General features: G+C 67.4%; 101 protein-coding genes and 2 pseudogenes (2 of these 103 running past the window's edge). 35 read left to right on the forward strand and 68 right to left on the reverse strand.

Annotated elements, in window-relative coordinates:
• From HWX09_RS28255 to HWX09_RS28275, 5 genes are all read right to left on the reverse strand, one after another.
• Positions 1–1,003 carry the 5' portion of a diguanylate cyclase gene (locus tag HWX09_RS28255; RefSeq protein ID WP_027781253.1) on the reverse strand. The gene continues 266 nt to the left of window position 1, outside the view, so 1,003 of the gene's 1,269 nt are visible here — the first part of the coding sequence; its start codon is at positions 1,001–1,003; the stop codon falls past the left edge of the window.
• The gene (locus HWX09_RS28260) at positions 1,000–1,707 is read right to left on the reverse strand and encodes a YfiR family protein (protein WP_027781254.1); all 708 of its coding nucleotides are present in this window, start codon (positions 1,705–1,707) and stop codon (positions 1,000–1,002) included. Before HWX09_RS28260 ends, HWX09_RS28255 begins: the two co-directional genes overlap by 4 nt.
• A gap of 324 nt (positions 1,708–2,031) precedes the next feature.
• Complete coding sequence (locus HWX09_RS28265; protein ID WP_155257270.1) at positions 2,032–2,289, reverse strand: hypothetical protein; 258 nt, start codon at positions 2,287–2,289, stop codon at positions 2,032–2,034.
• 2 nt (positions 2,290–2,291) lie between these two features.
• The gene (locus HWX09_RS28270; protein ID WP_027781255.1) at positions 2,292–4,538 is read right to left on the reverse strand and encodes a molybdopterin cofactor-binding domain-containing protein; all 2,247 of its coding nucleotides are present in this window, start codon (positions 4,536–4,538) and stop codon (positions 2,292–2,294) included.
• Position 4,539: 1 nt separating this feature from the next.
• The gene (locus HWX09_RS28275) at positions 4,540–5,034 is read right to left on the reverse strand and encodes a (2Fe-2S)-binding protein (RefSeq protein ID WP_027781256.1); all 495 of its coding nucleotides are present in this window, start codon (positions 5,032–5,034) and stop codon (positions 4,540–4,542) included.
• A gap of 129 nt (positions 5,035–5,163) precedes the next feature.
• On the opposite strand from HWX09_RS28275, the gene HWX09_RS28280 reads away from it, so the two are divergent.
• Positions 5,164–6,057, forward strand: coding sequence for a LysR substrate-binding domain-containing protein (locus HWX09_RS28280; RefSeq protein ID WP_027781257.1), 894 nt, complete (start codon positions 5,164–5,166; stop codon positions 6,055–6,057).
• A 1-nt stretch (position 6,058) separates the two neighbouring features.
• Here the strand turns inward: HWX09_RS28280 and HWX09_RS28285 are convergent, their stop codons facing one another.
• Positions 6,059–6,949 carry a LysR substrate-binding domain-containing protein gene (locus HWX09_RS28285; protein WP_027781258.1) on the reverse strand — a complete coding sequence of 297 codons (891 nt, stop codon included), beginning with the start codon at positions 6,947–6,949 and terminating at the stop codon, positions 6,059–6,061.
• A 241-nt stretch (positions 6,950–7,190) separates the two neighbouring features.
• On the opposite strand from HWX09_RS28285, the gene HWX09_RS28290 reads away from it, so the two are divergent.
• The 13 genes and pseudogenes from HWX09_RS28290 to HWX09_RS28350 all read left to right on the forward strand — a co-directional run bounded on the left by HWX09_RS28290 (position 7,191) and on the right by HWX09_RS28350 (position 22,124).
• Entirely contained in the window at positions 7,191–8,093 is a 903-nt protein-coding gene (locus tag HWX09_RS28290) for an amidohydrolase family protein (RefSeq protein WP_027781259.1), read from the forward strand.
• A 36-nt stretch (positions 8,094–8,129) separates the two neighbouring features.
• Positions 8,130–9,035 (forward strand): amidohydrolase family protein, encoded by a 906-nt coding sequence (locus HWX09_RS28295; RefSeq protein WP_027781260.1) that lies wholly within the window; start codon positions 8,130–8,132, stop codon positions 9,033–9,035.
• Between the two features lie 81 nt (positions 9,036–9,116).
• Positions 9,117–10,511: a UbiD family decarboxylase gene (locus HWX09_RS28300; protein ID WP_027781261.1), complete on the forward strand. Its 1,395-nt coding sequence runs from the start codon at positions 9,117–9,119 to the stop codon at positions 10,509–10,511.
• Positions 10,508–11,110, forward strand: a complete 603-nt coding sequence (locus HWX09_RS28305; RefSeq protein ID WP_027781262.1) for a UbiX family flavin prenyltransferase — start codon at positions 10,508–10,510, stop codon at positions 11,108–11,110. The genes HWX09_RS28300 and HWX09_RS28305 overlap by 4 nt, the downstream gene beginning before the upstream one ends.
• Positions 11,107–12,201 carry a GTP-binding protein gene (locus tag HWX09_RS28310; RefSeq protein ID WP_027781263.1) on the forward strand — a complete coding sequence of 365 codons (1,095 nt, stop codon included), beginning with the start codon at positions 11,107–11,109 and terminating at the stop codon, positions 12,199–12,201. The genes HWX09_RS28305 and HWX09_RS28310 overlap by 4 nt, the downstream gene beginning before the upstream one ends.
• Positions 12,202–12,262: 61 nt before the next feature.
• Positions 12,263–13,636 (forward strand): nucleobase:cation symporter-2 family protein, encoded by a 1,374-nt coding sequence (locus HWX09_RS28315; protein WP_027781264.1) that lies wholly within the window; start codon positions 12,263–12,265, stop codon positions 13,634–13,636.
• An 82-nt stretch (positions 13,637–13,718) separates the two neighbouring features.
• A complete protein-coding gene (locus HWX09_RS28320; RefSeq protein WP_027781265.1) occupies positions 13,719–15,101 on the forward strand; it encodes an amidohydrolase family protein in 1,383 nt (460 codons plus the stop codon).
• Between the two features lie 14 nt (positions 15,102–15,115).
• A pseudogene (locus HWX09_RS28325) lies at positions 15,116–15,403 on the forward strand (Asp/Glu/hydantoin racemase); the annotation flags it as partial.
• A 137-nt stretch (positions 15,404–15,540) separates the two neighbouring features.
• The gene (locus tag HWX09_RS28330; protein WP_027781266.1) at positions 15,541–16,428 is read left to right on the forward strand and encodes a LysR family transcriptional regulator; all 888 of its coding nucleotides are present in this window, start codon (positions 15,541–15,543) and stop codon (positions 16,426–16,428) included.
• Between the two features lie 171 nt (positions 16,429–16,599).
• Entirely contained in the window at positions 16,600–18,054 is a 1,455-nt protein-coding gene (locus HWX09_RS28335) for a D-aminoacylase (RefSeq protein WP_027781267.1), read from the forward strand.
• On the forward strand, positions 18,051–19,391 hold the full coding sequence (locus HWX09_RS28340; RefSeq protein WP_027781268.1) for an MFS transporter: 1,341 nt from the start codon (positions 18,051–18,053) through the stop codon (positions 19,389–19,391). Before HWX09_RS28335 ends, HWX09_RS28340 begins: the two co-directional genes overlap by 4 nt.
• A 28-nt stretch (positions 19,392–19,419) precedes the next feature.
• Complete coding sequence (locus tag HWX09_RS28345) at positions 19,420–20,763, forward strand: amidase family protein (RefSeq protein ID WP_027781269.1); 1,344 nt, start codon at positions 19,420–19,422, stop codon at positions 20,761–20,763.
• Between the two features lie 119 nt (positions 20,764–20,882).
• On the forward strand, positions 20,883–22,124 hold the full coding sequence (locus HWX09_RS28350; RefSeq protein ID WP_027781270.1) for an FAD-binding oxidoreductase: 1,242 nt from the start codon (positions 20,883–20,885) through the stop codon (positions 22,122–22,124).
• A 49-nt stretch (positions 22,125–22,173) separates the two neighbouring features.
• On the opposite strand, the gene HWX09_RS28355 is transcribed toward HWX09_RS28350, so the two are convergent.
• The 10 genes from HWX09_RS28355 to HWX09_RS28400 all read right to left on the reverse strand — a co-directional run bounded on the left by HWX09_RS28355 (position 22,174) and on the right by HWX09_RS28400 (position 32,752).
• Positions 22,174–23,319 (reverse strand): alpha-hydroxy acid oxidase, encoded by a 1,146-nt coding sequence (locus HWX09_RS28355; RefSeq protein ID WP_027781271.1) that lies wholly within the window; start codon positions 23,317–23,319, stop codon positions 22,174–22,176.
• A 181-nt stretch (positions 23,320–23,500) separates the two neighbouring features.
• The gene (locus tag HWX09_RS28360; RefSeq protein ID WP_027781272.1) at positions 23,501–24,268 is read right to left on the reverse strand and encodes a FadR/GntR family transcriptional regulator; all 768 of its coding nucleotides are present in this window, start codon (positions 24,266–24,268) and stop codon (positions 23,501–23,503) included.
• 68 nt (positions 24,269–24,336) lie between these two features.
• A complete protein-coding gene (locus tag HWX09_RS28365) occupies positions 24,337–25,227 on the reverse strand; it encodes an amidohydrolase family protein (RefSeq protein WP_027781273.1) in 891 nt (296 codons plus the stop codon).
• Positions 25,228–25,293: 66 nt separating this feature from the next.
• Positions 25,294–26,235, reverse strand: a complete 942-nt coding sequence (locus HWX09_RS28370; RefSeq protein ID WP_027781274.1) for an ABC transporter substrate-binding protein — start codon at positions 26,233–26,235, stop codon at positions 25,294–25,296.
• Between the two features lie 82 nt (positions 26,236–26,317).
• A complete protein-coding gene (locus HWX09_RS28375) occupies positions 26,318–27,355 on the reverse strand; it encodes an ABC transporter permease (protein ID WP_006480700.1) in 1,038 nt (345 codons plus the stop codon).
• Between the two features lie 19 nt (positions 27,356–27,374).
• A complete protein-coding gene (locus HWX09_RS28380) occupies positions 27,375–28,913 on the reverse strand; it encodes a sugar ABC transporter ATP-binding protein (protein ID WP_027781275.1) in 1,539 nt (512 codons plus the stop codon).
• Positions 28,914–28,925: 12 nt separating this feature from the next.
• Positions 28,926–29,702, reverse strand: coding sequence for an SDR family oxidoreductase (locus HWX09_RS28385; RefSeq protein ID WP_027781276.1), 777 nt, complete (start codon positions 29,700–29,702; stop codon positions 28,926–28,928).
• A gap of 70 nt (positions 29,703–29,772) precedes the next feature.
• Positions 29,773–31,050 (reverse strand): L-fuconate dehydratase, encoded by a 1,278-nt coding sequence (locus tag HWX09_RS28390; RefSeq protein ID WP_027781277.1) that lies wholly within the window; start codon positions 31,048–31,050, stop codon positions 29,773–29,775.
• A 23-nt stretch (positions 31,051–31,073) separates the two neighbouring features.
• Complete coding sequence (locus HWX09_RS28395) at positions 31,074–31,916, reverse strand: ureidoglycolate lyase (RefSeq protein ID WP_027781278.1); 843 nt, start codon at positions 31,914–31,916, stop codon at positions 31,074–31,076.
• Between the two features lie 71 nt (positions 31,917–31,987).
• Complete coding sequence (locus tag HWX09_RS28400; protein WP_027781279.1) at positions 31,988–32,752, reverse strand: SDR family oxidoreductase; 765 nt, start codon at positions 32,750–32,752, stop codon at positions 31,988–31,990.
• Between the two features lie 660 nt (positions 32,753–33,412).
• On the opposite strand from HWX09_RS28400, the gene HWX09_RS28405 reads away from it, so the two are divergent.
• The 3 genes from HWX09_RS28405 to HWX09_RS28415 all read left to right on the forward strand — a co-directional run bounded on the left by HWX09_RS28405 (position 33,413) and on the right by HWX09_RS28415 (position 35,365).
• Entirely contained in the window at positions 33,413–33,703 is a 291-nt protein-coding gene (locus HWX09_RS28405) for a DUF3331 domain-containing protein (protein WP_006484717.1), read from the forward strand.
• Between the two features lie 164 nt (positions 33,704–33,867).
• Positions 33,868–34,854: an oxidoreductase gene (locus tag HWX09_RS28410; RefSeq protein ID WP_027781280.1), complete on the forward strand. Its 987-nt coding sequence runs from the start codon at positions 33,868–33,870 to the stop codon at positions 34,852–34,854.
• 214 nt (positions 34,855–35,068) lie between these two features.
• The gene (locus HWX09_RS28415) at positions 35,069–35,365 is read left to right on the forward strand and encodes a DUF4148 domain-containing protein (protein WP_027781281.1); all 297 of its coding nucleotides are present in this window, start codon (positions 35,069–35,071) and stop codon (positions 35,363–35,365) included.
• Positions 35,366–35,566: 201 nt separating this feature from the next.
• Here the strand turns inward: HWX09_RS28415 and HWX09_RS28420 are convergent, their stop codons facing one another.
• From HWX09_RS28420 to HWX09_RS28445, 6 genes are all read right to left on the reverse strand, one after another.
• Complete coding sequence (locus tag HWX09_RS28420) at positions 35,567–36,766, reverse strand: TauD/TfdA family dioxygenase (RefSeq protein WP_027781282.1); 1,200 nt, start codon at positions 36,764–36,766, stop codon at positions 35,567–35,569.
• A gap of 23 nt (positions 36,767–36,789) precedes the next feature.
• Complete coding sequence (locus tag HWX09_RS28425) at positions 36,790–37,746, reverse strand: alpha/beta hydrolase (RefSeq protein WP_027781283.1); 957 nt, start codon at positions 37,744–37,746, stop codon at positions 36,790–36,792.
• Positions 37,747–37,795: 49 nt separating this feature from the next.
• Complete coding sequence (locus HWX09_RS28430) at positions 37,796–38,284, reverse strand: thioesterase family protein (RefSeq protein ID WP_027781284.1); 489 nt, start codon at positions 38,282–38,284, stop codon at positions 37,796–37,798.
• Between the two features lie 3 nt (positions 38,285–38,287).
• A complete protein-coding gene (locus HWX09_RS28435) occupies positions 38,288–39,253 on the reverse strand; it encodes an L-carnitine dehydrogenase (RefSeq protein ID WP_027781285.1) in 966 nt (321 codons plus the stop codon).
• 86 nt (positions 39,254–39,339) lie between these two features.
• Positions 39,340–40,269 (reverse strand): 3-keto-5-aminohexanoate cleavage protein, encoded by a 930-nt coding sequence (locus tag HWX09_RS28440; RefSeq protein WP_027781286.1) that lies wholly within the window; start codon positions 40,267–40,269, stop codon positions 39,340–39,342.
• A gap of 79 nt (positions 40,270–40,348) precedes the next feature.
• Positions 40,349–41,302: a choline ABC transporter substrate-binding protein gene (locus HWX09_RS28445; RefSeq protein WP_027781287.1), complete on the reverse strand. Its 954-nt coding sequence runs from the start codon at positions 41,300–41,302 to the stop codon at positions 40,349–40,351.
• A gap of 447 nt (positions 41,303–41,749) precedes the next feature.
• Between HWX09_RS28445 and HWX09_RS28450 the strand changes: the two genes are divergently transcribed.
• A complete protein-coding gene (locus tag HWX09_RS28450; RefSeq protein WP_175888611.1) occupies positions 41,750–41,914 on the forward strand; it encodes a hypothetical protein in 165 nt (54 codons plus the stop codon).
• A 57-nt stretch (positions 41,915–41,971) separates the two neighbouring features.
• Here HWX09_RS28450 and HWX09_RS28455 read toward each other — a convergent pair whose 3' ends face one another.
• Positions 41,972–42,853, reverse strand: coding sequence for a LysR substrate-binding domain-containing protein (locus HWX09_RS28455; protein ID WP_027781288.1), 882 nt, complete (start codon positions 42,851–42,853; stop codon positions 41,972–41,974).
• A gap of 121 nt (positions 42,854–42,974) precedes the next feature.
• Here HWX09_RS28455 and HWX09_RS28460 point away from each other — a divergent pair, with 121 nt between their 5' ends.
• Positions 42,975–43,418 carry a DMT family transporter gene (locus HWX09_RS28460; protein ID WP_027781289.1) on the forward strand — a complete coding sequence of 148 codons (444 nt, stop codon included), beginning with the start codon at positions 42,975–42,977 and terminating at the stop codon, positions 43,416–43,418.
• 53 nt (positions 43,419–43,471) lie between these two features.
• Here the strand turns inward: HWX09_RS28460 and HWX09_RS28465 are convergent, their stop codons facing one another.
• The 7 genes from HWX09_RS28465 to HWX09_RS28495 are packed head-to-tail and all read right to left on the reverse strand — an operon-like array spanning position 43,472 to position 48,980.
• The gene (locus HWX09_RS28465) at positions 43,472–44,977 is read right to left on the reverse strand and encodes an aldehyde dehydrogenase family protein (RefSeq protein ID WP_027781290.1); all 1,506 of its coding nucleotides are present in this window, start codon (positions 44,975–44,977) and stop codon (positions 43,472–43,474) included.
• Positions 44,978–45,010: 33 nt separating this feature from the next.
• Positions 45,011–45,550: a cytochrome c gene (locus tag HWX09_RS28470; protein ID WP_034185237.1), complete on the reverse strand. Its 540-nt coding sequence runs from the start codon at positions 45,548–45,550 to the stop codon at positions 45,011–45,013.
• A complete protein-coding gene (locus tag HWX09_RS28475; protein ID WP_027781292.1) occupies positions 45,547–46,047 on the reverse strand; it encodes a cytochrome c in 501 nt (166 codons plus the stop codon). Before HWX09_RS28475 ends, HWX09_RS28470 begins: the two co-directional genes overlap by 4 nt.
• Entirely contained in the window at positions 46,044–46,589 is a 546-nt protein-coding gene (locus tag HWX09_RS28480; protein WP_027781293.1) for a methylamine dehydrogenase light chain, read from the reverse strand. Before HWX09_RS28480 ends, HWX09_RS28475 begins: the two co-directional genes overlap by 4 nt.
• A gap of 39 nt (positions 46,590–46,628) precedes the next feature.
• Entirely contained in the window at positions 46,629–47,264 is a 636-nt protein-coding gene (mauD, locus tag HWX09_RS28485) for a methylamine dehydrogenase accessory protein MauD (protein WP_027781294.1), read from the reverse strand.
• Positions 47,261–47,815 carry a MauE/DoxX family redox-associated membrane protein gene (locus tag HWX09_RS28490; RefSeq protein WP_027781295.1) on the reverse strand — a complete coding sequence of 185 codons (555 nt, stop codon included), beginning with the start codon at positions 47,813–47,815 and terminating at the stop codon, positions 47,261–47,263. The genes mauD and HWX09_RS28490 overlap by 4 nt, the downstream gene beginning before the upstream one ends.
• A 7-nt stretch (positions 47,816–47,822) precedes the next feature.
• Entirely contained in the window at positions 47,823–48,980 is a 1,158-nt protein-coding gene (locus HWX09_RS28495) for an amine dehydrogenase large subunit (RefSeq protein ID WP_027781296.1), read from the reverse strand.
• A 240-nt stretch (positions 48,981–49,220) separates the two neighbouring features.
• Here HWX09_RS28495 and HWX09_RS28500 point away from each other — a divergent pair, with 240 nt between their 5' ends.
• From HWX09_RS28500 to HWX09_RS28520, 5 genes are all read left to right on the forward strand, one after another.
• On the forward strand, positions 49,221–50,183 hold the full coding sequence (locus tag HWX09_RS28500; protein WP_027781297.1) for a helix-turn-helix domain-containing protein: 963 nt from the start codon (positions 49,221–49,223) through the stop codon (positions 50,181–50,183).
• Positions 50,184–50,311: 128 nt separating this feature from the next.
• Positions 50,312–51,256, forward strand: coding sequence for a GlxA family transcriptional regulator (locus HWX09_RS28505; protein ID WP_027781298.1), 945 nt, complete (start codon positions 50,312–50,314; stop codon positions 51,254–51,256).
• 476 nt (positions 51,257–51,732) lie between these two features.
• A complete protein-coding gene (locus HWX09_RS28510) occupies positions 51,733–53,445 on the forward strand; it encodes a M36 family metallopeptidase (RefSeq protein ID WP_027781299.1) in 1,713 nt (570 codons plus the stop codon).
• 79 nt (positions 53,446–53,524) lie between these two features.
• Positions 53,525–54,778 carry a M20/M25/M40 family metallo-hydrolase gene (locus tag HWX09_RS28515; protein ID WP_027781300.1) on the forward strand — a complete coding sequence of 418 codons (1,254 nt, stop codon included), beginning with the start codon at positions 53,525–53,527 and terminating at the stop codon, positions 54,776–54,778.
• 132 nt (positions 54,779–54,910) lie between these two features.
• Entirely contained in the window at positions 54,911–55,273 is a 363-nt protein-coding gene (locus HWX09_RS28520) for a YbjQ family protein (RefSeq protein WP_027781301.1), read from the forward strand.
• A 48-nt stretch (positions 55,274–55,321) separates the two neighbouring features.
• On the opposite strand, the gene HWX09_RS28525 is transcribed toward HWX09_RS28520, so the two are convergent.
• The 4 genes from HWX09_RS28525 to betC form a co-directional block, all read right to left on the reverse strand.
• Positions 55,322–56,572, reverse strand: coding sequence for an MFS transporter (locus HWX09_RS28525; protein WP_027781302.1), 1,251 nt, complete (start codon positions 56,570–56,572; stop codon positions 55,322–55,324).
• 240 nt (positions 56,573–56,812) lie between these two features.
• Entirely contained in the window at positions 56,813–57,952 is a 1,140-nt protein-coding gene (locus tag HWX09_RS28530) for a porin (RefSeq protein WP_027781303.1), read from the reverse strand.
• 259 nt (positions 57,953–58,211) lie between these two features.
• On the reverse strand, positions 58,212–59,180 hold the full coding sequence (choX, locus tag HWX09_RS28535; RefSeq protein WP_027781304.1) for a choline ABC transporter substrate-binding protein: 969 nt from the start codon (positions 59,178–59,180) through the stop codon (positions 58,212–58,214).
• A 45-nt stretch (positions 59,181–59,225) separates the two neighbouring features.
• Positions 59,226–60,761, reverse strand: coding sequence for a choline-sulfatase (betC, locus tag HWX09_RS28540; protein WP_027781305.1), 1,536 nt, complete (start codon positions 60,759–60,761; stop codon positions 59,226–59,228).
• A gap of 240 nt (positions 60,762–61,001) precedes the next feature.
• Between betC and HWX09_RS28545 the strand changes: the two genes are divergently transcribed.
• Together HWX09_RS28545 and purU are read left to right on the forward strand one after the other, a co-directional pair.
• Positions 61,002–61,907: a LysR family transcriptional regulator gene (locus tag HWX09_RS28545; RefSeq protein ID WP_027781306.1), complete on the forward strand. Its 906-nt coding sequence runs from the start codon at positions 61,002–61,004 to the stop codon at positions 61,905–61,907.
• Between the two features lie 201 nt (positions 61,908–62,108).
• Positions 62,109–62,993 carry a formyltetrahydrofolate deformylase gene (gene purU / locus HWX09_RS28550; RefSeq protein WP_027781307.1) on the forward strand — a complete coding sequence of 295 codons (885 nt, stop codon included), beginning with the start codon at positions 62,109–62,111 and terminating at the stop codon, positions 62,991–62,993.
• Between the two features lie 33 nt (positions 62,994–63,026).
• On the opposite strand, the gene HWX09_RS28555 is transcribed toward purU, so the two are convergent.
• From HWX09_RS28555 to HWX09_RS28580, 6 genes are all read right to left on the reverse strand, one after another.
• On the reverse strand, positions 63,027–63,740 hold the full coding sequence (locus HWX09_RS28555; RefSeq protein WP_175888612.1) for an EamA family transporter: 714 nt from the start codon (positions 63,738–63,740) through the stop codon (positions 63,027–63,029).
• Positions 63,741–63,743: 3 nt separating this feature from the next.
• Positions 63,744–64,637 (reverse strand): sugar phosphate isomerase/epimerase family protein, encoded by an 894-nt coding sequence (locus tag HWX09_RS28560; RefSeq protein WP_027781308.1) that lies wholly within the window; start codon positions 64,635–64,637, stop codon positions 63,744–63,746.
• On the reverse strand, positions 64,634–65,692 hold the full coding sequence (locus HWX09_RS28565; protein ID WP_155257271.1) for an ABC transporter permease: 1,059 nt from the start codon (positions 65,690–65,692) through the stop codon (positions 64,634–64,636). Before HWX09_RS28565 ends, HWX09_RS28560 begins: the two co-directional genes overlap by 4 nt.
• A 2-nt stretch (positions 65,693–65,694) precedes the next feature.
• Positions 65,695–66,702 (reverse strand): ABC transporter permease, encoded by a 1,008-nt coding sequence (locus tag HWX09_RS28570; RefSeq protein WP_027781309.1) that lies wholly within the window; start codon positions 66,700–66,702, stop codon positions 65,695–65,697.
• Positions 66,695–68,254, reverse strand: a complete 1,560-nt coding sequence (locus HWX09_RS28575) for a sugar ABC transporter ATP-binding protein (RefSeq protein WP_027781310.1) — start codon at positions 68,252–68,254, stop codon at positions 66,695–66,697. The genes HWX09_RS28570 and HWX09_RS28575 overlap by 8 nt, the downstream gene beginning before the upstream one ends.
• 92 nt (positions 68,255–68,346) lie before the next feature.
• The gene (locus HWX09_RS28580) at positions 68,347–69,339 is read right to left on the reverse strand and encodes a substrate-binding domain-containing protein (RefSeq protein WP_080681180.1); all 993 of its coding nucleotides are present in this window, start codon (positions 69,337–69,339) and stop codon (positions 68,347–68,349) included.
• A 211-nt stretch (positions 69,340–69,550) separates the two neighbouring features.
• Here HWX09_RS28580 and HWX09_RS28585 point away from each other — a divergent pair, with 211 nt between their 5' ends.
• Entirely contained in the window at positions 69,551–70,624 is a 1,074-nt protein-coding gene (locus HWX09_RS28585; RefSeq protein WP_027781312.1) for a LacI family DNA-binding transcriptional regulator, read from the forward strand.
• Between the two features lie 131 nt (positions 70,625–70,755).
• Here the strand turns inward: HWX09_RS28585 and HWX09_RS28590 are convergent, their stop codons facing one another.
• The 11 genes from HWX09_RS28590 to HWX09_RS28640 form a co-directional block, all read right to left on the reverse strand.
• Positions 70,756–72,411 carry an APC family permease gene (locus tag HWX09_RS28590; RefSeq protein ID WP_027781313.1) on the reverse strand — a complete coding sequence of 552 codons (1,656 nt, stop codon included), beginning with the start codon at positions 72,409–72,411 and terminating at the stop codon, positions 70,756–70,758.
• A gap of 228 nt (positions 72,412–72,639) precedes the next feature.
• Positions 72,640–73,503 carry a glycine betaine ABC transporter substrate-binding protein gene (locus HWX09_RS28595; protein ID WP_027781314.1) on the reverse strand — a complete coding sequence of 288 codons (864 nt, stop codon included), beginning with the start codon at positions 73,501–73,503 and terminating at the stop codon, positions 72,640–72,642.
• Between the two features lie 135 nt (positions 73,504–73,638).
• The gene (locus HWX09_RS28600; protein ID WP_027781315.1) at positions 73,639–74,787 is read right to left on the reverse strand and encodes a hybrid-cluster NAD(P)-dependent oxidoreductase; all 1,149 of its coding nucleotides are present in this window, start codon (positions 74,785–74,787) and stop codon (positions 73,639–73,641) included.
• 112 nt (positions 74,788–74,899) lie between these two features.
• On the reverse strand, positions 74,900–76,141 hold the full coding sequence (locus HWX09_RS28605; RefSeq protein ID WP_027781316.1) for an aromatic ring-hydroxylating dioxygenase subunit alpha: 1,242 nt from the start codon (positions 76,139–76,141) through the stop codon (positions 74,900–74,902).
• A 53-nt stretch (positions 76,142–76,194) separates the two neighbouring features.
• Positions 76,195–76,980, reverse strand: a complete 786-nt coding sequence (locus HWX09_RS28610) for a drug:proton antiporter (RefSeq protein WP_027781317.1) — start codon at positions 76,978–76,980, stop codon at positions 76,195–76,197.
• Entirely contained in the window at positions 76,977–78,146 is a 1,170-nt protein-coding gene (locus tag HWX09_RS28615) for an electron transfer flavoprotein subunit alpha/FixB family protein (RefSeq protein ID WP_027781318.1), read from the reverse strand. The genes HWX09_RS28610 and HWX09_RS28615 overlap by 4 nt, the downstream gene beginning before the upstream one ends.
• Before the next feature lie 4 nt (positions 78,147–78,150).
• Positions 78,151–80,076 carry a (Fe-S)-binding protein gene (locus HWX09_RS28620; RefSeq protein WP_027781319.1) on the reverse strand — a complete coding sequence of 642 codons (1,926 nt, stop codon included), beginning with the start codon at positions 80,074–80,076 and terminating at the stop codon, positions 78,151–78,153.
• Positions 80,077–80,079: 3 nt separating this feature from the next.
• The gene (locus tag HWX09_RS28625) at positions 80,080–82,143 is read right to left on the reverse strand and encodes an NADH:flavin oxidoreductase (protein ID WP_027781320.1); all 2,064 of its coding nucleotides are present in this window, start codon (positions 82,141–82,143) and stop codon (positions 80,080–80,082) included.
• Positions 82,144–82,211: 68 nt separating this feature from the next.
• Positions 82,212–82,745: a DUF5943 domain-containing protein gene (locus HWX09_RS28630; protein ID WP_027781321.1), complete on the reverse strand. Its 534-nt coding sequence runs from the start codon at positions 82,743–82,745 to the stop codon at positions 82,212–82,214.
• A 138-nt stretch (positions 82,746–82,883) separates the two neighbouring features.
• On the reverse strand, positions 82,884–83,855 hold the full coding sequence (locus HWX09_RS28635; RefSeq protein ID WP_027781322.1) for a dipeptidase: 972 nt from the start codon (positions 83,853–83,855) through the stop codon (positions 82,884–82,886).
• Between the two features lie 37 nt (positions 83,856–83,892).
• The gene (locus HWX09_RS28640; RefSeq protein WP_027781323.1) at positions 83,893–85,167 is read right to left on the reverse strand and encodes a serine hydroxymethyltransferase; all 1,275 of its coding nucleotides are present in this window, start codon (positions 85,165–85,167) and stop codon (positions 83,893–83,895) included.
• Between the two features lie 356 nt (positions 85,168–85,523).
• On the opposite strand from HWX09_RS28640, the gene HWX09_RS28645 reads away from it, so the two are divergent.
• Positions 85,524–86,639 (forward strand): GlxA family transcriptional regulator, encoded by a 1,116-nt coding sequence (locus HWX09_RS28645; RefSeq protein ID WP_080681181.1) that lies wholly within the window; start codon positions 85,524–85,526, stop codon positions 86,637–86,639.
• Between the two features lie 58 nt (positions 86,640–86,697).
• Here the strand turns inward: HWX09_RS28645 and HWX09_RS28650 are convergent, their stop codons facing one another.
• Positions 86,698–88,110 (reverse strand): discoidin domain-containing protein, encoded by a 1,413-nt coding sequence (locus HWX09_RS28650; RefSeq protein WP_027781325.1) that lies wholly within the window; start codon positions 88,108–88,110, stop codon positions 86,698–86,700.
• A gap of 267 nt (positions 88,111–88,377) precedes the next feature.
• Here HWX09_RS28650 and HWX09_RS28655 point away from each other — a divergent pair, with 267 nt between their 5' ends.
• Positions 88,378–89,799 carry a PLP-dependent aminotransferase family protein gene (locus HWX09_RS28655; RefSeq protein WP_027781326.1) on the forward strand — a complete coding sequence of 474 codons (1,422 nt, stop codon included), beginning with the start codon at positions 88,378–88,380 and terminating at the stop codon, positions 89,797–89,799.
• Between the two features lie 140 nt (positions 89,800–89,939).
• Here HWX09_RS28655 and HWX09_RS28660 read toward each other — a convergent pair.
• Positions 89,940–90,428, reverse strand: a pseudogene (locus HWX09_RS28660) (RNA-guided endonuclease TnpB family protein); the annotation flags it as partial.
• A 112-nt stretch (positions 90,429–90,540) separates the two neighbouring features.
• On the opposite strand from HWX09_RS28660, the gene HWX09_RS28665 reads away from it, so the two are divergent.
• Positions 90,541–91,299: a hypothetical protein gene (locus HWX09_RS28665; RefSeq protein ID WP_027781328.1), complete on the forward strand. Its 759-nt coding sequence runs from the start codon at positions 90,541–90,543 to the stop codon at positions 91,297–91,299.
• A 164-nt stretch (positions 91,300–91,463) separates the two neighbouring features.
• On the forward strand, positions 91,464–92,351 hold the full coding sequence (locus tag HWX09_RS28670) for a DMT family transporter (RefSeq protein WP_027781329.1): 888 nt from the start codon (positions 91,464–91,466) through the stop codon (positions 92,349–92,351).
• Here HWX09_RS28670 and HWX09_RS28675 read toward each other — a convergent pair.
• The 9 genes from HWX09_RS28675 to HWX09_RS28715 all read right to left on the reverse strand — a co-directional run bounded on the left by HWX09_RS28675 (position 92,340) and on the right by HWX09_RS28715 (position 103,313).
• Positions 92,340–93,254, reverse strand: a complete 915-nt coding sequence (locus HWX09_RS28675) for a LysR substrate-binding domain-containing protein (protein WP_027781330.1) — start codon at positions 93,252–93,254, stop codon at positions 92,340–92,342. The genes HWX09_RS28670 and HWX09_RS28675 overlap by 12 nt on opposite strands.
• Positions 93,255–93,438: 184 nt before the next feature.
• Positions 93,439–94,635: a formaldehyde dehydrogenase, glutathione-independent gene (gene fdhA / locus HWX09_RS28680; RefSeq protein WP_027781331.1), complete on the reverse strand. Its 1,197-nt coding sequence runs from the start codon at positions 94,633–94,635 to the stop codon at positions 93,439–93,441.
• 250 nt (positions 94,636–94,885) lie between these two features.
• Positions 94,886–96,076, reverse strand: a complete 1,191-nt coding sequence (locus HWX09_RS28685) for an efflux RND transporter periplasmic adaptor subunit (protein WP_027781332.1) — start codon at positions 96,074–96,076, stop codon at positions 94,886–94,888.
• Entirely contained in the window at positions 96,076–97,920 is a 1,845-nt protein-coding gene (locus tag HWX09_RS28690) for an efflux transporter outer membrane subunit (RefSeq protein WP_027781333.1), read from the reverse strand. The genes HWX09_RS28685 and HWX09_RS28690 overlap by 1 nt, the downstream gene beginning before the upstream one ends.
• 11 nt (positions 97,921–97,931) lie before the next feature.
• The gene (locus tag HWX09_RS28695) at positions 97,932–98,870 is read right to left on the reverse strand and encodes a glycosyltransferase family 2 protein (protein WP_027781334.1); all 939 of its coding nucleotides are present in this window, start codon (positions 98,868–98,870) and stop codon (positions 97,932–97,934) included.
• Between the two features lie 10 nt (positions 98,871–98,880).
• Positions 98,881–100,476 (reverse strand): DHA2 family efflux MFS transporter permease subunit, encoded by a 1,596-nt coding sequence (locus HWX09_RS28700; protein ID WP_027781335.1) that lies wholly within the window; start codon positions 100,474–100,476, stop codon positions 98,881–98,883.
• Positions 100,473–101,756, reverse strand: a complete 1,284-nt coding sequence (locus tag HWX09_RS28705) for a nucleotide disphospho-sugar-binding domain-containing protein (RefSeq protein WP_027781336.1) — start codon at positions 101,754–101,756, stop codon at positions 100,473–100,475. Before HWX09_RS28705 ends, HWX09_RS28700 begins: the two co-directional genes overlap by 4 nt.
• Before the next feature lie 17 nt (positions 101,757–101,773).
• Positions 101,774–102,343: an isoprenylcysteine carboxylmethyltransferase family protein gene (locus HWX09_RS28710; RefSeq protein ID WP_027781337.1), complete on the reverse strand. Its 570-nt coding sequence runs from the start codon at positions 102,341–102,343 to the stop codon at positions 101,774–101,776.
• 67 nt (positions 102,344–102,410) lie between these two features.
• Positions 102,411–103,313 (reverse strand): alpha/beta fold hydrolase, encoded by a 903-nt coding sequence (locus HWX09_RS28715; protein WP_027781338.1) that lies wholly within the window; start codon positions 103,311–103,313, stop codon positions 102,411–102,413.
• 721 nt (positions 103,314–104,034) lie between these two features.
• Between HWX09_RS28715 and betI the strand changes: the two genes are divergently transcribed.
• Genes betI through betA form a run of 3 tightly spaced genes read left to right on the forward strand, consistent with a single transcriptional unit; the run spans position 104,035 to position 107,836 of the window.
• A complete protein-coding gene (betI, locus tag HWX09_RS28720) occupies positions 104,035–104,619 on the forward strand; it encodes a transcriptional regulator BetI (RefSeq protein ID WP_027781339.1) in 585 nt (194 codons plus the stop codon).
• Positions 104,620–104,651: 32 nt separating this feature from the next.
• On the forward strand, positions 104,652–106,121 hold the full coding sequence (gene betB / locus HWX09_RS28725) for a betaine-aldehyde dehydrogenase (RefSeq protein ID WP_027781340.1): 1,470 nt from the start codon (positions 104,652–104,654) through the stop codon (positions 106,119–106,121).
• 14 nt (positions 106,122–106,135) lie between these two features.
• Positions 106,136–107,836, forward strand: coding sequence for a choline dehydrogenase (betA, locus tag HWX09_RS28730; RefSeq protein ID WP_027781341.1), 1,701 nt, complete (start codon positions 106,136–106,138; stop codon positions 107,834–107,836).
• A 73-nt stretch (positions 107,837–107,909) separates the two neighbouring features.
• Here the strand turns inward: betA and HWX09_RS28735 are convergent, their stop codons facing one another.
• The 6 genes from HWX09_RS28735 to HWX09_RS28760 form a co-directional block, all read right to left on the reverse strand.
• The gene (locus tag HWX09_RS28735) at positions 107,910–109,031 is read right to left on the reverse strand and encodes a hypothetical protein (protein ID WP_027781342.1); all 1,122 of its coding nucleotides are present in this window, start codon (positions 109,029–109,031) and stop codon (positions 107,910–107,912) included.
• Positions 109,032–109,265: 234 nt separating this feature from the next.
• A complete protein-coding gene (locus HWX09_RS28740) occupies positions 109,266–109,769 on the reverse strand; it encodes a hypothetical protein (protein ID WP_027781343.1) in 504 nt (167 codons plus the stop codon).
• A gap of 121 nt (positions 109,770–109,890) precedes the next feature.
• On the reverse strand, positions 109,891–110,715 hold the full coding sequence (locus HWX09_RS28745) for an OmpW family outer membrane protein (protein WP_027781344.1): 825 nt from the start codon (positions 110,713–110,715) through the stop codon (positions 109,891–109,893).
• A 73-nt stretch (positions 110,716–110,788) separates the two neighbouring features.
• Positions 110,789–112,042: a DUF2957 domain-containing protein gene (locus HWX09_RS28750; protein ID WP_027781345.1), complete on the reverse strand. Its 1,254-nt coding sequence runs from the start codon at positions 112,040–112,042 to the stop codon at positions 110,789–110,791.
• A gap of 71 nt (positions 112,043–112,113) precedes the next feature.
• Positions 112,114–113,730, reverse strand: coding sequence for a DUF2957 domain-containing protein (locus HWX09_RS28755; RefSeq protein ID WP_027781346.1), 1,617 nt, complete (start codon positions 113,728–113,730; stop codon positions 112,114–112,116).
• 643 nt (positions 113,731–114,373) lie between these two features.
• Positions 114,374–114,670: a cupin domain-containing protein gene (locus HWX09_RS28760; protein WP_027781347.1), complete on the reverse strand. Its 297-nt coding sequence runs from the start codon at positions 114,668–114,670 to the stop codon at positions 114,374–114,376.
• A gap of 424 nt (positions 114,671–115,094) precedes the next feature.
• Here HWX09_RS28760 and HWX09_RS28765 point away from each other — a divergent pair, with 424 nt between their 5' ends.
• Positions 115,095–115,343, forward strand: partial view of an ABC transporter ATP-binding protein gene (locus HWX09_RS28765; protein ID WP_027781348.1) — the 5' end (the start) only. The gene runs 696 nt beyond the window's last position; 249 of the gene's 945 nt are visible here — the first part of the coding sequence; its start codon is at positions 115,095–115,097; the stop codon falls past the right edge of the window.

Raw genomic sequence — 115,343 nt, forward strand, 5'->3', positions numbered from 1 at the left:
CGTCGCCGCCCAGGCGCGCGACGAGATCGGCCTCGCGCACCTGCGTGCGCAGCCGCGACGCGATGCCAATCAGCACCGCATCCCCGGCGTCGTGGCCGAGACAATCGTTGATCTCCTTGAAGTGGTCGCAGTCGAGATACAGGACGGCGACCCGCTGCCCCGTCAACGTGGCATCGCAAAGCGCAAGCGTGAGGCGCGATTCGAACTGCACGCGGTTGGGCAAGCCGGTGAGCGCATCGTGCGTCGCCTTGTGCTCGAGCGACGCGTTTTCGTCGCGCAGCGTGTTCTGCCAGTCTTCGAATTCGTCGAGCAGCGCGTTGAAGTCGTCGCCGAGCTGGTTCAGTTCGGCGATCGCCGCGGGCTCGACGCGCCGCCCGAACGCACGCTCGCGCCGCACCGCGTGCGCGACGCCCGCCAGCGCGCGCAGCGGCGAAACGATGTCGCGCAGCAGACGTTTCGAGCTGACATACGCACCGAACACGCTGAGGGCGAGACAGCCGAGAATGCCGCCGACGCCGCCGAGCAGGAAGCCGAAGAATTGATGTCCGCGCCCGCGCACGACGACGTGACCGACGATGATGCCGTCATGCGTGACCGCGGCGGTAACCGGCCCGGGCAGCGCCGCATCGGCGACGGCGCGCTCGAGCCGCGCGATCCCGTTTCCGGCCGGCATCTGCCACGTCGCGAACAGTCGTCCCTTGCTGTCCGTGACGACTACCTGCGCGACGTCCTCGTCGCCGGCGATCATCCCGATCGCCTCGTTCGCCGCGATGCGATCGCCGAACACGAGCGCCGCCTCGACCGTATAACCGAGCGAGCGCGCCAGCAGGTTCAGGTTGTTGCCGGCATACGCACGCAACGCGATCACGGCGACGACGATCAACGACACGGCGGCCATCGCGACGGCGACGAACGCGAGGCGCAGGTGCGCACGGCGCAACACGCTTTGCAGCGTCGGGCGCGGCAGGCGCGAAGCGGAAACGGGGGGTGCGGACCGTGTCATGGCGTCACCGGCCGTCGTGCGAGATTGAGGACGTTCGGGTGCACGCGCACGCCGCTGCGCGCGACGGCGTCGAGATTGATGTCGAACGACACGCGTTCGCCGTCGACGTTGAGACAGAACATGCCGCCTGCGGTGCAGGACGGATCGTGCTCCGAGATCGTCAGGACCGGATGGCCGGCCACTGCTACTCTCACCCGTGTTTTCTCGTCTTCGCTCAGGGTGCCGAGATAAACGACGTCGCAGACCATGCCGAGCGCGGGATCGTCGAAGCGCACGCGCTGCACGTCGAGCAGCGTCGAGCCGGCCTGCAGCGTGTCGGTCAGGCCGCGCGCGTAGTCGGGCCGGCCTGTCACGCAAAGATGCAGGCGCACCGGCGTCGTCGGCCAGTGCGTGAAGCTGATGATGCCGAGCACGACCTGACGCACGGCCGTGTCGTGTGACGAAATGGCGGGATCGCGGGAATTGGCGGGGCTCGCGACGGCGGCGATACGTACGATGTCGGGCCGATCGTCCGCATCGGCGGGTGCCCCGGCGAGCATGGCGGGCGCAGCGCTCAGAACGCAAACGATTGCGAGAAACGCGTGGCGCAGCGAAGCGGTTCGGCCAAGCCGGCCGGACGCCGTCCGCGCGGCCCTTGCCGCCGCGCCCGTTGGCGTCGCTGCAGTCGCAAAACTGGCTGCGGACGCGCACACTTTCGCATCCATGATGGGAACATCCGCTGGCGTCGGTCCCGACGCTGCCTACTGCCTCCCTCCATGCGCGTGCAGGTACCGAATTACGCGCATGATTCCTTCATCTTAGGTAGAAAGTCGCGTGCGCAACCAGTGGGAAACACCCGGGAGAAATGGTGGGAAGTATGGGGAATTGGGGCTGTTTTTGATGATTTGGAGGAGTGCGGCATCCGTCGTCGGTTCAGTGCCAACGCCTGCGAATTGATCAGCGGATTGGATGCGCGGCTGTCTCGAACTTCATATGGTCTTACGTGGCGAGCCAGATCGTTTTCCAGTGCATGGGGCTGCCGTCTGCAACTACCTCGACTGATCTTGCTCGTCGTCCTTTACTTTGTAGCTGTCGCGCGCCTTCTTGCAGCTGTTGTCGAACGGTTTTATCTTCAGCATATGCGCTCTACTTGCGTATCCACCAACGGCCACGACTCCAAATCCGAACAGCAGCAAAAAACCTCCAAACGGCGCGCGTGGAACGTACTTGTATGCGGCGAACATGATTGCACCGGACGCAAATACTTTCTCGCGTCCGGTGCGTGCGCTGAACCACGATGCTTCCACGCTTACCCCACCGCCGACAGATCAAACGGCGTCTCCCTCAACCGCTTCCCCGTCAGCCTGAACACCGCATTCGCGATCGCCGGCGTCACGGACGGGCTCGACAGTTCACCCACACCGCCCGGCTTCGCCGGATCGCCCTGCACGATATGGATATCGGTCTCGGGCATGTCGCTCATCCGCATCACGCGATACGTATCGAAGTTCGACTGCTGCACGCGGCCGTGCCGGAATTCGATGCGGTCGGACGTCGCGTGGCCAAGCCCCCACATCAGCCCGCCGTACAACTGTTCCTCGACACCACCCGGCGATACCGCGATACCGCAGTCGGCCACGCACGTCAGCTTCTCCACGCGTACTGCGCCGTCCTTGCGCACCACGCGCGCCACCACCGCGACATAGCTGCCGTACGCCTGATTCGTCGCAATACCGAGCGCGACACCGTCCGGCAACGGCTGCCCCCATCCCGCACGCTTCGCCGCCTCGCGCAGCACGGCCGCATGACGCGGCCGGCCGCGCATGTGCGCCAGTCGGAATTCGACCGGATCGCGCTTGGCCGCATGCGCGGCCTCGTCCATCACCGATTCCACCGCGAACACGTTCGGGATATAGCTGACCGCGCGAAACCAGCCGGTCGGCACGCCGGTCTCCAGACGAACCCAGCCGATGTCGCGATGCGGCGCCGCATACGCGAACTCCCATTTCGTGATCGCTTCGGTCGTGCTGAAATCCATCCGGTCCGGCCGATTCAGATAGCCGGGTTCCCACTGCTCCGGCGATGCGGGCATCACGCCGCGCAGCCACAGCGATGCTAGATTGCCTTGCACGTCGAGCACGGCCCGCGCGCGGTGACAACTCGCGGCGTGATAGAACAGCGCACGCATTTCGTCCTCGCGGCTGTTCATCAACTTCACGGGCTTGCCCGTCTTCAGCGCAAGCCAGGTCGCCTCGAACAGCCAGTATTTCGATTCGCGCGCACCGAAGCTGCCGCCCGACACGAGCTCGTGCAGCGTCACGCGATGCGAAGGAATGCCGCCGATCACATCGGCCGCTTCCATCGCGGTCGACGGTACCTGCAGCCCGCCCCAGTATTCGATTCCGCCGTTGTGCGCCCACACGGTGACGTTGATCGGCTCCAGCGGGTTCGCCGCCTTGTGCGGCATCGCATACGACGCTTCGATCGTGCGTACGCCTGACGCTGTGGCCTGCGCGGGATCGCCGTCCTGGATCGTCGGCACGGCGCGCGCGGCCGGATCGTCGACCCAGGCGGCCTGGCGCGCGGCGAGCGTGCTGCTGTCGAACGTCTCGAACGGGCTGTCCTCCCATTCGATCTTCAGTGCGGCCTGCCCGCTATGCGCGGACCAGTAGTCGTCGGCCAGCACGGCGACGCCGGCCTGGTTGCCGCCGAGCACGTCGGGGCGCGGCGGAACCTGCAGCACGTCGCGCACACCGGGAACCGCGAGCGCGGCTTTCGCGTCGACGCTGCGCACGCGACCGTCGATCACCGGCGCGCGTGTGACGACCGCCACGAGCATCCCCGGCAGCGACACGTCGAGACTGTACGGAAACGAACCGTCGGCCTTCTGCGCGGCGCCGCGCTTCTCGCGCAACTTGCCGATATAGCGGAAATGCGCGGGATCCTTCAGCGCGACCTGCTTCGGCGCGGGCAACTGCGCGGCCGCCGACGCGAGCGCACCATACGTTGCACGACGTCCGCTCGCCACATGCGAGACCGCACCGTCGCCCGTCGTGCACTCGGACACGGGCACGTTCCATCGATGCGCGGCCGCTTCGACGAGCATCGCGCGCGCAGTCGCGCCCGCGTGGCGCAGCCGGTCGTATTCCAGCGCGACGCTCGTGCTGCCGCCGGTGGAGAACACCTTCCACAGCGGATGGATATAGTCAGCGAAGAACGGATCTTCCGGCGTGATCACGTCGACCCTGAACGGATCGACGTCGAGTTCCTCGGCGACCACCGCCGCGAGCGCGGTGCGCGTGCCGGTGCCCGAATCGTGCTTGTGCACGACGAGCCTGATCGTGTCGTCGGGGAGCACGCGTACCCACGCGTTCGGTTCGAATTCGCCGGCGGACGGATGCGGGTCGCCGCTTGCCGATTGATTGCCCGCCATGGCGTCGGGCATCCGGAAGCCGATCGCGATGCCGGCCGCGAGCAGCGCCGTGCCTTGCTTGAGAAAACGTCGGCGCGGCGTATCGTCGGCGCGTTGCGCATCCTGTGCGTGATCGTCGCGCATGTCACGCCTCCTTTGCAGGTTCGGCGGCGGCCTTCAACGCGGGATCGCCCGACGCAGCGCGCTTGATCGCGCGATGAATCCGCGCATACGTGCCGCAGCGGCACACGTTGCCCGACATTGCCTGCACGATCGTCGCATCGTCGACCGGCTGTCCGCCCTTCAGCAGCGCGGCGGCCTGCATCAGTTGCCCCGGCTGGCAATAGCCGCATTGCGGTACGTCTTCCGCGACCCACGCGAGCTGCAGCGGATGGCGCCCGTCCGGCGACAGCCCTTCGATCGTCGTCACGCGCCGCCCGTTCACGGCGACGGCCGGGATCAGGCAAGACCGCACGGCCTGCCCTTCGAGATGCACGGTGCATGCGCCGCACAGGCCCTTGCCGCAGCCGAACTTCGTGCCGGTGAGCTTGAGCCGGTCGCGCAGCACCCAGAGCAGCGGCATATCCTCCGGTACATTCTCGAGCGAATGGCGTGTATCGTTCACGACGATGTCGATCATGCGCTGTCTCCTGATTCGCGTTCATGGTGTCGGCCCGCGTCCGTTGCGCGGTTTCGAAGCATTATCGAAACGCGATGCGCGGGCACGCCAGCGATCATTTCGTCGATTCCCTGTCAGTCGGACTAACAGATGCTCAAGCGATACCCTTCGATCCAGTCGATGCAGGCGTTTCTGCAGGCCGCGCGGGTCGGCAGCTTTTCCAGCGCGGCGCGCCAGCTCTCGCTCACGCACAGCGCGATCAGCCAGCAGATTCGCTCGCTCGAGGAATTCATCGGCCAGCCACTGTTTGCGCGGGCGGGCGGCCGCGTGATCCTGACCGATGCCGGGACGCTGTTCGCGAACCAGTTGTCGGACGGCCTAGAACAGATCGATCGCGCACTATCGTCGGTGAAGGGGCGCACGACCGGGCCGTCGATCCGGCTCGACGTCGATCCGGAACTGATGCAGGGCTGGCTGCCCGCGCGGCTGCCGGAACTGATGCGCACGCTCGACGGCGTGGCGCTGATGGTGCTGTCGGCGCCGCGTCACGACCGCGACGCGTTCGATCGCGTCGATGTGGCGCTGCGCTACGGCTACGGGGAATGGGAAGGTGTCGACAGTGCGCTGGTCTGCCCCGACCGGCTGACCGCGATGGCCGCGCCCGCGCTGCTCGAACGCTATGGACTCACCGCGCCGCTCACGCCCGAACAGGTGCTGGAACTGCCGTTGCTCGGCTATACGAAGCGTTCGTGGATTCCATGGCTCGAAGCGGCTGGCCTCGCGCCGGTCGAGCCCGATACGGTCGCGGTGTTCGACAACGCGGCAGGGCTCGTCGCGACGCTCGCGTCAGGGCTCGGCGCCGGGCTGGTGCGCGGCCTGCTCGCCGCCGACGCGCGCCGCGACGGCCGGCTCGTCGAACTGTGCGCGATCGCGATTCCAACGCACTACAACCTCCATGCGATCTGGCCGCGCGAGCGGCGTGCGCGCGTGAAGCCGCTGATCGACGCGATCGGCGCGCTGGTCGCGCAGTCGCTCGCACCCTGACTCACGCGCTGAATTCCGCCGCGACCTCACGCACGGTATCGAGGAACGCGGCGAGCACCGCGGACGTATCGTCCGCGCGGTAGCGCGCCTGCAGCGACACCTCGAGCGCCGGCGGCAGCAGCGGCACGAACGCGACACCCCCTGTCGAAATCTGCCGCGACGACGCCGGCAGCAGCGCGACGCCCAACCCTTCGCGCACCAGCGACAGCAGCGTGTGCACCTCGACCACCTCGTGCACGATCTGCGGCGTGAAGCGCGCTTCGACGCAACTCTGCTGCAGGAAGCGCGCCAGTTGCGAGTGCCGCAAGCCGAACGACACGAACTGCTCGCCAGCCAGCTCGCCGAGCGCAATCGCATCGCGCGCCGCGAGCGGATGGCCGAGCGACAGCACGGCCACGGCCGTCTCGCGCACGACGATCTCGCTGCGAATCGACGGATCGTCCTGGAACAGCCGGAAGAAACACACGTCGAGCCGCTTCTCCTTCAGCGCGTCGATCTGCACGGCCGGCGTCATCTCGTGCAGCGACCAGTGCACCTGCGGATGACGTTCGGCGAACACGCGCAATGCACGCGGGATCGGCGCGACCATCGCCGAACTGATGATGCCGACCGCGAGGCGGCCCACTTCGCCGCGCCCCGCGCAGCGCGTGAGATCGATCGCGCGATCGAACTGCGCGACGATCAGCGGCACCTGCTCCTTCAGTGTTTTCCCTGCCTCGGTGAGTTCGACGCGATGCTGCGAGCGCACGAACAGCGCGGTGCCGAGCTGCTCTTCGAGCAGCCGGATCTGCTGGCTCAGCGGCGGCTGCGAGATATGGAGCCGCGCGGCTGCGCGCCCGAAATGCAGTTCGTCGGCCAGCACCGCGAAGTAACGCAACACACGCATGTCCATATCGCAAACGTATCAAGAACGTCAGTAAAAAATATTGTACAGAGGGCAATTGGCTGGTGACACTCGGTCTCAAGCAGCAGTGCACGTCGCAGTGTGTCACTCGATGCCGGCGAGGGGAAGGCGCCAAAAAAGGCGCCTTGAAAAAGGCCGCGTGAATCCGACCGACAGGGTCGCTTCATCGACGTGCCTGCCCGCGAACCAGCAACCGGTTCCCCCGGTTCCTCTCAAGGAGATCGAGTAGATGATCATCGACACCAGCTGTTACCCGACGAATCTCGTCGACCTCGCGTGGCGTCACGACGGCCCGCCGTTCACCGGCGAGCGCCTGATCGAGACGATGAACGGCCCGTTTCTCATCAACGGCAAGCCGCGCCGCGTCGACAAGGCCTTCATCCAGCCGCCGCAAGGCAACACCATCTATACGTATACCGACGGCGAGAAGTCGGGCACCGAATCGATCGACGCGTACATGGCGTACACGGTCGAAATGGTGCGCAGGCACCCCGACCGCTTCATCGGCTGCTTCGTCTACAACCCGCGCTGCGGCGTGGAGAACGGGGTGAACGCGATCGATCACTACGTCCGCAAGCTCGGCTTCAAGATGGTGCAGTTCCAGGCCAACATGCACGCGTACCGGCCCGACCGCGCACTCGACTGGCTGCGCCCTGCGCTGAAGAAATGCGCGGAGCTCGGCGTGCTCGTGAAGCTGCATACCGGCGACGGCCCGTACAGCATCCCGACCGAATGGGTGCCGATGATCAAGGAATTCCCGACGGTCAATTTCATCATGGCGCACTTCGGTGTGCAGACGGGCGGCGTCTACTGCTTCGAGCCGTTCCAGCTCGCGATGGATCTGCCGAACGTGTATTGCGAATCGGGCTGGTGCCTGCAGTCGCGCATCGTCGAATTCGCGAAGGTGCTGCCGAAGCACAAGATCCTGTTCGGCTCCGACACGCCGCCGAACGAACCCGGAATGTGGCTGCGCCTGCTCGAAGTGCTGTGCTTCGAACCGCCGCAAGGGATGAATCTCGACGAGGACACGCTCGAGGATTACCTCGGCAACAACACCGCGCGAATGATCGGTCTCGAACCGACGCCCGCACCGCGCACCGTCGACGAAGCGAAAGCGTTGCTTGCCGCCTGACGGCCGCGCCCTCTTATCCCGATTCCGGAGCATTGCATGATCATCGATACGCATCTGCACCCGACCAACCTCGTCGACGAGGCCTGGCGCCACACCGGCGAGCCGTTCACCGGCGAACGCCTGCTGAAGATGATGGACGGCCCGTACATCATCAACGGCAAGCCGCGCCGCATCGACATGGGTTTCATCCAGCCGCCGCCGGGAAACACCGGCTATCGCGACGGCAACCGCCGCGGCCGCGACGGCATCCGCGACTACATGGCGTATATCGCCGAACTCACGCAGAAATACCCCGACCGCTTCATCGGCAACTTCACGTACAACCCGCGCTGGGGCCCGGAAAACGGTGCGGCCGAGCTTGAATTCCACATCAAGGAATACGGCTTCAAGATGGTGAAGCTGCACGCGAACATGCACGGCTACCGGCCCGATCGTGCGCTCGACTGGCTGCGCCCGGCGATGAAGGTCTGTGCGAAGTACAACATCGTCGTGCTGATCCACACCGGCGACGGGCCGTACACGATCCCGACGCAGTTCTACCCGATCATCCGCGAGTTTCCGATGGTGAACTTCATCATCGGCCACTTCGGGATCCAGACGGGCGGCAACTACTCGTTCGAAGCGTTCTGGATGGCAATGGACACGCCGAACGTGTACTGCGAATCGGGCTGGTGCTACCAGGCGCGGATCGTCGAGTTCGCGCGCGAGCTGCCGCGCAACAAGATCGTGTTCGGCACGGATTCGCCACCGAACGAACCGGGCATGTGGCTGCGCGAGCTGGAAATGCTGTGCGGGCCCGCGCCGCAGGGGATGGATCTCGATGAAGACGGCCTCGAGGACTACATGGGCAACAACATCGCCCGCCTCGTCGGCATCGAACCGACCAAACCGCCGAAGGATCTCGACGAAGCGGAGAAGCGCCTGACGGCGACCTACGTGTAACGCGCCGGCGGCCGGATCGCGCGCCGTCGCAAGCATGCGCGCGGTCCGGCCGTTCCTCTTCCGCATCCGATGGAGTGCATCATGGCGTCCAGCCTTTTCGCCGAGCAGCAGGATTTCCACCACTTCGCGAACGCATATCGCGAACGTTTTCCGGACGACGTGCTGACGATTGCGCAGCCGCTGTCCGCCGACCAGGACGTCACGGCCGTCGTCGCGTCGCTCGCCGCGCGCGGCCGGCACGAGATGCTCGTCTGCGAGCGCGTCGACGGTCTCGCCGCGCCGCTCGTCACCAACGTGTTTGCATCGCGCACGCGCATCGGCCGGCTGTTCGGCGTCGATGCGAATGGCCTGTTCGACGCGTGGCAGCAGCGCGCGAACGTGCCCGTCGCGCCGGTCGTCGTGCCGCATGGCCCGGTGCTCGGCCATGTCGTCGAAGGCGATGCGGTCGATCTCGCACAGTTGCCGATGATCCGCCACTTCGAAACCGATCGCGGGCCGTATGTGACCAACGCGGTGATCGTCGCCGAAGATCCGATGACGGGCATCGCGAACCTCAGTTACCACCGCTCGATGCCGCATGCGCGCAACGCACTGGCGACGAGCCTGCATTCGCGCGGCCATCTGTGGCGGATGCTGCAAACCGCCAAGGCACGTGGCGACACGCTGAAAGTCGCGATGGTGATCGGCGCGCATCCGCTGTTCATGCTGGCCGCCGCCGCGCGCCTGCCGTTCGGCGCGGACGAGCGCGCGATCGCCGGCGGCCTGTTCGGCGCGCCGCTGCAACTCGTGCGCACGCCGCGCCACGGCATCGGCGTACCGGCCGCCGCCGAGTTCGTGCTCGAAGGCACGATCGATCCCGACGCGCATGCCGACGAAGGGCCGTTCGGCGAATTCACCGGCTACTCGTCGGACCGCTCGACCAACAACGTGCTGCGCGTCGACACGATGATGCGCCGCGACGACGCGTGGCTCGTCGACGTGGTCGGCGGCCCGTACGCGGAACACCTGACGCTCGCGCGGCTGCCGCGCGAAGCCGAGATGAGCGAGAAGCTGAAAGCGCGCTTTCCCGCGGTCACCGCGATCCACTATCCGAATTCCGGCACGCACTTTCATTGCTACGTCGCGCTGAAACAGACACGCGACGGCGAAGCGCGCCAGATCATGCTCGCGCTGCTCGGCTGGGATCCGTACCTGAAGAACGTCGTCGCGGTCGACAGCGACGTCGACATCACCGACGACGCGCAGGTGCTTTGGGCGATCGCGACGCACTTCCAGCCGCATCGCGACCTGTTCGTCGTCGACGGCCTGCCCGGCAGCCCGCTCGATCCGTCGTCATCCGCTGACGGCACGACGTCGCGAATGGGCGTCGACGCGACGCGCGGCTCGCGCTTCGACGGTGTGCGTGCGCGCGTCGGCGACGCCGCGATGCAGCGCGCCGCGCAGGTCATCGCAGCGCTCGGCGGAGCCGCGCGATGAGCACGCGCCGGCTCGTGGTCGGCATCAGCGGCGCATCGGGCTTCGTGTACGGCATGCGGCTGCTCGCGCTGCTGCGCGAGCTCGACATCGAGACGCACGTAGTCGTGTCGCGCGCCGCCGCGCTGACGATGGCACACGAGACCGATTTCAAGCTGTCGGACATCACGGCGCTCGCGAGCGTGCTGTACCGCGGCGACGACATCGCGGCACCGATTTCGAGCGGCTCGTTCCGTACGCTCGGGATGATCGTCGCGCCGTGCTCGATGAAGACGCTCGCCGAGATCGCGAGCGGCCTGTCGTCCGGCCTGATTTCGCGCGCGGCCGACGTCGTGCTGAAGGAGCGCCGCCGGCTCGTGCTGCTTGCCCGCGAGACGCCTTACACGCTCACGCACCTGCGCAACATGGCGGCGGTCACGGAGATGGGTGCGATCGTCGCGCCCCCCGTGCCGGCGTTCTATGCGCGCCCCGCTTCGCTCGGCCAGATGATCGACCACACGCTCGGCCGCGTGCTCGATCTGTTCGACCTCGATTCCCGCACCGTCCATCGCTGGAAAGAAAGCGAATTGCAGCCCAACCGACTCAACGGAGACGCATCATGACCCACATCCACACCACCCACAGCGACGTCGAGAAGATTCCGGTCACCGTGCTCACGGGCTTTCTCGGTGCGGGCAAGACCACGCTGCTCAACTACATCCTGCGCGAGAAGCACGGCCGCAAGATCGCGGTGATCGAGAACGAGTTCGGCGAGATCGGCATCGACGGCGGCCTCGTGCTCGAATCGACCGAGGAGATCTACGAGATGACGAACGGCTGCGTGTGCTGCGTCGGCGCAGTGCGCGAGGATCTGGTGCGGATCGTGCGGATGCTCGTCGAGCGACCCGACCGGCTCGATCACATCATCGTCGAGACGAGCGGCCTCGCCGATCCGTATCCGGTCGCGCAGACCTTCTTCCTCGACGATCCGATCGCGAAGGAAGTCGCGCTCGACGCGGTCGTCACGATGGTCGACGCAAAGCATATCCGCGCGCACCTCGACGATCTCGTGCTCGACGGCCGCGACAACCAGGCCGTCGACCAGATCGTCTGCGCGGACCGGATCGTGATCAACAAGGTCGATCTCGTCACGTCGCCGGACGTCGATGCGCTGACCGCGCGGCTGCGCGAGCTGAACACGACGGCCGAGATCGTTACGTCGAGCTACGCGCAGATCGATCTCGACCGCATCCTCGGCATCGGCGCGAACGAATTCGCGCAGATCCTCGTCGAGAGCGACGGGCTGCGGGCGGATACGCCGGCGAGCGAACACGAGCATGGCCATGAGCATGAGCACGGCCACGACGCTCACGCGCACGACGACCACGACCATCACGAACACGACGAAAGCGTATCGTCGGTCGGTATCGAGATCGATGCGGACGTCGATCTCGATGCGCTCGAAACGTGGCTCGGCGAACTGCGCGCCGCCGATACCGCGAACCTGTTCCGGATGAAAGGCATCCTCGCCGTGCAGGGCCGCGCGCAGCGCTACGTGCTGCAGGGCGTGCACGGCGTGATCGAACTGCGCGCCGCGCAGGCGTGGGGGTGCGAGCCGCGCTCGTCGCGCATCGTTTTCATCGGCCGCGATCTCGATCGCACCGCACTGACCGACCGTTTCCATGCCTGTCTCGCCGCCTCGATCGCGGCCTGACGGGCACGCCGGGCGGGCGCGCCGCGCACCCGCCCGATAACGAACCTCAGGAGACACGCCCATGAACTCTGCTTCACATCCCGTCGATCGGGTCCTGCCGCGCCGCCAGATGCTGACGCTCGGCCTGCAGCACATGCTCGTCGCCTATATCGGCGCGATCGCGGTGCCGCTGATCGTCGCGTCGGCACTGAAGATGTCGCCCGCCGACACGACCGTGCTGATCAGCACTGCGCTGTTCTGTTCCGGCATTTCGACGATCCTGCAGACAGTCGGCGTCTGGAAGCTCGGCGTACGCCTGCCGATCCTGCAGGGCGTCGCGTTCAGCAGCGTCGGCCCGGTGATCGCGATCGGCCTCACGCCGGGCGTGGGCTTCGCCGGCGTGTGCGGCGCGGTGATCGGTGCGGGCATCATCACGACCTTCGCGGCGCCGCTGGTCGGCCGGCTGCGCCGCCTGTTCCCGCCCGTCGTGACTGGCTGCATCGTCACCGTGATCGGCCTGCAACTGTTTCCGGTCGCGTACCAGTGGGCCGGCGGCGGCGACGCTGCGAAGCTGCAGTTCGGCGAGCTGTCGTTCCTCGCGGTCGCGCTCGTCGTCGCGGTCGTGATCCTCGCGGTCAACCGTTTCGCGAATGCGTTCCTGCGCAACCTGTCGGTGCTGATCGGGCTGGTCGCCGGCAGCCTGCTCGCGATCGCGCTCGGGATGGGCAACTTCACGAACGTTGCGGCCGCGCCGTGGTTCACCGTGCCCGTCCCGTTCCACTTCGGCACGCCGGTATTCGCGATCGTGCCCGTGCTGACGATGGTCGTCGTGATGATCGTGCAGATGGTCGAATCGATGGGCCTGTTCGTCGCGATCGGCGACATCGTCGAGAAGCAGGTGAGCGAGGAAGATGTCGTGCGCGGCCTGCGCGCGAACGGCGTCGCGAGCGCGATCGCCGGCACGTTCGCTGCGTTCCCGTTCATCGCGTTCATGGAGAACGTCGGGCTCGTGATCCTGACCGGCGTGCGCAGCCGCTGGATCGTCGCGGTCAGCGGCGTGCTGATGTGCGTCGTCGCGCTGGTGCCGAAGATCGGCGCGATCGTCGCGTCGACGCCGTCCGCCGCGCTCGGCGGTGCGGGTATCGCGATGTTCGGCGTGGTCGTCGCGGCCGGCGTGCAAACGCTCGCGAAAGTCGACTTCGAAGGCAACCGCTACAACGTGCTGATCGTCGGCTTCACGATCGCGACCGCGCTGATTCCGGTGATGGCGCCGAAGGTGTTCGCACACATGCCCGACTGGACGCAACCGTTCCTGCACAGCGGCGTCGTGCTCGCGTGCCTCGTGTCGGTCGCGCTCAACGCACTGCTCAACGGCGTGCCGGCGGCCGAACCGGTCGACGCCCACGCGCATCACGACGCCTCGCACCGCAGCCCGATGGCACGCGAGTGCGACTGATCGGCCAGGCGCCGCGCGCGGCAACCTGCCCGCGCGCGGCGTGTGATGGCCAACCACTATCCGAATCCGAGGAGACCCAAGCATGAGCCTTCCCTCTTCTTCGCTGCTGATCAGAAACCCCGTCTCGGTCATGAGCGGCCGCGCCGGCGACGCCGCGCGGCTCGGCCAGGCCGACCTGCGCATCCGCGACGGCCGGATCGAATCGATCTCGCCCGATCTCGCGCCGCTCCCCGGCGAGCGCGTGATCGACGCAAGCGATTGCGTCGTCTACCCGGGCTGGGTCAACACGCATCACCACTTGTTCCAGAACCTGTTGAAAGGCGTGCCGGCCGGCATCAACGCGGACCTGCAGGAATGGCTCGCGGCCGTGCCCTATCCGCGCGTCGCGCGCTTCACGCCGGCACTCGCGCGCATCGCCGCGCGGCTCGGCTTCGCGGAACTGCTGCTGTCCGGCGTGACGACCTGCGCCGATCACCACTACCTGTATCACGCAGGCGGCACCACCGAGACCGGCGACCTGCTGTTCGACGAGGCCGCCGGCTTCGGGATGCGCTTCGTGCTGTGCCGCGGCGGCGCATTGCAGGCGGCCGGCGACCATCCGGGCTTCGCCGGCACTGCGCTGCAACCCGAGACGCTCGACCAGATGCTCGCCGACATCGAGCGGTTGAAGGCGCGCTATCACGACGCGGGCAGCGCATCGATGCGCCGCGTGGTCGTCGCGCCGACCACACCGACCTTCTCGCTGCCGCCCGAACTGCTGCCCGAGGTGGCGCGCGCCGCGCGCGGCATGGGCCTGCGGTTGCATTCGCATCTTTCCGAGACGACGCGCTACGTCGATTTCTGCCGCGAGCGCTACGGCAAGCTGCCCGTCGAATTCGTCTCCGATCACGAATGGCTCGGCCCCGACGTGTGGTTCGCGCACCTGGTCCATCTCGAAGCGAACGAGATCGCGATGCTTGCGGAAACGGGCACCGGCTGCGCGCACTGCCCCGTCAGCAACGCGCGGCTCGGCAGCGGCATCGCGCCCGCGCCGCGCATGGCGGCGGCCGGCGTGCCGGTGTCGCTCGGCGTGGACGGGGTCGCGTCGAACGAATCGGGCAGCATGACGCACGAAGCGAATTTCGCGTGGCTCGTGCATCGCGCGGCGCACGGCGCGTCGGCAACCACCGCCGAGGAAGTGCTGCACTGGGGCACGCAGGGCGGCGCGCGCGTGCTCGGGCTCGATGCGGTCGGCACGCTCGAAGTCGGCCAGGCCGCCGATCTCGTGCTGTACGACGTGAGCGGCCCGCGCTTCAACGGCTTCCACGATTATGCGATCGCACCTGTCGCGGCCGGCGAGCCGGCGCCCGTGAAGTACAGCATCGTGAACGGCCGCATCGTGGTGGATGACGGCGAGATCCCGGGCCTCGACCTACCCGCGCTGCGCCGCGCGGCTGTCGACGCGGTGCGGCAGTTGCTCGACTGAACGGAGGCCATGCAATGCATTCACGTATCCGCATCGGCATCCCGACGCCGTCGTCGAACACCGCGCTCGAACCGCTGACGACCACAATCGTCGCCGAACTGCCGAACGTCAGGGTGCACTTCGCGCGCTTCACCGTGACCGAGATCGCACTGAGCGCGGCCGCGCTCGACCAGTTCGACGCCGAGCGCATTCTCGTCGCGGCGCGGCAGCTTGCCGATGCGCGTGTCGACATGATCGGCTGGAGCGGCACGTCGGCCGGCTGGCTCGGCTTCGAGCGCGACGCCGCGCTGTGCCGCAGCATCGAGATGCGCTGAGCGGATCGACGCGCGCGGCTGCGCCCGCGCGCCGATCGTGCCGCCCCGCGATTTCGACGACAATGACCGCTTGATCGCGGCGCGTCGTTCCGTGCCGTCGGATCGGACACGGAGCGCCCAGCGTCATGAAAGTCGAAAACTCGGAACTCGAAGCGTTCGTCGCCGTCGCGGAGCTCGGCACGTTCCACCGCGCCGCGGAGAAGCTGCACCTGACGCAGCCGGGGCTGTCGCGCCGCATCCAGAAGCTCGAGCAGGCGCTCGGCGTCGAATTGTTCCATCGCACCACGCGCAGCGTGACGCTGACGGGCGTCGGCCGCCAGTTCCTGCCGATGGCGCGCGAGCAGATCGCGCAGCTCGGGATGATGCTGTCGTCGATCCAGGAGATCGCCGAGAAGCGCTACGGCAAGGTGCGGCTGGCGTGCATCCCCACCGTCGTCGCGCGGGCGCTGCCCGACGTGCTGCGCCGCTACGCGGCCAGGTATCCGCATGTCGCCGTGCAGATCCTCGACGGCAATCACGACTTCGTGCTGTCGCAGGTGCGCGCGGGCATCGCCGAATTCGGCGTGAGCCTGCACCCGGGCGACGACGACGATCTCGCGTTCGAGTCGCTCTTCACCGACCGCTACGTGCTCGCGGCCCATGAGGACGACCCGCTCGCGCGCGCCGACGCCGTCACGCTCGGCGAATTGCGGCACGCGAAGCTGATCATCGGCGGGCGCGACAGCGGCAACCGCCTGCTGCTCGAAATGCTGATGGGCCAGGAAGCCGTGCGGACCCGCTGGTTCTACGAGGTCGAGCACATCTCGTGCGTCGCGGCGCTCGTGGCGGCCGGCGTCGGCTGCGCGATCCTGCCCGAGAGCGCACTGCGCGCGTACGGTTCGCCCGCCGTGCGCGCCGTGCCCATCGCGAGCCCGACGATCGAGCGCACGGTCGGCATCGTGCGGCACCGCACCATCTCGATGTCCAGCTTCGCGAGCGACCTCCAGGCCCTGGTGAAGGCGTCGCTCGCCTGACGCCCACGAACCGCCCGCGGACGCGGCGCCGCCCGCATTGATGCCGGTTTCGCATGAATCGCGAGCCGAACGGCATTGGACGCCCGAAAAATGGCCGGGGACGATGGTGGCCGATACGAACGACGGAAACGGGCGACTCCCCGGGTCCGGACGGATTCCGGAGGAGCCACCATGCATTTCGATGTAATCCTGCGGCGCGGCGAGCTGATCGACGGCACGGGCACCGCGCGCTTCGACGCCGATCTCGGCGTGACCGGCGCGCGCATCGCCGCGATCGGCGACCTGAGCGGCGCGACGGCCGCGCATACGCTCGACGCGAGCGGCCTGGTCGTCGCGCCGGGCTTCATCGACAGCCACACGCACGACGACGCGTTCGTGCTGACCGATCCCGACGTCGAACCCAAGGTCGCGCAAGGCGTCACCACGGTGATCGCCGGCAACTGCGGGATCAGCCTCGCGCCGCTGCTCGCCGAACGCGACGTGCCGCAGCCGCTCGACCTGCTCGGCGCGTGGCAGGCGTTCCGCTTCCCGTCCTTTCTCGCGTATCTCGACGCGCTCGATGCCACGCCCGCCGCCGTCAACACGGCGGCCCTCGTCGGCCATTCGACGCTGCGCGTGCGGCACATGGCCGATCTCGAACGCGCGGCCGACGCGGCGGAAATCGCCGCGATGGCGGCCGACGTGCGCGAAGCGATGGCGGCCGGCGCGTTCGGCGTATCGTCGGGCACCTTCTATCCACCCGCCGCCGCCGCGACCACCGACGAGCTGATCGACGTGTGCGCGCCGCTGCGCGACACGGGCGGCGTGTTCGCGACGCACCTGCGCGACGAGACCGACGCGATCATCGCGTCGCTCGACGAGGCATTCTCGATCGGCCGCGCGCTCGACGTGCGCGTCGTGCTGTCGCATCACAAGGTGGCCGGCAAGGCCAACCACGGCCGCTCGATCGAGACGCTCGCGCACATCGACGCGCAGCGGGCGCGGCAAGCGCTGTGCGTCGACTGCCATCCGTATCCGGCCACGTCGACGATGCTGCGCGCGGACCGCATCCGCCAGTCGTCGCGCGTGATCCTCGCGTGGTCGAAGCCGCATCCCGAGCTCGCGGGCCGCGACTTCCACGACCTGCTGCCGCTGTTCGGCGATTCCGTCGACGCGGCGATCGACGCGCTGCGCCCGGCCAGCGCGATCTACTTCGTGATGGACGAAGCGGATGTCGAACGCATCATGGGCCACGCGCTGACGATGGTCGGCTCCGACGGCCTGCCGAACGACACGCGCCCGCATCCGCGGCTGTGGGGTACCTTCCCGCGCGTGCTCGGCGAGTTCTCGCGCGAGCGCGGCCTGTTCCCGCTGGAGACGGCGGTGCGCAAGATGACGGGCCTCACCGCCGAGCAGTTCGGGATCGCTGAACGCGGCCGACTCGCGGTCGGCCACTACGCCGATCTCGTCGTGTTCGATCCCGCGCGCGTGATCGACCGCGCGACCTTCGCGAGCCCGACGCTGCGCCCCGACGGCATCGAGCATGTATTCGTCAACGGGCAGGCCGTACTCGCGGACGGGCGCCACACCGGCGCACGCCCCGGGCGCGCGCTGCGCCGTATCCTCTCCAGCCGGGAGTCGTCATGACACATTCGAACGGCGCGGCCTCGCCGCGCGGCCTGCCATCCGCCGCCGATGCGCGCGCGGGCGCCGCTACACCCGACGTCGATGCGCTGTATGCGCGATTGAGCCGCCGCATCATTCCGCTGATCCTCGTGTGCTACTTCTTCGGCTATCTCGACCGCGTGAACGTCGGGTTCGCGAAGCTGCAGATGGTGACGGACCTCCACCTGTCGGATGCGGCGTACGGCGTCGGCGCGGGGCTGTTCTTCGTCGGCTACCTGCTGCTGCAGGTGCCGGCCGGCTGGCTCGTGCAGCGCGTCGGCGTGAAGCGCTGCCTCGCCGGGTCGATGCTGACCTGGGGCGTGGTGTCGATCGCCACGCTCGCCACCCGCGACACGGCCAGCTTCTACGCGCTGCGCTTCCTGCTCGGCGTGACGGAGGCCAGCTTCTTCCCGGCCGTCATCGCGTATTTCAGCGTGTGGTTTCCGTCGCATCGGCTGTCGAAGGTGATGGCGCTGCTGTTTCTCGCGATGCCGCTCGGCGTGATCGTCGGCGGCCCGCTGTCCGGCTGGATCATGGACGCGACGCACGGCGGGCTCGGCCTGCGCGGCTGGCAATGGATGTTCCTGCTCGAAGGGCTGCCGGCCGTTGTGCTCGGGCTGGTCCTGCTCGTGCGCGTGACCGAACGGATCGACGACGCGACGTGGCTGACCGACGCCGAGAAGCGCACGGTCCACGCGGAAATGGCGCAGGAGGCGGCCGGCAAGCGCACGCAACTCGGCGCCGCGCTGCGCGAGCCGACGCTGTGGATCCTGTTCGCGACGTCGTTTCTCTATAACGTCGGCAACTACGGGCTCGTGTTCTGGATGCCGACGATGATCAAGTCGCTCGGCAATCTCAGCAATCTCGCGATCGGTCTCGTCAGCGCGATCCCGTATCTCGTCGCCTCGGTCGCGATGGTCGCGAACGCGCAGCATTCGGTGCGCACCGGCGAGCGGCGCTGGCATACGGCGCTACCGGTCGCGATCGGTGGCGTCGCGCTGCTCGCGAGCCTCGGGATGCGCACGCACCCCGTGCTCGCGGTCGCGTGCCTGACCGTCGGCGTGGCCGGCATCATGAGCACGCTCGCGATGTTCTGGAGTTTGCCGTCGCGGATCCTCGCCGGCGAGGCGGCCGCGGGCGGCGCGGGGCTCGTCAACATCGGCGCGGCCGTCGCCGGATTCGTCGGCCCGACGCTGATGGGCTATGCGAAGGGTTTGACGGGCAGCACGGAATTCGGCGTCGCGCTGCTCGCGTTCACGCTGTTCGCGGCGGCGGCGCTGATCCTGTCGATTCCGCGCCGGTTGATGGCGCGATCGTGAGGTGGTGCGCATGAGCACGGCGCCGTCGATGCGCAGCGCACTCGCGCTGGCAGCCGAGGTTCGCGCGGGGCGTATCGGCGCCGAGTCGCTCGTGCAGGCCGCGCTCGCCGACATCGCCGCGCACGACGGCGCGATCCACGCGTGCGCGCAGACGTTCGACGAACGGGCGCTGCGTGACGCGCGGCGTATCGACCGGTGCGTACAGGACGGGCTCGACCCGGGCCCGCTCGCCGGCGTGCCGTTTCTCGTGAAGTGGAACTTCGACGTGGCCGGCTACACGACGGTCGCGGGATCGCCCGGGCGCGCCGCGTTGCCGGCCGCCGCTGCCGATGCGACGATGGTCGCCCGGCTGTGCGCGGCCGGCGCGGTGCCGGTCGGCGCGACCCACATGGACGAACTCGCGTGCGGCGCCACCGGTGTGAATCCGCACTACGGTTCCGTACGCCTGCCGGCGGACCCGACGCGCATGACCGGTGGCTCGTCGAGCGGCTCGGCCGCCGCGGTCGCGGCCGGCTATGTGCCGCTCGCGCTCGGCAGCGACACCAACGGCTCGATCCGCGCGCCGGCCGCACTGTGCGGCGTATGGGGCTTTCGGCCGGGCGACGGGCGGCTGTCGCGGGACGGTTGCCTGCCTTATGCCGATTCGCTCGATACCGTCGGCGGGTTCGCGAACGATATCGACGATCTTGCGGCGTTGTACGACGTGATGCTCGGCGGTGCGGTGACGTTGCATGCGCAACGAATGCGCGCACCGGGCACGCAGTTGCGCGTCGCCGTGCTGGCCGGCGATTTCGAACGGCACGCCGATGCGGACGCGCAACGCGCCGTGCGGCGCGCGGCGGCTTGCCTGCGCGCCGGCGATTCGATATCGGTCGGCCGTGACGAAGTCGCGCGAGTGCGCGACGCGGCGGTCGTGATCTCGAACGTGGAACTGGCTCGCGCCCATCGCGGGTTGCTCGATGCGCCAGCCGCGCTCGTCTCCGAGCGCCTGCGTTCGCGCATTGCGGCCGGCCTCGCGACGACTGACTCGGCCTATCTGGAAGCGATCGCCTGTCGTGCCGCGTGGCGCGCGCGCCTCGAAGCGCTGTTCGCGCACCACGACGTGCTGATCGCGGCCGCGACGCCCTATGCCGCGCCGCGCTTCGCCGACGCGACCGTCGACGTCAACGGCGAAGCGCTCGAACCCGCGAAGACGCTCGGCCTGCTCACGCAGCCGATCTCGTTCGCGGGTTTGCCTGTCGTCAGTGCGCCGTGCTTCCTGCCGGGCGAGTTGCCGGTGGGCGTGCAGTTGATCGGCGCGCCGGGGAGCGAGGCCGTTTGCTTCGACGCCGCACGGCGGTTCTCAGCCTCGTGGCGGAACATGCTTCGTTAGCGACGCGCCCCCTTGGTGCCCCGCGCCGCCGCGAGTATGCTTGCAGTTCGAACGCCCCCCAACCTGGGCGCGCACTCCGCATCGCGGGCAAGCGCACCGCCAACCGGCTTTCATCACCCATGGATTTCGACGTCATCGTTCTAGGCGCCGGCATCGTCGGCGTCTCCGCCGCGCTGCACCTGCAGGATCGCGGCCGCAAGGTCGCCCTCGTCGATCGCGGCGCGCCCGGCGAAGGCACGAGCTTCGGCAATGCCGGACTGATCGAGCGCTCGTCGGTCGAACCGTACCCGTTCCCGCGCAGCCCGTTCACGCTGATGCGCTACGCGTTGAACCGCTCGACCGACCTCTACTGGCACAGCGCATCGCTGCCCGCGTTCGCGCCGTGGCTCGCACGATTCTGGTGGGAATCGGCGCCGCTGCGTCACGCGGCGGCGTCGCGCGACATGCTGCCGCTGATCGAACGCTGCATCGTCGAACACGACGCGCTGATCGCGCGGGCCGGCGCCGGCGAACTGATCCGCGCGAGCGGCTGGCTGGAAGCGTTCCGCACGCCGGCCGCATTCGAACGCGGCGTGGCGGAAGCCGGTCTCACCGCGCGCCGCCACGGGCTCGGCATCACGCCGCTCGACGCAGCCGCGCTGCGCGCGCATGAACCGAGCCTCGCCCCGGGCTTTTGCGGCGCGCTGCACTGGCTCGACCCGAAAAGCGTCGTCGATCCGGCCGCGCTCGTCAAAGCATATGCGCAGCTCTTCGTGCAAGGCGGCGGCACGTTGCTGACGGGCGACGCCGCAAGCCTCGACGCGCTGTCGCCCGGCTGGCAGGTGACGACCGACGACGGCCCAGCGGACGCGCCGGCCGTCGTGGTCGCGCTCGGCCCATGGTCCGACACGGTGTTCGGCAAGTTCGGCTACAAGATCCCGCTGCGCGAGAAGCGCGGCTATCACATGCACTACGCGCCGTCCGCGCGCGGCGTGCCGTCGGCGCCGATCGTCGATCGCGAATACGGTTACGTGATCGCGCCGATGCGGCGCGGGCTGCGGCTGACGACGGGCGTCGAGATCGCGCGGCGCGGACTTCCGCCAACGGGCGTGCAGCTCGAACGCGCGGAACGCGTCGCACGGCCGGTGTTCGGGTTCGGCGAGCGGCTCGACCCGCAGCCGTGGCTCGGCTTCCGGCCGTGCACGCCCGACATGCGCCCGGTGATCGGCCCCGCGCCCGCGCATCGCGGGCTGTGGTTCGCGTTCGGGCACAACCATCACGGGCTGACGCTCGGCCCCGTCACCGGCCGCCTGCTGGCCGAGATGATGACGGGCGAGGCGACGTTCACCGATCCGGCGCCGTATCGCGCGGATCGCTTCTGAGCGCGCGACGCCAACCGGCCCGAACGCAGGACCGGCGTCGCCCCCGCCGTCAGCGAAAGCGAAGCTGATTTCGCCCCAGTTGCGAAACAGACGCGCAGCCCATCAGCCGCATATCGCGTTCGATCTCCGTCCGCATCAGCTGCAACGCGCGCTCGACGCCGGGCTGCCCCGCAGCGGCGAGCGGGAACAGGTAGTAGCGCCCGAGGCCGACCGCCTTCGCACCGAGCGCCAGCGCCTTCAGTACGTGCGACCCCCGCTGCACGCCGCCGTCCATCATCACGTCGATCCGGTCGCCCACCGCGTCGACGACCTCGGCAAGCTGGTCGAACGCGGCGCGCGAACCGTCCAGTTGCCGCCCGCCGTGGTTCGACAACACGATGCCGGTACAACCGATGTCCGCCGCCCTGCGGGCGTCGTCGACCGACATCACGCCTTTCAGGCAAAACTGGCCGCCCCACTCCCGCACCATCGCGGCGACGTCGTCCCATGACATCGACGGATCGAGCATGTCCGTGAAGTAGCGGCTGATCGACATCGCGCCGCCGCCCATGTCGACATGCCGGTCGAGTTGCGGCAAACGGAACCGCTCGTGGGTCAGATAGTTGAACGCCCAGGCCGGCTTCAACGCGAACTCGGTCAGCCCCGCGAGCGTCAGCCGGAACGGAATCGAGAAGCCGGTGCGCTTGTCGCGCTCGCGATTGCCGCCGGTGATGCTGTCCACCGTCAGCATCATCACGTTCACGCCGGCCTCCCGCGAGCGATTCATCATTTCGCGGTTGAGACCGCGATCCTTGTGAAAGTAGAACTGGTACACCTGCGGGCCCGGGCTGATCGCACGGGCCTCTTCCAGGCTCACGGTGCCGAGCGACGACACCCCGAACATCGTGTCGAATTTCGCGGCCGCGGCGGCGACGGCCCGCTCGCCGTCGTGATGAAACAGGCGTTGCAGCGCCGTCGGCGAACAATAAACCGGCATGCCGAGCTTTTGCCCCATGACCGTCACCGACAGATCGACATCGCGCACGCCGCGCAACACGTTCGGCACCAGATCGCAGCTTTCGAACGCGCTCGTGTTGCGTCGATACGTGGCTTCATCGTCGGCCGCACCGTCGATGTAATTGAAGATCGGTCCCGGCAACCGCCGTCTGGCGAGCTCACGGAAGTCGTGGAAATTGTGGCAATCGTTCACGCGCATTCGTCACACTCCATTCGGCGCGCGAGCGGCATGCCGGTGGGCCGGCGCGCGTCGCTCGCATCGCAGTGTTCGTTCGGCCCCGGCGGCAGGTACATTCGCGCGATACGGAGGCCGCGTCGGCACCCGGGAGGAGCCGCATCGCGTCCGCCGCTTCCGACCTGCAGGGAATCGACTCGCACGTTCAGTCGAGCGCGCGGCCGAAGATGCGGATCACTTCGTCGAGATGCTCGGCCATCGCGCGGCGCGCGGCTTCGGGATCGCGCGCGCGGATCGCGTCGAGGATCGCGCGATGCTCGCGTTCCGACCGGTGCGGCATGTCGTTCGGCATGTACAGCGACTGCAGCCGCTGGAACATCAGGTCGTACTTGTGCGCGAGCAACTGCTTGATCATCAGCGCATACGCCGGATTGTCGCTCGCTTCCGCGATGCGGATATGGAACAGCCGGTCGCCCGGATGCGTGAGGGAGCCGCTGCGGTTGTCGTCCTGGTTGCGCAGGAACGCTTCGTGAATGCCTTCGATCTGCGCGTCCGAGCCGTGCTTCGCGGCCAGCGATGCGGCTTCCGGCTCGATCAGCCGGCGCGCCTGCAGCAGCGCGAACGGCGGGATTTCGGTATCGAGGTCGAGCGCGATGCCGAGCTCCGGATCGATCTCGACGATCGTGAACGGCGCGACCTTCGCGTCGAGCGCCGATGCGGGTTCGGGCGCGGCGGCCGTTTCGGGATGGCGCACCTTCACGCCGTCGCCGACGCGCACGCTGACGAGCCCGTTCACTTCGAGCGCGATCAGCGCCTCGCGCACCGACGTGCGCGACACGCCGAACCGTTCGGCGAGTTCGCGCTCGGGCGGCAGATAGCTGCCCGGCGGGAAATCGCCGGACTCGATCATCGCACTGAGCTTGTCGGCGATCTGCTGGTAGAGGCGGCGGTTCTGAATCGGCTGGATGGACATACGTTGACGCTGGTAATCGGTTTCGTTCCGGACGGTCCGACGAATCGCGCGGACCGCTCGCGCCTATTTTATATGCCGCGCTTCACATCGCCCGGCACCGCGTAGCAGCGCGCGGCCGTGCCGCCCCACAACGCGGCGCGTTCGGCCGCCGACAGCCGCGATTCGGCCCAGCGCTCGACCAGCGACGCCACTTCGTCATACGACGCCGCGAGCAGGCACACGGGCCAGTCCGATCCGAACATCAGCCGCTGCGGGCCGAACGCGTCGAGCGCCGCGTCGAGGCACTGCTCGATATGCCGGATGTCCTGCCCGCGCAGGCCGCGCCGCCAGTCGGCTTCGGTCACGAGCCCCGACAACTTGCACGCGACGTGCGGCAGCGCGCCGAGTTCGCGCAGCGACGCGCGCCAGCGCGCGAGCGCCGTGTCGTCGCGCTCGAACTCGGCGAGCGCCGGCTTGCCGGCGTGGTCGAGCACGAGCCAGTGCGCGTCGTGCCGCGCGCAGAACGCGCGCACGTCCGGCAACTGGCGCTCGAACACGAGCACGTCGTACACATAGCCGTTCGCCTGCAGCCACGCGACGCCGCGATTGAAACCGGGATCCGCGACGAACGCGCCGACGTCGGCTTCGTCCTGCATCTGATGACGAAAGCCGCGCAGCTTCGGGCTGCGCCACTCGGCGACACGGTCGGCCAGCTCCGGCGCACCGAGATCCTCCCAGCCGACCACCGCCGCGATGCGTGCATCGTCGCGCGCCAGATCGAGCAGGAACGCCGTCTCGTCGCGCCCGGCGCGCGCCTGCACCGCGATCGACGCGCCGAGCGCCTGCGCATGCATCCGCGGCCACAGCGCGTCGGGCAGGTAGTCGCGCGCGAGCACGCCCATGCCGGGGCCGATCCACGGATAGTCGGCCGCGCGATAACGCCAGAAGTGCTGATGCGAATCGATGCGCACTGCGCCCATGATGCCCTCGTGTTCGATCATCGCGGCGGCGACGGCCCGCATCGCCGCCCCGCCCATCCGCAACGTTCAGTCGTACAACACCGCCGCGATCTTCGGATCGTCGATATTGGTCTTGTCGTACCAGTAGAAACCGGTATCGATGACCTTCGGCAGTTTCTCGCCCTTGATCGCCTTCACCGCCGCCTCGACCGTCTTGTAGCCGATCCCGATCGGGTTCTGCGTAATCGCGCCGGCCATCAGCCCACTGCGGATCGCGTCCTTCTGTTGCTTGCCGGAATCGTAGCCGACGATCACGACCTTGCGCTTCATCTCGCGCACGCCGTTGACCACGCCGATCGCCGAGCCTTCGTTGGTGCCGAACAGCCCCTTCAGCTTGGGATACGCCTGCAGGATCGACTTCGTCACCTCGGTCGATTTCAGCTGATCGCCTTCGCCGTACTGCACGGTCACGACCTGCACCTTCGGGTGCGCCGACTTCATCCGGTCGAGGAAGCCGTCGCGGCGGTCGATGCCGGTGCGGCTCGTCTGGTCGTGCGCGACCACGGCCACCTCGCCCGCGTCGCCGATCAGCGCGGCAAGCTTGTCGGCGGCGAGCGCGGCAGCGGCCTTGTTGTTGGTCGCGGCCGTCGTCACCGGAATGTCGCTGTCCACACCCGAATCGAACGCGATCACCGGAATCTTCTCGGCCTGCGCCTTCTTCAAGAGCGGCAGCGCGGCCTTGCTGTCGAGGGCCGCGAAGCCGAGCGCGGCCGGCTTCTTCGCGATCGCGGCCGACAGCATGTCGATCTGCTTGTCGACCATCGCCTCGGTTTCGGGCCCTTCGAACGTCACCTTCACCTTGTAGTCCTTCGCGGCTTGCATCGCGCCCGATTTCACGGCCTGCCAGAACTGATGCTGGAAGCCTTTCGAGATCAGCGGGATGTAGGTTTCCTGCGCCTGCGCGCCGGCCGTGACACCGACGGCGAACGTCAGCCCGACGATCGCGTTCAACACCTTGCTCCTGATCACTTCGCGTCTCCTTGGTTGGTATCGACTGAAATGCCGGCCCGGCCGGCGGTGAAGCTCATGCGTGTTGGCGTCCATGCCTGCGTCAGCGGCGGCGCCGGCGCAGGATGTCCACATAGACGGCGAGGATGATGATCACGCCCGTCACGACCGTCTGCCATTCCTGCGCGACCGACATGATGCGCAGGCCGTTGGTCAGCACGCTCATGATGAACGCGCCGATGATGGTGCCGACGATGCTGCCCGCGCCGCCCGACAGCGACGTGCCGCCGATCACGACGGCCGCGATCGCATCGAGCTCGTAGCCCTGCCCGAGCGCCGGCTGCGCCGAGTTCAGCCGCGACGCGATCAGCAGGCCGGCGATTCCGCACACCGCGCCGCTGAACGTGTAGACGGCGATCTTCCACGCGTCGACGTTCACGCCGGAGAGCCGCAGCGCCTCCTCGTTGCTGCCCAGCGCGAACGTGTAGCGGCCGAAGATGGTGCGGTTCAGCACGATCGACGCGCCGATCGCGACGAGGAACAGGATCAGCACCGCGTTCGGGATCGGCAGCGCGGGGATCAGGTTGCCGATCAGCGAATCCTGCGCAATCGACGTGAAGCCCGGCGTGTCGTTGAAGTAGATCGGCCGCGTGCCCGAGATCACGAGCGACAGCCCCTTCAGCAGCATCATCATGCCGAGCGTCGCGATGAACGGAGGCACCTTCATCTTCGCGATCACGAAACCCGACACGCAGCCCGACAGCGCGCCGAAGCACAACGCGGCCAGGATTCCGAGCGGCAGCGGCATCCCCCATTTCGTCAGCACGACGCCGGCCATCACCGCGCAGAACGTCATCAGCGTGCCGACCGACAGGTCGATGCCGGACGTGATGATCACGTAGGTACAGGCGACGGCCAGCACGCCGTTCACGGCGGTCGCCTGCAGGATCGACACGAGGTTGTCGACTTCGAGGAAGTTCGACGACGCGAAGCTGAAGAACACGATCAGCAGCACGAGGCTCGCGAACGCGAGCAGCTTCTGCCGCGCGGCCGGGTTGAAGAAGCGCGATTTCAGGCTCGATGCGGCGGCCGGCGTGTCGCCGGTGGCAAGGGGCGGAACGGGATGCGTATCGTTGGACATGATGGGATCGGCTTGTGAATCAGGACAACACGGTCGACTCGCGCTGCGTCGCGAGCTGCATGATCTTTTCCTGCGTGGCGTCGGCCGCGCGCAATTCGCCGGTCACGCGGCCTTCGCACATCACGAGAATGCGGTGGCTCATGCGCAGCACCTCGGGCAGCTCCGACGAGATCATCACGATCGCCTTGCCGTCGGCGGCGAGCGCATCGAGCAGCTTGTAGATCTCGCTTTTCGCGCCGACGTCGATGCCGCGCGTCGGCTCGTCGAAGAACAGGATGTCGCAGTCGCGCAGCAGCCACTTCGCGATCACGATCTTCTGCTGGTTGCCGCCCGACAGCAGTCGCGCGGGCTGCGCGACCGACGGCGTGCGGATCGCGAGCTGCCGCACGTACGACTGCGCGGCCTCGCGCATCCCGCGCGCATCGAGGAACACGCCGCGGCGCACGAAGCGGCGCATGCTCGACAGCGCGATGTTGTTCTGCACGTCCATCCCGACCGCGAGCCCGAAGTGCTTGCGATCCTCGGACAGATAGCCGATGCCGAACTTCACCGCGTCGGCGGGCGTGCGGATCGTCACGGCCCTGCCGTGCACGCGGATCTCGCCCGCATCGACCGGGTCCGCGCCGAACACCGCGCGCGCGACCTCGGTACGGCCCGCGCCCATCAGCCCGGCGAAGCCGAGGATCTCGCCGCGCCGCAGCGTGAAGCCGACGTCGCGGATCGCGCGGCCGCGCGACAGCCCGCGCACTTCCAGGGCGATTTCGTTCGCGGACGTATCGGGCGGCGTACGGGTGTCCGTATCGAGCTGGCGGCCGACCATCATCGAAATGATCGACTCCATCGACGTATCCGCCATCGGCACGGTCGCGACGTACTTGCCGTCGCGCATCACGGTCACGCGATCGGCGATCTGGCGCAGCTCGTCCATCTTGTGCGAGATGTAGACGATGCCGACGCCGTTCGCGCGCAGGTCGCGGATGATGCGGAACAGTTCGGCGATCTCCGCGTTGTTCAGCGCGGCGGTCGGCTCGTCCATGATCAGCGCGCGCGAGTCGAACGACAGTGCCTTCGCGATCTCGACCATCTGCTGCTTCGCGACCGTCAGCCTGCCCACGGGCGTGCGCGGATCGAGATCGAGCCGCATCCGCTGGAAAATCGCGGCCGCGTCGCGGTTCAGCTTGTCTTCGTCGACGAACACCCCGAAGCGCCCGCGCGGCTCGCGGCCGATGAAGATGTTCTGCGCGACGCTCAGGTGGTTCATCAGGTTCAGTTCCTGATGGATGATGCCGATGCCGAGCGCCTGCGCGGCACGCGGATCGGCAATCTCCACCGGGCGGCCGTCCATCCGGATTTCGCCTGCGTCGCGCTGATAGACGCCCGCGAGAATCTTCATCAGCGTCGACTTGCCGGCGCCGTTCTCGCCCATCAGCGCATGCACTTCGCCCGCGCGCAGGTCGAAACGGCAATCGTCGAGCGCCTGCACGCCCGGAAAGCGCTTGCCGATGCCGGTCAGTGCGATCAGCGGCGGCGCGGTGTTCGGATTCAGGTCGGGTTGCATGAATCGCGGCCCTCAGCTGATCGCACGATCGAGATGCGTGTAGCCGCCGTCGACGAACAGCCACTGGCCCGTCGTGTGCGAAGCGCGATCCGACAGCAGGAACACGGCCGTGTCGGCGATCTCGTCGGCCGTCGTGAAACGCTGGCCGAGCGGCACCTTGCCGGCGATGCCGGCGAGCTTCGCGTCCGGATCGTCGAAGCCGGCGAGCCAGCTTCGGTACAGCGGCGTCATCACTTCGGCGGGGATCACCGCGTTCACGCGCACGCCGTCGTCGCGCAACGCGACGGCCCATTCGCGCGTCAGCGCGAGCTGTGCGCCCTTCGACGCGCAATAGCCGCTCGTGTTGCCCTGCCCGGTCACGGCCGTCTTCGACGAGATGTTGACGATCGCGCCGCGCGCCGCCTTCAGGTGCGGCACGCAGTAGTGCGCCATCACGTAGTAGTGGATGAGGTTGCGTTCGAGCGACGCGACGAACGCGTCGCGCCCGGCATCGAGCCCGATGCTGTCGTTGATGCCCGCGTTGTTGACGAGGCCGTCGATGCGGCCGAAGCGCGCGATGGTCTGCGCCACGGCGTCGCGGCACTGCGCGTCGTCCTGCAGCTCGACGGTCACGCACGCGGCGCGCGGCTGTTTCTGCGCGAGTGCGCGCCAGAACGCGTCGTCGGGCGCGTGGCGCGCGAACACCACCGGGATCGCGCCTTCGCCGGCGAGCCGCATCGAGATCGCGGCGCCGATGCCCGACGCGCCGCCGGTCACGATCACGACCTTGTCTTGCAGATTCAAATCCACTTCGCGTCTCCGTCGTTCATGTTGTCGCCGCGCACGACGCGCGTGGCGCGCCGTCGTGCATTGCCATGCGTCAGCCGCGGAACCGGTACTGCTCCAGCGATTCGGGCTTCATCTCGATCGAAAAACCGGGCGCCGTCGGCGGCATGTATGCCGCGCCGCGCACCACGCACGGTTCGACGAAATGCTCGTGCAGGTGATCGACGTACTCGGTCACGCGCCCCTCCTTCGTGCCGGAAATGCATACGTAGTCGATCATCGACAGGTGCTGCACGTATTCGCACAGCCCGACGCCACCCGCGTGCGGGCACACCGGCAGCCCGTATTTCGCGGCCATCAGCATCACCGCGAGAATCTCGTTCACGCCGCCGAGCCGGCACGCGTCGATCTGCACGACGTCGATCGCGCCGCGCGCGATGAACTGCTTGAACAGCACGCGGTTCTGGCACATCTCGCCGGTCGCGACCTGCACCGGCGCGATCGCCTTGCGGATCTTGCGATGCCCTTCGACGTCGTCGGGGCTCGTCGGCTCCTCGATGAACCACGGCCGCGCGAAGGCGAGCTCGCGCACCCAGTCGATCGCCTCGTCGACTTCCCACACCTGGTTCGCGTCGATCATCAGCTTGCGATCGGGGCCGATCACCTCGCGCGCGATCGTCACGCGGCGGATGTCGTCCTCGAGGTTCGCGCCGACTTTCAGTTTCACGTAATCGAAACCTTCTTCCACCGCCTCGCGGCAGAGCCGGCGCAGCTTGTCGTCGCTGTAGCCGAGCCAGCCGGCCGACGTCGTGTAGCACGGGTAGCCGTCGCGCTCCAGCGCGGCGATTCGCGCGGCCTTGCCGGGCGCCTGCCGGCGCAGCAGGTCGAGCGCTTCGTCCGGGCTCAGGCAGTCGGTCAGGTAGCGGAAGTCGATCGCCCGCACCAGCTCCTCGGGGCTCATGTCGGCGACGAGCCGCCACAGCGGCTTGCCCACGGCCTTCGCCCACAAATCCCACACCGCATTGACGACGGCGCCCGTCGCCAGGTGAATCGCGCCCTTGTCGGGGCCGATCCAGCGCAACTGGCTGTCCGACGTGACGTGCCGCCAGAAACGGCCCATGTCCTCGCAAATCCAGTCGAGGTCGAGGCCGACGACGAGGTGGCGCATCGCATCGATCGCCGCACAGCAGATTTCGTTGCCGCGCCCGATGGTGAACGTGAGCCCGTGACCTTCGAGGCCGTCGTGATCGGTTTCGAGCACGACGTAGGCCGCCGAATAATCGGGGTCCGGATTCATCGCGTCGGAGCCGTCGAGCTGGCGCGAGGTCGGAAAGCGCACGTCGAGGACGCGCATCGATCGAATGATAGGCATGACGAACCGTCCGTTGAAGGAAATCAGGCGTGCACGGTGCGCTGGCGTTGCTCGCCGAGCCCGTCGATGCCGAGCGTGATCACCTGTCCGGCGCGCAGATAGACGGGCGGCTTCTGCCCGAGGCCCACGCCCGGCGGCGTGCCGGTCGAGATCACGTCGCCCGGCTGCAGGCTCATGAAGCGGCTCAGGTAGCTGATCAGGTGCGGCACGCGGAACACCATCGTCGCGGTCGTGCCGTTCTGGTAGCGGTGGCCGTCCACTTCCAGCCACAGCCGCAGCGCGTGCGGATCGGGCACTTCATCGGCCGTCACGAGCCAGGGCCCAAGCGGGCCGAACGTGTCGTTGCCCTTGCCCTTGTCCCACGTGCCGCCGCGCTCGAGCTGGTATTCGCGCTCCGACACGTCGTTCACGACGCAGTAGCCCGCGACGTGCGACAGCGCGTCGGCTTCGTCGATATAGCGGCCGCCCTGGCCGATCACCACGCCGAGTTCGACTTCCCAGTCGGTCTTCTCCGAGCCGCGCGGGATCTCGACGTCGTCGTTCGGGCCCGAGATCGCGCTCGTCCACTTGCCGAACACGACGGGTTCCTTCGGCACCTCCATCCCGGATTCGGCGGCGTGATCCGAATAATTGAGCCCGATGCAGATGAACTTGCCGACGCGGCCGACGCACGCGCCGAGCCGCGGCGTGCCTTCGACGAGCGGCAGCGACGACGGCGGAATGTCGCGCAGCCGCGCGAGCGACGCGGGGGTCAGCACGTCGCCGGCGATGTCGTCGATCACGCCGGACAGGTCGCGAATATGGCCCTGCGCATCCAGCAGGCCCGGTTTTTCATGGTGTTTGTCGCCAAATCTCAGCAGTTTCATATCGTCGTGTGAACGGAAACGGAAAGTGAATGGGAAGGTGCGATCAATTAGACACGGTCAGTTAGACGCGGTCAGTTTGACCAGCCGCCGTCGATCAGGTGAATCGTGCCGGTGGTGAACGACGCTTCGTCGGACGCCAGGTACAGCGCGAGCGCGGCGACCTCGTCCGCGGTGCCGATGCGGCCGATCGGCTGGCGCGCGACGAACGCCTGGCGCACCTCGTCGTCGGACACATGGCGCGTGCGCGCCTGGTCCGCGATCCGCTGCGCCAGCGACGGCGATTCGATCGTGCCCGGGCAGATCGCGTTGCAGCGGATGCCCCGCTCGACGAAATCGGCCGCCACCGCCTTGGTCAGCCCGATCACGGCCGCCTTGGTGGTGCCGTACACGAAGCGGTTCGGCACGCCCTTCACGCTCGACGCGGCCGACGCCATGTTGACGATCGACGCGCCGCCCGCTTCGAGCATCGCGGGCAGCAGCGCGCGGATCAGCCGGTACATCGACGTGACGTTCAGGTTCAGCGAGAACGCCCATGCGTCGTCGTCGCAATCGAGGATCGAGCCGTGGTGCACGTATCCGGCACAGTTGAACAGCACGTCGAACGCGCGTTCGCTCGCGGCGAGCGCGGCCACCTCGTTCGCGTCGGTGACGTCGAGCCGCCGCGTGACCAGCCGGCCGCCCGCGCGCTCGGCGTCGGATTCGAGCCGCTCCAGCGCGGCTTCGTTGATGTCGGTCGCCAGCACGTCGGCGCCCTCGCTCGCGAACCGCAACGCGGTCGCGCGGCCGATGCCCTGCCCGGCCGCCGTCACCAGCGCGCGTTTGCCCTGCAATCTCATGAGCGTCTCTCCGAAAAAGCCGGCCGCCAGTCGGCCGATTGGCACAAAGGACTAAAGGTCCAACCAATCATAGGAACGGATCGCGCGTTTGTCACGAAATTGGGATTCAGTATTTACCCGGGCGGACGAATCCGTGCGGCGCAGAAATTCGGTGGGAAAGCGGCGTGGGCGCCGCCCCGGCGATTCGCTCAAAGCCAATACCGGCGGGTATTCCAGCCGTTTCTTTCCGCAGCGTTCGGCACGCTGGAAGGGCAAACTGACAAAAAAGTCATGTTCGCGTCAGGGTGTCAACGGGTAGCGCGCGCCATCATGGCGTTGCCGGACCGCGCTTCCGGTACATCGCCTCCCCGCCCGCGCCGGATCCCTGCGGGCACCTCCGTCCTTGGCGATGTATCCCGTGACTGGGCGAGCAGACACGGCGCGCGGGCCGATTTTCCGCCCCGGACTTCCCGTCCGGGGCTTTTTGTCATTGGTTTTCCAAGAAAATAAGCTTGGATTGTTTCTAAATCGGCAAAAGGTAATTTGAGCCAGACAGGATGTTTTTTCCGGTCACAGACGCTTACATTTAGCGCACCACTCATGGAAACCGCTACGGATTCGCCATCGGGTAGTGACAACCACTGCCACGGCCGAAACCGCACGAGCTTTAGGAAACGGCAAATGAAGGCCTCCAAATCCCTGCCTGCGCTCGATCCCGCCGACGTCCACGTCGAAATCCTCGAACGTTCCGACACGCTGCTCGTCGTCCGCTGGGTCGAACCCGGCCGCTGTCACTACGGTGAGCAGCGCTGGCGACGCCGCTTCGCGCAGCGCACCGGTACCTGCGCGCTGTCGCGCCAGGTCATCCATCGCGGCGATGAAGTATTCCGCCCGGCCGAACGCCCGGCCCCCGCGAACGCCGCCGCCATGATCTCCGCCGCCGAGGTGCTCGCGCTGGCCGGCAGCAGGTAAACCTGCCGGCCGCGCGCCGGGCTTGCAGTGCCACACCCTACGCCCGCCCTGGAAGCGCCGGTCTAATTCCCCGCTTGTCTGCTGCGTCCGCCCGCACTATCGTTACACCACTCAATGTAACGATTACGTGCCGCGGCCGACCGGTCGCGCCGATGGAGGCAGACATGCATGCATGGAGCGCGCGCCACGTCCCGGCGCAAGGCGGCAAGGTCGCGGTCGTGACCGGCGCCAACAGCGGTCTCGGCTGGCAGCTCGCGGAAACGCTGGCCGCGAAAGGCGCGACGGTCGTGATGGGCTGCCGCGACGCCGCCCGCGGCGGGCAGGCCGCCGACGCGATCCGCCGGCTTCATCCTCATGCACGCGTCGAAGTCGATCCGCTCGACCTCGCCGATCTCGCGTCGATCGCACGCTTCGCGGCGGACGTCGGCGAACGCCACGGCCGCGTCGACATCCTCTGCAACAACGCCGGCGTGATGTTCCTGCCGCTGCGGCACACGCGCGACGGCTTCGAGATGCAGTTCGGCACCAACCACCTCGGCCATTTCGCGCTGACCGGCCATCTGCTGCCGGCGCTGCGCGCGGCGCGCCGGGCGCGCGTCGTCACGATGTCGAGCGGTTTCAACCGCGGCGGCCGGATTCGCGTGGACGACCTGCGCGCCGCGCATCGCTACAACCGTTATCTCGCCTATTGCGACAGCAAGCTCGCGAACCTGGTGTTCGCGATCGAGTTGCAGCGCCGCTTCGAGCGCGCGGCGTTCGCCGGCATCAGCGTCGCCGCGCACCCCGGCTACGCGGCGACCAATCTGCAGTTCGCGGGCCCGGCGATGGACCGCTCGCCGGCCCGCGCCGCGCTGATGCGCGCCGCGAACCGTTATCTCGCGCAACCCGCCGACCAGGGCGCGCTGCCGGCGATTCATGCGGCAACGTCGCCCGATCTGGCCGGCGGGGCGTACATCGGGCCGTCCGGCTGGTTCGAATCGCGCGGCCTCCCGGCACCGGCCAGCGTGCCGCGCGCGGCGCGCAGCGTGGCGGCGGCGGCGTTGCTGTGGGAAGCATCGGAAGCCGCGACGGGCGTACGCTTCCTTAGCGTCGGCGCGCCCGCCGGACGCGCGCCGGGCCGGCCGTTCGATGCGGCGGCCGAAGCGCGCTGAACCGCGCGCCAGCGACCTCGGCATTCTTCATACTTATTACGACAACCGAAAAGAAAGCGCGTTGAAAGACTGATTCGACGCGGCACTGTTACCAGCCAGGAAACAATTTATCGTCAAAATCAGAGTTTACCCTGAACACGCCGGTGACTAAGATTTGATCAATCGCTCAAGACATGGTGTCGAGAGCGAACTCAATAAAACACCGGAGGTCACCATGAAATCGCTCGTTTCCGCAGTCGTTGCCGCTGCCGCCCTGTCCGCTTCGTTCGGCGCATTCGCGCAAAGCACCGTGACGCGCGCTCAAGTGCGCAACGAACTGGTCCAGCTCGAACAAGCCGGCTACAAGCCCGGCCTGTCGAGCCCGTACTACCCGAACGACATCCAGAGCGCCGAGGCGCGCGTTCATGGCGCCGACACCAGCGGCTACGGCGCACAACCGGCGCCGCTCGTCCACTCGGGCTCGCCGGCCGCGTCGTCGAACGCACGCGATTCGATCTTCTTCGGCCAGTAAGCCGACGCGCCCTCGGCGGGCGCCGCGCCTCGCGCGATGAAGTCACGCAGTCCGGACGAGCCCCTTCGCGGGGCTCGTCTTTTTTGTGAAACGCATACCTCCGCCGCCCGGCAGCGGGTGGCTTCGCCCGGACGCCTGGCGTCCGGGTGCTTTTTCCCGCCCAGGTGTGCGGGAATACGCCGTGTGCGCCGCGTGCACCGCTCAGCGCGCCACGGCCCCGGCCGGCGCCGACCGCGACAGCACGCGCCACCGCGACAGCAGTTCGTCGCGATCGATGTAACAGCCCTGCAAATGCCGCCTGCCCGTCGACGGGTCGAACTCGGTGCGCGCATGCAGCACGCGCCGGTTGTCGAACGCCCACATGTCGCCCGCCCGCAGCCGGCGCTGCACGCGAAAGCGCGGCTCGCGCGCAAGCGCGAGAAACCGCCGGTACGCACGATAGACCGCCGCGACCGAACCGGCCGGCGCATCGAGCGGCCCGCGCAGGAAGTTCGCGACGCGCACCTCCGTCACGTTGCCGCGCGCATCGAGCCCGATCACCGGCGCCGAACAGCGGTAGTCGCTGTTCGCGCTCTTGTTCCAGAACTCGAACGGCGTCGACGCGAGCCGTTCGAAATCGTCCGGATGTTCGCGCCGCAGCGCATCCGCGAGCGCGAAGCCGTCGAGGAAGATGCTGTCGCCGCCCGTCGCGTCGTTCGCGAGGCAGTGCAGGAACTGCACGCCAGGCTGCAATTCGCGCGTCGGCAGATCGGTGTGCGGCGGAAGATTCAGCGACGTATACGCATTGCTGTCCGGGCGCGGCTTCGATTCGACGTCGAACAGCACGCCGAAATTGCTTTCGCGGATCAGGCCGATGCGGCGCGCGATCCCGTCGACGCGGCCGCGCTCGGCCGGCACGCCCTCGACGAGCGTCAGCCCCGTGCGCTGCAATGCGCCGAGCCATGCCAGCAACGCATGGTCGTCCTCCATCACGTCGCGCCACGCGAACACGCCGATCGCCGTCGCATCGTCGCCGGTCCATACGTGGCGCCCGTGCGCGGCCAGGCGCTCCGCGCGCGACGCATCGTCGTATGCATGCGCACGCAACCAGCCCGGCGACCACGCGCTGCGGTGCCCGTCGTTCCATTCCACATGCAGCGCACCGTCGGTGTCGACATGTACGGTGAGCACGGACAGATCCTCGCGCGCATCGGCGATCTCGAACACCTGTTCGCGCGTGGTCGCATGCACGCACGCGGCACACGCGCAGTTGTCGCGCAGCCAGTCGAAATGAAACGGCGATCGTCGCGCGTCGCTCCACTCGACGTCCACCGCGTCATCGCCGATCGTCGCCGCCGCGATGGCCGCGTCGGCCGAAAATGTCCGCCAGTCCTCGATACGGTGTTGCGCCGCTGCCTGCATCGTTGCCTCCCGGAAAACGCCCGCTACGCGTGTGGTGCGAGCAAGAACCCGCCGACCATCCGGTGCATTCGTGCGGCCTGCGGGCTCGTCCCGAGCGCGCGCCAGCAGCCGTGCACCAGCCCCTCCCCCATCCAGTAGCGCGCGACCCCGCCGGCCGCGCGAAGCCGTTCGACGTACACGCGCGCATCGTCGCGCAGCGGATCGTGCTCCGCGCCGATCGCGAGCACCGGCGGCAAGCCGTCGAAACGCGCCGCCTCGAGCGGCACCGATGCGCGCAGCAGCGGGTTGTCGTCCCGCAGCGCGTCGGACACGTCACCGCCCCAGTACAGCGCGCGATAGCGATGCACGTCGTCGAGCGTCAACATCGGCGCGTGCGCTTCCGTTTCGCGCGCGGACGATTGCGGTTCGAAGCCGAGCATCGGATAAACGAGCGCGATACCGTCCACGCTACCTTCGCCTGCATCGCGCAACGCGGTCGCCACCGCCGCCGCGAGCATCCCGCCCGCGCTGTCGCCCGCGAGCGTCAACGGACGGACGCAATGCCCGAACGGCCAGCACGCCTCGAGCGCGGCGCGCGTGACGGCCAGGCAATCTTCCAGCGCGGCCGGCGCGCGGTGTTCGGGCGCCAGCCGGTAGTCGACGGCGATCACGTCGAGGCCCGTATCGGCCGCCAGTTGCGCGGTGATCAGCGCATGACTGTCGAGCGAGCCGACGACGAAACCGCCGCCATGAAAAAACAGCACCGTGCCGCGCGGCGTGCCGTGCGCGGACGTATAGCGCCGCAGTGCGATCGTGCGACCGTCCGTCGCGCGCCACGCGGCGTCCTGCTGCACGATGCCGGCCGGCAGCGCGGCCGGTGTCCATTCGGCCGCGAAGCGGTCGTAAAGGCGGCGCTGCTCGTCGGGCGAGCGCGCCGCCGCATCGGCCGGATACCACGCGTCGACGGCCGCGACGAACGCCGCGATTTCCGGTTCGAGCATCGTGTGCGCTCCGCGGTCGAAGGTGAGGATCGAAAGGTGAAGCGCGCCGCTAGCGGCGCGGCGGCAGCCCGATCACGCGGCCCGCATACGCCGGCGCCGCGCAATCGCGCTGCAATGCATGCAGTTCGGCCACGCGCGCGGCCACGTCGTCGTCGAATGGCGCCGATTTCGCACCGTCGCGCGTATCGACGTGCAGCAGCATCTGCTCGCTCGCCGATACCGCGTCGCCATGCCCGTCGGCGAACAGTTCGAGATACAGGTGCAGCCGCTTCGCGTCGTGCGCGAGCACGCGCGCATCGACGCGCACTGCCGTGCCTTCCTTGATCTCGTGCAGGTAGTTGACGTGCGCTTCGAGCGTGTAGACCGAGCGCCCCCGCTCGCGACGCGCGGCGTCGTCGAGGCCGATGCGATCCAGCAACGCATCGGTCGCGAAGCTGAAGATCAGCAGGTAGAACGCATCGCGCAGGTGGCCGTTGTAGTCGACCCATTCGGGCCGCACCACGTCGCGGTAAATCGTCAGCGGGGTATCGCCCGTCATCGTCTAGTCCTCGAATCGCATCCCGTGCCGCGCCTTCACCGCAGCGATCGATTTCAGCACCTCGGTGATGCACTCGTCGCGATAGCGTTCGAGCTCCTTGATGCTGCGCGTGCCCTGCTGTTCGGTCGTGCCTTCGACGACGCTGTCGATCAGCGCATCGGTCAACGTCGGCGCGACCAGCTTCGTCCACGGCAGTTCGAGCGCGGGGCCGAATTGCTGCATGAAGTGTCGCATGCCCGCATCGCCGCCGGCCAGCGTGTAGGTCAGGAACGTGCCCATGAACGACCAGCGGATGCCCGCGCCGAAGCGGATCGCGTCGTCGATCTCGCCGGTCGTCGCGACGCCTTCGTTGACGAGATGCAGCGCCTCCCGCCACAACGCCTCGAGCAGACGATCCGCGATGAAGCCCGGCACTTCCTTGCGCACGTGCAGCGGCCGCATGCCGAGCTTGCGATAGATCTCCATCGCGCCTTCGACCGCTTCCGGCGACGTGCGCGCACCGCCGAGCACCTCGACGAGCGGCAGCAGGTAGACGGGGTTGAACGGATGGCCGACCACGCAGCGCTCAGGATGCGTCGCCCGCGCGTAGAAATCGGTCGGCAATAGCCCCGACGTCGACGACGCGATGATCGCATCGGGCTTCGCCGCGCGGCTGATCTGCTCGTGCAGCTCGAGCTTCAGCGCCTCGCGCTCGGGCGCGCTTTCCTGGATGAAATCGGCATCGGCGACGCACGCTTCGATCGTCGGCACGAACCGCAGCCGCGCCGGATCGGCGCCCGGCGCAAGGCCGACGCGTTCGAGCGCGGGCCACGCATTCGCGACGTTCGCGCGCAGCCGCGCCTCGGCGCCCGGCGCCGGGTCCCACACGACCACGTCGAGACCGTGCGCGAGCGCGCGGGAAATCCATCCGCTGCCGATCACGCCGGTGCCGATGGCGGCAAACGTCTTGATGTCGGTCTTCACAGCCATGTCAACGCATCCTTCAAATCAGGGGAAATCGGTGGGCGGCCGCGTGCAGACGCAAGCCGCCGTGCCATGTCGGTCAATGAAAAAGCTCACGCGAATTCGGCGATCGCGCGGCGTTCGAGCGCACGTTCGCCGCGCGCCGGCAGCCCGAGCTTGCGGCGGCCTTCGGCCGGCGTCAGCACACGGCCGCCGAGGCGTTCGACGATCTCGCGAGCGCGCTCGACGAGCGTGCCGTTGGTCGCATGCACGCCGCGATCGAGCCAGATATTGTCTTCGAGGCCCACGCGTACATGACCGCCGAGCAGCATCGCCTGCGCGACCATCGGCATCTGCATGCGGCCGATCCCGAAGCCGGCCCAGTGCGCGCCCGGCGGCAGGTTGTCGACCATCGCCTTCATCGTGCCCGTATCGGCCGGGGCGCCCCACGGAATGCCGAGGCACAGCTGGAACAGCGGCGGATCGTCGAGCAGCCCTTCCTTCAGCAACTGCTTCGCGAACCACAGGTGGCCCGTGTCGAAGATCTCCAGTTCCGGCTTCACGCCGAGTTCCTGGATGCGCTTCGCGCCGGCGCGCAACTGCGCGGGTGTCGACACGTAGATGTAGTCGCCGTCGCCGAAATTCAGCGTGCCGCAGTCGAGCGTGCAGATTTCGGGCAGCAGTTCCTCGACGTGCGCAAGGCGCGTGAGGCCGCCGACCAGGTCGGTGCCCTTGCCGAAGCGCATCGGGTCCTCGCCGGGGCCGATCTCGAGATCGCCGCCCATGCCGGCCGTGAGGTTGATGATCACGTCGACGTCGGCCGAGCGGATGCGGTCGACCACTTCGCGATACAGGTTCGGGTCGCGGCTGCCGCGCCCCGTGCGCGGATCGCGCACGTGGCAGTGGGCGACCGTCGCGCCGGCCTTCGCGGCTTCGATCGCGGCGGCCGCGATCTCCTTCGGCGTGACCGGAATCGCCGGATGCTTCCCGACCGTATCGCCCGCGCCCGTGACGGCGCAGGTGATGATGACTTCGTGGTTCATGCTGGATGCCTCGCTTGAATCGGGTTGTGTCGCACTGCTGATGTTTCGTCGGCACGCGCCTGCTGCGGCGCGCGGGCCATTACAGGCCGAGATACGCCTTCACGGCAGGCAGGCCGTCCTTGCCGTCGAACGTCTTGACGCCCGCGAGCCACGGATCGAGCACCTGCGGGTTCTTCTTCAGGTACGCCTTCGCGGCCTCGGCCGGTTTGGTCTTGTTCATCACCGACTGCATCAGCTGGTTCTCGAGCTGTGTCGAGAAGCGCAGGTTCGTCACGAGCTTGCCCGCGTTCGGGCAGCGCGCGATGAAGTCGGGCGCGGTCAGCGTGTACACGCGCGCTTCGCCGTAGTTCGGCCCGAACGACGCGTCGCCGCCGGACAGGTAATTCATGGGGATCTGGATATTCATCGGGTGCGGCTCCCAGCCGAGAAACACGACCCACTTCTTCTCGCGGATCGCGCGCTCGACCGTCACCAGCATCCCTGCCTCGCTCGATTCGACGAGCTTGAAGCCGCCGAGCCCGTACTGGTTCGTGTCGATCATCTTCTGGATCGTCGCGTTCGCGCTGCTGCCCGGCTCGATCCCGTAGATCTTGCCGTCGAGTTCCGCGCGGTGTTTCGCGATGTCGTCGAAGGTCTTCAGGCCGGCCTGGTACTCGTAGCTCGGCACCGCGAGCGTCGCCTTCGCACCGGACAGGTTCGGCGGTTCGACGATGTTGATCGACTTGCTGTCGAGGAACGGCTGCAACTGCTTCTGCTGCACGGGCCACCAGTAGCCGAGCGACACGTCGAGCTGCTTGCTCTTGAGGCCGGCGAACGAGATCGGCACCGATGCGATCGTCGTGGTCGGCTTGTAGCCGAGTGCCTCGAACACGGTCGACGCGAGCGCCGTGGTCGACGTGATGTCGGTCCAGCCGATATCCGCGAAACGCACGGTACGGCAGGTCGCGGCGTCCGTCTCGGCAAGCGCGGCGTGCGTGAACGCGCCCGTCGCCAGCACGGCCGCGGCTAGCGCGGCGATCTTCGTCGACTTCATGGTTCGATTCCTCCCGGTTGATCTCGCGGCAGCCGGTGCGCGGAGTGTGCGCCGGCCTGCATCGTGGGTGTAAAAGTAACGAGCCATATTGGCCGCGAAAAGACCGGCGGCGACCTGTTCTTGCCTGTTTGCGACTATGAGTGGAAACCACTAGGTTGGGTAAGAGGCTTGCCGGACGGGGGTTCCTGGTTTTTCTGGAGGGCGACGAGATTGCCCGGATGCGGCGTTCGCCTTTCGATTCCGCCACGGCCTTGCTGACAGATTTCCGACACGCATCCGGGTGCCGTGGGGCGGCCCTATGCTGGAAGTTGCCGGGCAATCGCGCACTATCCGCCCGTTGCGGTGCCACCCCGGGCGCGGATGTTGCGCGTCATTGGAACGGGTGCCGACGGACACGGCCGGCCGTCGCGATGTCCGTTTCCGGTCTCTCCGGCCAGGAGTAATACGATGCTTGCCGCTTTCTTCGTCGTCGCCCTTTTCGCCATCGTCGTGGCCATGCACCGCGGCGTGACGCGCGGCGCGGATGCGAAACTTCGCGCGCAATTCGACGCGGACGGCCCACGCGGCGACACCTCGCGTCGGTTGATGCGCGACGCGGGGTACAACGTCTGAGTATGGACGTCGGTCCGGCCGAACATGCTGGCCTGTACCGGTGGCGACGCGGCGCGTTCAGCCCGCGCTCACAGCCCGCACGAACGCCTGCGCCAGCACCGTCGGCTCGACCGGCAACACCAGCGCGCATACCGATCTCGCGTCCTCGTCGGAAATCGGCACGAACACGACGCCGTCGATCCCGACGCTCGCCATCCGCGCCGGCACGATCGCCACACCCCGCCCGGCCGCGACGAGATTCAGCATCGACGTCTTCGGCGACACGATCCGCGCGGGCGCCGGCACGAAGCCGCGCTTCAGGCACAGATCGATCACGACGCGCGCGAGGCCGCCCCGCTCCCGATACACGGCCGAGACGAACGGCTCGCGCCGCAACCGCGCTATCGCGATGCGCTTGCGGCCGGCGAGCGGATGATCGGCCGGCACCGCCGCGCACAGGCGCTCGGCCGCCAGTTCGACGAAACGCACGCGTGCATCGCGCCGCAGCACCGGCAGCCGGACGACCCCGATATCGGCATGGCCGTTTGCGATTTCCGTCACCTGATCCTCGGACGACGCGCGGTCGAGATCGACCCGCGCGCCCGGACAATCGCGCATGAAGCGGTCGAGATCCGGCATCAGGCTGCCGACGGGAACGGTACTGGAATGCAGAAGCCGCAGCACGCCGGCTTCTCCGCGCGCCAACTGCGAGCCTTCGTCGGCAGCCGCCATCAGCATGGCCGGGATCGACGCCACGCGTTCGCGGTAGATCGCGCCGGCCGGCGTGAGCCGCACGCCTCTCGGTTCGCGGTCGAACAGCAGGAACCCGAGTTCGTCTTCGAGCTGACCGATCTGCCGGCTGAGCGCCGACTGCGCGACATGGAGCGCTCCCGCGGCCGACGTGAAGCCGCCGAGGTCCGCCACGGTCAGGAAATACTGGATTTGCCGGAGTGATGGCATGCCGAAACGAGATGGATGAGCGTCAGATTCGATATTTGCGTTATACCGGCGTGCTCCGCAGAATGAAAGCCTTCCGTGCCGGCATCGCCGTCGCGGCCATCCCTTCGGAGCGTTCATCTTCGTGGCTACCTTCCTGTCGTATCTGCTGGTCGTGGCGGCCGGCATCAGCGTTGCATTGCAGCAGGTGCTCAACGCGAACCTGCGCGCGCAGCTCGGCTCGCCATGGTGGGCCGGGTCGGTCAGCTACGTCGTCGGCCTGGCCGCGATGCTGGCGGTCGCGCTGTTGTCGCCTCACCCGCGCGTGAGCGGCACGTTCTCCGGTGCGGGGTCGTGGTTCAGCTGGACGGGCGGGTTCTTCGGCGCGGTATTCGTCGGCGTCGCGATCCTGATGGTGCCGCGATTGGGCGCGGCGACGACGCTCGCGCTGATCGTCGTCGGGCAGATGACCGGCGCACTCGTGTTCGACCACTTCGGCGTGCTCGGCATCCAGCAGCATTCGGCGAGCGCGATCCGGATCGCCGGCGCCGCTTGCCTCATCGTCGGGGTGGTGCTGATCCGCGCGTGACGGCGGCGCGTGCGTTCCCGATACGCCGAGAACGCATGCACTCGCCGCGACGCTCACGCGTAGTTCATCATCACCGACTTGCTTTCCGTGTACTGGTCGATCACCGCACGGCCGAGTTCGCGGCCGAAGCCCGACTGCTTCATCCCGCCGAACGGCAATGCGTTGTCGAGCAGCGAGTGACAGTTGACCCATACGGTGCCGGCGGCAATACGCGGGATCAGCTTGTGGATCGTCGCGAGGTCGTTCGACCAGATGCTCGCGCCGAGGCCATACGGCGTGTCGTTCGCGAGCCGCACGGCCGTATCGAGATCGTCGAACGGCATCGCGACGAGCACCGGCCCGAAGATTTCCTCGCGCACCACGCGCATCGCCTGCGTCGTATCGACCAGCACCGTCGGTTCGACGAAGAAGCCCGGGCCGTCGATCGCGCGGCCGCCCGCGGCAGCGCGCGCGCCCTCGCCGAACCCCGAGTCGATGTACCCGCACACGCGCTCGCGCTGCTTCGCCGAGACGAGCGGCCCGATCTGCGTCGACGGGTCCATCCCCGGGCCGATCTTCAGGCTCGCCGCGATCTTCGCGACGCGCTCGATCACGCCGTCGAACATCTTCGAATGGATGTACGCACGCGACCCGGCCGTGCACACCTGCCCCTGGTTGAAGAAGATCGCGTTCGCGACACCCAGTGCGGCCTTGTCGAGATCGACGTCGGGCAGCACGATCACCGGCGACTTGCCGCCGAGTTCCAGCGACATCCGCGTCATGTTGTCGAGCGCCGCATGGCCGATCGTCTTGCCCGTCTGCGTCGACCCGGTAAATGCGATCTTGTCGATGCGCGGATCGCGCGACAGCGCCGCGCCTGCCGTGCGACCGTAGCCGGTGACGATATTGACGACGCCGTCCGGGAACCCGGCCGCCTGGATCAGCTCGCCCAGCCGCAATGCGCTTAGCGGCGTGTCTTCGGCGGGCTTCAGCACGACCGTGCAGCCGGTCGCGAGCGCCGGCGCGATTTTCCATGCGGCCATCAGCAGCGGGAAATTCCACGGAATGATCGCGCCGACCACGCCGACGGGTTCCTTGCGCGTATAGGCGAAGATCTCGCTGTCCGGCAGGTACGGCATGCCGGCGTCGATCACGCTGCCTTCGATCTTCGTCGCCCAGCCGGCCATGTAACGGAAGCACTGCGCGGCCATCGCGACGTCGAGCCCTTGCGCGACCGTCACCGGCTTGCCGTTGTCGAGCGATTCGATCTCGGCGAGCTCACGCGCGTTGGCTTCGATCAGGTCGGCGAGCACGAGCATCAGGCGCTCGCGATCGGTGGTCTTCGCGTTGCGCCACGGGCCCGCATCGAATGCACGGCGCGCGGCGGCGACCGCCTGCTGCACGTCGCATTCATCCGCTTCGGGCACGCGCGCGAGCACGGTGCCGTCGGCCGGGTTCACGACCTCGATCTGGCGGCCCGACGCGGCGTCGCTCCACTCGGCGCCGATCAGCATCTTCTTCGGCTTCGCGAGAAACGCGCGGGTTGCGTCGAGCAGCGGAAAGATTTCGTTCGTCTCCATGTTCACGTTTTCCTGATTCGTTGAGTGAGTCGGTCAGTAGCGGTCCGCGACGCCGTCGATCCCGCGCGCCTGCAACGCGCGGACGAGACCGGCGCGCACGGTCGCGACATCGGACAGCGCGGGACGGCGGTGCGCGGCAACTTCGGCGGCCGTATAGGGCTTGAAGTCGCGCGGCAGCGCGTCGCGGTTCATCGTCGTGAGCAGCCAGTTCAGCACGTCGGCCAGTTCCCGATCCGACAGCGCCGAGTTCGACGCGCCGGGCACGCGCATCACGTACTCGCGCCCGGCCGGCAGATGCGTGAAATAGCCGAGCGAATTCGCGAGCGGCGGCACCTTGCCGGGAATGCCGCCGCCCGTTGCCGTGTGGCAGCCCATGCAGTTGAGCACCCAGTGCTGCCGTGCGAGCGCCGCATTGACAGCACCGGCCGCGCCGTCCGCATGCGCGGGTGCGGCAAACGCGCAAGCCGCGGCGCTCGCCAGCAGCAGCCGGGACGACAGGCGATGCGACAGGCCGCCGAGCCGCGACGACGGCGCGCGCCGCGTACCCTGCACCGGCACGCGAACGCCGTTCACAGGCCGAGCCCCTTGATCACCACCGCGCGCTGCGCATGCACGGCCGTGCCGTCCATCGGCTTCGCGCGTGCCGCACGGATATCGGCCGCCGTGAACGGCTTCGCATCGCCATGCTGCGCGTCGAGGTCGAACACGACGTAGTTGAGCACGTGCGCGATGTCGTCGTCGCTCGCGCTCGCGAACGACGTCATCTTGAAGTTGTAGTGCTTGTCGTGCACCTCGATCTCGCCGAACATCCCGTGCAGCAGCGTCGCGATCAGCTGCGCACGCCCGGCTTCCGTCGCCGCATACTTGCCCGGATACTCGGTGAGCGGCGGCGCAAGGCCGTCCTGCCCTTTCCCGCCCGCCTGGTGACACACCGCGCACTGCGTGTCGAACACGCCTTTCCCGGCCGGGTAATGCACGGTTTCCTGTGCGCCGGCCGCGCCGGGCAACGCGAACGCCGCAACGGCCGTCATGCACGCCACGGCGATCTTTCCTGCCTGCTTCACGTTCATTGTTTTGCCGCTCCCAGCAGAACCGAAACCGAACAGTGGTAATTCGAATTACCGTTCGCCATGCACCAGTTGATGTCGTTGTTCAGCGACAGCTTGTACAGCGGCTTCTCGCGCTCGTTGCGGTTGCAGAAGCATTTGCCGCACGAGGTCTTGCCGCAGCAATCGTTGTACGAAACGATGTAGTCCGACCCGTCGTGCGGATTGCGGCAGGTGCCGATCCATGTGATCGGCGAAGGCGTCGTACCCGGCGGGCAACTGCTCGACGTTCCGCCGCAGCAACTGCAAAGCCAGCCGTCGATCGCGCAGTATTTCCAGTAGTCGCAGCTCATCGGGTCGTCGCTTGCGCCCGATGCGGCCGTGCCGGATGCGCCCGACGCCCCGGATGCCGCCTCGGCCGCGTACGCGGTGCGGTCGACGGGCAGCAGCGGCAGCAGCGCCGAACCCACCAGCACCTTGCCGAGCTTCGCCATCGCGCTGCGCCGCGAACTGTGCTGCGCGACGCCGCGCGCCGACCGCTCGAACCATGAATCAAACACGCCCATGTCGTCGTTCTCCAATGACGTTGAAAAAGGTTCGGCCGCTCATGCGTGCTGCGCGTGCCCGTCGCGGGCATCGTGGCCGTGATCGCCGTGCACGTACTGCTGCAGCGACGCGACGCCGCGCTCCTTCGCCTCGAACAGGCTCTCGAGATGCTCGCGCGTGTTGACGAGCCCCTTCGCGCGCACCGTGCCCGTTTCGTCGAGCAGCACCGCATACGGCAGCTTGCCGATCTGATACGCGAGACCGAGTTCCTGCGACAGCACGTACGGGAAGCGCCCGAGGTCGTGCTTTCGCGCGAAGCGCGCGTGTTCGTCGGCATCGCCGTCGCTCGCGAGCACGATGTTCACCGGCGTCGCTTCGCTGGCCTGCAGCGACGGCAGCAGCGGCAGCAGCTTCTTGCAGACCGGGCACGTCGGCGACAGGAAGAACAGCAGCGTCGCCTTGCCCGATGCGTCGATGCCGCCGACCTTCACGTGCGAGCCGCGAATGTCGGTCAGTTCGAACGTCGGCGCGATCGCGCCGACCGCCGGCCCCTTGTCGATCATCAGCGCGCCGGCCGGCATGATGCGTTCGTACAGGATGCCGATCTGGCGCACCAGTGCGAGGCAGATCGCGCCGAGCGCGAGGACGGCCACCCACAACAGGGCGGTGGAAACGGTGAGAGCGGTTTGCATCATGAATTCCTCAGGTGGGCAAGGCGCGGGACGTTGGCGAGCAGCACGTCGACGGTGAGCAGCGCGCAGACGATCAGCAGCACGGAAAAGAACAGCGTCAGGTAGTCGAACCACACCACGGCGCGCGTGCCCGGCTCGACGAACGAGGTCGCGACCAGCGCGACGAGCAGCAGCACGCGGCCGACATGCAGCCAGCCGATGCCGCGCGGTGCGTCCGCACGGGCGGCGGTGAAGCCGGAACAGCCGCAGTCGATGTCGGTGTGGCCGCGCAGCAGGTTGATCGCGAGGCCGGCCGCGAACGCCAGGAGCAGCACGATCAGCGCGATCGCGCCGGCCGTGCGCGTATCGGGAAACAGCAGCGCCGCGGCGCCGATCGCTTCAGCCAACGGAATCGCGAACGCGACGGGCGCGCTCAGCGCATCGGGCAGCAGCCGGTAGCCGGCGAGCGCCTGGCGGAACGCGGCGGGCCGGCGCATCTTCGCGAAGGCGCCGAGCAGCACGACGGCGGCCGCACCGGCCTGCGCGCTGGTGGCGAGTACGGGATCGAGGGTCATCGCGGCCTCAGGGGTTGACGAGCAGCGACGACGTATTGCCGATCTGCTTCTCGACGTGCTGCAGCTTGCCGGTGCGCGCATCCATCACGACCAGGTCGGAGGTCGCCGTCAGCCCGTAGAACAGCGGCTTGTCGTCCTCGCTGACCTGGATCGACACGAGCGGATCGACCTTCTGCTGCGCGAGATCCCAGCGGGCGACGCGCTGCTTCGACTTCAGGTCATATACCCACACCTGCGTGCCGGGATCCTTGTGCGAGCCGTCGGTACCCTTGTGCATCAGCACGTAGTAGCGGTTCTGCTTCGCGTGCACGGTCGTCTGCTGCATGCCGCCCGGGCGCCAGCCTTCCGCGCGCTCGGCGGCCGTCAACAACGACCACGGCTTTCCGAATGCCGGCTTGTCGCCGCTGAAATCGGCACTGCGCACGTTGCCGCGGTAGGTGGTGAACAGATAGTCGCCTTTGTACCGCGACGCGTTCACGAACGCCGGATCCTTGTCGACGTCGATAAACGTGTCCGACATCGTGCGCTTCGTTTCCTTGCCGTTCGCGTCGAGCGTGACGGTCAGCGCCTTGCCGCTTTCGCACAGCGCTGTGAAGCGGTCGTTGCCCGACGGATACGCGAGCACGCACGCGGCCATGTCGATTTCCGACAGCACCTTCTTCGAGACGGTGTCGATCACCGTCACCGATGCGGCCGGCGTGATGTTCGCGACGTACAGCCGCTTGCCGTCGGCGCTGAACGCGGTGTTGTACGGCGACGGCACGTGCTGCCCGTGCTTCGCCGGAATCACGATCTCGCCCGCGTGATCGAGCGTCGTGTTGTCGATCATCTCGACGACGTCGGTGCGCGTGCCGTGCGAGCCGCGCGAGAAGTAGGTCGTCGCGACGAAGCTCGTCTTGTGATCGGGCGAAATCGCGAAGCCGGGGGCGAAACCGCCGTCGATCTGGCCGAGCAGCTTCTTCGCGTCGGCGTCGTACACATGGATGCGCCCGTCGGTCATCGACGGCATCGAGATGTCGACGACATAAACCTCGTGCGGATGCCACGGCGGCATCTTCTGCACGACCAGTTCTTCGGGTTTTTCCGCCGCGTTCGTGCCGCCGGCCCATGCCGCCGCCAACGCCAGCGTCGCCGCGAGCATCGCGGTTCGTCGCCTTGTCCTCATGCCGCCTCCAATGGGAATTCACGTTATGTGGGGCGACTGTAGTTCGACAATAAATCTGCTCAGCACCCGGACTGGCAACGCGTGCGTGCCGATTCGGGATATTGGAAATGCACGTGAAAGCGGCGCAGCCGCGCACCTTTCGACCCTCTGAAGCACGCACGCGCAATAGCGCTCCCCCGTATTGCGCCGACCGCTCGGCCGGTTTAATCTTGCGCGGTCCGAACGATCGCCGGAGGCGCCGTGCTCGTGTTACATCAGAGGTTCGACGACGCAGACCGGCATGCCGAGGCGCTGCGCGGCTGGAATCAGCGGTACGAACAGATCGGGGCCGGCTCGTATCGCAGCGCGGTCAAACACGCGGTGCTCGACGGCGTGCAACTGTTCCAGGAAGCGGCGAACGTACGCATCATCCAGCGCGGATGCTTGCCGCACGGCCATACGGTGTTCGGGATGCCGCTCACCGGCTCGGGCACGTTCGCCTTCGGCGATGTGCGCATCGAGCGCGGCACGATCGTGATGGCGCGCGGCGGCACACCGTTCGAACTCCATTCACCCGACGACATGTCGCTGATCGGCGTGGTCGTCGAACCCGAATTGATGCAGCAGATCGAAGATGCAGCCGACGTCCGGCTGGACGCACGCGCACTGCGGCGCGGTGTCGTCGAGGTGCCGGTCGCCGCACGCGAACGCGCGAGCGTGCAACTCGCGACGCTGCTCGAACGCGTGCTGTCGGCGCCCGATGCGTTCGATGCGGCACGCACGCAGTGCGCGATACGCGCCAGCGTCGGCAACGTGCTGGTCGATCTCCTCACGTACCGGATGCCCGAGCCGCCGAACCGGCTCACGCACGCCTGCCACGCCGACATCGTGCGCCGCGTGCACGACTACGTGATCGAGCACCCGGAAGCGCCCGTCGACATCCTGAGCCTGTGCACGCGACTGCGCGTCAGCCGGCGCACGATGCAGAACAGCTTTCAGTCGATCGTACAGACGAGTCCGCTCAACTACACGCGCTCGCTGCGCCTCGCGCAGGTGCGACGCCTGCTGCTCGACACGCGGCAATCCGACCTGCCGATCAGCGAAGCGGCCGCGCGCTGGGGCTTCATTCATCTCGGGCATTTCGCGAACGCGTACAAGGCCCAGTTCGGCGAATTGCCGTCGACGACGGCGCGCCGGACGGTGCGAGGTGCGAAAACGCGCTGAGCGCCGGCAAAAAAACGCGATAATCCCGGCTTGAACGTTCGGCGCCCGCGAGTCGGGCACGGCCCGCGCCGGCCCGCTCGACGCGTCGCACGGCATGCGCCGACCACCTGCTTCCACCCCACGCCCCGATGCCCGAGGATTTCCACTTCCTGCTGCTTCCCGGCTTCTCCGCGCTCGGCTTCATGGCCGCCGTCGAGCCGCTGCGCGTCGCGAACCGTTTTCGCACCGAGCTGTATCGCTGGCACGTGATCAGCGCGGACGGCGCACCCGTCGCCGCGAGCAACGGCATTCCGGTCGCCGCCGAAGCCGCGTGCGCGGACGTCCCGCAGGTCGATACGGTGTTCGTCGTCGCGGGCTTCGATCCGCTCGTGTGCTACACGCGCACGCTCGGCGACTGGCTGCGCCGCCAGCACCGGCATGGCGCAACGCTCGGCGGCATCGATACAGGCAGCTTCGTGCTCGCGGAAGCCGGGCTGTTCGGCGCGTCGCAGCCGCTCACGCTGCACTGGGAAGCACTGGCAGCGTTCCGCGAGCGCTATCCCGGCCTGAACGCGACGCATGAGCTGTTCGAGATCGACGACCGGCGCATCACGTGCGCGGGCGGCACCGCGTCGATCGACATGATGCTCGACCTGATCGGCCGCCGGCACGGCGCCGACCTCGCGGCGGCGATCTCCGAGCAGTTCGTCGTGAGCCGCATCCGACAGCGCTCGGACAGCCAGCGGCTCGAGATCGCCGCGCGCTACGGCGTGCACAACCGCAAGCTGATCCAGGTCATCGGCACGATGCAGCGGCACATGGACAACCCGCTCGGCTCCGACGCGCTCGCGCGGGAAGTCTCGATCACGCGGCGCCAGCTCGAACGGCTGTTCAGCGCGACGCTGAACGACACGCCGACGCACTTCTACCTGAACCTGCGCCTCGATCGCGCACGCGAACTGCTGCAGCAGACCGACATGAGCATCACGTCGGTGTGCGTCGCGTGCGGCTTCGAATCGCCATCGCATTTCTCGCGCACCTATCGCGCGCGATTCGGGATGAGCCCGCGCAGCGACCGGCGGCCGACACGCTGATCGTCACGGCTTTGATCACAATCCGGCGCGGTATTGCGCGTTCCGGCAGCGTTTCCCGCCGTTCGATGAACAATGCCGGCGATTGGTCGACGGACCGAAGCGGTCGTCGAAAATAATCTGGAATCTCGCTGAAAATATTCTGTAACATACCTCGCAATTAGATAGGCAGCCTAACGACACGATCGCCGGGCTCGACGAACGTCGGGCCACGCAGGCTGCCAACCGATATCCAATATCGATCCGAGGGGTATGACATGACGATGCTCGATTCGCCGTCGCCGCACCTGCCTGCCGTTCGCTTCTCCTCCGCTTCGCCTGCCCGCTTCTTTTCGACCTGACAGTTAGGGTTCCTTAGTCAGTCGATACTCCCAACACCGCTTCGTCGCACCGGCTCCATCGAACCGGCGCGCGGGCCGTGTCGTGCCTGCTCGCCACGAGCGTGCGGGCGTGTCCAACCGTTGAGATGAGGATCACGTATGCAGACATCACGCAAAGCATTGCCGCTCGCCCTGGGTCTCGCGCTCGGTTTCGGCATCGTCGGCGGCACCCTGGCCGATACGAAAGTGTCGAATCCGCAGGCCGCGAGCCTGCGCGAAAGCCTGACGCGCGGCGTCGCGCCGCCGGCCGCGAAGGCCGACACGGCCGCCGGGCAATTCCGCGCGGACGGCGTCGCCGTCACGCTGTACAACCCGGCCTATCGCGTCAAGAAGGCCGCCGCGACGCCCGCCGCCGCCGCGCGCGACTTCGTCGCGTCGCAAGCGGCGCAGCTCGGGCTCGACGCGGCCGCGCTCGCGAGCCTCGTCGTCACGTCGGAACGCAGCGACGCCGACTTCACCGTCGTGCGCCTGCAGCAGCAGGCCGCCGGACTGCCCGTGTACGGCAGCGACATCGCGGTGACCGTCGCGAAGGACGGCCGCATCCTGTACGTCGCGAGCAACACGATCAACGGCGTGGTCGCGACGACGCGCAAGTCGCAGGCCGTCGACCAGCAGCAGGCGCTCGATCGCGCCCGCGCGTATCTCGGCGCGAGCGGCTTCACGCATCTCGATGCGCAGCTCGTCGCGTTCGTCGACAAGGCCGGCACGCATACCGCGTGGAAGGTACGCGGCCGCCCGCAGGACGGCCCGAAGGGCGACTGGGAACTGCTGATCGACTCGGGCAGCGGCGAAGTGCTGCGCGCCGAGGACAAGGCGTTCTACGCGACCGACGGCACCGGCTTCGTGTTCCGCCCCGATCCGCTGTCGCCGACGAAGAGCAGCTACGGCAGCACCGGCTACAAGGACGGCAACGACGCCGATTCGACGCAGCTCACGGCCGCGCGCGTGCGCGTGACGTTGAAGGATCTCGCGCAGTCGGGCACGCGCTACACGCTGACGGGCCCGTACGCGGCGTGCGTCGACTTCGATGCGCCGCTCGACAAGGCTTGCCCGTCGCAGTCGACGCCCGCGTTCGAGTTCACGCGCGGCAACCTGTATTTCGAGGCCGTGAACGCGTACTACCACATCGACACGTTCCTGCGTTACGTGAACCAGACGCTCGGCATCAAGGCGCTGCCGTACCAGTACACGGGCGGCGTGCAGTACGACCCGCACGGCGAATCGGGCGACGACAACTCGTCGTACTCGTCGAGCAGCGGCCGGCTGACCTTCGGGCAAGGCGGCGTCGACGACGCGGAGGACGCGGACGTCGTGATCCACGAGCTCGGCCACGGTATCCACGACTGGGTCACCAACGGCGGCCTGTCGCAACAGGAAGGCTTGTCGGAAGGCACCGGCGACTATCTCGCCGCCGCGTACAGCCGCGACTTCAACCAGTGGAGCCCCTCGGATGCGCAGTATCACTGGGTCTACAACTGGGACGGTCACAACGAGTTCTGGGGCGGCCGCGTGACCAACTGGAACGTCGGGCGCACCTATGCGCAGGCGCGCGGCGCGGAGATCCACACGGCCGGCCAGTACTGGGCGTCGTGCAACCTCGTCGCGCGCGACGCGATCGGCGCGCAGGCGATGGACAAGGCGTTCCTGAAGGGGCTGTCGATGACCAACAGCTCGACCAACCAGAAGGCCGCCGCGCAGGCCGTGCTGACGGCCGCGTCCGCGCTCGGCTACAGCAGCGCGCAGCTCGCCGCGATCGGCAACGCGTACAACAAGAGCTGCACGTACGGCGTGACCGTCCCGCAGAAGTCGTAATGCCGCAGCAGGCGGGAGCGCGTCGCACGATCTGCGGCGCGCTCCCTTCATCGACATCGCCATCCTCACGAGATCGAACATGCCTACTCTGAAATCGACCCGCCTGAGCGCCGCGCTGGGCGGCATGCTGTTGACCGCCGCCGCGCATTCGACGCCCGTCTGGATCACGCTCGGCGACACCGCGTTCCGCCAGCTTCAACGCATCGATGCGACCGCAACCGCGCAATACAGCACGTCCGTCGACGCCGGCAAGACGGCCGACGGCGCCGCGCGCCGCGAAACCGTTCACGTCGTCGAGATCGACGATTCCCGGCTCGGCGAGCTGGCCCACGCCGTCCACCGCACGCGCGGCCACGGGCCCGGCTACGTCGTGCACGATTCGTTCGACGACGCACGGCAAGCGCTCCAGCCGTTGCCGTCAACGCTCGCGAAACAGGCCGCCGCCGCTGCGTACACGGTGTCGAACGTGCCGCAGATCAGCACGTGGGTCCAGCAACTGCAGGCCAGCAACATCGTCGGCACGATCACGTCGCTGTCCGGCTTCACGAATCGCTACTACACGACGTCGCACGGCGTCGCCGCGTCCGACTGGCTCGCGTTGCAGTGGAAGCAGCTGGCGGCGGCGCGAGCCGACATCACCGTCGAACAGTTCGCGCACACGGGCTTTGCGCAGAAATCCGTGATCCTGACGATCCGCGGCAGCGACCCGGCCGCGGGCACCGTCGTGCTCGGCGGCCACCTCGATTCGACCGTCGGCCGCACGACGGAGAACACGCGCTCGCCCGGCGCCGACGACGATGCATCGGGCATCGCCAGCCTCACCGAAGCGCTGCGCGTGCTGCTAGCGAACAACTACCGGCCGAAACGGACGATCAAGTTCGTCGGGTATGCGGCCGAGGAAGCCGGCCTGCTCGGCTCGAAGGCGATCGCGAAGCAGTTCCGCACACAGAATGCGAACGTGGTCGGCGTGCTGCAGCTCGACATGACGAACTACAAGGGCGATCCGAAGGATATCTACCTGATCACCGACTACACGAACGCGGCGCAGAACACCTACGTGACGAACCTGGCGAAGACCTACCTGCCGGAGTTCGCGATCGGCACGTCGCAGTGCGGGTATGCCTGCTCGGATCACGCATCGTGGAATGCGCAGGGCTATCCGGCGTCGTTCCCGTTCGAGGCCGACCAGAACGACAGCCCGTACATCCACACGGTAAGCGACACGCTGGAAAACTCGGATCGACAAGCGAACCATGCGCTGAAGTTCGGCAAGCTCGCGCTGGCCTATGCGGTCGATCTCGGCGGCATTGCCGGCGCGACGATCAAGCGCTGAGCGTTCCGCGTCGAGCGGCTCGCACGTTCGGCAATGAAACGGGCGTTCACCCGCGTGGGTACGCCCGTTCGAATGCCTTTTCTCGGTCCGGCTAGAATCGTCGTTCGACCACTCGCTACACGCTCCCCCACCATGACCGAACCCACCCGCTCCATCGACGACCTGTCGCCGGCCCGCGTCACGACCGCATTCGACCTCCCCGGCCATACGACCGTCCGCTCGCTGGGCGTCGCGCAGGGCATCGTCGTGCGCTCGCGCTCGATCGTCGGCTCGTTCGGCGCGTCGCTGCAGACGATCTTCGGCGGCAACATCACGCTCTATACGTCGCTGTGCGAGAAGGCACGCCAGCACGCGTTCGACAAGATGCTCGACGATGCCCGCAAGCTCGGCGCGAACGCGGTCGTCGCGATGCGCTACGACTCGACCGAGGTCGGCACGGGCGTGACCGAAGTCATCTGCTACGGCACGGCCGTGCGCGTGACGCCGGCCGCTTGAACACATCGGCATACCGTTGCGGATGAAACGATCGTCGCACGGCCGGCCTCACCGATCGCGTTCGAGCGACTTCATGTGCGTGAGTTGCGGAAACAACCGCATCCACGCAAGCGCGACGGCAATCGTCGCCGCGCCGCCGACGACGATTGCCGTCGGCGCACCCCACCACGCGGCCGTCACGCCGGATTCGAATTCGCCGAGCTGGTTCGACGTGCCGATGAACAGCGAATTGACCGCACTCACGCGCCCGAGCATCTCGTCCGGCGTGCGCAGCTGTACGAGCGACAGCCGCACGACGACGCTGATCACGTCCGATGCGCCGAGCGCGGCCAGCGCCACGAGCGACAACATGAAGTGTCGCGACAACCCGAACACGATCGTCGCGATGCCGAATGCGATCACACCGCCGAACATCGCGCGGCCCGGCCGGCCCTTCAACGGAAAACGCGTGAGCCACAGCGTGCCCGCGAGCGCGCCGACCGCAGGCGCCGCGCGCAATGCGCCGAGCCCCCACGGGCCAACCTGAAGAATGTCGCGCGCGTAGATCGGCAGCAGCGCGGTCGCGCCGCCGAACAGCACGGCGAACAGATCGAGCGACAGCGCACCGAGAATGGCCGGCTCGCGCCGGATGAACGCGATGCCCGAAAACACCGAGCGCAGCGTGACCGGCTCGCGGGCGGGTGGCGCGCTGCGCAGCGGAATCGTGCCGCTCAGCATCGCGGCAGTTGCGAACGCAACGGCGCTCGTGCCGAATGCGACCGGCGCGCCGAGCCCATACAGCAACCCGCCGAACGCGGGCCCGAGAATCTGCGCGGCCTGGTTGGCAGACGTCGACAGCGCGGTCGCGCGCGGCAAATCGGTGCGCGGCACGACGGCCGGCAACAGCGACGACACCGACGGCGACTCGAACGCGCGGGCCGTGCCGACGATTGCCGCGAGTGCATACACGGCCGGCGCGGCCAGCCACCCTTGCACCGCGCCGAGCAGGAACACGCCGGCGGCCAGCGCCTCGACGCTCTGGCAGATCGTCGCGATGCGCCGGCGATCGTAGCGGTCGGCCACCTGCCCGACGACGAGCGTCAGCGCGAACATCGGCACGAACTGCGCGAGGCCGACCAGACCGAGCGCGAATGCGCTGTGCGTGAGCGCATACACGTACCAGCCGATGGCAACCGACAGGATCTGGAAAGCCAGCGACGACATCACGCGCGTGCCCCAGAAACGCTGGAACGGCGCGTGGCGGAACAGGTTGGCGGGTAACGGGGATAAAGGACTGGAATCGGGCACGGGGGTGGTCATCGAGGTCTCGGCGGTTGGCGGTGCGCACCGCAACCGTTCGGGAAAACGACGACGCACGCAGGTGCGCGCGGCAACGGTGCGGACGCGGCCAAACCGCGATGATATGCCAACCGCCGAAAACCGGCCGGCCGCCGGCCGCGAGCGCCGTCGAGCCCGCGCATCGCACAAAAAAAAGCGCGAACCGCGGTTCGCGCCAAAGAGAGACCTCGCTGAAGACGTCACACCACCCCGCCACCCCGCTCAGAACGAATGCCGCATCCCGATCCGCACGTCGGCCTGCGTCTGCGTCGTCGACGGCGTGAAGCTGTAGCCGACCACCGCATCGACGCCCTGCGACGCGCGCAGGTAGTCGCCGGAGATGTACACGTCCGTGCGCTTCGACAGCAGGTAATGCAGGCCCGCCGTGCCCTGGTTCCAGTGATGGCCTTCGAAGCGCGTGTGCTGGTAGCCCGCGATGAAGCTCAGCGCCGGCGTGAACTGGTACAGGCCGCCGCCTTCGTACACCTGCATGTGCGACGACTGGCCGAAGCCCTTGATCGTCGTGTACGAGTAGTTGGCATCGAGCGTCAGCTTGCCGATCGTGTAGCTCGTGCCGATGCCGAACGTGCCCTGGCTGTCGACGTCCATCGGCGTGTTCGCGAACAGGTCGGTGCGCGCGCCGGTTGCCGGATCGACCGTGACGGTCTGCTGGCCGAGGAACGTATGCGTGCCGATCATCGCGTACGGGTCGAACGCGTAGATGCCGTTCGGGTTGTTCAGGCGCGTGTACGCGGCGCCGATCGAGAAGTCGCCCTTCGTGAAGCTCGCGCCCGCGCTCCATGCGCTGTTGCGATGGAAGTTGCCCGCGACGTTGCCGAACGAGTACATCGCGCCGAACTTGAAGCCGCTCATGTCGTTCGACAGGAACTTCACCGAATTCGGCAGACGGTCGCCGTTGAAGCGGTCGAAGTCGCCCTGGTGGATCGCATAGCCGCTGCCCCACGCCGAAATGTTGTAGATCGACACGAGTTCGTTCGTGATGTCGAGCTGGTTGCCGAACGACAGCGTGCCCCAGTCGTTCTGCAGGCCCACATACGCCTGCCGGCCGAATTCCGCGCCGCCGAAGCCGAGTTGCCCGTTGCCGAGATGGAAGCCGCTCTCGAGCACGAACACGGCCTTCAGGCCGCCGCCCAGGTCTTCGGTGCCCTTGAGGCCGAAGCGGTTTCCGTAGGCGACGCCGTCGTCGAACTTGACCACGTGCGAACCGCCCGTGTTGTTCACGTACGTGATGCCGGCGTCGAGAATCCCGTACAGCGTCACGCTGCTCTGCGCGTGCCCGATGGCGGGAATACAGGCCGCGCATGCAAGCGCGGCGGCTACGGCGACTTTCTTTTGCTTCATTGTCGACCACCCTCCCTGAACCGTTCGATGGAAAGAACCGTGGCCTGGCGCGTGCCGCGATACGCCGGCTGATTCGAATTCGGTACGTCTACTGGCTGCGGTATTTCGTTTTCCGCAATAACGCAGCCATTGGCGAAAAATACAAACCCATATTTCGCGTCACCCGTCTGTAGGCGACACTAAATGGTCACGATGCGACGGGTCGGGAAAACACGTAGACGGGCGGCGCGGTAAAAACCGGCCGCCCGGAGGGAGGAAATCAGCGACCGTCGAGGGCCGCGCGCACGGCCGGCAGGCCCGGCGCGCCGGCCGCCGTCGTCACGCCGTCGAGCCAGCCGGCGACCAGCGCGGGCTCGGCCTTCAGCGCATGCTGCGCCGCGAGCGCGGGCGATGTCTTGTGGTCGAGCATGTCGGCGATCATCCGGTTCTCGACGTCGACGGAGAACGTCATCTGCCGGAACAGCCGCGCGAGGTTCGTGCACTGGCCGGCGAACCCGGCACGCGTGACCGTGTTGACCGTCGCACCGCCATAGTTCGGGCCGAAATACGCATCGCCGCCCGACAGATACGTCAGATGGAACTTCGTGTTCATCAGATGCGGCTCCCACGCGAGAAACACGATCCAGCGCTTGTCGCGCACCGCCCGCTCGACCTGCGTGAGCATGCCCGTCTCGCTCGACTCGACCAGCGACCAGTTCGCGGACCCCAGCGCGTGGTCGGACAGCATCCGCTTGATGTTCTGGTTCGCGGGCGCGCCAGGCTCGATGCCGTAGATCTTGCCGCCGAAACGATCCGCGTAGCGCGCGAGATCGGCGAACGTATGCACGCCGGCGGCGGCCACGTAGTCGGGCACCGCGAGCGTGAACTTCGCGCCGCTCAGGTTCGCGTGCAGCACGTCGATCGATTTCTCGTCGACGAACGGCTTCACGAGCGGCGCCTGCGCGGGCATCCAGTTGCCGAGGAACACGTCGACCTGCCCTTTCTTCAGCCCCTGGTACGTGATCGGCACCGACAGGTTCGCCACGTCCTGCCGGTAGCCGAGCGCCTTCAGCACGACGCCCGCCATCGCGTTCGTCGCATCGATGTCGGTCCAGCCGGGCGCCGCCATCTTGACGTCGCCGCACGTCTGCGGATCGGCGGCATACGCAGGCTGCGTCGCCACCACGCACGCGGCGGCGGCGAGCGCCGGGCCGATCCTTCGGATTGCTGCATTGCATTGCCGTTTCATGGTTCGCTTCCTCCGTCGTTCTTCAATGATCGCGATGCGGTGCGTTCAGCGCCCGACGCGCGGAAAACGTGCCATCGCCTCGAGCGTATCGAGTTCGATGTGATTGCGCATGTAGCGCTGGCTCGCGTCGGTGAACGGCTGCCAGTCCCACGCCTGAATGCGGCCCTGCGTCGTCGCCGCGTAATGGAAACGCCGGCGCCGCTGGCTCGCGCGCACCTGCCGGTCCAGTTCGGGCAGGTCCCAGCGCTGCGCGGCCTCCGCACGGAACGCGGCGAGCACGTCGGCGGCTTCAGGCTGCCCGGCGAGGTTCGTCAGTTCGCGCGGGTCGTCCGACAGGTTGTAAAGCTGGTCGGGATCGGCCGGGCAATGCACGTATTTCCAGTCGCCGCGGCGGATCATCACGACCGGCGCGAGCGCGCCTTCCGCGAGGTATTCGCCGAGCGCGACATCGTGCGCGGGCGTGCCGTTCAGGTGCGCCACGAGGCTCGCGCCGTCGACCGGGTCCGGCCACCCGCCGGCGGGCGCGGCGCCGGTCAGCTCGACGAGCGTCGGCAGCAGGTCGAGGTGCGACACGGGCCCGCGCACGCGCGCGGCGTCGAAGCGGCCCGGCGCGTGGACGATCAGCGGCACGCGGCAGCCGCCTTCGAAGAACGTCATCTTGTACCAGAGCCCGCGTTCGCCAAGCATGTCGCCGTGGTCAGACGTGACGATCACGATCGTGTCGTCGGCGAACCCGCATTGCTCGAGCGCGGCCAGCACGCTGCCGAACTGCGTGTCCACGTAGGACGTCGCGCCATAATACGCGCGGCGTGCGGCACGGATCTGCGCGTCGGTCGGCGGCGTGCGGTCGTTCTCGCAGACGAAACGCAGCCGCTGCGAATGCGGATCGCTTTCGGCCGCATCGAGCCGCACGGCCGGCATGTCGATCTCGTCATCGTCGTAGCGATCCCAGTATTCGCGCGTGATCGCATACGGGTCGTGCGGATGGGTCAGCGACACGACCATGCAGAACGGCCGCGCATCGTGGCCGGCCGCGCGCTCGCGCGCGACGTCGTACAGCTTCTGCTTCGCGGCGAACGTCACTTCGTCGTCGAAGTCGAGCTGGTTCGTGCGCACGCACGGACCGGCGTCGAGCACCGAGCTCATGTTGTGATACCAGCTCGGCCGCTCGGTCGGCTGGTCCCAGTCCGGCACCCAGCCGAAATCGGCCGGATAGATGTCGGTCGTGAGGCGTTCCTCGAAGCCGTGCAACTGGTCGGGCCCGCAGAAATGCATCTTGCCGGACAGCATCGTCCGGTAGCCGCCCGCGCGCAGGTAGTGCGCGAACGTCAGCGTTTGCGCCGGCAATTCGGCGGCGTTATCGTAGGCGCCGATCCCCGACGGCAGCTTGCCGGTCAGCAGCGAGAAACGCGACGGTGCGCACAGCGGGCTCGCGCAGTACGCGGCGTCGAACACCACGCCTTCGGCGGCGAGCCGGTCGAGCGTCGGCGTGCGGGCGACGCGGTTGCCGTAGGCCGGCAGCGCGAACGGCGTGAGCTGGTCGGCCATCAGGATCAGGATGTTGGGTGTCGGATTCGTCATCGGCGGTCGTGGGGAAAGCGGTGTTCGAATGGAACGGCTCGCCGCTCGGGCAGCGAGGCGTCCGGCATGACGGAGGCGGTCCGCAGAAATTGCCGCGCGCTGGGGCCGCGCTGGCTAGAATCGCGGAGTATGTTGCGCGGCTGCACGTGAAGCGCATGTGCCATACCGTCCGCTGCACTATCGCCCGCCCGAATTCGCGCGGGTAGGCGTCCGGTCCTTATGGGGCCATTAGAGGGACTTATGTCGAAACCCGAACCGTTACCGTCGATGCAGGCGCTGCGCGCGTTCGAATCGGCCGCCCGGCTCGCGAGCTTCACGGCCGCCGCGCGCGAGCTCGGCTCGACGCAGCCGGCCGTGAGCCAGCAGGTGTACCAGCTCGAAGCCGAACTCGGCGTGCCGCTGTTCGAACGCAGCCCGCGCGGCGTCACGCTGACGGCCGACGGCCAGTGCCTGTACGAAGCCGTGCGGGTAAGCCTCGACACGCTGCGCGGCGCGACCGCGACGCTGCGCGCGCGCCGCGAGCACGGCGCACTCACGATCGTCACCGATTTCGGTTTCGCGACCTACTGGCTGATGCCGCGCCTGGCCGGGCTGAAGCACGTGATGCCGGACGTCGACGTGCGCGTCGTCACGTCACAGGATTACGACGCGCAGCGCGACCACGGCGACATCGCGATCCTGTTCGGCGACGGCCACTGGCCGTCGTGCACGGCCGCGCGGCTGTTCCCGGAATCCGTCACGCCCGTCTGCTCGCCCGCGTTCCGCGACGCGCATCCGGGCGTCGCGCGCCCCGACCACCTGCTCGCGCTGCCGCTGCTGCACGTGCAGCCGACGCGCCCCGAGCGCTGGCTGTCGTGGTCGGGCTGGTTCGACGCGCACGGGCTCGAACCGCCGCCCGCCGCCCGCGGCGTGACCTTCAACAGCTATGCGCTGGTGATCCATGCGGCGCTGCTCGGCGAAGGCGTCGCGCTCGGCTGGTCGCCGCTCGTCGACGAGCTCGTCGCGTCCGGCCAGCTCGTGAAACTGGTCGATGCACCCGTCGTCACGTCGCGCGGCTACTTCCTGGTGCGGCCGCCGCAGCGGCCCGAGCCGGACGCGACGCACGTATTCCGGCGCTGGCTGCTCGACGCGTGCGCGGGGGCCTGACGCAACGCGCCCGCCCGCGCCGGCCGCAGCCCTGCCCCAGCCCCGCCCCGGTCCGGTCCGCTGGCGCGCCGATACCAGCCACACGGCGCGTTGGTTCTATCCGCGCCGAAATCGGCCTGATTTACTTGAGCTTCCCGCCACCCGCGCGGCGCTGTCGTGCGCCGCCGCGCGGCCGTGCGCCCCTGCCATCCGAGGAGTCTCATGACCGCCGAGCACCGCCCCGATCAATTCGTCCTGACACTGTCGTGCCCGAGCGCGGCCGGTCAGGTCGCCGCCGTCGTCGGCTTTCTCGATCGCCATCGCTGCTACGTCGATGCGCTGAACGTGTTCGACGACGATCTCAGCAACCGCTTCTTCGTGCGCTGCGTCTTTCATCCGACGGATGAAACGCTGCAGATCGACGCGCTGCGCCAGGAATTCGCGCCGATCGCGGCCGGACTCGGCGGCCACGAGGGCGACATCCAATGGGCGATCCACGACGTCAACGCGCGGCCGAAGGTGCTGATCATGGTGTCGAAGCTCGAACACTGCCTCGCGGATCTGCTGTTCCGCTGGCGGATGGGCGAGCTGAAGATGGACATCGTCGGCATCGTGTCGAACCACCCCGACTTCGAGCCGCTCGCCGCGCAGCACGGGCTGCCGTTCCGGCACTTCCCGATCACGGCCGACACCAAGGCGCAGCAGGAAGCGCAATGGCTCGACTTCTTCGAATCGAGCGGCGCCGAACTCGTGATCCTCGCACGCTACATGCAGGTGCTGTCGCAGGAGACGAGCGCGAAGCTCGCGAACCGCGCGATCAACATCCATCACTCGTTCCTGCCCGGCTTCAAGGGCGCGAAGCCGTATCACCAGGCACATGCGCGCGGCGTGAAGCTGATCGGCGCGACCGCGCACTTCGTGACCGACGATCTCGACGAAGGCCCGATCATCGAGCAGGTCGTCGAGCGCGTCGATCATGCGCTACGGCCCGAGCAATTGCTCGCGGTGGGGCGTGATGTCGAAAGCCTCACGCTCGCGCGTGCGGTGAAGGCGTTCATCGAGCGGCGGGTGTTCTTGAACGGGGATCGGACGGTGGTGTTTCCGTAAGCGCGTTGCGTCCGCGAACGCCGTCGTCCTCCATCACGCGGACGCCGACGGCACGCGCGCAAGCGTCGCACCGATGCGTCGTGCCCGACGCCGCAAGTACAGATTGTTGAGGATCAGCGCCACGCCCGTCAGCGCGGCGCCAGCTATCTGCGCGCGATTGGGCACCACGCCCGTGATCGCGGACACGACGAACGCGGTGATCGGCACGATGTCCATGAACAGCACGCCGTTCATCGGCCCCAGGTTGCGGTTGCCGGTCATCCACAACAGGATCGCGCCGAAGCCGGCCACCGGCCCCATGTAAGCGAGATGCGGCAGCACCGCGTGCACGGTGGCCCATGACGGCGCCGCGACCCGCTGCGTCGCGACCAGTACCACGTTCACCGTGAGGATCGTGGTCAGCCCCAGCCACGTCGTGAACGTCGTGTATTTCAGTGCCGACCAGCCGGTGAAACGCGCTGCACCGAACGTATAGACGACCCAGCACAACGCGCCGACGACGATCAACGCGTTGGCCGCGTAGTGCTGCGGTTCGTGCAGCGCGGCAATCACGTCGCCGCGCGTGATGACGAGCGCCACGCCGGTAAAGGAAAGCACGACGAACAGCACCGACACCGGTGCGGGTGCGACGCGCCGCACCAGGGCGCGCCATCGCGCGGTCAACCGCTGGACGAGCATCGCGCCCGGCGCACCGGCGATCGCGACCACGCGCCGCGCGGTCGATCCGTTGCGCGCCCATGGCCGCATCGCTCACGGCAGCCGGCTCCGTTCAGCCTGCTTCAGCGCCTCGCGCGCAGACTTGAGCTGCACGCGCGTAAAGGCGAGCGCGTGCGCCGCGAGGTCGTGACTGTCTTCCCACAGGTTGCGCCAGATCGCCAGAATGCCTTCGAGCGGCTGACCGACGACGCGCGACGAGAAACTCTCGAACGTGATCGGCCCCGTATAACCGCTGAACACCAGCGCACGAAACACCGCTGTGAAATCGACGTTGCCCGATCCCAGATACCCGCGATGCGAATCGCCGATGTGCACGTAACCGAGCTGCTCGCCGGTGTCGCGAATCGCCGACGTCACGTCCGACTCCTCGATATGCATGTGATACGTGTCGAGATGCACCTTCACGTTCGGCCGGCCGATGCGCCGGCACAGCTCGACACCCTGAGACGCGGTGTTGAGCACATTCGACTCGTAGCGGTTCACGACTTCAAGCCCGAGCGTGATGCCGCTTTGCGCGGCCGTGTCCGCCACCTGCGCGAGGATGTCGGCGGACATCGCGACACCGGCGGCCGTCGTCGGCGTGAAATTCTTCTGGAACGCCGAATACAGGATCCCGCATACGTGGGTCGCGCCGCAGTCGCGTGCGACACGCAGCGCGGCCTCGAGTTTTTGCTTGCCGCGCGCGGCCTTCCGCGCATCGCCGCTTGAAATGTCGGATTCCGCATCGAGCCCGAGCGAGAACGTGATGCCAAGGCCATACCGTTCGAGTTCGCGCCGCGTGAACGCTGCGTCGATCGAATCCGGATCGAGTGCGGGCACCTCGATGAAATCGAAGCCCGTCTCGGCCGTATTCGCGATCGCGCGCGCGCATGCGTCGCGGCTCCAGCCGGCCTCCCAGACCAGCGCATGTACGCCAAGCTTGTTCATTTCGTCTCCTTCCGTTGAGAGGGTTCGAGGCCGCCGAGCGCCGGCGTCGCGATTCGATTGCGATTGCGCGGCCGCGACGCATGCCGGGCCCATGCCCAGCGCACCAGCATCACCGCGAGCAGGAACGCACCCCACAGCGCGGTCGCCAGGTGCTGGCTCGCACCCAGCAGGTTGAGGCCCGATGCGATCACCTGCAGGATCACGAGCGCGATCACGACCGGCGCGACGCGACCGAAGCCGCCGAACGGATCGACGCGCCCGAGAAAGCAGGCGAGCACCGAGATCAGCAGGAACGCCTCGCCGTGGCCGACACGCACCGAGTTGAAGCGCGACAGCATCACGACGCCGGCCACGCCGCACATCAGCCCCGACAGCATGTAGATGCGCGTGATCGCCCGCGTGGTCGAGATGCCCGAGTAGCGCGTCGCTTCCGCATTCGAGCCGATCATCCGCGTGACGAAGCCGAGCCGCGAATACGTCATCACGACGTGCCACAGCAGCGCACAACCCGCGAAGATCCACAGCGGCGCCGGCACGCCGAGCCACAGCCCGTTGCCCATCGCGCGGACCGCCGGCGGAAACCCGGAAATGTCGCCGCCCCGCGTGAGGAATTCGCCGAGACCGCGCAGGAAGATCATCGCCGACAGCGACACGAGGATCGGGCTCGCGCCCGTATGTGCGATCACCGCGCCGATCAGCCAGCCGGCCGCCGCGCCCGTCGCGAGCGCCGCCGCGATGCCGAGCGCGACCGCCGCGAAGCCGGCCTCCGGGCCGCCGTGCGACTGGATCACCCACGCCATCGCGAGCCCCGCGATGTTCGCGGTAAACGTGACGGCGAGATTGAAGCCGCCGGACACGAGCGGCATCAGCATCGCCAGCGTGAACAGGCCGAGCTCGGGCAGCTGGAATGCGATCGACGCGAACGTGCCGCCCGTCAGGAAGCGATCGGACGCGACGCTCATCGCCGCGACGACACACGCGAGAAAACCCAGCAGGCCGGCGACGTCGGCCGGAACGGACAGCGACGGAAAGCGCCGGGATTCGGCGTGTTTCATGGTCATGTCCTCGCGCGTGGCGACAGGAAGCGCGAGCCGACCAGCCGCGCGACGCCGTCGCTCGACACGGTGATCGCGACCAGGATGACCGCACCGACGATCATCTTGAAAGCGTACGGCGACACGCCGAGCAGATTGAGCCCGTTCGCGGTGATCGACACGAGCAGGATGCCGAGGATCGCGCCGAGCACCGTGCCACGCCCGCCGCCGAGCCGCGCGCCGCCGAGCACGACGGCCGCGAGCACGTCCAGTTCGCGGCCGTACAGCGCGTTCGGCACGACTTCCTGCACGTAATGCGCCTGCATCAGGCCCGCGATGCCCGCCATCATCCCGAGCCAGCCGTATGCGACGTAATGCATCGTCGCGAGATCGATACCGACGCGCCGCGCGGCTTCCGGGTTGTCGCCGGTCGCATAGAGCTGGCGGCCGAGCGTCGTGCGCCGCAGCAGGAACCACGTCGCGACGACGGCCGCGGCCATCACCGCGACCGGCAGCGCAAGCGATGCGACGCCGCCCGGCGTATCGGCCTGCAAGAGCGTGACGCGGTTCGTCCACCAGTCGGGCAAGTCGTAGATCGATACGCCGCCCGTCACGAACATCAGCCCGCCGAAGAAGATGTTGAAGGTCGCGATCGTCGCGACGATCGACACGACGCGAAACCGGTAGATGATCGTCGCGTTCACCGCACCGAGCAGGATGCCGAAGCCGGCCGATACCGCGAAGCCGAGCACCCAGTTTCCGCCGCCGAGCCGCATCAGCGTGAGCGCCGCGAGGTACTGCACCACCGACGCACCGACCGCGAACGAAATGTCGATGCCGCCTGCGATCAGCACGATCAGCAGCCCCACCGCGAAGATGATGTTGACCGCACTCTGGTTGAGCAGGTCGAACAGGTTGGACAGCGTCAGGAAGGTCGGCGTCGCGATGCCGAGGCCGATCGCCATCGCGACGATCACCGCGAGCAGCCACGCTTCTGTCGAGCCGATGCCGAATGTGCGGAGGTTACGCATGGACGTCTCGCTCGATGTGATCGATCGGCGTGCCATCCGGCACGTACTCGGCGACGATACGGCCGTCGCGCATGTGCAGGATGCGGTCCGCATTGAAGTACACCTCGGGAATCTCGTCGGAAATCAGTACGATGGCCATGCCTTGCGCCGCGAGCCGGTGAATGATCGCGAAGATGCCGGCGCGTGCCCCCACGTCGACACCGACCGTCGGCGAATCGAGGATCAGCAGCTTCGGCTTCGTCGCGAGCCATTTCGCGAGCACGATGCGCTGCTGGTTGCCGCCCGACAGCGTCGACACCGCGTCGTCGGGGCTGCCGATCTTCACCGCGAGCCGCGCGACCCAGTCGCGGATCAACGCATCGCGCCGCCGCGGCGAAATCAGCCGGGCCGCACCGAGCAGATCGTCGAGCACCGCGATCGCTGTGTTGTCGCCGATCGATTGCGGCTGCACGAGGCCCAGTTGCAGGCGGTCTTCCGACACGTACGCGATGCCCGCGCGAATCGCGTCCCGATTGGAGCGCAGCGACAGCGGCAGACCATCGAGCGCGATCGTGCCGGCGTCCGGTCGCGTCATCCCGAACAGCGACAGCGCAAGCTCGGTGCGCCCCGCGCCGAGACGCCCCGTCAGGCCGAGAATCTCGCCGCGCCGCACCTGGAACGACACGGCCGCGTACTCGCCGCGCCGCGACAGGCCGTCGACGCGCAGCATCGTGGTCGCGGCCGACAGGTCGGTCGTGCGCACCGCGTAATCGAAGGTGCGCCCCGTCATCAGCTCGGTGAGCCGCGTCTGCGTCATTCCGCTCGTCGGAAACGTGCCGACATGACGACCGTCGCGCAGCACCGTCACGCGCGCGCACACGTCGAGCACTTCCGCGAGCCGATGGCTGACGAACACCACCGCGATGCCGTCGGCCGACAGGCGGCGCACGATCGCGAGCAGTGCCTGCGTCTCGGCATGGCTGAGGGACGCGGTCGGCTCGTCCATGAACACGAGACGTGCCCGGGCGACGAGCGCACGCGCGATCGCGACGACCTGCCGCTGCGCGATCGTGAGCGTACGCACCGGCCTGCCGAGATCGAGCTCGACGCCGAGCCGCGCGAGAATTTGCCGCGCGGCGACCTTCATCCGCCCGTAGTCGACCAGCCGTGGACGCCCGCCGAGATTCTGCTCGAACGCGATGTTCTCGGCGACCGTCATCTCGGGGAACAGCGCAAGGTCCTGCCAGATCACCTGGATGCCGAGCGCGCGCGCCCGCGCCGGATCGAGATCGCCGGCCGGCTTGCCGTCGAAGCGCATCACCGCGCCGGACTCCGGGCGATGGACGCCGCTCACGATCTTGATCAACGTGCTCTTGCCGCACCCGTTCTCGCCGGCCAGGCACAGTACTTCGCCCGGCATCACGTCGAACCGCACCTGTTGCAGCGCGTGCACGCCACCGAACGTCTTCGATACATTGTCGAGTTCGAGCAACGGCGCATCGGCCGCGAACGCGGCCGGCGGCGGGCTCGCCCGGCCGGACGCCGCGGATTCACGGGAATGGGCAGACATCATCGCTACGCTCCGGTGCGACCTGCTATGAAACGACGGGAAAGGCGAACGACTTCATCGCACGGCGCGGTGCACCGCGCCCGCGTGCATGCCGCTCACAGCCCCTGCTTCGCGAGATCGTCGACGGTTTTCGCGTTCAGCTCGACGAGCTGGTTCACGATCAGGTTGTGGCCTTCCGGATGCACGACGCCGAGCCCCGGAATCGTCATGCCGTCCTTGATCGGCTGCCCCTTCGCGAGCATCGTGCCGAGCGTGACGAACACCTCGCCGGCCTGCTCGGGGTTCCACATGTAGCCGCCGTTCAGCACGCCGTCGTGCACGAGCCGGCGGCCCTGCCCCGGCGAGAACGGCCCGAGCACCACGACCTTGCCCTTCGCCTGCTTCTCGGCGACCGCGCGCGCGGCGCCGATCGGCCCCTGGCTGCCGAACGCCAGGATCGCCTTCAGGTTCGGATGCGCGCGCATCAGATCGAGCGCGGTCTTGCGCGACGCGTCCACGTCTTCGGCCACGCCGTAGCGATCGCCGACGAGCTTCATGTCCGGAAAGTTGGCCTTCAGATACGCGATCGCGGCATCGGCCCACGCGTTATGCAGCGGCACCGTCAGCGAGCCGACGAACACCGCGTATTCGCCCTTGCCGCCCACCGCCGCGGCGAGGTTCTTCGCGTACGCCTCGCCGAAACCCTTCGCGGACGCCAGTTCGAAATTCCAGTCGGTGTTCTTCTGCTTCGGCGATTCGTGCGTGATCACCTTGATACCGGCGGCCCGCGCGCGCTGCAGCACCGGCTCGAGCACCTCGGCATCGTTCGGCACCACGCCGATCACATCGACCTTCTGCGCGATCAGGTCCTCGATCGCACGCACTTGCAGCGCCGGGTCCGCGCTGGTCGGCCCAACCATGAACGCCTTCACGCCGAGTTGCTCGGCGCGCTTCCTGATGCCCGCGTCCATCGCGTTGAACCATGGAATGCCGCCGATCTTCACGACGATCCCGATCACGGGCTTGTCCGGCGATGCCGACGCGATGCCCGTCGCGAGCGCGAACGCAGCCACGCCCGCGCATACCTTGCGCAAGAAATTCACCGACATGTCTCCTCCATCCGAAGGCGACCGTCGCCGGGCTTCCGGGCCCGGCATGGCGGTCAGTTGCTAAATCCATTCAGCAAACCGGTTCATGTATGCTGAATCCATTTAGCTGCGACGGAAAGCATGGGAAAACCCTGATAGGGCATCGCGCCCCGAAACGCATACCGTCGGCATCATCGGCACAAGAACGCACACGAGGGGAGCGACGACGCAGATGGCCCGCACGACTACCGGACGCAAGTCCACGATCTACGACATCGCGAAAGCAACCGGCTCGTCCACGTCCACGGTCAGCATGGTGCTGAACGGCAACTGGGCGCGCTACCGGATCAGCGAGGAAACGGCCACGCGCATTCTCGACAGCGCCAAGGCGCTCGGCTACAACGTGAACCTCAGCGCGCGCGGCCTGCGCCTGTCGCGCTCGGGGCTGGCGGGCATGGTCATTCCGCACTACCGCAATCGCTTCTTCGCGGGGCTCGCCGAAACCTTCGAGGACGAGGCGCGCCGGCGCGGCCTGTGCCCGATCGTCGTCGGCACGCAGCGCGACCCGGACGTCGAGCTGAACGTCGCGCAGACGCTGCTCGCGCAGCGTGTCGAACTGCTGTTCATTGCCGGCGTGCGCGACCCGGCACCGCTCGATGCGCTGTGCGACGCGGCCGGCATCCCGTCGATCAACGTCGACCTGCCGGGCGCCGGTGCGCCGTCGGTCGTGTCGGACAACCGCGCGGGCGCGCGGGCGCTGACCGACGTGCTGATCGACAAGATGCTCGCGCGCGGCAATGCACCCGACGAACTGATCCTGCTCGGCGGCATCGCCGGCGAATACGCGACCGAGATGCGGATCGCCGGCTTTCGCGACGCGTTCGCCGCGCGTGGCCTGCCGCCGCCGCCGGACGACGCGATCGAGCGCTGCGGCTACGCGCCCGCAGCCGCGCGCGAAGCGCTTGCGCGCCGCTACGACACGCTCGGCCGGTTGCCGGCCGGCATGCTGACGAACTCGATCACGTCGTTCGAAGGGCTGGTGCGTTTCGCGTCGGAGCTGCCGTGGGACATCTGGCACCGCACGGCCGTCGGCTGCTTCGACTGGGACCCGTTCGCCGCGCGCCTGCCGTTCGACGTCACGATGCTGCGGCAGGACGTGCAGCGGCTGATCGCGGAAGCGTTCGCGCTGCTCGATGCGAGCGACGCCGGAGACGCCACGCCGCATCCGGTCGTGATGGTGCCGACACGCTTCATGCGAACCCTCGACGACGACATGCGCGCCAGCGATGCAGAGCCGGCCGGCTGAGCGCGCGGACGCGAAATGAAGAAAGCCCGGCCGGTCCTGCGACCGGTCGGGCTTTCTTCATGCTGTGCATCGTATCGAGCTGGCCGGGACCGTGTGCGGTGTCCGCTCCCGGCGGGTGACGTGTCAGATGTTCACTTCACCCACGCGAAGTAGTACGACAACCAGATCGTCAGCCCCGCCCCGATCAGCGCCGCATACGGCATCAGGCTCACCCACGGCGCGCGCTTCGGCACTTCCAGCTCCATGTCGCGCTGCATCTGCGCGGGGAAGCGGCCGCGATCCTGCCAGTAGTGACGGAACAGGAACACCGGCACGATCAGCAGCATCGCGATCAGCCCGTTGCGCAGCGTGCCCTCGCCCTGCAGGTTCGCGCCCGCGCCCACGTAGACGAGGTTCGCGTAACCGCAGATCGCGCCGCCGACGAGCAGCCACGTCGGGCAGCGGAACGGCCGATCCCAGCTGCCGCGATCCATCCGGTGGATCCAGCCCGACTGAAGATTCAGGAATACGAACAGCATGTAGCAGACGTTCGAGATCGACAGCACCGTCATGTAGTCCGACATCATCAGCAACACGAGGTTGAAGCCGAGGTCGGTCCACATCGCGCGGGTGGGCGAGCCGTGCTCGTTCACGTGCGACAGATACTTCGGCAGCCAGCCATCGACCGACGCCTGGTACAGCGTGCGCGACGAACCCATCATCGACGTCATCACGATCAGCAGGATCGACAGCATCAGCATCACGACGACCGCATTCGCGACCCACGCGCCGCCGCCGACGATCTTCGCCATCGCGGCCGCGACGCCGGTGCCGTCGCCGATCGACGGATCGAGCATCGCCTGGGTGCCGAGCGCGCCCTGGAACGCCATCGGCACGAGCGTCATCACGACCAGACACAGCGCACCCGACCAGAAGATCGCCTTCGCGGTGTCGCGCCGCGGATCGCGGAATTCGCGCGTATAGCAGACGGCCGTCTCGAAACCGTACGAGGCCCAGCCCGCCATGAACATCGCGCCGAGCGCCATCGTCACGCCCTGCCCGTTCCACGAGCCGAAGGTCGCGGCCGTGAGGTTGCCCTGCGTGTCGTGGCCGAGCGGGAGCAGCGGCAGCAGGTTCGACATCGGCACGTCGCCGGTGACGAACGGCACGATGCCGACGATCAACAGCGGCGTGAGCGATGCGATGCCGAGAATGCGCTGCGTACGTGCAGCCTTCGACGCACCGCTGTGCTGAAGCTTGAACGTGATGAGAAGCAGAATCGTCGCGATGATGAACGTCGCGTTGATCCGCAGGGAAAGACCCGGCTTGATGAACCCGAGATCCGCAACCTTGAGCTGCCAGTGCAGCACCGCCGCGTCGGCGGGAAAGAGACTCGTGAGCGCATAGCTCGCCGCGAGACCGCAGCCGAGTGCAAGCATCGGCGACCACGCGAGCCAGTTGCACCACACGGAAACCGGGGCAATCAGCTTGCTGTAACGGACCCAGCCGATCGCGCCATACACGGACGCGCCGCCCGATTTATGAGGAAATAGCCCCGATATTTCCGCATAAGTCGCGCTTTGAATCAGCCCCATCGTGATCGCGGCGATCCAGATCGCCCACGCGGGCTGGCCGATCGTCGCGCATACGCCGCCGATCGTGAACAGCACGCCTGCCGGCACGCCGCTCGTTACCCAAAAAGCGTCTTTCCAGGTCAGGCCACGATGCAGCGTGTGACCCGTCGAATCATGTGAGATGGTTGCCTCAACATCACTGGTGCGATTCGCACGCAGTCCTGCTTGACTCATCCAATTCCTCCTGTCGATCAGTGTTAGCGCTTTAGCGCTTACTCTGGTCCCATGCAAAGCTGTGATGACTCCGCACAAGGGCGCTAGTGTAACAACTTACGCACTTTTTTGCAGAATCCGCAAAAAAATTCCGGGATATGGCTGCATTGCATCCGGATTATTTCGGATTCCTTCATGCCATTCCCGGCGTGTCTTTTATGATGATTCGTACGGCGTATGTCGAGATACTTACTGCGCGCCTTCGGTCCACGAATTCACGCGGTCGGCATGCGCCGCGATCCACGCATCCGCGGCCGCTTCCGGCTTCGAGCCGCTCTGGATCGCCAGCATCACGCTGTCGATTTCACCCGGCTTCCACTGGAACTTCTTCAGGAACGCGACGACCGGCTTCGCTTTGGTTTCGAGTCCCGGATTCACGACGCTGTCGACGTGCTCGGCGCCGCCGAACACCTTCTTCGGATCCTCGAGGAAGCGCAGCTTCCACTTCGCGAACATCCAGTGCGGCGCCCAGCCCGTCACGATGACCGGCTTGTTCGCATTGACCGAACGCGACAGCTCGGCCGTCATCGCGCTGCCCGAACTCGGCATCAGCGTGTAGTTCAGCCCGTAGCTCTTGATCGCGTCGTCGGTCTTGCGCATCACGCCGGCGCCCGCATCGATGCCGACGATCCGGCCGCCGAAGCTGGCCTTCTCCGCATTGAGGTCGTCGATGCTCTTCGCCTTCACGTACGCGGGCACGATCAGGCCGATCTTCGCATCGGGAAAATTCGCGCCGAGGTCGACGACCTTGGCCTTGTACTCGTCCCAGTACGAGCCGTGCGTGACCGGGAGCCACGCGGACAGCGTCGCATCGAGATCGCCGCGCGCGACGCCCTGCCACATGATCCCGGCAGCGACCGGCACGAGCTTCACCTCGTAGCCGAGCTTCTTCTCGATGACGCGGGCCGCGACGTTCGACGTCGCGACGCTGTCGTCCCAGCCTTCGACGTAGCCGATTTTCAGCGCCGGCTTCGTATCGGCGAGCGCCGATGCGCTCAATGCCACCATCGCCGACAGGGCGCCGGTCCACAATAGTTTTCCGAACAGTTTCATGGTCGATCTCCTTGGTCTGCGCACCGTGCGCGTTGTCTCTCTAGGTTCTTCAACCACAAATCCGCGGTATCGTTGTTTTCCGACGGATGCTTGTCCGGATGCGACGCACCCGGACAGCCGATGGCGAGTTTCGGATTACTTGTCGATCACGAGATCCGACAGCGGCTTGCTGCAGCACAGCAGCACCATTCCCTGATCGATCTCGCGCTGACGGATGCCGCCGTTGTGTTTCATGTCGACCTGCCCCGACACGAGCTTCACCTTGCAGGTGCCGCACATGCCCTGCGTGCACGATGCCGGCAGCCGCACGCCCGACTGGCGGGCCGCATCGAGCACGTGCTGCTCCGAGCCGCACGAGATCTCCCGGTTGCTCTTCGCGAAGCTGACCGTGTACTGCTTCGTGTCGGCATCGCCGCCTTCGGCCGGCGGCACGAGATCGGCGAGCAGCTCGTCGCTCGCGGTCTGCGCGAGCGTCTCGAACGAGAAGCTTTCCTCGTGATACTGCTTGCGATCGAAACCGGCTTCGTCGAGCAGGTCGCGCACGGCCTTCATGTACGGCGCGGGGCCGCACGTGAAGATCTCGCGTTCCATGAAATCCGGCGCGATCAGCTTCAGCAGCGGCAGCGTCAGGAAGCCCGTGACGCCCGGCCAGTTGGTGCGTGCGCCGACGCGCTCGACGACGAACGACGTGCGGAAATTCGTGTGGTTCGACGCGATCAGGTCGAGCTCGCGCGCGAAGATGATGTCGTCCGGCGTGCGTGCGCTGTGCACGAACAGGATGTCGCGATCCTCGGCGAGATCATGATGCGCACGGCTCATAGACATCAGCGGCGTGACGCCCGAGCCGGCCGACAGGAACAGGTACTTGCGCGCCGGATGCCGTGCGCACGTGAATTCCCCGGCCGGGCCGAGCACGCGCACCGGTGCGCCCGGCTGCAGGTTGTCGTGCAGCCAGTTCGACACCTTGCCGCCCGGCACGCGCTTCACCGTGATCGAGATCGTGTGCGGCCGCGCCGGCGACGACGAGATCGTGTAGCACCGGTTGATCGTTTCGCCGTCGATGTCGAGCTCGAGCGTGATGAACTGCCCGGGCTCGAACGAGAACGTGCGGCCCTGCGGCGAACGGAAGAAGAAGCTCTTCACGTCGTGGGTTTCCTGCCGCACGTGGCAGCACACCAGCGTTTCCTCGACGTCGCTCGTCCAGCGCTCGGGCAGCGCGTTCCAGAAGGCCGGGTGCGTAACCCGGCTGTCCGCCGGCTCGAAATTGGCCGCATCTCGCATCATGTCAGCCTCCGCAGGGCCGCCCCAAGGAGGCTGACCGCCCCCTCGGGGGGCAGGGAACGCAGTGAGCGTGGGGATCGTTTCATCGGTTGCTCCGCTTATACGCTGCTGGGTACTATTCGCCGATTTTTTCGGCGAGCCGGCCGATGTACCAGGCCGAGAATTTTTCGACGAGACCTTCCGTGTACGGCGAATACGGACCCGGCTCGTACGCGCTGCTGTTCGCGCCGCGCTGCGAGAATTCGACGAGCGCGCGATCCTGGTCGTTGGTCGCATTCCACACGGCCGTGAGGTTCTTCACGTCGTAGTCGATGCCTTCCTTCGCGTCCTTGTGCACGAGCCACTTCGTGCGCACGAGCGTCTTGCCGGCCGACAGCGGAATCACCGAGAACGTCACGATGTGATCGCTCATGAAGTGGTGCCACGAGTTCGGCTGCGTCCAGAACGACAGCCCGCCGAGATCGGCCTTGTCGAAGCCGCCGAGCAGCTTCTTCGACGCGACCTTCGCGTCGAGCGTCTGCGATTCGCCGTGGCGGTCCAGCGGCAGGCGCTGCGTGCGGAAACCCGTCACGTCGAGCAGCTTTTCGATTTCGGCGGACGGCAGGCCCATCTCGGCCCACTCCTTGCCGCGTCGCACGCAGGTTTCGGCGAATGCGTCCATGCCTTCGGCGTTCGCGTCGGAGCGCTGGTAGCCGAAGCCGTATTCGTACAGCGAGATCGTCAGCTCCGGATGGTTCGCGACGCAGTGATAGCACTCGCGGTTGTTCTCCATCGTGAGCTTCCAGTTGCCTTCCTCGATGATGTCGATCTGCGCGGCGATCTTCGTGCTCGGCAGGTCGTGCGGCAGCAGGTAGGGCTCCATCTCGGCGCGCATCTGCGCGAAATCGACCGGCGGCTCGTCGGCGAGGCAGATGAAGATCAGGCCCGCGAGGTTCTCGACGTGCACCGACTTCAGGCTGTGCTTGCAACGGTCGAACTTCTCGCCCATGTGCTCGGCGAACATCAGTTGGCCCGTCAGGTTGTAGGTCCAGCTGTGGTACGGGCACACGATGTTGCCGACCGAGCCTTTATCTTCGTTGCACAGGCGCGCGCCGCGATGACGGCATACGTTGTGGAACGCGCGGATCGCCATGTCGTCGTCGCGCACGATCAGGACCGAATCGCCACCCAACTGCACGGTCACGTAATCGCCCGGCTCGGGAATGTCCGGTTCGATCGCCACCTGGATCCAGTGCTGGCGGAAAATCGCCTCCATGTCGAGCGCGAAGATGTCCTCGCTCGTGTAGAACGGTGCGTCGAGGCTGTGCCCTTCCTTGCGCCGCTCGATCAATGCACGAATGTCTGCCGTTACTTTCATCGTTTGCTCCGGATTCCTTGCATCCCTGGGTGTCTTGCCGACAGGCATCAAAATCAGTAGTCGATGAGCTGATGCTCGCGCAAATACGCGAGGATCACTTGTGCTTTTTCGACCGAACTCCCTTCATTTACGACGTTGCCGCCACGGCTTTCGGTCGTCGTCGCGGACAGCATCCGGGCATGCCCGGAGCGCTTCTCGGCGGCAACCAGTTTTACGGGTTTACGCTCGACCGGGCCGATCGTCCACGCGGCCGCGTCGGCGTCCGCACCGGGCGCCGCGAGCGCCGGCCGGATCGCGCCGGCGCGCAGCCGCGCATACGCATAGCGCGGCTCGACACCGGCGAGCGGATGGACGGCGACGACGGCCGGCAGCGCCGCGTCGACACGCCGCCGCAGCCCTTTCGGCAAAAATTGCCGGACCGCCGCGCGACCGCCTTCGACCGTCACGTCGACGGCCGAGCCGACGAGCGGATAGCCGAGCGCCGCGGCGACGCGGTACGGCAGCATCCCGGTGTCGTACGCGCCCTCGGCGCGCGTGCCGGTCAGCACGAGGTCGTAGCCGTCGAGACGCGCGGCGAGCGCGTGCACGGCATCGTCGCCGTCGCGGCAGGCCAGCACCTCGACCTCCCGCGCGCCGAGCGCGAGATAGTCGGCAAGCGCCGCATTCGCGGGGTCGCCCGCATGGATCACGTCGAGCGTCGCGCGATGCTTGTCCGCGAGCTGGCGGCCGGTTTCGAGCGCGGCCGCATCGTTGCGGCTGTAACGCGCGACGCCGCTGACCGGATGCCGGCCGACGGACACGAGCACCGCGATGCGTTGCAAGGGGCGAGGGGCGTTCATGCGGCAACTCCTTCGGGTTCACGGGTGCCGACCGCGGCCGGCGAATCGCCACGCGCGGCCCGCGCGGCCTGGACCTGTTCGATCAGCGCGGCGATCGTCGCCTGCGCGTCGCCGACCACCGTCAGGTTCGCGCGCTTCGCGATCGGCGCGCTGCCGTCGAGGTTCACCGCGATCACGTGGCGGCAGTCCTTGATGCCCTGCAGGTGCTGCACCGCGCCCGAGATGCCGAACGCGATGTACACGCTCGCCTCGACCGTCTTGCCGGTCGCGCCGACCTGCTTGTCGCGCGTGAAGTAGCCGTTGTCGACCGCGACGCGGCTCGCGCCGATCGCCGCACCGAACACGCCGGCCAGCCGCTCGAACGCGCCGATGTCGGACACGCCGTTGCCGGCCGACACGATGAAATCGGCTTCCTCGAGCGCGACCTGGGCCGCGTCGATTTCGTCGAGACCGAGATCGCGGTACGGCTGCGCGGCGTCATGCGCCGGGCGGATGAAATCGGCGGCGACGCGTTCGCCCGCGCCGACGAACGGCAGCTTCGCTTCGACCGCGTTCTGCGCGAGCAGGATCACGTCGGGCAGCGCTCGGGTGGCGAACGCCCGTCCCGCCTGTGCGTACGCGCCCACGTGCTTCGCGTCGATTTCGACGACGTGAGTCGCGACGCTCGCGCCGGCGGCCGCCGCGTAACGCCGGCCGAGATCGCCGTCGCCGGTCGCGTTGTCGGGCACGAACACGTGTTTCGGTGCGAGCGCGGCCACGCAGGCCTGCAATGCTTGCAGTTCGCTTTCGGGATCGAACGCGCGGCGCTCGAAACCGGTCAGCTCGAGCAGCTTGTCGACGCCGAGTTCGGCCACGTCGTCCTTCAGTTCGCCGAACGCGAGCAGCGCGACTTCGGTCTGCGCATCGGCGAGCACGGCCGCGGCGGCGATCGCCTGCCGCGAATGGTCGTCGAGCGCGCCGCGTTCGCCATGGGCGACCACCAGCATCACGTGCTTCGGGTCCTTCAACTCGCGGCGCGGCTTCGCGGCCGCGGCGCCATGGCCGTGCGCGGACCACTGCGCGGCGTTCGCATCGGCGCTGCCTTCCTCGCCGAGCGTGATGCGCTTCAGGCCGGCGGCCGTGATGATGAACGGCCGGCGCGGATCGATTCGTTTGATCGTATTCATCGATTCACTCCAGCGAGGCGGCGACGAGTTCGGCGACATCGAGCACGTCGGGGCGCGGGCCCACGACGCCTTCGAGCATGGCCGTGCAGTTCGGGCACGCAACCGCGACCACGTCCGCGCCGATCGTGCGCGCGTCGGCGATGCGGATGTCCGGGATGCGCTGCTTGCCCGGGATGTCGGTCAGCGGCGCACCGCCGCCACCGCCGCAGCAGCGGCCGCGCATGCCGTTGCGCTCCATCTCGACGACCTGGATGCCGATCGTCTTCAGCAGCTTGCGCGGCGCTTCCGTCTCGCCGTTGTAGCGGCCGAGGTAGCATGGATCGTGATAGGTCGTGCGTTTCTCCTGCAGCGCCTCGACGGCCTTCGGCACGATCTTGCCGCTGTCGGCCAGTTCGGCCAGATAGGTCGTGTGATGCTTGACCGTCACGCGCAGTCCGAGCGCACGGTATTCGTTGCGCAGGCTGTGCATCACGTGCGGGTCGGCCGTCACGATCTGCTTGTACGACAGCGTGCCGAGCGTGCCGATCAGGCGCTTCGCCATCTGCTGGAACGTCGCTTCGTCGCCGAGCCGGCGGGCGACGTCGCCCGTGTCGGTCTCGGTCGAGCCGAGCACGGCGTAGTCGACGCCCGCCTTGTTCAGCACCTTCACGAAGGCGCGCAGCGTACGCTGATAGCGCATGTCGAACGCGCCTTCGCCCGCGACGAACAGCACGTCGACCGGCTTGCCCGGTTGCGCGACGGGTGCGCTCAGGTCCACCGACCAGTCGTAACGTGCGGCCGTGTCGTAGCCGCCCATCGTGCCCGTTTCACGCAGGTTCGCGAGCACTTCCTGGCCCTTGCCCGGCACCGTGCCATGCACGAGGGTCTGGTTGCGGCGCATGTCGACGATCGCATCCACATGCTCGATCAGCATCGGGCATTCCTGCACGCACGCGCGGCAGGTCGTGCAGGACCACAGCGTCTGCGCTTCGATCAGGCCCGACACGATCGGGCCGTTCGGCTCGCCGCGATGCTGGCCGACCGCGATGCCCGGCGACGGGCTGCCTGCGTACGCCGCATCGGTTCCGCCGGCCATCCCGACCACGAGATCCTGGATCAGCTTCTTCGGGTTCAGCGGCTGGCCCGACGCGAACGCGGGGCACGCGGCTTCGCACTTGCCGCACTGCACGCAGGCGTCGAAGCTCAGCAGCTGGTTCCAGCGGAATTCGACCGGCTTCGCGACGCCGTACTCCTGATGCTCGATGTCCGGCAGCTTCAGAGCGGTCGGCGGCGTGGCCGTGCCGTTGCCGGTGAACGATTCGCGCGTCGCGGCGAAACGCTCCTGGCGCGGGTGGAACGCGAGGTGCAGCAGGCCGGCGATCGCATGCTTCATCGGGCCGCCCTTCGCGGCGCCGACCGTCATCGTGAACGCGCCGATGCCGATCAGCAGCGCGCAGAGCACCGCAAACGCACCCGACATCGCGCCGGTGGGCACCAGCATGAACAGCACGAGGCCGAGCGCGAACGAACCGAGCAGCCAGGGCAGCGTATTCCACGGGCCGCGCGACAGGCGCGCCGGCACGTCCTTCGCCGCGCGTCGGCGCCACACGAACACCGCGCCGACCAGCATCGCGAGCGCCGCGAGGAAGATCAGCTTGTCGAGCCACGGCGAGTAGATCGCGAGGCCGTAGTTGACGAACACCAGCGCGAGCGCGCCGATCGCGCCGCCGGCGGTCGCGACGTGGGTCTTCGCGATGTACGGATCGCGGGCGACCACGTGGTGCAGGTCGACGAAATAACGCTTCGGAATCGCGAACAGGTTCGCGACGCCGAACGAGCCCGGTGCCGTGGCGCGGCCCAGACGCCAGTACGACGAGCGCTTCGCGACCGCGAACGCGAGCCCCGCCACCGACAGCCACAACAGGACGGTAATGAGGAAGGACGGGTTCATCTTTTAGAAATCCTTCACGAGACGCAGCGAGTCGTAGATGGCCCCGTGGACGTTGTGCATCGAAATGCAGTCGCCGACACGGAACAGCAGGAAACGGCCGTTGCCGAGTTCTTCCGACAGGCACGGCTGCGGCTCGGCCGCGAACAGCGTGTGCGGATCGATCTGGCCGCGGTTCACCGATTCCGGCTTGAGCTTCCAGTACAGTTCGTCGTTCGGCGACGAACCGTTCTCGATCACCACCTGGTCGACGGCGCGCTCTTCCAGTTCTTCCGTGTACTCGTTGCGCAGCACGGCGATCATCTTGCCGTTCTCTTCGTAGACGCGATCGAGCATCGTGTTCGGCGTCGGAATCACGCCGAGTGCGTACAGGCGGCGATAGAAGATCGGGAACGTCGTGCCGCCGCAGTCGTCGGCCACCTTCACGTCCGGCGTGACGACCTCGACCTTCGAGCCGCGGCTCGCCATGAAGTCGGCCACGCCCGCGCCCGCGTGGGTGCTCACGCCGTCGAACAGCAGCACGTTCTGCTTCGGCTCGACCTTGCCGGTCAGGATGTCCCACGAGCTGACGGCGAGGCCTTCCGCCACGCCCCACGCCGGCACCTGCCACGTGAAGCTCGAGCCGCCCGTCGCGAGCACGACGATGTCCGGCTTCTCGGCCATGATCATCTTCTCGTCGGCGGCCACGCCGAGGCGCCGGTCGACGCCCAGACGCTTCGTTTCCATGTCGAACCAGCGGATGATCCCCGACATCTGCTCGCGCTGCGGCGCCTTCGCGGCGATCATCACCTGGCCGCCCACTTCCGCGTTCTTCTCGAACAGCACGACGTCGTGGCCGCGCAGCTTCGCGACGCGAGCGGCCTCGAGGCCCGCGGGGCCGGCGCCGACCACCACGACCTTGCGCTTCGGGCCGCGCGACTTCTCGATGATGTGCGGCATCGTCGCTTCGCGCGACGTCGCCGCGTTCTGGATGCACAGCACGTCGAGGCCGTTGTACTGGCGGTCGATACAGTAGTTCGCGCCGACGCACTGCTTGATTTCGTCCTCGCGGCCGTCGCGGATCTTGATCACCATGTGCGGATCGGCGATCTGCGCACGCGTCATGCCGACCAGGTCGATCATGCCGTTCGCGAGCAGGCGCTCGGCCTGGCCCGCATCGCGAATGCTCTGCGCGTGCATCACCGGAATCTTCACGACCGACTTGATGCCGGCCGCGAGGTGCACGAACGGCTCCGGCGGCAACGCCATCGGCGGCATGCAGTTGGCGATCGTGTTGTGCGTATCGCCGCCCGACCCGACCACGCTCAGGTAGTCGATCAGGCCCGTCTCCGACATCGCCTGCGCGATTTCCTTCAGCGCTTCGTGATCGAGGCCGTCCTCGTGGAATTCGTCGCCGCACATGCGCAGGCCGACGCAGAAGTCCTTGCCGACCGCTTCGCGCACGGCCGTCAGCACTTCGATGCCGAAGCGCAGGCGGTTTTCGAGGCTGCCGCCCCATTCGTCGGTGCGATGGTTCGAACGCTTGCTCCAGAACTGGTCGATCAGGTGCTGGTGCGCGGCGGAGATTTCGATGCCGTCCATGCCGGCCGCCTTCACGCGCTTCGCGGCCGCCGCGAAATCGCCGATGATGCGGCGGATTTCCTCGATCTCGATGATCTTCGCGTTGCCGCGGTGCACCGGCTCGCGCACGCCCGACGGCGACATCAGATGCGGCCAGTGCTCGCCGTGGAACGACGAGCGGCGCCCCATGTGCGTCGCCTGGATCATGATCTTCGCGCCGTGCTTGTGCATCGTGTCGGCCAGACGCGTGAGCGGATCGATGATCTTGTCGGTCGACAGGTTCACCGATTTCCACCAGCCTTGCGGGCTGTCGATCGATACCGGGCTCGAGCCGCCGCAGATGGCCAGGCCGACGCCACCCTTCGCCTTTTCTTCGTAGTAGCGGATATAGCGGTCGCCCGGCAGGCCGCCCGGCTCGGCATACACCTCCGCGTGCGCGGTGCTGACGATCCGGTTGCGCAGCGTCAGCTGGTTCAGCTGCATGGGTTTGAACAGGTGGGGATAACGCATCGCAGGCGACCTCTGGCGTTCGAATGTCTCGTGTTGCGGGTGTTGTTGTGTTTCAGTGAATCAATGCGTCAGTGCGCGATCGGCGACACTTCGAAGACGCAGTGATCGTGATGCTCGGCCGCACACTGCACTTCCTTCGATTGCGCGCGCGGCGAGCTCTTGCCTTCCGGCGTCGTGTCGTTGACCCAGTCCATCGCGCCCGCGAACCAGCCCGCGAACATGTAGCAGAGCTTGCCTTCCTTGCCCGGCTGCTGGAGCACGAACGACGAGTGGCGCAGTTCGATCTTCGCGCGGGCGCTGGCCGGATCGGCCTCGATGATCGAGAACAGGCCCCAGCCGCGTTGCGACAGGCGCTTCAGGTAGTGCTCGAACACGGCCATGCCGGTCAGGCCGTGCAGCTTCGCTTCCTTGTCGCACCAGTGGTAAGCGGACTTGTAGCCGGCCTTGTAGAGGATCTCGGCATACGCTTCGACGCCGAGCGCTTCCTCGACGGCGACGTGGTTGTTCGTGAAGAAGTGGCGCGGCACGTACAGCATCGGCAGCGCGTCGGTGGTCCAGACGCCGGTATCGGGATCGACGTTGATCGGCAGTTGCGGTTGCATCGTGGTGACTCCGTGAGGAAATTGGCCGCGCGGCTCAGTGCGCTGGCGCGACATCGTCCGCGCGCCCGCGCGGCGAGCGCGGGCACGTCCCGATTTTTTTATGTTGAAACGCGGGCGGCGGTTCTGCAGGCGCGGCGCTTACGCGCCCCACACGTCCTTGAACACGCGCACCCAGTTCTCGCCCATGATCTTGCGGATGCGCGACTCCTTCCAGCCGTGGCGTTCCATCGCGGCGGTCAGGTTCGGGAATTCGCCGATCGTGCGGATACCTTCCGGGTTGATCACCTTGCCGAAGTTCGTCAGCTGGCGATAGCGGCCCTTGTCATGCGTGAGCATGTCGAAGAATTCCTTCGCGAAATCCTGCGTGAAGTCCGTGCCGATGCCGACCGCGTCTTCGCCGATCAGGTTCACGACGTAGTCGATCGCCTCGATGTAGTCGTCGATGTTCGCTTCGATCCCGCGCTTCAGGAACGGCGCGAACATCGTCACGCCGACGAAGCCGCCCGCATCGGCGATCTCCTTCAGCTGCGCGTCGCTCTTGTTGCGCGGATGCTCCTTCAGGCCCGACGGCAGGCAGTGCGAGTAGCACACCGGCTTCTTCGAGAACGCGATCGCTTCCGACGACGTGTTGCCGCCCACGTGCGACAGGTCGACCATGATGCCGACGCGGTTCATCTCGGTGATCACTTCGCGGCCGAAGTCCGACAGCCCGCCGTCGCGCTCGTAGCAGCCGGTGCCGACCAGGTTCTGCGTGTTGTAGCAAAGCTGCACGACGCGCACGCCCATGTCGTGGAACGCCTCGATGTAGCCGAGGTTGTCCTCGAACGCATGCGCGTTCTGGAAGCCGAGGATGATCCCGGTCTTGCCTTCCTTCTTCGCGCGGAAGATGTCGTCCGTCGTGCGCACGAGCGTCAGCAGCTCGCCGTTGTCGCGGATCTTCTTCTTCATCACGCCGATGTTGTCGACGGTCTTGGCGAAGTTCTCCCACACCGACACCGTGCAGTTCGCGGCCGTGATGCCGCCCTTGCGCATGTCCTCGAACACCGGCTTCTCGAACTTCGAGATGTTCAGTCCGTCGATGATGATGCTGTCCTGATGCAGCGTGCTCATATCTGCTCCCGCTCGTGTGGCTGTTCTGTGGGGTCGATCAGTAGATCGGGAAGCGCTCGCAGAGCGCGAAGATCTCGCGGCGCACGCGCTGTTCGGTTGCGGGATCGCCTTCCGGGTTCGCACGCAGCGCGTCGAACACTTCGAGGATCAGGCGGCCGATCTCGCGGAACTCCGCGACGCCGAAGCCGCGCGTCGTGCCCGCCGGCGTGCCGAGACGAATGCCCGACGTGACGGTCGGCTTCTCGGTGTCGAACGGGATGCCGTTCTTGTTGCAGGTGATGCCCGCGCGTTCCAGCGCCTGCTCGACCGGCGCGCCCTTCAGGCCCTTCGGGCGCAGGTCGACCAGCAGCAGGTGGTTGTCAGTGCCGCCCGTGACGAGATCGACGCCGCCGGCCTTCAGCACTTCGCCGAGCGCCTGCGCGTTCGCGAGCACGTTGTCGATGTAGGTCTTGAAGTCCGCATGCAGCACTTCGCCGAACGCGACGGCCTTGCCGGCGATCACGTGCATCAGCGGGCCGCCCTGCAGGCCGGGGAACACGGCCGAGTTGATCTTCTTCGCGATGTCCTCGTCGTTGGTCAGCACGAAGCCGCCGCGCGGGCCGCGCAGCGTCTTGTGCGTCGTCGACGTGACGACGTGCGCGTGCTCGACCGGGTTCGCGTGGCGGCCCGCGGCGATCACGCCCGCGATGTGCGCCATGTCGACCATCAGCTTCGCGCCGACGCTGTCGGCGATCGCGCGAAAGCGTGCGAAGTCGAGCGCGCGCGGGTACGCCGAGAAGCCGGCGATGATGAGGTTCGGCTTGTGCTCGTGGGCAAGCGCCTCGACCTGGTCGTAATCGATTCGCAGCGTGTCGCGGTTCACGCCGTACTGGACGGCGTTGAACCACTTGCCCGACAGCGCCGGCTTCGCGCCGTGCGTCAGATGGCCGCCCGCGTCGAGCGACATGCCGAGCACCGTGTCGCCCGGCTTGGCCAGCGCGAGCATCACCGAGCCGTTCGCCTGCGCGCCCGAGTGCGGCTGCACGTTCGCGTAGCCGGCGTTGAAGATCTGCTTCACGCGTTCGATCGCGAGCGCCTCGACTTCATCGGCGAATTCGCAGCCGCCGTAGTAGCGTTTGCCGGGATAGCCTTCCGCGTACTTGTTGGTCAGTACCGAGCCCTGCGCCTCGAGCACGGCGCGCGACACGATGTTTTCCGACGCGATCAGCTCGACCTGCGACTGCTGACGCTCGAGTTCCTTGAGGATGGCGCTGCGCACCGGCGCGTCGCGCTCGGCAAGGGGCTGCGAGAAGAAAGGCTGGGTATTCGACATAGTGCGTCCGTGACGAAGAATAAAGGGCTGCAACCGAAGCTCAAGGCCCGCCGTGCCTGGGTTTCCTGCTCGTCCAGTGCGAGGCTGCCGACGGCTCTATTCTTGTCGTTCGGATTTTCGGCGGATTGATGAATTTAGACGCGTTCTTTGCCTTTTCCGCCATGCACGTCCGTTTTATACAAGTGACCGGTCGTGCTTTTCGGGATGACCGCCCGAAACGGGTATCGACGGTTCACCTATGGACACGCACATCGCCAGTGCGTTTGCCGCACGTTCGAGTGCGGCTTCTCCCGGATACGGTGCAGTGCAGCAACGGCCCGATGCCCAGACAACGTATGGAGCTAGGGTTTAGCCGTATGGCACGCTTGTTGCACTCGCTCACACAATATCGCAGCCCGATTCGTGCCCCGGGCCAAAAGCTATTAGAGATTCAAGGAACGCCCCCCATGTCGCCCGACCGCACAGCGTCGCTGTCCCACTTCGCGTTCATGCCTTTACCGAACTTCACGATGATCGCGTTCACCAATGCGATCGAGGTGCTTCGGATGGCGAACTACCTGAGCGGCCAGCCGCTCTACCGCTGGTCGGTGATCAGTCCGGACGGCGGCCCGGTCACGGCGAGCAACGGCCTCACGGTCGACACGGGGCCGGCCGAATGCGTGGGGCAGCCCGACATCGTGTTCGTGTGCGGCGGCGTCGACGTGCAGCGCGCGACCACGCCCGCCCACCTGTCGACACTGCGCCGCTTCGCGCGCCTGGGGCTGCCGCTCGGCAGCCTGTGCACGGGCACCTATGCACTCGCGAAGTCGGGGCTGCTCGCGGGCTACGCGTGCGCGATCCACTGGGAGAACATGTCGGCGCTGAAGGAAGAGTTTCCGGACACGCGCTTCCTGAAGGAACTGTTCGTGATCGATCGCGATCGCATCACGTGCACGGGCGGCGTCGCGCCGCTCGACATGATGCTGAACCTGATCGCCGCGCGCGTCGGCACCGCGCGCGTCACGCAGATCGCCGAGCAGTTTATCGTCGAGCACGTGCGCGACACGAGCGCGCAGCAACGCATGCCGCTCGTCGCACGCCTCGGCTCGGCGAACAAGTCGCTGTTCGAAGTGATCTCGCTGATGGAGAACAACATCGAGGAGCCGCTGTCGCGCGAGGAACTCGCGCGGCTCGCGAACATGTCGCAGCGGCAGTTGCAGCGTCTCTTCCGCGAGCATCTCGGGATGACGCCGACGCACTACTACCTGACGCTGCGGCTGCGCCGTGCGCGCGAGCTGCTGCTGCAGACCGACATGTCGATCATGCACATCACGATGGCATGCGGCTTCCAGTCGGCCTGCCACTTCAGCAAGAGCTATCGCGACGCATTCGGCGTCGCGCCGACGCGCGAGCGCCGCAAGCAGGTCGCGCCGCTCGCGCAGGGTGCGGCGGCGGCCGGGCCGGCGTTTCCGGCGCATGTGCTGCATGCGTGAGGTTCGGCGTCCTTGAAGCAAAAAAAAGCGGCCTCGACGGCCGCTTTTCTGTTTGCATTTACGATCCCCACACCTGCATCTCGTCGAGCGAGTAACCCCACTGCGTCGCCCGCTTCGTGCCGAGCATCCGCACGTAACGACCCTGCCCCTTCAGGTTCGGCAACGTCACGTGCCCGTACGATACGCCGTTGGTCGTCGAGTAGATCGTCGTCCAGTTCGCGTTGTCGTTCGACGTCTGGATCTGATAGACCAGCGCGCCCGCATCCCAGTACAGATCGATGCTGCTGATGGTCTTCGTCGCACCGAGATCGACGGAGATCCATTGCGGATCGACGCCCGCGCCTTCCGGCGAATCCCAACGCGTGCTCGTCGTGTTGCCGTCGAACGCCTTGTCGGCCGTCAGCGACGCGTCGTAGCTCGCCGATGCGGCAGCCGGACGCCCTTGCGACAGCAGCGTCAACTGCTTGGCGGCCGGGCCGCCGTAGTAGTTCGCGCCGAGCTTCGCCTTCGTCGCGTCCGCATTCACGCCGAACTGCGACAGGCTCCAGCGCTGGCCGGTCGTCACGTCGCCGACGTAAATCTGATAGCCGCCCGCCGTCGTCGACGAGAAAAAGAGGTAATTCGTACCACTGACAGGTGCCGGGTCCGAGTTGTTGCTCATGCAATCGTTGAGCGCCAGCGCGCTCGGCGTCGAGGCCGGGTCGGCCGTCTTCGCATAGATCTGGTCCGCCCCGCCGCTGTCCTTCCAGCGTGCGTAGTACACCATGCCGTCCGCACGCACGATCGGGTAGTACGTCTGCAACCCGGCCGGACGATCGAACACGGCGATCGCACCAGTCGCGATCGTGCGCTTCATCAGCCCCATGTTCGAGCCGGTACCGGTCGCGTAGTACACGGCGCTCGCGTCCGGCGCGAGGAACGGCATCGAGTATTCGGCGCCGGCCGGCGCGTTCGTCAGGCTCACGACCGACGTGAACACCGGGCCCGCGCTGGTGTACGACAGCGTCGCCTGCTTGACGTCGCCGTTCTGCTTGAACACGAGCGTCTTGCCGTCCGTGCTGAACTTCGGGTCTTCGTTGCGCGTGGCGCCCGTGCTGTGCGTCATGTTGACGGGCGGCGTGCCGGCGCCGAGCTGCAGCATGAACACGTTCCATGCGCCGTTGCTGATGCCCATGAACGCGAGCCACTTGCCGTCGGGGCTGAACACGCCGTTCATCGGATCCGTGATGCCCCACCCGCTCTTGCTGAGTTGCGTCAGCGTATGGGCCGAAAAATCGTACAGGAACAGCTGGCTCGTGCCGTCGCCGTACTTGACGTAGCTGTGATAGACGAGCTTGCCGGTCAGCGCGGCGGGGAACGTCGCGTTCGGCTGGGCGGCGGGATTGTTGACGCAGGCTGCGGCTGCCACGCCGCTGAACAGGTTGAGGGCGATGCCGGCCACGAGGCCCGCGACGGTGGTCTTCAGTTTCACGCTGGATGCTTCCGGGTAAGGTAAGGACGCCGCTGACAAGGACCCGCGCGGCACGCGCGGGCGTCACGGATCCGCCGTCGGGCAGCGTGAATTCCGTATCGGTCGGACATCGGGAACAAAGCTTGCGGGAGCATGCCCGTTCGTCAGACGAAAGAACAGGATCAGAGCGCTCATAAAACATACGGATCAGCAATTTGGGGCGCGCTTGAACGTGACGGCTGCCGTACTACTCTTTGTCATCTAGGTTCAACGGCCGGGAGGACACGCATGAAGCGTTATGCGGTGCTGGCCCAGACGATTGCCGACGCCATTCGGCGCGGCGATCTGGGGCCCGACGCGCGCATCCCCACCGTGCGCGCGGCATGCCGCGCGTATCGCGTGAGTCCGTCCACGGTATTTCGGGCGTACTACGCGCTCGAAAACGAGGGTCTGATCGTCGCTAGGGCGCGCTCGGGTTATTTCGTCGCGAACCTCGCGGACAAGCACGTGCGGTTCTCCCGCGATCCGCCGCGCAAGCCGGACGCCGCGCAAACCGGCGGCGACGATACGCTGTTCCGCCTGCTCGACTCGCTCAAATGCGACGACATCGTGCCGCTCGGCTCGGCATTCGCGAACTATTCGCTGTTCCCGATGAGCAGCCTGTGGCGTTATGTGGCGTCGGCCTCCCGCAACATGGACCGCACGAAACTGATCGCGGGCTTGCCGCCCGGTAACGAAGCGCTGCGCCGCCAGATCGCGTTGCGCTACCTGAACGCGGGCGCGTCGCTGCCGCTGGAGGAAATCGTCATCACGACGGGGGCGACCGAAGCGCTGACGCTCAGCCTGCAGGCGCTGACGCGCCCGGGCGACATCGTCGCGATCGAACGGCCGGCATTCCACGCGGTGCTGCAGGCCGTCCAGTGCCTGCACCTGAAGGCCGTCGAGATCCCGGTCGATCCGCGCACGGGCCTCGACCTCGACGCGCTCGCCGAGGCGCTCGACACGCATCCGGTGCGCGCGTGCTGGTTCATGACGTCGTTACACAACCCGACCGGCGCGACCCTGACCGACGAGCGCAAACGCGCGCTGATCGACCTGCTCACGTCCCGCGGCGTGCCGCTGATCGAGGACGACGTGTATGGCGAACTGCAGTTCGGCACGGCGCCCACGCGCCCGGCGAAACTGTACGACGACAGCGGGCTCGTCCTGCATTGCGGGTCGTTTTCGAAATGTCTCGCGCCCGGCTTCCGGATCGGCTGGGTCGCGGCCGGCCGCTTCGTGCGGCAGATCTGCCAGGCCAAGGGCATGAGCGCGCCGGCCGCCGACGTACCGGCGCAGATGGCGATCTCGAGCTATCTGCGCGACGGCGCGTACGACCGTTTCCTGCGCAAGCTGCGACGCAATCTCGCCGCGCACCAGGCACAGATGCTCTCGGCCGTGCGCGCGTACTTTCCGGCCGACACCGAAGTGTTCGCGCCGCGCGGCGGGTATTTTCTGTGGATTGAACTGCCGCCGCACATGGATGCGATGCACCTGTTCGACGAGGCGATTGAAAACGGCGTCAGCATCGCGCCCGGGCCGATCTTCTCCGCGACCGGCGGCTTCCGCCGCTATTTGCGGCTCAACTACGGACGGCCATGGACACCCGCCGTCGAACGCGCGCTGGAGACGCTCGGCACGCTCGCAGCCCGGCAGCGACACGGCGGGTAGTACGAAATGTGCGGAACACAACGCGCGACATGTACTTGCGTTTCGCGCGCGAACGACCAAAAATTAAGCGGCAGGCCGTTGCGGACGAACGGATTCCACGCGTCCGATGTTATGGAGAATCACTTGACGTCCTCCTCTCCCTAAAAGGAGAGGATTCCCACACCTGGCGATGCACGTCCGCATCGGAGAATGTTCAACGCAGCGTTGGTATCTCGATCATGCTCGACACCACAGTCACTGCAGGCCCATTCTCTTACTCGCAGTCCCGCGATACCTTTCGGCCGCGCCGTGCTGTCTTGCGACCCGCACGCCGAACAGGACTGGGTGGAACCCCTTTCGTCGACTTCCTCGAACGTGGCCCCGTGCGCCATCGCCTTGTAACGGAGCCTGTTTCGGAAGGACGACCACGATGCGTCGTAGACGCTCTTCGCCATCCTGGTTCTGGCAAGTTTGACGGCCGACACGTTGCCGACCGCGATGTAATCGAAACGCCGCGCCAGATCGAGCGCGACCTTGTGTTGGAAATCGGCACGGGCGTTCGCGACCTTGGCATGCAGCTTCGCGATATGCCGCCTGTGCTTTCGCGCTCGCTGCGCGTTCGCCAGCTTTTCCGCCGCTCGTCGACCGAAATGGTCTTTCCTTCCCGCCATCAATGGCGGGGCCTCTCGGAGCAAATGATGAACACCGCATGCGAACGACCGCCGATGTATAGCCCGACGATGCCGCCCGCCGGTCGCTGACATGCGCGTCCTGCCCAACCGAAGCGTCCGCGCGCGCGATGCCTGGCGCGCCGTGCTGAATGCGCGCGCCGAATCGCGACACGCCACGTGCTGCCGCTGCAGGGAATGCGGCTTCGTGGCGTTCCGCGCGCTCGAGCACTGCCCCGTCTGCGGTCAGTGGAACTGGCCGTTCGAGCCGATCAGCCACACGCCGGCCGACGCGCACGCCCCGCGCGCGCCGCGATCGTTCCACACATGGTCGTCGCGCGTCGCCCGCGCGCTGCGCAACGCGGCTTTCCAGCGGCCTCGCGCGTCGAGCGCACCGATTCTCAGCATCCTCACGCTCGTGCTGCTGGTCGGCGGCTACGTGACGGTCGACCAGACCTGCAAGGCCGACCCCGTTTGTCGCGGCTCCGGTGCACCGGCTGCTGTCGCGACCGAAGCCGCGCTGCCCGCGTCGAACGATCCGTTCCTGCCGGTCGTGCCGACGCCCCTCTACCCATTTCATTCGCCTGATGAAACGCAAGTGGCGGCCAATCCGCAACAGGACACCCCAGTCGCCGCCAAACCCGCGCGCAGGATGGTGGTGGCGCAAGCCGCGCCGTCGGTGCGCGCGCCCGACCGCACACGCAACGGCTCAGTCCGCGTGGCCGACTGGAAAGGCGGCCGCGACACCGCCTATCGCACGCGCGCAATCCGCCGCGTCAGCCTGCACACCGGGCGCGCCCGCCGCGCCGCGGCCAGCAACGCCGAACTCGCGAAGCTCTATCGCGGCCACTGAGCGCGCGGTCCAGGCCCGCGCGCCCGTCGATTCAATTTTCTAAACCGCCCGTCACAAAACCTCGTTTGTGTCGCGACGCACGCATGACGTTCAATGGGTCATTCGCCCGCGCCGGCGCGTCTCGCCCGCCGGCCGCTCGCCGATCCACCGAACGGAGTCTGTCGATGAATGCACTGCAGCTCGTGACCCTGGCTGCCATCTGGGGCGCGTCCTTCCTGTTCATGCGCATGGGTGCGCCGGAATTCGGCGTCATCCCGCTGATCGCGCTGCGTGTCGCGATCGCGGCGGTGCTGTTGTCGCCGGTGCTGCGCAACGCGCAGGCGCGGCAGGAATTCCGCGCGCATGTCGTGCCGCTGTTCGTCGTCGGCATCGCGAACTCGGCGCTGCCGTTCTGCCTGCTGACCTACGCGGCCCTGTTCGTGACGGCCGGCACCGATTCGATCCTGAATGCGACGACCCCGCTATGGACCGCGATCGTCGCGTACGTGTGGCTGCGCACGCCGCTGACGAAGCCGCAGGCAGTCGGCCTCGCGCTGGGCTTCGCCGGCGTCGTCGTGCTCGCCGGCTCGGCGCTCGGCGCCGGCACGCCCGGCGCGCCGGGCGCCATCGCCGCCGCGATGCTCGCGACACTGTCGTACGGGTTCGCCGCGCACTACTCGAAGCGCAAGCTCGCGAACGTGCGGCCGTTCGTATCGGCGTTCGGCAGCCAGTTGTTCGCGGCCGTCGCACTCGTGCCGCTCGCGCTGCCGATGTGGCCGCAGGGCCCCGTGCACGCGTCCGCGTGGATCGCGGTGGTGCTGCTCGGGGCGATCTGCACGGCAGTGGCCTACCTGCTGTATTTCGGGCTGCTCCGCAGCGCGGGCGCGCAATACGCGGCGTCGGTCACGTTCCTGATTCCGGTGTTCGGCGTGGTGTGGGGCGCGATCTTCCTGCACGAGACGATCACCGTGCAGACGCTCGCCGGGTGCGCGATCATTCTGCTCGGCACCGCGCTCGCGACCGGCAAGCTCAAGGGTTTCGCCACGGCCGCGGTGCGCGGGTCACGCCAGTAGATCGGGCGAATCGCGAGCCTCACCGCCGATCTCCCGGGCCAGCCAGTCGCGGAACGCGGCGATCTTCCACTCGTGCCGGCGCGCTTCGCTGCACACGACGTAATAAGACAGTTCGGTCGGCCAGGGCCGCGCGAGCACGCGGACCAGCCGCCCGGCCGCGACTTCGTCGCGCGCGTAGATGTCGCGCACCAGCGCGATGCCCTGGCCGGCGGCCGCGGCCTTGATCAGCAACGCATCCTCGCTGAAGCTCGCGCCGCGCGGCGCACGCGCATCCTCGATGCCCTGCGCGCGCAGCCACAGCACCCAGTCGGCGCGGTCGGCGTCCTGCAGCAGCGGGTACGACAGGCAGTCGGCGGGCGCGTCGATCGGGCGCGCGGGATCGAGCAGCCGCGGGCTGCACACGGGCCACAGTTCCGGCGTCCAGATGCGGAACGACGCGTGCCCGGGATAGCGGCCGAGGCCGTGCCGGATCGCGACGTCGACGTAGTCGCGGCGCAGATCGACCAGTTGCGCGCGCGTCTCGACGGTGATTTCGATTTCGGGGTACGCGGCGTTGAACGAGCCGAGCCGCTGCACGAGCCACGTGTTCGCGAACGACGCGGTGGTCGTCACCGCGAGGCGGACGATGCGCCGGTTCGCGCCGTGCACGTTCGACCACGCGGCCTCGATCTCGCTGAAGCCGCCGGCGAGCTGGTCGAACAGCGCGCGGCCGGTGCCGGTCAGCTCGAGTTCGCGGCCGGTGCGCTCGAACAGGCGGACGGCGAGGCGATCCTCGAGATTGCGGACGTGCTGGCTGACGGCGCCCGGCGAAATGCAGAGCAGGTCGGCCGCCTGCTTCATGCTGCCGCAACGCGCCACTTCGACGAACGTGTGCAACGCGGCGAGGGGAAGTGACTTGGCCATCCGGGGATCGCCGGCGCACGGCGGTGGAAGGTTCGGGAACGGGCGATGATTATCGCAGCAATCGCGCGCGGCCGGGATCGGGGTTCGCCGCGTTGCCCTGCCCCGCCGTCGCTCCCGCAACGAAAACGGGCGGCCCGTTTCCGGAACCGCCCGCTTCGTGCCGCGCGTGTCGAACGCTAGCGCATCACGCCGCCAGCAACCCGTGCGGGTCGATGACGAATTTGCGCGGCGCGCCGCCGTCGAACTTCTTGTAGCCTTCCGGCGCCTGGTCGAGCGAGATCACTTCGACGTTGACGATCTTCGCGATCGGCAGCCGGTCGAACAGGATCGCCTGCATCAGGTTGCGGTTGTACTTCAGCACCGGCGTCTGGCCCGTGAAGAACGAATGCGACTTCGCCCAGCCGAGGCCGAAGCGGATGCTCAGGCTGCCGTGCTGCGCGGCCTTGTCCTTCGCGCCCGGATCGTCCGTCACGTACAGGCCCGGGATGCCGATCGCGCCGGCCGGGCGCGTGATTTCCATCAGCGAGTTCAGCACCGTCGCGGGCGCTTCCTCCGAATGGCCCGACGAGCCGTGGCCGTGCGCCTCGAAGCCGACGCAGTCGACCGCGCAGTCGATCTCCGGCACGCCGAGAATCTGCTCGATCTGCTCGCCGAGCGACGCGTCCTTCGACAGGTCGACCGTCTCGAATCCCATCGCCCGTGCGTGCGCGAGGCGCTCCGCGTTCATGTCGCCGACGATCGTCACGGCCGCCCCCAGCAGGCGCGCCGACGCGGCCGCCGCCATCCCGACCGGGCCCGCGCCCGCGATGTAGACCGTCGAACCGGGCTTCACGCCGGCGCTGACCGCGCCGTGATAACCGGTCGGCAGAATGTCGGACAGGCAGGTCAGATCGCGGATCTTCGCCATCGCCTGGTCGCGATCCGGGAATTTCAGCAGGTTGAAATCGGCATACGGCACGAGCACGTACTCGGCCTGGCCGCCGATCCAGCCGCCCATGTCGACGTAGCCGTACGCGCCGCCCGCACGCGACGGGTTCACGTTCAGGCATACGCCCGTATGCGTGTCCTTGCACATCGCGCAGCGGCCGCACGCGACGTTGAACGGCACCGACACGAGATCGCCGATCTTCAGCGTCTCGACGTCGCGGCCCACTTCGACCACTTCGCCGGTGATCTCGTGACCGAGCACGAGGCCGACCGGCGCGGTCGTACGGCCGCGCACCATGTGCTGGTCGGAGCCGCAGATGTTCGTGCTGACCACTTTCAGGATCACGCCGTGGCCGATCGCGCGGCCGCTCGGGTCGACCATCTTCGGATAATCGATTTTCTGGACTTCGACCTGGCCCGGTCCAAGATAGACGACACCTCGATTGCTGCTCATCGTATTGTCTCCATGTCTCGTTGGATGGCGCCGCGGCGCGCCGACTCTTGCGGCGCACGCGCAACGTGCTGTTCGAGAGTAGTCCCGGAGGCAGGGGCGCCGATGTCTCAAACGCGACATGCGTTTGATCGGCGCCGACATCGATGGCGGAAATACGAAAGTCGGACGGGAAACGACGGGACGCCCCGCAGGCGAGATGCACCGGGGTCGGACCGCCCCTGGCGGCCGGCCCCTGGCGCGACGGCAGGCGCTACCCGCCCTGATTTTCGCGGATGATCGCGGCGGCAGCCGCTTCCGCGTCGCTCGCGACGCCGTCGTGCACGCGCGTACCGACGGCCGGCGTCGGCGGCTCGCTGTCGAGTGCGTGGCCATTGCGGTCGTGCGTGTCGACCGTCGCGCGCATCGACAGCCCGACGCGCAGCGGATGCGCGGCGAGATCGCGCGGATCGATCGCGATCACGACCGGCACACGCTGCACGACCTTGATCCAGTTGCCGGCCGCGTTCTGCGACGGCAACATCGAGAACGCGCTGCCCGTGCCCGCCGAGAAGCCCTGCACGCGGCCGCGGTAAGCGATGCGCGAGCCATAGAGATCCGACACGACCTCGACCGGCTGCCCGACGCGCATGTGGCGAATCTGCCCTTCCTTGAAATTCGCCTCGACCCACAGCCGGTCGAGCTGCACGATCGACATCAGCGGCACGCCGGGCCCGACCTGCTGGCCGACCTGCACCGAGCGCTGCCCGATGGTGCCGTCGACGGGCGCGACGATCGTCGTGCGCTTCAGGTTCCGGTACGCGAGCTTGAACTGCGCGGCCGCCTGCACGACGGCCGGGCTTTCGTCGATGGGCAGCTTGCCGCCGAGCGCGCGCGCCGCGTCGAGCTGCGCCTGCGCGGCCGCGAGGTTCGCCTGCGCGCCGGCCACGGCCGCACGGGCCCGCGCCAGTTCTTCCGGCGCGACGATCTCGACCGACGCGCCCGAACGCGCGGCGAGCGCGCGCTGCGCCAGCGACAGGTCGGCGCGCCGCGCATTCACGGCCTCGACGTACATCGTGTTCGAAATCCTCGCGTTCGCGACCTGGCGCACGGCCTGTGCGAGCTGCGCCTTCGCCTGCGCGAACGCGACCGACGCCTCGGTGTCGTCGAGCCGCACGAGCGTCTGCCCGGCCCGCACGGCCTGCGTATCGGCGACCACCACGTCGGTCACGGCGCCCGGGATCTGCGCGGCGACCTGCACGATGCTGCCCGCGACGTACGCGTCGTCGGTGTCTTCGTCGTAGCGGTCGCTCAACAACCAATATGCGGTCCAAGCGATCGCGGCCAGCAGCACGATCGCGAAGAACACGGTGAAGCGCTTGCGGCGCGTCGCGCGGCGTGCATCGAGTGCCGGGTCGTTCAGTGCGGCCGGCGGTGCGGCGGAATGAAGGTTGTCGTGGTGCATCAGTCGCTTTGCGTAACGATCAGACGATCGTGCTGGAAGACGGGAATCGCGGGCATCGGCGACGCGCCCCGCGTCGGGCTTGCCGAGACCGTGTGCGCGAGAACGGGCGTGCCGCGAGGCGACGCGTCGGGTTGGGTCGCGCCGATCGTCGACGGGCGCGCCGTGTCGTCGCGCCGTGCGGATTCACGCGCGGGCGCGGTCGTCGTGGTGGCGGCCGGCGGCATTGCCGTGCTCCCGGCAGACGAGTCGTTCGACGGGCCCGCCATCGCCGCGCGGTTCGCGGCCACGGAAGCCGCCGCCCCGCGCCTGGCCACGCCACCGCGCGCTCGATGCACGGGTGGCGTCTGCGTCTGCGCCTGCGCCATCGTTGCGCCCGCATCGAACCCGCCGCCCAGTGCGCCGATCAGCCCCACGCGCAGCGTCCGCTGCTTGCCGAGCAACGCGATCATCTGCGCGCGCTCGTCGATCAGCGTGAGATCCGCGACATCGACGTCCTTCTGCATCAGCACGCCGCGTCGATGCCGATCCGCCGCGATCTGCACGATCTTCTGCGCGGCCGCGACCGCGTCCTGCTGCTGTGCGACGAGCGTCTGCGACGTCTGCAGCGACGTGACGAGTTGCGCGACCTGCCCGAGCGCATCGTCGACGGTCTTGTTGTACAGCCCGATTGCGACGTCGGCCTGCGCCACATCCGCGCCGAGCTTCGCCTTCAGCCGGCCGCGATCGAAGATCGGCAACGAAATCGCCGGGCCGACGGAGCCGGCGAGCGAATCGCGCGAGAACAGCGACGCGGGCGTCAACGCGAACACGCCGCCGAGCGCGACGAGGTTCACGTCCGGGTAGAACTGCGCGCGCGTCGAGTCGGCATTCGCGAACGCGGCTTCGACCCGCAGCCGCGCGGCGACGATGTCGGGCCGACGGCCAAGAAGATCTGCCGGCAGCCGGGCGGGCACCGCGCCGCCCGCGAACGCGCCGACGCGCGGCCGCTGCAGCGCGAGCCCGCGCTCCGGGCCGCGGCCCGAGAGCACGCCGAGTTGCAGCTGCGCGAGCTTGATCTGCTCGTCGTTCAGCGCGATCTGTTCGAGCAGGCGGCTGCGCTTGATCGACGCATCGCTCGCGTCGTACGCGTTGTCGAGGCCGCGCGCGGTGCGCTCGCGCAGCACGGCCGTCACGCGCTGGCTGATCTTCAGTTTCTGCTGCAACAGGTCGCGTACCGCGTACGCCTGATCGAGCTGGCAATACACGGTGACGATCGCGACGGCGAGCGTCAGCCGGACCTGCTCGGCCTCCACGCCGGCCGCGTCGCGCAACGACATCAGGCTCTTGGTCGCGGCGCGGTTCTTGCCCCACAGGTCGAGCTGGTAGTTCAGCCCGACGAAGATCGACGACGGCGACACGTTCGGATCGCCGAAAATCTGCACCGGCACGCGATAGCCGCCGGCCGTGACGTCGGCGATGTCGCCAGGTTTCGGCATCCGTGCGCGGCTGATCGTCGCGCCGGCCGTGCCCGTCAGACCGGTCAGCGAATCGAACTGTTGAAGCTGCGCCTGCACGATCCGCAGGCGCGCCTGCGCGACCTGCACATCGGGGTTGTTCCGCGACGCCTCGGCGACCAGGTCGTCGAGTTGCGGATCCTGTAGCTGCTTCACCCAGTCGGGCGCCGGCCACGCGCCGTTCGCGCCCGGGCCGACGGTATGCACGAGCGCATCGTCGGCCGGCGCGCGCAGCGACAGCGCCGGCAGGAAACCCGACGGCACGCATCCGCCCAGTGCGAGCATCGCCGCGGCCGCCGCGATCAACCCGCCGCCCTTCACGCCACGCGGCGAACCCGCCGCTTGTTTCATCCGCCGCATCGTCACCCCTGTCGAATGCTCTGCGTGCGCGCGGCCAGACGCGGCCGCGTGCGCTCGAGCGGGCCGAGCCGGCCGAACAGGCCGTCCGCGACGCCGAACAGGATGCCGGCCAGCTTCGCGCGCTTGTCGTGCTCGACGAGCGCGATCTGCACGATCTGCCACACGGTCAGCAGGTTCGGCACGAGCGCCACGGGAAAGCGCAGCCCGTACTGCATGCCGAGCTGCACCGCATTGCGCGCGCTGTAGTAGCGCCGTTGCCACGAATGATTCATCGAGGTCATTTCAAAAGGGCCGATCGCATGCCGCCGTTTCGCGCCGATCCGGTGCGGCAGCACCAGCGACGGCACGACATAGAGCGGCACGTTGCGCGACAGTGCGCGGAAACTGTATTCGGTGTCGACGTGATCGATGAACAGCGTCTCGTCGAAACGGCCGAGCACGTCGAACGCTTCGCGCGACACGACGCAGCCCGACGAGATCAGGAAGGCGCAGCGCTGCATCGGCGTGCCCGGTTCGATGCGCAGGCGGTGCAAGCCGATGCCGTTCGTCGCGAGTTCGGGCAGGAAGGCGCGCGCGTTCTCGTCGAAGATGCGCGGGCCGGCGAGGAACGCGTGCCCCGCGCGTCCCGCGCAGACCTCGCGCATCGTCGGGAAATACGCGGCCGGCACCGACGAATCCTGGTCGAACAGCGCGACCGCGTCGACGCGGTCGCGAAACAGCGCCGCGAGCCCCGCGTTGTACGCGCCCGCGATACCGCCGCGATTGCCGTGATGCAGCAACGCGATGCCTTCGCGCGCACATAGCGCGTGGGCCCGCTCATCGGCCTGCGGCGTGTTGTCGACGACGAGCAGCGCGTCGCACGCGTGCCGCCATCCGCGCAGCGCGTCGAGCTGCGCGTCGCTCGGGTGATACAGGATCACGAGTGCGCCGAGTGTCGTCATGGTCTGCTCCTCAATGCCCGAACGATGCTGCCGCGCCGCGCCTGGGCCGCGTCAGCCACATCATCGCCGCGAGCGCGAGACACGTCATGCTCGCCATCCAGAACATGTCGTTGGTCGCCATCATGTAGGCCTGCTGCATCACGACCTGATGCAGCGTCGTCAGCTCGCGCACGCCGTCCACGCCCATCGCGTTCAGCGCGTGCACGAAGCGTTGGGTGTTCGTCGATGCATGCGTGACCGATTGCGACACGACGTCGTAGTGATAGGTTGCGCGGTTGTCCCACAGCGTCACGCTCATCGCGGTGCCGAATGCGGCCGACAGCGTGCGCAGGAAATTCGACAGGCTCGACGCGGCGGCGAGCCGGTCGTCCGGAATGCGCGACAGCGTCGCGGCAGTCAGCGGAATGAAGAAGCACGGCAGCCCGATCCCCTGGATCAGCCCCGGCGCGGCGATCTGCGCGAACGTCATCTTCAGCGTGAAATGCGCGTCCCATGCGAGCACGGCCGCGAAGACGAGGAAGCCGAACGTCGCGAGCACGCGCGCGTCGAAGCGGTGCGCATGCAGCCCGACGAGGATCGAGAACACGAGCGCGAGCACGCCGAGCGACGCGGTCGCGAGCCCCGCATGAAACGCGTTGTAGCCCATCACGGCCTGCATCCACAGCGGAAACACGACGCCGACCACGGAGAAGCTCATCATCCCGAGCGAGATGATCAGCACGCAGAACGAGAACGTGCGGTCGCGAAACAGGCTCAGATCGACCACGGGATGCGCTTCGCCCGCTTCCCAGATCAGCAGCGACACGATCGCGAGTGCCGCGACCACCGCGAGCGTGACGATCAGCGGCGAATCGAACCAGCCGCGATCGTGGCCGAGATCGAGCATCGCCTGGAGCGAGCCGACGCCGATCACGAGCAGCACGATGCCCGGCACGTCGATCGGGCCGGCCGCGCCGCGCTGCGCGTCGGGGCGCAGCATCGCGGTGCACACCGCGAACGAGAACAGCCCGATCGGCAAATTGATCAGGAAGATCCACGGCCACGAGAAGTTGTCGACGATCCAGCCGCCGACCACCGGCCCGAAGATCGGCGCGAGCAGCACCGTCATCGCCCACAGCGCGAGCGCGATCGTGCGTTTGTCGGGCGGAAAGGTGCGCAGCAGGATCGTCTGCGACAGCGGCACCATCGGCCCCGAACACAATCCCTGCAGCGCGCGGCAGATCACGAGCACGTGCAGGTCGCGCGCGAGCCCGCACAGCAGCGACGTCAGCGTAAACAGCAGCACCGCGCCGACGAACAGCCGCAGCTCGCCGACGCGCCGTGCGAGCCAGCCGGTCAGCGGCACCGCGATCGCGGCCGCGACCGAATACGAACTGATCACCCACGTGCCCTGGCTGTTCGATACGCCGAGGCTGCCGGAGATCGCCGGCACCGCGACGTTCGTCACGGTCGAGTCCAGCACTTCGATGAAGGTCGCGAGCGACAGCGCGAACGTCAGCAGCGCGAGCCGGATGCCGCGTACCGGCTGCGCGGCCGGCGCGGGCGCCGGCACGTCGAACGCGGACGGCGCGACGGGCCCGTCGTGAAGCGGCGATGCGGTGCTCATGCGCCGGCCACCGCGACATCGGCCCGCGCGGCCGTCCGCCCGCGCCTGGGCATGAATCGTTCGATGAAATCGGCGGCCGCGCCGCAGCCGTCCGGCGCGGCCGCGAGCAGCGCGCGCGTACGCTGCGCATGTAGCGCGAACGCGGGTTCATCGAGCGCGCGCGCGAGCGCCGCGCCGAGCCGCGCGCCGTCGAGCGGGCTGTCGACCCGCACGCCGCAGCCGTTCGCGACGACACGTTGCGCGTTGTCGAACTGGTCGTGCGCGAACGGCGTGACGACCTGCACGATGCCGGCTTCGCACGCGAGCGACGCCGTGCCGATTCCGCCGTGATGCACGAGCGCGCGGCAACGCGGCAGCAGCGTGCGCATCGGCACGAAACGGCGCACGAGCAGCCGGTCGCCGTCCTGCGCCGCCTCGTGCGGCGTCAGCAGGATCCCGCGCGCGCCGGTCGCGCGCAGCGCGTCCGCCGCCGCGCGCGCATAGGCCGAGTGATCGACGAGCGTCGAACCGGCCGTGAACACGACCGGGGGCTCGCCGGCCGCGAGAAACACATCGAGTGCCACATCGTCGTCGGGTGCCGCGATATCGTTGAACAACGGAAAACCGCTTTGCAGATGGTTCGACGGCCAGTCGGGCTGCGGCGGCGCGAACCAGCGGGGAAACAGGCACAGCACGCCGTCGGTCGAATGCAGCCAGCGGCCGAGCACGCGCCGCGCGGGCGCGAGGCCGAGCTCGCGGCGCACCGCATCGAGCGCCGGACCGCACACACGGTCGAGCACCTGCCGCTCGATCAGCGTCATCAGCGCCGACTTCACCGGCAACGGCCAGCGGGCGGGAATCGTCAGGCGCGGGTGGGTCGGCGGCGCATGCGCGGACAGCAGCGTCGACGGCGACACCTGCACCGACACGTACGGCGTGCGGTGCAGTTCCTGCATGAAGCGCGCGGAAAACGCCCACAGCGTGCCGACCAGCACCGTGTCGGCATCGGTCAGCGCGCGCAGCGCGTCGTAATGCGGGCGCAGCGTCGGCGCGATCACCTGCCACAGCGTGCGGAACGACGTGCGCGGATCCCACAGCGCCGGGTTCGCCATCGCCGCGTCGTAGTCGGCCGCGGTGCCGACCGGCACGAACGCGAACCCGCAGCGGCGCACGGCCGCCTCGAACGGCGCGTGCGTGCAGAACACGACCTCGTGACCGCGCGCCGCGAGCGTGCGCGCGATACCGAGCATCGGATGCACGTCGCCCGCGGAACCGATCGCGGTCACGATCATCTTCGCCATCGCGCGCCTCGCGGAGGTCAGTAAAAGCCGGGGATCAGCGCCGCCACTTCGCGGCGATACTGCGCATAGGCCGGCCCGAAATAGCCGGTCAGCCAGTTCTCCTCGACGCGCACCTTGTACGCGAGCGACGCGAACACGAGCAGCACGCCGATCGCGCCGCGCCATTCGCCGCCGATCAGCGCGGCGCCGACCAGCGCGATCAGGCAGCCGGTGTAGATCGGGTGACGCACGAGCGCATACGGCCCCGTGCGCACGAGTTCGTGATCTTCCTTCAGCGTGACCGATACGCTCCAGTTCGTGCCCAGATGCAGCCGCGCCCACACCGAGAACAGCAGGCCGGCCACCAGCACCGCGAGCCCACACTGTGCCTGCAGCCCGAAGCGCTGCCAGTCGGGCGCGAGCGCCTGCCACGACGGATCGGGAAGGATGATCAGCGCGCCGCCGACGATCAGCGGAATCGACTGCAGCGTACGCGAGCGCGACGCTTCCTTGCGCACGGTCGTCTTGACGCCCTGCGACGTGGCGATCCAGTACGCGAGCCACGCGGCCCACGGAACGACGATGGCGATGGTCTGAACGATATTCACGGCTGGCCTGCCTCGTTGGGATGGGAATTCGGATGCGCGGGACGAGCCCGATGCACGACGGACGACGTCACGACGACAACGCGTGTATCGGCGCGGGCATGCACGCGTGCGCGGCGGCACGTGCGATGCCGGTCGCGACGGACGCTTCGCCGCAGAAAAAATCGAGCAACGCGGTACGGGTGTATTCGCGCTGCGCACGGCCTTCGATGTCGAGGAAATGGCCGGCGTCCGGCACCGTCGCGAATCGCGCGCGCGCCACGTGCGCGCCGAGCTGACGCACGTCGGCCGGCGTCGTGTATTCGTCGCGCTCGCCGTTCAGGAACAGCAGCTCGCAGCCGATGTTCGAGAACTCGCTGAAGTAGCGCTCGGGCTGCAACGACAGGATCTGGTCGACGTGGAACGCGACCTGGTCCTGCTCGTCGCGCGGCAGGCGCGTGAGATACCGGTAGTTGTACAGCTTCATGATGCGCGGCAGATAGCGGCCGACGGTGTCGTTCAGCAACTGCGCGGCCTTCAGGTTCTCGCCGGCCGCGATGTGGTCGCGGGCGCGCGTCACGTAGTCGACCATTGCGTCGTTCAGGAACGGCGAGAACGAACAGATCGCCGCGCGCCGCACGCTCGGGCAACCGCGCGCGAGCGCGAACAGCGACGCGACACCGCCCCACGACACCGACACGAGGAACGCCGGCGCGAAGTGCTCGACCAGGTACTGGAGGATCGCGGCTTCGTCGTCCTTGGTCAGGATGAAGCAGCCGGGGTTGTGCTGGCGCGACTGCCCCGCATACGGCAGGTCGAAGCAGATCGTGTTCATCCGCTCGCCGAGATACTGGACGGTCTGGCCGAACGACGCGGTCGTCGCGAGCGCGCCGTTGACGAGCATCGCCGTGTCGAAGGCCGGATCGAACACGTTCCGTTCGACGTAGACCTTCAGACCATTCGGCAGCGGGACCACGTGTTTTTCGGTCGGCATCGTCGTTCTCCGGTGGATGCGGCGTCTCGACGTCGCGGCATGCTGCAAGTGCGCAATGGCTGGCACACGACCCGGTGCGCGGTCGGTCGACGCGCCCATTGCCGACGCACCGCGGCAATGGCCGGCGGCGCCATTCATTCCTTGTGGTGCGGCGCCATACTAATACGGTCGATATTACTTACTCAAGTCATTCCAAAAATCCCTCTACTCGATCCGGAAATACGCCAAATTCAAATTTATTTATTGATTTCTATGGTATGCGGAATCTCGAAAAAGAGCGTGGCAATCGTTTGCGAGCAACCTTTTTCAGCATTGAAAAATCACACATTCTTATTTATATTCAATGGTTTATATAGTTTAAATCGGCTGATTGAAACGGTTTTTACAAAACCATCCATCTTCACGATTCGGCTTAACAATTTCACATCGTGAATAATATTGCAGATTTTGACACTCTTTCGATTTGTAATGAATTCAGTTATAGAAACAGCCCTCCTCATTGCGTCGGATTTCCACGAACCGTTTTAAACAGATTCAAACTTATTTAACCTTCTTTCAATTCATTTTCCGCACCTGCACATGGGCTCCAGGGTGTGATGAACGCCTCCGTTTGGAACGCGGCCTATCGTCCGACCCCGATTTTTTGTTGATTGATCGTTCAATAAAAAACCGCTAAGCTCTCGACTTCCATGGACGGCCCGACCGGGCGAAGGGAGTCACGATGCCGAAAGTCGGAATGCGGGAGATACGCCGCGCACAGTTGATCGACGCCACGTTGCGCTCGATCGACGAAGCGGGCCTGCCCGGCACGACGCTCGCATCGGTTGCGCAACGCGCGAACATCTCGACGGGCATCGTCAGCCATTATTTCGGCGACAAGGACGGCCTGCTCGAAGCGACGATGCGGCACGTGCTGCGCGACCTGTGGGCGGCCACCACGCGCCGCCGCGTCGCCGCACGCAAGGATCCGCGTTCGCGGCTGCGTGCGGTCGTCGCCGCGAACTTCGACGTCACGCAGGTCAGCGCGCCCGTGATGAAGACGTGGCTCGCGTTCTGGTCGCAGAGCATGCACGATCCGATGCTCAAGCGCCTGCAGCACGTCAATACGCGGCGCCTCCATTCGAACCTGTGCGCCGAGTTCGCGAAGGCATTGCCGCGCACCGAGGCACGCGAAGCCGCCAGCGGCCTCGCCGCGCTGATCGACGGCCTGTGGCTGCGCGGCGCGCTCGCCGGTGGCCCGATCGACACCCGAGCCGCGTTGAAGCTCGCCCACGATTACATCGACCTGCTGCTCGCGTCCGACTGACGCGTCACGCAGTCGCCCTCAAGGAGATCCTCATGTCCGTATTCGGTTTGCAGCGCCTCTACATCGGCGGCGGTTACGTCGACGCCACGAGCGGCAAGACTTTCGACACTTTCGATCCGGCCACCGGCGAACTGCTCGCGCAGGTGCAGCAGGCGAGCGCGGCCGACGTCGACCGCGCGGTTGCGTCCGCGCGGGAAGGCCAGCGCGAATGGGCGGCGATGACCGCGATGCAGCGCTCGCGCATCCTGCGCCGCGCGGTCGACCTGCTGCGCGAGCGCAACGACGAACTCGCGGCCATCGAGACGCGCGATACCGGCAAGCCGATCGGCGAGACGCTCGCGGTCGACATCGTCACGGGCGCGGACGTGATCGAGTACTACGCGGGCCTCGCGACCGCGATCGAAGGGCTGCAGGTGCCGCTGCGCGCCGAGTCGTTCGTGTACACGCGCCGCGAGCCGCTCGGCGTGTGCGCGGGCATCGGCGCATGGAATTACCCGATCCAGATCGCCTGCTGGAAAACGGCACCCGCGCTCGCGGCCGGCAACGCGATGGTGTTCAAGCCGAGCGAAGTCACGCCGCTCACCGCGCTGAAGCTCGCGGAAATCTATACGGAAGCCGGCGTGCCGGCCGGCGTGTTCAACGTCGTGCAGGGCGACGGCTCGGTCGGCGCGCTGCTCACCGGCCACCCGGACATCGCGAAGGTGTCGTTCACCGGCGGCGTCGAAACCGGCAAGAAGGTGATGTCGCTGGCCGGCGCATCGTCGCTGAAGGAAGTGACGATGGAACTCGGCGGCAAGTCGCCGCTGATCGTGTTCGACGATGCGGACCTCGACCGCGCGGCCGACATCGCGGTGACCGCCAACTTCTTCAGCTCGGGCCAGGTCTGCACCAACGGGACGCGCGTGTTCGTGCACCGCTCGATCAAGGACGCGTTCACGAAGAAGGTGCTCGAACGCGTGAAGCGCATTCGCGTGGGCAAACCGACCGATGCCGACACCAACTTCGGCCCGCTCGTGTCGGCCGCGCAGCTCGACAAGGTGCTCGGCTTCATCGAAAGCGGCAAGGCCGAAGGCGCGAAGCTGCTCGCGGGCGGCACGCGCCTGACCGACGGCCACTTCGGCAGCGGCCAGTACGTCGCGCCGACCGTGTTCGGCGATTGCCGCGACGACATGAAGATCGTGCGCGAGGAAATCTTCGGGCCGGTGATGAGCATCCTCGATTTCGAATCGGAGGACGAAGTGATTGCCCGCGCGAACGACACGCACTACGGGCTCGCGGCCGGCGTCGTGACCGAGAACCTGTCGCGCGCGCACCGCACGATCCATCGCCTCGAAGCCGGCATCTGCTGGATCAACACGTGGGGCGAATCGCCGGCCGAAATGCCGGTTGGCGGATACAAGCAATCCGGTGTCGGGCGCGAGAACGGCATCACGACGCTCGAGCACTACACTCGAATCAAGTCGGTGCAGGTCGAGCTCGGCCGCTACAACCCGGTGTTTTAAGGAGATTGACCGTCATGACGACACGCGAATACGACTACATCATCTGCGGCGCGGGTTCCGCGGGCAACGTGCTCGCCACGCGGCTGACGGAAGATCCGGACGTCACGGTGCTGCTGCTCGAAGCGGGCGGCCCCGACTACCGCTTCGACTTCCGCACGCAGATGCCGGCCGCCCTCGCCTATCCGCTGCAGGGCCGCCGCTACAACTGGGCGTACGAGACCGACCCCGAGCCGCACATGGACAACCGCCGGATGGAGTGCGGCCGCGGCAAGGGGCTCGGCGGCTCGTCGCTGATCAACGGGATGTGCTACATCCGCGGCAACGCGCTCGACTACGACAACTGGTCGACGCACAAGGGCCTCGAGAACTGGACGTATCTCGACTGCCTGCCGTACTTCAAGAAAGCCGAGACGCGCGACGTCGGCCCGAACGACTATCACGGCGGTAGCGGCCCCGTGTCGGTCACCACCAGCAAGCCGGGCGTGAACCCGCTGTTCGAGGCGATGGTCGATGCGGGCGTGCAGGCCGGCTATCCGCGCACCGACGACCTGAACGGTTATCAGCAGGAAGGCTTCGGCCCGATGGACCGTACCGTCACGCCGAAGGGCCGCCGCGCGAGCACCGCGCGCGGCTATCTCGACCAGGCTAAGGTGCGGTCGAACCTCGAGATCGTCACGCACGCGCTCGCCGACCGCATCCTGTTCGACGGCAAGCGCGCGTCGGGCGTCACCTACCTGCGCGGCAGCGAGCGCGCGACCGCGCACGCACGCCGCGAAGTGCTCGTGTGCAGCGGCGCGATCGCGTCGCCGCAACTGCTGCAGCGCTCGGGCGTCGGCCCCGGCGCGTGGCTGAAGGAACTCGACATTCCCGCCGTGCTCGACCTGCCCGGCGTCGGCCAGAATCTTCAGGATCACCTGGAGATGTACATCCAGTACGAGTGCAAGGAGCCGGTCTCGCTGTATCCGGCGCTCAAGTGGTGGAACCAGCCGAAGATCGGCCTCGAATGGATGCTGAACGGCACCGGCCTCGGCGCAAGCAATCACTTCGAGGCCGGCGGCTTCATCCGCACGCGCGACGACGACCTGTGGCCGAACATCCAGTATCACTTCCTGCCGGTGGCGATCAACTACAACGGCTCGAACGCGATCGAGATGCACGGCTTCCAGGCGCACGTCGGCTCGATGCGTTCGCCGAGCCGCGGCCGCGTGAAGCTGCGCTCGCGCGACCCGAACGACCATCCGAGCATCCTGTTCAACTACATGGCCGAAGCGCTCGACTGGCGCGAGTTCCGCGATGCGATCCGTGCGACGCGCGAAATCATGCGGCAGCCGGCGCTCGATCGCTATCGCGGCCGCGAGCTGAATCCGGGCGCCGACTGCAAGAGCGACAAGGAGCTCGACGCGTTCGTGCGTGCTCGCGCGGAAACCGCGTTCCATCCGTCGTGCTCGTGCAAGATGGGTTACGACGACATGGCGGTGGTCGATGAAGAAGGCCGCGTGCACGGGCTCGACGGGCTGCGCGTCGTCGATGCGTCGATCATGCCGATCATCACGACCGGCAACCTGAACGCGCCGACGATCATGATCGCCGAGAAGATCGCCGACAAGATCCGCGGCCGCACGCCGCTCGCACGTGTCGACGTGCCGTACTTCGTCGCGAACGGCGCATTGGCGCGCAATGTCGCGAAGGCCGCGCGGCAACCCGAGACGGTCTGATCGATCCGGCGCCCGCGGCGGGCGCCGCGATACTCCCCTCGCGGCTCGCGGCGTTCTCGCCACGAGCCGTGTTTCATTGCGCCTTCCCGTTTGCGCTGCGTGGCCGGGTTGCCGAAACGCCGCGCGTCCGCATCCGCTTGGCGCGAACGATCGGGTTCCACCGCGACGTCAGACTCATCGCGTCGCGCAAGCGGTCGAACGCAACATCCTCTTCCGGCCCGAAACGGCTGACCGCCGGCCGTGCGAGCACGTCGTCGAGCCACGTCTGCCATGTATCGCCATGAAAGCGACGGGCGATTTCCTGCACCACATCCGGTGCTGCAATCACGATGCCCGCCAACAGGTAATGCGCCCAGAAGCTGCCTGCACCGACGAGTTGATCGAGCCGGCAAACGGCGAGTGAAGCAAGCAGCCCGTCCACCGACGCGAGATCGGCGCGATGCTTTCGGATCGCCCGCGCGACCAGGTTGTGCTGGCCGCCGTACGCCTGAACGGAAACGCCGTTGCCGGCCGCGAGCTCGGCCGAGAACATCGCGAGCGCGGCCATCTCGTTGATCCGTGATGCGTCGTCACGCGAGCCGCACACGCGCAGCACGACCGCGTCGATGATGGCGCCGGGACGGGCCGGCATTTCCGCACTCGTTGCCGTGACAGCGCTCAGTCTTTCTCTCAGGTTCTTCGCAGGCGGCGTCTCGCGCTGCCCGTCATGTTCGTTCGCGATGCGTGTGCCCGCGTCACCGCCGCTGCATTCGATACCGCCGGCAATCCGCCCGAGCTCGGCCCAGCCGATATCGGGATCGTCGAATGCGCACGCATCGATCACGCCGTGTGCGGCGTCGAACACTGCACGCGAGCCAGGGCAGCAGCGTTCCGCTTCGGTAAGCTGCCGCGCGGACGGCGCATGCGAGCATGCGCCGCGCGGATCGACCGAGTCGCATGCGCAGCCGCCGCCGTCCGTTGCGATCCACGGTGCGAGCCGGTGAAGGGCCGCTGCCGCTTCGCGGGACAGGCGTGCGCCCGCACGCACGCGTATCGCATGTGACGCGGCGATTGTCGTGTCGCCGGCATCTACCGCCGCCGTCGCGCAGACGGCAGCGTCGAGATGTTCGATCAGGTACTGCAGCCACGCGGCCGTGCGCAGCCGGTCAGGCGTCGCGCCGCTGGCATCGCCATACTTTTCTGGATCGGTAAGCATGGGTCGTCCGCGAGTATTCTGGCCAATCGGAATGGCGTTGTTTCAGTCGAATCGGGTGGCGCGGTATGCCGCGCCGGCCCTGCAAGGCCACGCGCGCCGGATCGCGACACGTGTGGCCAGCCCGCCGTCGCGCCGATACGCGCGACAAAACGAATGCATCGAGGAAGCGAACGCCCGCCGCACATGCCGCACGGCCCTCGCGCACGGCGGGCGCCCCGCTTCGATCCGCGACGCTTACTGCACGTGGAACTTCGGCGACGTGCCGATCGTGCCGCTGACCGTACAGTCCGGCGTCAGCACCGCGTTGTTGAACGTCAGCGACGAGTTCGGATCGCTCCACGTCGTCACGACCTTGCTCGGCCCGCAGGTGCCGAGCAGCGAAACGGTGACCTTCGCGTTGTTGATCGACAGTTGCGTCGTGCTGTCGGCCTGGCCCGTCCACGGCGACCCGCTGCTCGCGCTACCGCTGATCAGGCCGCACGTGGCGCCGCCCGCGAACGTCGTCGACGTGATGTTGACGATGCCGGTCGCGGTGATCGTGCCGTTGAACGTCGCGGTACAACTCGCGTTGATCGACCCCTTGGCCAGGACCGTGATCCCCGTCGCGGAGAACGGCTCCCCGCTCGGGTTCATCGGCTGCCCGTCGGCGCGCGAAACGGTGACTGCGAAAGCAGGCGCGGCCGAAACCGCGGTGAAAGCCACTGCAGCAACAAGCGATACGATTTTGCGAATGCTCATTTGAACTGCCCCCTCTCTTCACAAATGGCGGCACGCCGCCAGGAACGCGACCTCCCGGCCGGAATGGCCCGGCCAGCCGGTCGCAGAAAACCGCCGGCGCGCGTCATGCGCGCCGGACGGCTCAGAACTTGTAGGAAATACCGACGAACGTGATCAGCGGATCGGCCTTCAGCCGCGTGCGCGTGGTCGCGAGCGTCGACCCGTCGGCTGCCTTGATCACCAGCGACGAGTAGGTCTTCAGCGGCATGTACGTCAGCGTCGCCGTCAGCCCCCAGTGCTTGTTGATCGCGTAGCTCGCGCCGACGTTGTAGACCGGCGTAAACGACGACGACGCCTTGCCCTCCACCGACGTCGCCCCCGGCTTGCCGGCGCCGGCTGCAAGCACGCTGCCGAGGTTCTCGTTGATGTCCTTCGCGAAGTTGCCGTTCAGCTCGATGTTGCTGAACCAGCTGTAAGCCACGCCGATCCCGACGAACGGGCGAAACCGCGCGGTCGACGAGTTGAAGTAGTACTGCAGAATGATCGTCGGACTCCACTGCCGCGCGTTCTTCACGGCCGGCTGGTTCGCCGACTTGTCCATGTTGACGTCGCCGAGCGCACCGGCCGGCCCGGGCGGCCGGATCACGCCGTGGCCCGTCAGCGTGAACTCGGGCGGAATCCCGAGCACCGACGTGACCGCGATGTGGTCGGTGAAGAAGTGCGTGAGCGTGAGGCCGACGGTGTCGGCATTGTTGACCGTCAGGCTCGTGCCCGGCGACGTGAACGACCCGGGCAGGCGCAGCGGCCCGTTGATCGGCATGCCTGCGAGATTCGTCGTCAGCCCGTTGGTCGAATCCTGCGGCATGATGTGCAGCCATCCGAGCGTCGCGACGTTGTCGCCCGCCTGCTGGGCCGATGCGAGCGTCGACACGCCTGCGACGACACCCGCGATGATCAGCTTCTTCATGAACTCTCCCCCTCATTCTGTCCGGGCGCCGCGCATCTGCGCGCGGCGCCGCCGTGTCTCCATCCACGCGCGGTCACTGCACGAACGCACCGACCGTGAAGTACGGATTGCTCGTATCGGCCATGTCGAGGAACCCGAACACGCCGCCGGTGAACACGAACTTGCCGGTCGCCGGCCCCGACGCCGCATCCGCATGCACGGTCGTGACGACGCCCGGCACCTTTTGCGTGTAGTCGAGGTTCAGCGCGCGCGCGAGCGCGGCCTGCGACGCGTTGAACGGATCGAGCAGCGTGGCCTGCGCGCCGATCAGCGCGGTCGCGCGGTAGTTGAACGCGCTGTCGACGCCCGTGTACTCGCCGTTCTGCGAGCCCTGCGCGATCGCTGCTTGCGGACTCAGGATCGAAATACCCGATTCGTCGTCCGCGCTCGGCGGCCCTTGCGTGAGGTCCGCGTTCGCGGCGCCGGTGCGGATGAAGATCGGCACGAGCTGGTTGCGCAGCTTGCCGACGATCAGGATTCCCTTGCCGGCCTTCGCCGGATCGAGCGCGGTGAGCGTCGGCGGAATCTGCGGCTGGTAGTTGAGCGACTGGAATGCCGGCGCATCCGGGCGCAGCGTGAACGGCTGGTTCACGGTTGCGCTCGATGCAAGCGGCTGCCCGCCGTTCTTCTTGCCGAAGTTGTCGGTCTCGACGTAGCTGCCGTCCGCGTTGATCGTCACCTTCTGGTCGAGCGCCACCGGCTGGAAGTTCTGCGACGGCACCTGGTGATAGCCGAGCTGGTTGTACGTGCCAGCGATTTTCGTCAGGTCGGTTTCCAGCGACGAGAAGCTGATGAACGGGTAGTACGGGAACGTCGTCTTCGGGATCTTGCCGACGCCGATCACGCCGTCGAACTGGATCGTCGCGCCGGGAATCGCGCCGCCCAGCACACCTTCGCCGAGGAACAGCCGCGCGGGCCGGCTCGGGTCGAGGCTCGCGTTCTGCATCCGGAACGTGCACTGGTTCAGCTTCACCGTCGGCAGCCCCGTTTCGTCCGCCAGCGTGCCGTCGACCACGTTCGCGGGCACGGTGTCGCGGGTCGGCTGCACGGTACCCGTGGCGGTCGGCACTGGCGACGCGAGGTAGGTCATCCGGTACGTCATCTTCGTCGTGTCGAGCTGCACTTTCACGAGCTCGCCCGACCCGGAGCCGCCGATGAACACCGTGTTGTAGTCGATCGTCTGCGGGCACAGCCGGGCCACCGGCGCGGGCGGCGGGTCGCCGTCGCCGCCGCATGCGGCGAGCACGGGCGCGAGCGACGCCGCGGCCATCCACTGTTTCACATTCATAGGAATCCTCTTGAAATTCTATTCGCCGGCGGCAGCGCATGCGCCGCCGGTGTTACGTGTTCAATGCAGGGTTACTGGACGAACGCGCCGACCGTGAAGAACGGGTTGACCTTGTTGTTGTTGACGACCATCGCGTAGACGTTGCCGGCCGTCACGAGCCAGCCCGTGTCGCCTTTGCTGAAGATCGCCACGTTGCCGGTCGCGCCCTTCGCGTTGAAGTCCTGCGTGGCGGACACCTTGATCTTGCCGGGCGTGACCTGCGTATAGTCGAGCGCAAACTGCGAGGTCACCGACGACGTCTGTGGGTCGATGAATGCCGCGGTATTGCCCTGGAACAGCGTCGACGTGTAGTTCGCGGCGAGCGTCGATACCGCGGTGCCGTCGTTGCAGCTGCCTGCCTGCGCCAGGAAGAAGGTGCCGTCGAAGCTGCCGGGCAGATCCGGATGCGGCACGTTGTTGTTGAAGCTCGGGCCCGAAGTCGCGATCGCGAACGTCGCGGTGCTGGGTGCCACGACACCGCACGCGGATGCGCTCGTTGCGCCGATGAAACCGCCTTTCAGAGAATTTGCCGCGACGGCGGCGGTCCGGGATAGCATCGAGATCCCCACTTCGGCATCGGCAACCGACGCGAGCAGGTTACTCGCATCGATATGCGTGTAACCCACACGAATCACGACCGGGACCAGCACGCCGTTCAGCTTGCCGACGATCATGATGCCCTTCGCCTGACTGGGCGCCGCAATCACGATCGCCGAGCCCTGCCCCGCGAACGGATACACGACCGTGCCGAACTGGTTCGCCACCGCGTTGCTCACGAACACGTTGTCGGCCGATCCATCCGCATTCTTGCGCAACGTCCACGGCGCCCCGGTGGTCTGGCACGAGTAGTCGCTGCCTGCCGTGATGGTGCACGAGCCGTCGGCATTGAACGTCTGGTTCCAGTTGACGACATCGGGCTGCCACCCGACCGCCCCCGTGCTGCTCTGTGCGTTGCCGCCGACGGGCGACAGATGGATACCGAGTTCGTTGTAGTTGCCCGCGACCTTCGTGAAGTCGGTTTCCGTGTCGGTAAAGCCAATGAACGGATAGAAATCGAAGGTACGCGACGGCACCACGCCGAGCACGACGCCCGGGAACGGCTCGAGGCCGGCGAACGCAATCGTCGCCCCCGGAATCCCGCCGCCGACAACCCCGTTGCCGACGAACAGCATCGGCGGATCGGTGCGCTTGATCGTCACCGAATACGCGCCGTCGCTCGTCGCGCCGCTGTCGAGCACGAACGCGCAGCGGTTCTGCTCGGCGGTCGGAAGATTGGTCGGATGATGGAAGGCGCCGCTGATCGTCAGGCCCGCGCGCGTATTGTTGACTTGCCCCGCCGAGGTCGGCACCGACGATTCGATGAACTGCATTTGATAGGTAAGCTTCGTCGTGTCGAATTTCACCTTCACGTATTCGCCGCTACCCGCACCGCCGGTGTAGGTTGTCGTGTAGTCGAGCGAATCCGGACACAGCTTCGTCACCACCGGCGGCGTCGTTTCCGCGCCGCTCGGCCCGCATGCGCTGCCCGAGCACTGCGGCACGTTGATCGGCCCCGGATCGTCGCCGCCGCCGCAACCGGCGACGAGCAACGGCAGCGCCAGCACCGCGCACGACAGGATCGCTTTCCGCCATTCAGGAATGCAAATCATCAACCCCTCCTTTTCAGGTACGACAAGTCTCATCCGGCCAGGCTGCATGGCCCGCCGGTTGGTATCGCGCCGCCGCACGAAGGCGCGACGCATGACGATGCACGCAAGACGGCCGCGATGCCGATCGGGCACATGCGGCATACGCCGCGGCGGCAGACGAGCGCACTCCCGCGGCGCCGTCATGCGGCACGGCGCCGTCGGAACGATCGAAACGGAAAGTGGCTCGCCGCTACGGCTTGCCGCTACGGCTCGCCGCTACACGGCGAGGTGACGATGCAGCCACGCGACCTGCGTCGCGCCTGCATTCAGCGAAAAATCGGAAAACGGCAGTCCCGCTGGCCCCGCGGATAGGCGTCTCATGGTGTGGTCTCCATACGTACGCTTGATTCGTTATCGTGATGCGTCGTTTGTCGAGACTATGATCGGACCATTCCCACAAGTAAATGGATGCAGAGTTCCAAACGAATGAACCCGCGCGATCCTAGCGTTTGCACGGTATTTGACAGTTTTTCAAACAGCCTTCATTTTATTTGCTCAGACAAATCCCCGGGCCGTGGAACACGCGTTTGAACGTCGACCGCCAATCCGCGCGGAGCCAAGCCGGCCGGCCTTCAGCGGCCCCCACGCATGTTGCGCCGCAACCTTACACGTCGATGATCGCGAGCGTGCCGTGGCTGCCGGGCAGCACCGCGTGGCGCGTGCCGGCGCGCGCGAGGTACATCTGCCCGGCCCCGACCACGACCGTTTCCGCCTCGACCTCGAGCATCAGCGTGCCGTCGAGCACCAGCAGCCCCTCGTCGTAGTCGTGCACTTCCGCTTCGTAAGGCTGCGCATCCATGCGCAGCACCTTGATCCGGGCCGGCCCGACTTCGCCGACGATCGTGGATTTCCATGCAGTAGCCTGCGCGTCCGCCACGGATTTGAAATCGATCAAGGACATGCGCTCCGCTCCGTATCATCGTGAAAGGAACGCATTATCGCGAGCGCCACGCGTGCCGTCCCGGTACGGCGCGACGGCCGGCGGACAGCACAGTCGGCCGGCCCGTCGGGCGGCCACGCGGCCGCTGCCCGGTTCGCGCAAAACAAGCCGGATTATTCGCGTCACTCAAATAAAGCACCGGGTCATTGAGCGATATCACGGCAATTCACGCAAATCCGGCACCCACACTGCCCGGCCTTTCCACCAGAATGCATTTCGATCTGCCGATTGCTAATATGGCGGTCCCGCGATCCCGCACCACAATACCGTTCGACATGACGCCCGTTCGCCATGCCGTCCCCGGTCCCGGCCGCTTCGCAGCGGCGGCGGCGCCGGGCACGCGCGGCGCCCGCCGTCGCGCCGGGCGACCGTGCCATCCGTGAGCATGCAACCGATCCTTTCCGTCTCCGACCTCTCCAAGACTTACGCGTCCGGCTTCCAGGCGCTGAAGCACGTGACCCTCGACATCCGCCCCGGCGAGATCTTCGCGCTGCTCGGGCCGAACGGCGCCGGCAAGACGACGCTGATCGGCTCGATCTGCGGCATCGTCACGCCGACCGAAGGCCGCGTGACGGTCGGCGGCCACGACATCCGCGATCAATACCGCGCGGCCCGCGAAATGATCGGCCTCGTG

Origin of the sequence: Burkholderia sp. BCC1208, from assembly GCF_902833095.1 — a bacterium.
Classification (GTDB): Bacteria; Pseudomonadota; Gammaproteobacteria; order Burkholderiales; family Burkholderiaceae; genus Burkholderia.

Bases quoted from the DNA above. Each gene is read 5' to 3' on its own strand.
- HWX09_RS28755 (WP_027781346.1), bottom strand. From the start codon at position 113,730: ATGATTTGCATTCCTGAATGGCGGAAAGCGATCCTGTCGTGCGCGGTG.
- HWX09_RS28695 (WP_027781334.1), bottom strand. From the start codon at position 98,870: ATGACGACACTCGGCGCACTCGTGATCCTGTATCACCCGAGCGACGCG.
- HWX09_RS28515 (WP_027781300.1), top strand. From the start codon at position 53,525: ATGCCTACTCTGAAATCGACCCGCCTGAGCGCCGCGCTGGGCGGCATG.
- betC (WP_027781305.1), bottom strand. From the start codon at position 60,761: ATGACGAATCCGACACCCAACATCCTGATCCTGATGGCCGACCAGCTC.
- HWX09_RS28605 (WP_027781316.1), bottom strand. From the start codon at position 76,141: ATGAAAGTAACGGCAGACATTCGTGCATTGATCGAGCGGCGCAAGGAA.
- HWX09_RS28435 (WP_027781285.1), bottom strand. From the start codon at position 39,253: ATGGCTGTGAAGACCGACATCAAGACGTTTGCCGCCATCGGCACCGGC.
- HWX09_RS28690 (WP_027781333.1), bottom strand. From the start codon at position 97,920: ATGAAACAAGCGGCGGGTTCGCCGCGTGGCGTGAAGGGCGGCGGGTTG.
- purU (WP_027781307.1), top strand. From the start codon at position 62,109: ATGACCGCCGAGCACCGCCCCGATCAATTCGTCCTGACACTGTCGTGC.
- HWX09_RS28365 (WP_027781273.1), bottom strand. From the start codon at position 25,227: ATGGGCGCAGTGCGCATCGATTCGCATCAGCACTTCTGGCGTTATCGC.
- HWX09_RS28350 (WP_027781270.1), top strand. From the start codon at position 20,883: ATGGATTTCGACGTCATCGTTCTAGGCGCCGGCATCGTCGGCGTCTCC.
- HWX09_RS28375 (WP_006480700.1), bottom strand. From the start codon at position 27,355: ATGTCCAACGATACGCATCCCGTTCCGCCCCTTGCCACCGGCGACACG.
- HWX09_RS28640 (WP_027781323.1), bottom strand. From the start codon at position 85,167: ATGTCGAATACCCAGCCTTTCTTCTCGCAGCCCCTTGCCGAGCGCGAC.
- HWX09_RS28630 (WP_027781321.1), bottom strand. From the start codon at position 82,745: ATGCAACCGCAACTGCCGATCAACGTCGATCCCGATACCGGCGTCTGG.
- HWX09_RS28260 (WP_027781254.1), bottom strand. From the start codon at position 1,707: ATGGATGCGAAAGTGTGCGCGTCCGCAGCCAGTTTTGCGACTGCAGCG.
- HWX09_RS28305 (WP_027781262.1), top strand. From the start codon at position 10,508: ATGAGCACGCGCCGGCTCGTGGTCGGCATCAGCGGCGCATCGGGCTTC.
- betA (WP_027781341.1), top strand. From the start codon at position 106,136: ATGACGACACGCGAATACGACTACATCATCTGCGGCGCGGGTTCCGCG.
- mauD (WP_027781294.1), bottom strand. From the start codon at position 47,264: ATGATGCAAACCGCTCTCACCGTTTCCACCGCCCTGTTGTGGGTGGCC.
- HWX09_RS28715 (WP_027781338.1), bottom strand. From the start codon at position 103,313: ATGCCGACCGAAAAACACGTGGTCCCGCTGCCGAATGGTCTGAAGGTC.
- HWX09_RS28700 (WP_027781335.1), bottom strand. From the start codon at position 100,476: ATGAGCACCGCATCGCCGCTTCACGACGGGCCCGTCGCGCCGTCCGCG.
- HWX09_RS28705 (WP_027781336.1), bottom strand. From the start codon at position 101,756: ATGGCGAAGATGATCGTGACCGCGATCGGTTCCGCGGGCGACGTGCAT.
- HWX09_RS28360 (WP_027781272.1), bottom strand. From the start codon at position 24,268: ATGTCCATCCAGCCGATTCAGAACCGCCGCCTCTACCAGCAGATCGCC.
- HWX09_RS28615 (WP_027781318.1), bottom strand. From the start codon at position 78,146: ATGAATACGATCAAACGAATCGATCCGCGCCGGCCGTTCATCATCACG.
- HWX09_RS28595 (WP_027781314.1), bottom strand. From the start codon at position 73,503: ATGAAACTGTTCGGAAAACTATTGTGGACCGGCGCCCTGTCGGCGATG.
- HWX09_RS28635 (WP_027781322.1), bottom strand. From the start codon at position 83,855: ATGAGCACGCTGCATCAGGACAGCATCATCATCGACGGACTGAACATC.
- choX (WP_027781304.1), bottom strand. From the start codon at position 59,180: ATGAAACGGCAATGCAATGCAGCAATCCGAAGGATCGGCCCGGCGCTC.
- HWX09_RS28750 (WP_027781345.1), bottom strand. From the start codon at position 112,042: ATGAATGTGAAACAGTGGATGGCCGCGGCGTCGCTCGCGCCCGTGCTC.
- HWX09_RS28345 (WP_027781269.1), top strand. From the start codon at position 19,420: ATGCGCAGCGCACTCGCGCTGGCAGCCGAGGTTCGCGCGGGGCGTATC.
- HWX09_RS28740 (WP_027781343.1), bottom strand. From the start codon at position 109,769: ATGAGCATTCGCAAAATCGTATCGCTTGTTGCTGCAGTGGCTTTCACC.
- HWX09_RS28310 (WP_027781263.1), top strand. From the start codon at position 11,107: ATGACCCACATCCACACCACCCACAGCGACGTCGAGAAGATTCCGGTC.
- HWX09_RS28290 (WP_027781259.1), top strand. From the start codon at position 7,191: ATGATCATCGACACCAGCTGTTACCCGACGAATCTCGTCGACCTCGCG.
- HWX09_RS28475 (WP_027781292.1), bottom strand. From the start codon at position 46,047: ATGAACGTGAAGCAGGCAGGAAAGATCGCCGTGGCGTGCATGACGGCC.
- betB (WP_027781340.1), top strand. From the start codon at position 104,652: ATGTCCGTATTCGGTTTGCAGCGCCTCTACATCGGCGGCGGTTACGTC.
- HWX09_RS28410 (WP_027781280.1), top strand. From the start codon at position 33,868: ATGCATGCATGGAGCGCGCGCCACGTCCCGGCGCAAGGCGGCAAGGTC.
- HWX09_RS28645 (WP_080681181.1), top strand. From the start codon at position 85,524: ATGGCACGCTTGTTGCACTCGCTCACACAATATCGCAGCCCGATTCGT.
- HWX09_RS28570 (WP_027781309.1), bottom strand. From the start codon at position 66,702: ATGCGTAACCTCCGCACATTCGGCATCGGCTCGACAGAAGCGTGGCTG.
- HWX09_RS28405 (WP_006484717.1), top strand. From the start codon at position 33,413: ATGAAGGCCTCCAAATCCCTGCCTGCGCTCGATCCCGCCGACGTCCAC.
- HWX09_RS28525 (WP_027781302.1), bottom strand. From the start codon at position 56,572: ATGACCACCCCCGTGCCCGATTCCAGTCCTTTATCCCCGTTACCCGCC.
- fdhA (WP_027781331.1), bottom strand. From the start codon at position 94,635: ATGAGCAGCAATCGAGGTGTCGTCTATCTTGGACCGGGCCAGGTCGAA.
- HWX09_RS28285 (WP_027781258.1), bottom strand. From the start codon at position 6,949: ATGGACATGCGTGTGTTGCGTTACTTCGCGGTGCTGGCCGACGAACTG.
- HWX09_RS28490 (WP_027781295.1), bottom strand. From the start codon at position 47,815: ATGACCCTCGATCCCGTACTCGCCACCAGCGCGCAGGCCGGTGCGGCC.
- HWX09_RS28395 (WP_027781278.1), bottom strand. From the start codon at position 31,916: ATGAAACTGCTGAGATTTGGCGACAAACACCATGAAAAACCGGGCCTG.
- HWX09_RS28440 (WP_027781286.1), bottom strand. From the start codon at position 40,269: ATGAACCACGAAGTCATCATCACCTGCGCCGTCACGGGCGCGGGCGAT.
- HWX09_RS28330 (WP_027781266.1), top strand. From the start codon at position 15,541: ATGAAAGTCGAAAACTCGGAACTCGAAGCGTTCGTCGCCGTCGCGGAG.
- HWX09_RS28455 (WP_027781288.1), bottom strand. From the start codon at position 42,853: ATGCCATCACTCCGGCAAATCCAGTATTTCCTGACCGTGGCGGACCTC.
- HWX09_RS28545 (WP_027781306.1), top strand. From the start codon at position 61,002: ATGTCGAAACCCGAACCGTTACCGTCGATGCAGGCGCTGCGCGCGTTC.
- betI (WP_027781339.1), top strand. From the start codon at position 104,035: ATGCCGAAAGTCGGAATGCGGGAGATACGCCGCGCACAGTTGATCGAC.
- HWX09_RS28600 (WP_027781315.1), bottom strand. From the start codon at position 74,787: ATGATGCGAGATGCGGCCAATTTCGAGCCGGCGGACAGCCGGGTTACG.
- HWX09_RS28390 (WP_027781277.1), bottom strand. From the start codon at position 31,050: ATGCCTATCATTCGATCGATGCGCGTCCTCGACGTGCGCTTTCCGACC.
- HWX09_RS28675 (WP_027781330.1), bottom strand. From the start codon at position 93,254: ATGGCCAAGTCACTTCCCCTCGCCGCGTTGCACACGTTCGTCGAAGTG.
- HWX09_RS28320 (WP_027781265.1), top strand. From the start codon at position 13,719: ATGAGCCTTCCCTCTTCTTCGCTGCTGATCAGAAACCCCGTCTCGGTC.
- HWX09_RS28580 (WP_080681180.1), bottom strand. From the start codon at position 69,339: ATGTCGGTGAATTTCTTGCGCAAGGTATGCGCGGGCGTGGCTGCGTTC.
- HWX09_RS28735 (WP_027781342.1), bottom strand. From the start codon at position 109,031: ATGCTTACCGATCCAGAAAAGTATGGCGATGCCAGCGGCGCGACGCCT.
- HWX09_RS28420 (WP_027781282.1), bottom strand. From the start codon at position 36,766: ATGCAGGCAGCGGCGCAACACCGTATCGAGGACTGGCGGACATTTTCG.
- HWX09_RS28505 (WP_027781298.1), top strand. From the start codon at position 50,312: ATGCCCGAGGATTTCCACTTCCTGCTGCTTCCCGGCTTCTCCGCGCTC.
- HWX09_RS28530 (WP_027781303.1), bottom strand. From the start codon at position 57,952: ATGAAGCAAAAGAAAGTCGCCGTAGCCGCCGCGCTTGCATGCGCGGCC.
- HWX09_RS28620 (WP_027781319.1), bottom strand. From the start codon at position 80,076: ATGAACCCGTCCTTCCTCATTACCGTCCTGTTGTGGCTGTCGGTGGCG.
- HWX09_RS28665 (WP_027781328.1), top strand. From the start codon at position 90,541: ATGCGCGTCCTGCCCAACCGAAGCGTCCGCGCGCGCGATGCCTGGCGC.
- HWX09_RS28430 (WP_027781284.1), bottom strand. From the start codon at position 38,284: ATGACGGGCGATACCCCGCTGACGATTTACCGCGACGTGGTGCGGCCC.
- HWX09_RS28760 (WP_027781347.1), bottom strand. From the start codon at position 114,670: ATGTCCTTGATCGATTTCAAATCCGTGGCGGACGCGCAGGCTACTGCA.
- HWX09_RS28745 (WP_027781344.1), bottom strand. From the start codon at position 110,715: ATGAAGAAGCTGATCATCGCGGGTGTCGTCGCAGGCGTGTCGACGCTC.
- HWX09_RS28610 (WP_027781317.1), bottom strand. From the start codon at position 76,980: ATGAACGCCCCTCGCCCCTTGCAACGCATCGCGGTGCTCGTGTCCGTC.
- HWX09_RS28425 (WP_027781283.1), bottom strand. From the start codon at position 37,746: ATGCTCGAACCGGAAATCGCGGCGTTCGTCGCGGCCGTCGACGCGTGG.
- HWX09_RS28655 (WP_027781326.1), top strand. From the start codon at position 88,378: ATGAAGCGTTATGCGGTGCTGGCCCAGACGATTGCCGACGCCATTCGG.
- HWX09_RS28280 (WP_027781257.1), top strand. From the start codon at position 5,164: ATGCTCAAGCGATACCCTTCGATCCAGTCGATGCAGGCGTTTCTGCAG.
- HWX09_RS28685 (WP_027781332.1), bottom strand. From the start codon at position 96,076: ATGCACCACGACAACCTTCATTCCGCCGCACCGCCGGCCGCACTGAAC.
- HWX09_RS28295 (WP_027781260.1), top strand. From the start codon at position 8,130: ATGATCATCGATACGCATCTGCACCCGACCAACCTCGTCGACGAGGCC.
- HWX09_RS28445 (WP_027781287.1), bottom strand. From the start codon at position 41,302: ATGAAGTCGACGAAGATCGCCGCGCTAGCCGCGGCCGTGCTGGCGACG.
- HWX09_RS28275 (WP_027781256.1), bottom strand. From the start codon at position 5,034: ATGATCGACATCGTCGTGAACGATACACGCCATTCGCTCGAGAATGTA.
- HWX09_RS28670 (WP_027781329.1), top strand. From the start codon at position 91,464: ATGAATGCACTGCAGCTCGTGACCCTGGCTGCCATCTGGGGCGCGTCC.
- HWX09_RS28315 (WP_027781264.1), top strand. From the start codon at position 12,263: ATGAACTCTGCTTCACATCCCGTCGATCGGGTCCTGCCGCGCCGCCAG.
- HWX09_RS28270 (WP_027781255.1), bottom strand. From the start codon at position 4,538: ATGCGCGACGATCACGCACAGGATGCGCAACGCGCCGACGATACGCCG.
- HWX09_RS28590 (WP_027781313.1), bottom strand. From the start codon at position 72,411: ATGAGTCAAGCAGGACTGCGTGCGAATCGCACCAGTGATGTTGAGGCA.
- HWX09_RS28495 (WP_027781296.1), bottom strand. From the start codon at position 48,980: ATGAGGACAAGGCGACGAACCGCGATGCTCGCGGCGACGCTGGCGTTG.
- HWX09_RS28565 (WP_155257271.1), bottom strand. From the start codon at position 65,692: ATGAAACACGCCGAATCCCGGCGCTTTCCGTCGCTGTCCGTTCCGGCC.
- HWX09_RS28400 (WP_027781279.1), bottom strand. From the start codon at position 32,752: ATGAGATTGCAGGGCAAACGCGCGCTGGTGACGGCGGCCGGGCAGGGC.
- HWX09_RS28575 (WP_027781310.1), bottom strand. From the start codon at position 68,254: ATGATGTCTGCCCATTCCCGTGAATCCGCGGCGTCCGGCCGGGCGAGC.
- HWX09_RS28335 (WP_027781267.1), top strand. From the start codon at position 16,600: ATGCATTTCGATGTAATCCTGCGGCGCGGCGAGCTGATCGACGGCACG.
- HWX09_RS28450 (WP_175888611.1), top strand. From the start codon at position 41,750: ATGCTTGCCGCTTTCTTCGTCGTCGCCCTTTTCGCCATCGTCGTGGCC.
- HWX09_RS28510 (WP_027781299.1), top strand. From the start codon at position 51,733: ATGCAGACATCACGCAAAGCATTGCCGCTCGCCCTGGGTCTCGCGCTC.
- HWX09_RS28465 (WP_027781290.1), bottom strand. From the start codon at position 44,977: ATGGAGACGAACGAAATCTTTCCGCTGCTCGACGCAACCCGCGCGTTT.
- HWX09_RS28555 (WP_175888612.1), bottom strand. From the start codon at position 63,740: ATGCGGCCATGGGCGCGCAACGGATCGACCGCGCGGCGCGTGGTCGCG.
- HWX09_RS28380 (WP_027781275.1), bottom strand. From the start codon at position 28,913: ATGCAACCCGACCTGAATCCGAACACCGCGCCGCCGCTGATCGCACTG.
- HWX09_RS28585 (WP_027781312.1), top strand. From the start codon at position 69,551: ATGGCCCGCACGACTACCGGACGCAAGTCCACGATCTACGACATCGCG.
- HWX09_RS28625 (WP_027781320.1), bottom strand. From the start codon at position 82,143: ATGCGTTATCCCCACCTGTTCAAACCCATGCAGCTGAACCAGCTGACG.
- HWX09_RS28355 (WP_027781271.1), bottom strand. From the start codon at position 23,319: ATGCGCGTGAACGATTGCCACAATTTCCACGACTTCCGTGAGCTCGCC.
- HWX09_RS28480 (WP_027781293.1), bottom strand. From the start codon at position 46,589: ATGGGCGTGTTTGATTCATGGTTCGAGCGGTCGGCGCGCGGCGTCGCG.
- HWX09_RS28415 (WP_027781281.1), top strand. From the start codon at position 35,069: ATGAAATCGCTCGTTTCCGCAGTCGTTGCCGCTGCCGCCCTGTCCGCT.
- HWX09_RS28520 (WP_027781301.1), top strand. From the start codon at position 54,911: ATGACCGAACCCACCCGCTCCATCGACGACCTGTCGCCGGCCCGCGTC.
- HWX09_RS28560 (WP_027781308.1), bottom strand. From the start codon at position 64,637: ATGAACAAGCTTGGCGTACATGCGCTGGTCTGGGAGGCCGGCTGGAGC.
- HWX09_RS28300 (WP_027781261.1), top strand. From the start codon at position 9,117: ATGGCGTCCAGCCTTTTCGCCGAGCAGCAGGATTTCCACCACTTCGCG.
- HWX09_RS28340 (WP_027781268.1), top strand. From the start codon at position 18,051: ATGACACATTCGAACGGCGCGGCCTCGCCGCGCGGCCTGCCATCCGCC.